Origin of the sequence: Psychrobacillus psychrotolerans (assembly GCF_900115805.1) — a bacterium.
Taxonomy (GTDB): Bacteria; Bacillota; Bacilli; order Bacillales_A; family Planococcaceae; genus Psychrobacillus; species Psychrobacillus psychrotolerans.
The window spans coordinates 230686-319829 of record NZ_FOXU01000004.1; the positions used below are offsets into that span (position 1 = coordinate 230686).

Genomic DNA, 89144 nt, shown 5'->3' on the forward strand with positions numbered 1-89144 from the left:
AATGGAAAACGTACACAGAGGGACCTATGGAGTTAAATGGGAACGAAGCGCTTGCTTATGTACGTATGCGTAAAACGGATCCCCAAGGGGATATCGGACGTAATTTACGTCAAAAACAAGTAATTCAAGAGATTATCAATCAAGGCACAAGCCTCGGTAATATTACAAAAATTGATGATATGATTAAGGATGTAGGAAAAAATGTGAGAACTAATATTCCTTCGTCTGATTATTTTGGGTTGATCAAAATGTATCAAAATTTAAAGTCGTCTCCTTTTGAGCAGTTACAAATAACTGGAGATGATGCAACTATTAGAGGAATCTATTATTTCATCCCTGATGAGGATTCTATCGAGACTGTTTCAAAGCAGTTAAAGTTGAATTTAGATGATTTTGGACAAAATGCGCAAAGTGAATTAAATGAAACTAAGACTGCAAATGATTTATCTTTTGGAGAGTAAAATGGAGCGCCTTCGTGGGCGTTTCGTTTTACTCTTTTTTTTTATAGAAATATAAAGAATTGTATTCTCAGGAGAGGTACTGCTTGTCTATAAAATAAATTTGATTTTCTTATATTTAAATGGGAAGGTGAGAGATAAAAGATAAAAGATAAAAGATAAAAGATAAAAGATAAAAGATAAAAGATAAAAGATAAAAGATAAAAGATAAAAGATATGTAATATATGCTGTTGATTTCCGTTACGGTCGGACGCTTTCCGCGGGCACGGCTTCAATCTCCTCGTCACTACGTTCCTGCGGGGCTTTCAGCTCGCGCTGTGCCGCTGGAGTCGCCGACTTCACTTCAATCAATAAAGTGAGTGGTATCAGATAAAGAGATTTGTCAGAGTAATTTAGAGGATAAAGATTCTATGACAGGTGTAGCTTTTCATTGATTTCAATTTATAAGGAAATAGAACAGATGCAGCTGATTTCCGTTTCAGCTGGATGCTTTTCGCGGGTGAGCGATGAGCTATCACCGTCGCTAGCGCGCACTGTGATAGCTCATCTGTCTTACTCATCCCGCCGAAGTCACCAACTTGCACTCCAATCAATAAAGTGAGTGCATCTCGATTTGGTGTTTGGATAGAGCTTATCGCTTAAATAATAAAATATTAAACTCAGTAATAGAATAGATGCAGTTGATTTCCGTGCAGTCGGACGCTTTCCGCGGGCACGGCTTCAATCTCCTCGTCACTACGTTCCTGCGGGGCTTTCAGCTCGTGCTGTCCCGCTGGAGTCGCCGACTTCACTTCAATCAATAAAGTGAGTGGTATCAGATAAAGAGATTTGTCAGAGTAATTTAGAGGATAAAGATTCTATGACAGGTGTAGCTTTTCATTGATTTCAATTTATAAGGAAATAGAATAGATGCTACTGATTTCCGTTTCAGCTGGACGCTTTTCGCGGGGTGAGCGATGAGCTATCACCGTCGCTAGCGCGTCGCTGTGATATCTCATCTGTCTCACTCATCCCGCCGAAGTCGCCAGCTTGCACTCCAATCAATAAAGTAGTGCATCTCGATTTGGTATTTGGATACAGCTCATCTATCTCACTCATGCCACACTCCAAACAATAAGATTCTATGTTTGGATAGATATGAACGGTAATTTGTATAATTCTTTATTCCACTAACTGAATGAGATAGGGTAATTAAAGATGTTGCAGGTTTGACCGATACTTTGTGAGAATGCATTATGTTCCCTTGTATAATATTCGGATATTCTTTTCTAGTAAATTCGAGATATATTACATTTTAATGACAGAATGTCGAGAATTGTAATAATATTGTTATACAAATGAGTAATTTTAGCTTATGCTATAAAACTTGTTTATATGTTAAATTTATAGTACATAGGTTTTAAATTCATTAATTGGATTGTTTTATGAGATACTGTGTTCTATTATGTAGAAAATAAACGTTCTAGGAGGAACAAATGAAAAAAGTAATAGCATCATCTGTATTAGCAACTTCTGTCCTTTTGCCACTTAACCTTCTTGCTAGTGAAGCACCGTCCGTATACGCAGCCTCGAATTCTTCGATAATAATAGAAGATATTCAACAATTGATAGGTAACAAAGCATTAGTTACTGAAAATAATGTCAATATTAGATCAGGTGCGGGTACTGAGTTCAATAAAATATCACAAACTAGCGCAGGTCAGTCGGTTTCTGTACTTGCCAATGAGAAAAATAGTAAAGGGGAAATTTGGTATAAAGTTTCCTTTAATTCGACTGAAGGTTGGATTATTAGTGACTATTTAAAAGTAGCCACAACTGCTGTTAAAGCGTCTGCTACAAAATCTGGGGATTCCTATGTTGGAACAACACAGAAAATAGGGAAAAATGCCACTAATATGAGAAGTGGAGCAACAACTTCTTATAAAGTAGTGAAGACTATTCCTGCAGGAACTTCATTAAAAATTATCGGTGCTTTTACGAATGCTCAAAATGAGATTTGGTTTAACGTAGAATATAGCGGTAAAAAAGGCTGGGTTAGCTCGGACTTATTCGTCTTGAATGGGACTGCGGGAGAAACAGCTACAGTGATGACAGTTATCAATTCATCAACTGTTCATAAAGGTGCTACGAAAAACTATGCGACAGTTTTCACAGCTAAAGCTGGATCAACCCTTACCGTTCACCAAGAGTTTACTAATGCTTATAACGAGAAATGGGTTCAAGTTACATATGCCACTGGGAAAAAAGGTTGGATTCTTGCATCTGCCTTTATAAATAACTCCATTGCAAATAAAGTCGTGAGTAAAACATCGACAGTACATTCTGGTGCTACAAAAAGTTATAAAACTGTAGCAACTATTAATAAAGGTGTAAAACTAGCAATCCATCAAGAGTTTACGAATGCTGCAAAAGAAAAATGGTATCAAGTAACTTATGCAGTGGGTAAAAAAGGTTGGATGTCTGCTGAATCATTTGACAGTGTTTCTACAGTACCCGAACATCCATCAACTGAAACACCATCTCCAAATGGAGATATAGTTACGGAAGAAAATAACTTGAAGGTTTCTGTTTCTGTAGCAAATATGCGTTCAGGTCCAGGAACGACATATGATGTTGTAACACAATCAAAACTTAATGACCAATATGTTTCTTCTCAATATGCAACTGATGCAAGTAAAGAAAAATGGTATAAAGTAGTTTCAGGTAGTGGAGATGCTTGGTTACATCAATCTGTTGTAACTATTGTAGATAAAGGGAACGATACTCCAGTTGTCACTCCAGGGAATGGAGAAACAGGTACAATTCAACGATCTAATGCTTTAATGTATGCAGATAGCAGCTATAATTCTGCTGTTTTAGTAGGAGTAGCAAAAAATACGAAGTATACCGTAGTGAGCAAACTAGTTTCGACGGATGGTACTACTTGGTTAAATATTCAAGCGAATGGAAAGCAAGGTTGGATTCCTGACTTCGAAATAAGTACAAACCTTCCAACTAAGTACGGGACAAAGACTTCTACAGTGTATAACGGAGCAAGTGCAACCGCGAAGAAAGTAGATACAATTTATTTAAGTTCACCTGTACGAATACTACGTACGCTTAACGGGTGGGTAAATATCGAAACACCAGCTGAAAAACGTGGTTGGATTCAAGCATCTGTTCTTTCAGATGCAGCACCAGTTTCAGCAATTTCATTGACTAATGGGAGAACAGAAGTAAGAAATGGTCAAAACTATATGGTTTGGTCTAAACCTAAGAAATTTGACATTACTTACTCAGTACCATCCACAAATGTACTGCGAGTTTATGGTAATTTAACAAGTATCAACGAGATTAAATCGAATGTAGTTGGCGTGAAGAGCATGAAAGTGGAGAAGGTTTCAGGAGGCACATCTGTATTATTAATCACTTTCGATCCTAAATACTCCTATACAATTAGAGATTATAATAACGAACTAACAATCAAAGTAGTACCGAAAGGTTTAGTAGGTAAGAAAATAATTATCGATGCAGGACATGGTGCTTCTGATCCTGGTGCAATAGGTAAAAAAGGAACGAAAGAGAAAGATGTGAATCTGGCAACTGCTCAATTCCTTAAAGCTGAGTTAGAGGCTGCTGGAGCTACTGTGAAGCTTACTAGAAGTACAGATGTATTCTTAGAGCTTTCACAGCGTACGGGTATCTCAAATGCTTCTGACTATGATGCATTTATAAGTATCCATGCAGATTCATTTAATTCTACTTCGAAAGGGACTACAACGTTCTATAATTCGTCAGTGAGTTTTAATGGTCCTAGAAGTTTGACACTTGCGAAGAGTATTCAATCCGATTTAGTAAAATCTATTGGAACTTATAATCGTGGAGTGAAACAGGAAAATTTCTATGTGAATCGTATGAATGAGATTCCATCTGTTTTAGTCGAATTAGCATTCCTTTCAAATCCTACGGAAGAAGCACAATTGGCTACTACGGCCTTCCGTAAAAAAGCTGCAACTGGAATTCGTAAAGGGTTAGAAAACTATTTCAATCAGTAATGGAAGGAAGATAAACGTATGAAAAAGAAATTATTAGCAACAGTTGGTACTGTATTAGGGTTGAGTTTGTTATTAACTATTAATGCACCGACATCAACGAAGGCAGATTCAAATCTACTTTTGGCATCAGTTGAATGGGTACAAGCACAGTTAAATCCTTTGCAAACAAAAGTAGCATCATTAGAAAAACAAGTTGCACAACAAGATGCGACTATCAAACAATTACAAAAAGCAGTAGCGGATGGTGGTACAGTTGTAGTTCCACCAGTCACAACTAATCCTCCTACTGGAACACCTGCTGTAATTTATACTACGACAAGTGCAAAAGTACATTCTGGAGCAACAAGAAGTTACAAAGTAATTTCCACAATTGTAGCCAACAAAGGTTTGACTGTTATTGGTGAGCATAAAGGTGCAGATGGAATTTGGTATAATGTAGAAATTTCAGCAACTGTAAAAGGTTGGATTTTCTCTGGTGATGTATCTACGACCAAACCAGGAAACTTCGTACCATCAAAAGTAATAACAAAAGAAGCTACAAATGTACGTAAAGGGGCAACTACTAATTACACATCACTTGAAACAGTTGCAAAAGGCTCCACATTAACTTATTTAGGGTCATTCAAAAATGCGAATGGTGAAACTTGGTATAATGTTCAAACTCCTAAAGGCAACAAAGGTTGGGTGCTAAGTACGCTGACTGAGGTGAAATAATTGAAGAAAAAAGTAATAGCCATTTTATCAGTAGCAGCACTTAGCTTAGTTTCAACAAATAGTGCATTTGCATATAAGCAAGAAAGCTATTCCAAGCAAATACAAGTAGAAGTACACAATGCTTCCTCGACTTCTCTTAATTTATCAGGAGTGTATAAGCTTCAAAACCTAACAACTAACGAAATGTTCTATGCTTTGCCTAATACACCGGTAACATTTTCTCAAGTGAATGGGGAAGTTTCCATTTATCAAACAGGGGCATCTATGTTTTCGTCAAAGGGGTATGCTTTACATGCATTATCTGGCAACGAAAAGATAGTAGTATTTAATAAAAATGTAGATGGCAAAAAAGGTGCAACAACTGACTATGAAACAGTAAAATCATATAAAGCTTTCCAAGGTGCAAACTATGTGAATGAATTTACAAATGGTAACGGAGAAACCTGGTACTCTATTACGGATGAGCAAGGTATTTCATCGTGGATTCCCGCTAGTAGTGCGAGAGTTGCTGAAGTTTCCTCATTACCAATTGGGAAAGCACCAGATGGCAGAGAATATCGTGGAAGTTTTAATGTTGTTAAATCAGGGGCGACAGTTCAAATCGTTAACCGATTAGATTTAGAAAATTATTTAAAAGGTGTAATTCCAAATGAATCACCAGCTTCTTGGCATATCGAGGCTTTAAAAGCTCAGACGGTTGCAGCAAGAAGCTATACATTGAGTAAAGCTGGTATTCTAAGTAGTACTACGAAAGACCAAATGTATAAAGGGTATTCATCTGAACACAAAAATTCAAATGCTGCAGTAGAGGCAACAAACGGTTTGGTGTTAAAAGCTAATGGCAAACTAGTTCAAGCTTACTATTATTCTACTAGTGGAGGAAGAACAGCAAACATTGGGGAAGTATGGAATAGTGCACAGGTTTCACACTTTGTTTCTGTAGACGATTCCATTGAGGTATCACCATATAAAAATTGGTCAGTGAGTATTCCAGTATCAAATATATTAAAAAAATTCGGATTTGCCTCAACTGATACTTTGTTAGACATTAAGCTGACAAAAGGTGGATCTAACGGTGAAGTTACTGCTGTAACTGCTGTGACATCAACCGGTCAGAAAACAATTACTGGCAATGAAACTGTTATGAGAAATGTATTTTTAGATGCCAACAATGCATCATTAAAATCTAGCTGGTTCGATATATCATTCACGAAACCAACAGGCGGAACTGACCTTGCTATTCAAGGTGCTAAAAGTTCCTCAGAGGTGACATCACTTAAGGGAATGTCTGTTCAAACAGCAAATGGTCCAGTGACGATTCCTGATGGTTCTGTGAAAGTCCAAACGAATGAAGGCATCATCTCCACAACAGGCGTGACAGGTGTCCAAACAGTAACTGTAAACGGTAAAGGCTATGGTCACCGAATCGGTATGAGTCAATACGGTGCCAAAGCACGTGCCGAAGCAGGTTGGACATATGATCGTATTCTAAAACATTATTACCAGGGCACAACAATTGAAAAGTACTAATTAAAAAGGCAGTCCAGAATTTATAATCTGGGCTGCCTTTAATCTATCTTAAGAGAATAATAAAATCTCTTCTATGAATGAGTCTCCGTCTAGACTCTAGCCCCTTGAATCACTATAGCCTAGCAAGTAAAGACAAAAAACACCTTTATTCCTATTCTTTCAGCGCTCGTCGGGGCAATTATAGGCGCTTACGCTTTTTTCCATTAAGGTCTTATAAAGTTTTCGGTATAGTAGGGAATAGATCCATATGTCCAATCTGCAAAGTAAACACCTACTCCTAATTGAGAGTAAGAGGTACTAATGATATTTTTACGATGACCTATAGAATTCATCAGCGCTTCATGTGCAAAGTAAGGACTTGTATAACCCATTGCAATATTTTCACCAGCATTTCTAAATGCGATTCCGCTATCGGCTAGACGATCAAATGGTGATTTTCCTTTCAAATTATCATGATTAAAATAATCATTTAATCCCATATCCACGCTATGAGTTCGTGCAACACTCGCAACCTTCGATGAGCTTTGTAAAACTGCAACTCCCTGTGCTTTACGCTCAGCGTTTGTCAATTCGAATAACAGTGTCTCATAACCTCTTTCTAGTGTAGTAGACTTTTTAGGATAGAGATTAGGATTCTTATCTATCAATTGATGGTCTATTAAATAGATAGCAGAAATTTTGTTGTCACTATGCACATCTATGAAAAAGTTTGCTTCATATTTTGGCAAATTATACGTAATTATTTCAATTGGATATGTATTTCCAGTAGTTTCATAGGTAGTACCCAGTTTACTTTCTAGCTGTGCAATTGTGTTCGATATTGAAACACCATTAAAACTGTAATTCTTATCTTTCGTATAAACGGATGCAACTTTATTGTTTAAATAACTAATTGCATAGAAGCTATTATAATTATTATGATAAATCGATGTGGAAGCACCAAATTCGTTTATAACTGCTTTTTGTTGTGCGCCTAGTTTTGCTGCTGTAGTCGTTTTTCTATCTCCAATGGAAATAGAAGTGGAAGCTGTTTTCACACATTTTAGTTGACTAAGTTTACTTTTAGAAGGTGTTTGATACACAATATCGGCATTATCTCGAATGACTAATCCGCCACCAAGATGATAGTATGTAGATTTATTTGCGTATATTCTGTAGTTTTCTCCCGGTTTAACAGTTCTAGAAAATTCGAACTTTCCGTTTACATTTTTATAAATAGTTGTTGGTTTTTGTATCAAGACTCGGCCGATTTGACCAGGTTTTAGTTGAACACCATCCCAGTATACGATGGAAGGACAATCTGCTGCTTGAGAGATTGCTGGAACTGAGACTAAAGTGAACAATAACATTATGATAATAGCAATTTTTTTCATAGATTCATCTCCTCATAATAAAAGTATAAATCAATTTACCGTAAATTCCAAAAACTCTTTTTCGACAAGTTCGACTTTTGCCTGTCCATTAGTCATTTCAGCCATCCAGTTAATAAAGGTCTCTTCTTCATCTGCTTTTGTAAATACCATTACTTCGACAAGCTCCACATAGTTAATCTCTTTTAAAGGATAGTCCGAGTTGCGAACTTCATTTTCCACTTTTCCTAGCCATGTGTAGTCTATAGAGATCTTCATCAGATGATGCAGCTTTCGTTCCACCACTTTTGCGGCGTCAATTCCTTCTGTAGTAGCTTTCCCGTAAGCTCTGATAAGTCCGCCACCACCGAGCTTAATACCCCCAAAGTAACGAGTGACGACAACAACTGTATCCTGTAGACCTTGTTTCTTCAATACTTCGAGCATTGGGACTCCTGCAGTTCCACTTGGTTCCCCATCATCATTGGCTTTTTGTATATTGTCATGCTCGCCAATAATGTATGCGGAGCAGTTATGATTAGCACTTTTATGCTTTTCTTTGATATTATTAATAAAATTTTGCGCTTGTTGTTCAGTTTCAGCCCGGCTCACATACGTTAGAAAACGTGATTTTTGAATGATTATTTCGCTCTCGCCATAGCCTTGGATAGTATGGTAATCTTTTCTCATAGATATATTTCCCCTCCTGATTCTATTGAAACATAGTTGTAAAGTAATTTTAATTTATTTTTAGTCACTTAGTGCTATAATAGGACATGTCATCATTTGTGAATGAGGACTCATTTGGGCGCATAAAGGAGAAAAAACAGATGACGAATATGAATTTTGAAACACAATCGTTAGATGTTATTTTCGATCGAATGGTCGAAGTGATGGATCATTCGAAAAAGGATATATTCATTATAAGCGAACAGAGTCGACAAAGCTTTGAAGAAATGAAAGTGGAGTTAGAAATTATTCGTGGAGATATCGAAACTGTTATTATAGAAGGAGATTTGCTCGAATCAAAATCGAGGCACTCCCGAAATCGATTAGCTGAGGTTTCCAAGAATTTTGACTCGTACGATGAACCACAAGTTCGCCAAGCTTACGAAACTGCAAATGAAATTCAAATAAATCTTCTCATCAAACGTAGTGAGGAACGTCAGCTTAGACTTAGAAGAGATGATTTAGAACGCAGATTACAGGGCTTGCTAGAAATGATTGAACGTGCCGATCATCTGGTCAATCAGGTGAATATCGTCATGAATTACTTAACATCCGATTTGAAAAATGTAGGAGCAGCACTTGAAAATGCAAAAATTAAACAAGATTTCACCTTGAAAATTATCGAAGCACAAGAAGAAGAACGTAAAAGACTTTCAAGGGAAATTCATGATGGCCCTGCGCAAATGCTAGCGAATGTTCTTCTTAGAACAGACCTAATCAATCTTACATATCAGCAGCGTGGTGGAGAAGCAGCGATGAAAGAAATTTTAGACCTTAAAAAAATGGTTCGTGATGCTCTTTCAGAAGTACGTCGTATTATTTACGACCTACGACCTATGGCATTAGACGATTTAGGTTTAATACCAACGCTTCGAAAGTATATAACGACAATCGAAGAATACAACCCAACAGGTAAGATTAATTTCCAAAACTTTGGAGAAGAGAAAAGACTAGATACCAATTTTGAAGTTGCCATTTTCCGTATTGTCCAAGAGTGCTTAACGAATGGAACTAAACACGGGAAATTTACTGAAGCTTGGGTGAAAGTAGAATGGTTGAAACAAAAGATAAATATTATCGTCAAAGATAATGGAGCTGGTTTTGATCCAGAAGTAGCAAAAGAAAAATCCTTTGGTTTAATCGGAATGAAGGAACGAGTGGATTTGTTAGAAGGATCGATGAAAGTTATATCATCCCCTGGCAAAGGAACTAGTATTTTGTTTAGTATTCCATTAAATGAGGAATAGTAAATATGGCTTTTTAATTATAGGAGGAAATGAACATGACAAAAATAATAATCATAGATGATCACCAACTATTTCGCGAAGGAGTAAAACGTATTTTAGACTTTGAAGACTCTTTCGAAGTAATAGCAGAAGGTGACGACGGCCACGACGTTTTAAGTCTTTACGAAAAATATCTTCCAGATGTAGTATTGATGGACATTAATATGCCTACTAAAAATGGCGTAGAGGCTACAGGAGAATTACTAGTGAAATTCCCTGATGCAAAAGTAATCATCCTTTCTATCCATGATGATGAGTCATACGTATCACACGCACTAAAAACAGGTGCTCTTGGATACATGCTAAAAGAAATGGATGCCAATGCAATTGTCTCCGCTATCAAAGTAGTAGCAAAAGGCGGTTCATACTTACATCCAAAAGTTACTAAGAACCTTGTTGCAGAATTCCGTCGCTTAAGCGAGCGCGAAAACAAAGGGAACTTCCATCAAACAGAAATTCGTCGTCCATTCCATTTACTAACAAAACGTGAATGCGAAGTACTTCAATTACTAACAGATGGCCAAAGTAACCGCACAATCGGAGAAACACTATTCATCTCCGAAAAAACCGTAAAAAATCACGTATCCAGCATCCTTCAAAAAATGAACGTAAACGACCGCACCCAAGCCGTAGTAACCGGCATCAAAAACGGTTGGGTTGAAGTTCGCTAATAACATAAAAAGTATCCCACTCCAATGTTTTGGAGTGGGATTTTGTTTTTGTAAGGTGAATTTGCTATTTGTGAGACCGATCTTGCGGTTTTCCAAAAGTATGTTGCGATTTGCGGTGGCCACCTTGCGATACGAAGTCTTTAATTTGTGATTCACCTGTAACACGTTTCAAGTTGCGATTTGAGGAGGGTATCTTGCGTTTCAACCAAAGTATATTGCGATTTGCGGTGGGCACCTTGCGATACGAAGTCTTTAATTTGTGATTCACCTGTAACACGTTTCAAGTTGCGATTTGAGGAGGGTATCTTGCGTTTCAACCAAAGTATGTTGCGATTCGCGGTGGCCATCTTGCGATACGAAGTCTTTAATTTGTGATTCGCCTGGAAACACGTTTCAAATTGCGATTTGGGGAAGGGATCTTGCGATTCGACCAAATTATGTTGCAATTCTCGGCGGGCACCTTGCGATACGAAGTCTTTAATTTGTGATTCGCCCGGAAACATATCGACAATCAGCAACACTAAAATATAAGTCTATTTCTTCGTGTAATATGTTTTCCCACCAGCTCTATGCATCTGTAACTCCATATTACTTAGCATTCTCGAAGCCACATATATAGAGTCGACCATACAAAATTTTCGGAAGTCTCTATTCGTTATTTTATTATTGATAAGCCAAAAGTAATCGTCCACTGCTTTCTTATGAGCGTTCCGGTCACGCTTATGGCAGCTGGGACATGTCCAAGTTTTACCTGTACGTCGCATTCCCAAAACCCCACAACCAGGACACTCCACTCCCAGCCGAATCTCACTTACATGAATTCGATAATATTCACAAAGTGGGGGATACTCAAAAGCAGACCTATTCTCTAACAATAGCTTTTCGACAACCTCTAACTCCCCAACAGAAAAAATCTCACTACCAGAACTATTGTAAATCTGTGTCACTCTCTCAACCATACTTTCTAACTTATAAATGGGATAATGGGTAGGTTTTTGCATAATGCGGCACGACTTGGCGGTCATGATGACAGCACCAGTCACTTTCATCTGTGGAAGGGTATTACGTAGAAATTCTTTCATGAAGCGAATATGTCGCATCAATTGAAAATACGGATTAAAAATGGGGGTCTCTGTTCCATTCTCTTCTTTATAAAAATCATCTAACTCTTCATTAAAATACAAGCGTCCACTTATATTCTTCGACTCGAGCACTATACAACATCGGTCGGTCACTACAAGGCAATCTATCTGCACTTTCCAATCATCCAGCACCAAACAGACATCCGAGAATACACGAAACTCACCGGCCAACCGCAACTCTCTCAACCTCTTAAAAACCCTCTCCTCACCGCGCACTCCTGCATCCATTTTTCGAATCTCTTCGCGAATAAAATCAGACGACGGAGATCCATCAATCAACCTTTTCAACAAAGCAAAATGTCCACTCAATCCTTCAGCTCCTTTCTACCTATATCTTACATTCCAATGCCGGAATATTCTACCTATTTTAAATGGGAACTTAATAATTGAGTTTTCGTCCTAATTATGACAAAATAACCTTCAGCAGGAGGAGACATATATGAAAATAATCCAAGCAATTACACTCGCGGCCTTCACACTAACGCTGGCAGCTTGCAATAGTAACGACGAAACAGCGCAAAACGCTAATTCCGCAACCGACATCGCTCCAACGAACACACAAACGACAACGGATCACGGTGCAGAAGATAAAAGCGAAACCAATATAGGCTTCGAATTGTCAGGTGACAATATTGAAGAAGCAACAAATGTACCAGAAAAAGAAAAAACGGCATTACTCGAATCTTTCACGGAATACATGGAATCATTTAACGCAGAAGACCCAGAACGCTATATGAACACAATTTCTAAAAATCCAGAAGGCTTCAACTACGACGCTGAAAAAGTCAAAGTAGAAGAAACGTTCAACGACTTTAACACAATCCGTACAGCTGATAATATTACGATTATTGAATATGATAAATCACAAGCGCAAGTATTCTCCAATATCCATACTTCTTTTGAACAAATGGACACAGGTGCTAAACTTGAACAGAACGGACGCCAAGTAACTGTATTCGTCAAAGAAGATGGCAAATGGCTAGTTTCTAGCGTCTACTATATAGGCGAAACAACTGAATAACAACGTATTCCCCAGACATATATGATAAATATCATGTTTGGGCTTTTTTGTGCTTTCATTTCTACCAATTATTCAGTAAACTACAAGTAGGAGTGTGATTTATTAAATGAAGACAGCAATCGTAACCGACAGCACCGCATATATCCCGAAAGAAATTCGTGACCAACTGAATATTCATATGGTGCCGCTAAGCGTTGTCATCGGAAATGACACCTATCAAGAAGAAATAGACATTAACACCACAGAATTCTACGATAAAATCCGTAAAGGTGGAGCGCTTCCAAAGACATCCCAACCAGCCTTAGGAACATTTATCGAAACATATGAAAAGCTAGCAAAAGAGAACGACGCAGTTATCTCTATCCATCTATCTAGTGGTATCAGCGGAACACTTGCTGGAGCAGAACAAGCAGGAGAAATGGTAGCTGACCTTGATGTACGAACATTCGACACAGAAATTTCCTGTATGGTCCAAGGCTTCTACGTACTTAAAGCTGCTGAAATGGCTGAACAAGGTGCTTCACCGGATGCCATCCTACAAGAACTAAACAACATGAAACAAACGATGCGTGCATATTTTATGGTCGACAATCTAGACCATCTTCACCGCGGAGGAAGACTAACTGGCTTCGAACGCGTCATCGGTTCCGTACTGCAAGTAAAACCGATTCTACACTTTGAAAACAAAGTCATTGTACCATTTGAAAAAGTTCGTACGCGTAAAAAAGCGATGAAACGTATTTCGGACATGCTTCAAGAAGACTCAAACAAATTCAACATAAAAGCGACAATCATTCATGCTAACTACGAAAACGAAGCAATCGCATGGAAAGAAGAACTTCAAGCAACAATGCCAAACGTAGACTTCACGATCAGCTACTTCGGTCCTGTTATCGGTACACATCTTGGGGAAGGGTCCATGGGTCTTGGTTGGTACAAGATTAACTAATAAGGAGAATGCTCATGAACAAACAGCTCCAACAATTTCTAACTGGCCGCATATGGCTTCGCGAACACACCCCATTCCCACGCGAAGTCATCGACGCCCACATCGACTCCGGTCACATCCACCTAAAACCTGGTGTCCTCACAAAATCAGATTCAAACCTTTTTTGGCAATCAAAGATGAACACCTGCAACAGATGCCACAATACGAACCCATCCTTATTTCACTCATTCAACTGTGCCCGTTGCAACAAAATTTGTACGTATTGCCGCCACTGTATCCGAATGGGGCGGGTGAGTAGTTGTTCTGAATTACTCCTATGGGACAAGCAGCATGCTCGCAGCGCGAACGCACATGTCTTTGCATGGAGCGGCCAGCTTACACCTCTTCAACAAAAGGCAAGTGAAGAACTACTCGCTAGTGTGGAGCAAAACCAATCCCACCTAATCCATGCAGTATGCGGTGCAGGAAAAACAGAACTCCTATTTCAAGCTATATTTGCTTGCTTACAAGCAGGTAAAAGAGTTTGTATTGCTGCACCAAGGACCGATGTTATTTTAGAGCTATTCCCTCGATTTCAGAAAGTCTTCCCAAACACAACGATCCACGCATTATACGGTGGCTCACCTGACCAACATGGTTTCCCCGAACTAGTCCTTGCCACAACCCATCAGCTTTACCGATTTGAACATGCCTTCGACGTAGTATTTGTCGACGAAGCAGATGCCTTTCCTTATTACGCTGATGAAACACTCCAAAAAGCAGTCACAAAAGCCGCAAAACAAGAAGCTGCCCTTCATTACGTAACAGCCACTCCAACGAAATCATTAAAAACAACCAACCAATCGATTCTAACGAGAAGATATCACGGCCACGACCTTCCAGTACCAAAATTCGTAAGTCTCTGGGGTTACGCTAGACAACTCAAAAAAGGAAAAATTCCTTTGAAACTACAAACCTGGATAAATGGAAAAATAGAAACGAATACTCCTTTTCTCATCTTCCTACCTACTATTGAAATGCTAGAAAACTTCCCAGGAGAATTACCACGAGTCCATGCCGAGCACCCAGACCGAAAAGAACTTGTTATGCAATTACGCGAAAAGAAAACCCCTGGCTTACTAACGACGACCATATTAGAAAGAGGAGTTACGATAGAAAATGTCCATGTAGCTGTAGTCGGAGCGGAGCAGCCCATCTTCACCTCCAGTGCGCTCATTCAAATAAGTGGACGAGTCGGTAGATCAGCGCAGTATCCAGATGGAGACATTACCTACTTTCACCACGGAATAAGCAGAGAAATGGATAAAGCGCAAGATGCGATAGAAGGGTGGAATCATTCATGACGTGTTTAATTTGTGGCACACTTTACCAACCATCAGCTACCTGGTCGAGGCTTTTTATATACGAGTTGGATTCTTCTACTTGCAAGAGATGCTTCGCAAAATTTGAAATTTCAAAGTCAACTATTGATTTTACCGATTTTCTTGGAACTCCTTATGAAGGAGCAGTGGACTCAGTCTTTTGTCTATACTCCTATAACGAACCTATGAAAGAATATCTACACCAGTACAAGTTCCTCCAAGATGTTGCATTAGCAAAAGTGTTTTCGGGGAAGTTACAACAAGCATTTCAGAGGAAAGAAGGCATTGTCGTACCCATTCCGATGCACCCAGAAAAACTAAAGTTACGTACATTCTCTCAAGTGGACAAGCTCCTAAATGCCGCGCAAGTTCCTTTTCAGCAGTTACTCACCAAAACAACATCCGATTCTCAAGGGAAGAAAACAAAAAAAGAACGATTAGAAACAACCAATCTGTTTGAAGTAATAAGTACCATCGAAGCAGCAAATTATATTTTATTCGACGATATATACACAACTGGCGCTACCATCCATCATGCGGCGAAGATATTAAAGGATGCAGGTGCCAAAAGAGTCGACGCAATCACTTTAATAAAAGGGTAACTGGCCGATAAATAAAGGGAGAATATTATTTGGAGGTAACAACATGGGTGAACTAAAAAATTGTCCTTCCTGCGGCGAGTTTTTTAACTATACGGGTTTAAGAGAAGTATGTAACAACTGCGCAATGAACGAAGAAAAATTATACGAAACGGTTTACCGCTTCCTTCGCAAACGCGAAAACCGAGCAGCAACCGTAGAAAGAATTGTAGAAGCTACAGGAGTAGAAGAGTCCTTGCTACATAAATGGGTACGAAAAAACCGTCTTCAACCAGCTATGTTCCCGAACCTAGGCTATCCATGCGATAACTGTGGGAAAATCACACAGTCTGGGAAACTATGCATAAAATGTTCGGACGAATTAAAATCCGGTCTTCGTCAATTTGACGCAGCAAAAGAATTCCGCGAAAAAGTGTCTCAACAAGAAACTGGGACTTATTATTCAGACAGCAAGAAAAAATAACTCTCACCTTGTGTGGGAGTTTTTCCGTGGGATGAATAAAAGAAATCAAAATTGAGTTATACTCAATAAAGCATGAGTATAACTCAAACTCATTATAGTTCCACCAAAAGACCTTCTAATTCCACTAAGTCCTTTAATTCCCAAGACCTATTCCACACAAATCATTCAAATTACTCTAAACACTTCATATTTCCTGCCGAAATAATACATAGACACTTTGAAAAAAGAGGAGGACGAACTTTTATGAAAATCACAAATGTTGGTGTAAACCAAGTAAATCCATACAAACGCAATCAACAACAAGCTGAAAAAGTACAAAATACAACTAAAACAGCCGCAGATCAATTGGAAATTTCGTCTACTGCGAAAAGCATGCAAACCAAATCACCACTTGAAATTAAACAAGCGGAACGAGTTGCAGCTATAAAAGCGGACATAGATGCAGGAACTTACAAAGTAGATGCAAAACAACTAGCATCGAATATCCTGGATTATTACCGTCTATAAAAAGGAGCATACAAACATGTCCATCGATAACATCTTGCAATCATTAACCAAACTAGATATGCTCCACAAAAGCTTGCTAGAGGTTGCATACAAAAAAACAGAAGCTATTAAAACGGGGGACATGGACAGTCTAAACCAACTGCTCAAGGACGAGCAGGCACACGTAGCAGGCATTTCACAGCTTGAACAACAGCGTCAAGCAGAGGTAACGGATTACCTTCGAGCAAAAGGAATTGCTCCTACTGACAACCCAACTGTTGCACTTGTCTTAGAAAATACCAACACAGACGAAGAAAAAGCTCAATTAACAAAAGCACGCAATAACCTATTGCTAACATTAGACACATTAAAGAACCAAAACGATCTAAACCAAAAACTAACATTCCAATCACTTCAATTCGTCAACATGACACTAGATATGCTACGACCAAAGACAGATCAAATGAATTACTCAAAAACCGAAGTAAAAGGTCCCTCAAAAGACAAAACCTACTTCGACTCACAAGCATAAGGAGGCGAACCCATGGGCTCTACATTTATGGGACTAGAAACAGCTAGACGTGGTCTTACTACACAACAATCTGCACTATATACAACGGGACATAATATCTCCAACGCAAATACCGTAGGGTACTCACGTCAACGAGTGAATATGGAAGCAACACTAGGTTATCCAGGAACAGGTCTTAATGCTCCAAAAATACCTGGTCATCTTGGTACTGGTGTACAAGCGCAGTCTGTTCAACGTGTTCGTGATCAGTTTATTGATCGCCAATATCGTCAAGAGACAAGTAAACTAGGATACTGGGAAACTAAATCCAATGCAGTTTCTCAAATGGAAGATATCCTTTCAGAGCCATCTGACTTCGGATTAAACACATCGTTAGATCAGTTTTGGAGTTCGCTTCAAATTTTAGGTACAAGTCCCGATGATGCAAGTACTCGACAAGTAGTTGTGCAAAAGGGGATAGCGGTGGCAGAATCGTTTAACTATATCAGTAAGCAACTAACCGAAATTCAAGAAAATTTAAAAAACGAGATTCTAGTCACTACTAAAGATATGAACTCTATTCTTAAACAAATAGCATCAATTAATGAAGAAATTCAAGCAATTGAACCAAATGGCTATATGCCAAATGATTTATATGATGCGCGTGATGTATTACTAGACGAACTTTCAAGTTATTTCCCTGTAGAAGTTTCCTACGAAAAATCGGGGGGGAATGCATTAGCGATTGCAGAAGGCTCCATGAACATAACTATTAAAACTTCTAATGGTCCTGTAAGTCTGGTAAATGGTAAAGAATTTTCAACTGTCACTGCTAATACCGGAGCTAATATTCCTATAACTGATGCAGAAGGGTATCAACCTTTCACAAGTTTTACTATCTCTGGCTATCCAATACCTATAAAACTTGAAGACTTAGAAGCAAACAAAGGACAAATTCACTCCCTTATTAGCTCTTATGGCTATGGAGAACCAGCAGACAACACAGGCTTCTATCCAGAAATGCTGAAAAAACTAGATGAGTTGGCAAATGCATTTGCAAAAACCTTTAATGATGTTCATACAAATGGTAGTGATCTAAAGGGTAATAAAGGACAAGAATTCTTTATAAATAAAACAGATGAAAACATTAGTACTGGAATTACTGCAAGTAATATAAAAGTTCATAGTAAATTTGAAAAAGATCCCTCTCTACTAGCTGCATCCACTTCGGACCCTATTAATGGGACAACAGGCAAACCTGAACCAGGTAATGGGGCAAATGCATTATTACTTGCTAATATTAAAGCTAAACCAGCTGATGGATTAGGTGGAGCAACTATCCAAACTTACTATCAATCGATGATTGGACAAATGGGAGTTGTAGGAGAACAAGCGAATCGTCTTGCTACAAACTCCGCAACCATCCAGTTAACTGTAGCAAATAATCGTGCTTCAGTTAGTTCTGTATCATTAGATGAAGAAATGACAAATATGATTACCTTCCAACAGGCATATAATGCAAATGCTCGTATGATAACAGTAGTAGATGAAACTTTAGACAAAATTATAAACGGCATGGGCCGAGTAGGACTATAATAGGAGGACTTATACATGCGCGTAACACAATCAATGCTCTCTAGTAATATGCTTCGTAACTTATCCAACAGCTATGGCAAAATGAGTGCATTACAGGACCAAATTAATACAGGAAAGAAAATTACTCGACCATCACAGGATCCCGTAGTAGCAACAAAAGGGATTGGGTATCGTACTGATCTAAGCAAAGTAGAGCAATACCAACGTAATATTGGCGAGGTCAATAATTGGTTAGATAGCTCTGATGATGCACTAGATCATGTAGGTCAAGCAGTTATAAGATTACAAGAATTAGTAACGCAAGCAGCTACTGATTCCAATACATCTGATGACCGCAAAAAAATCCTAGTAGAAATAACACAAATGCGTCAGCAAATACAAGATTTAGGAAACACAAAAGTAGGAGATAAATATATATTCTCAGGTACTAATACACTAACACCTCTTCACGGTGAAAATGGCTTTGCAGAACCTTCCGTATACTCTGGGTTAACAAAAGATGTGAAAATAGAAGTGTATGACGGGGTCGAACTAAAAGTAAATACAAATGGGCATGAGCTTTTTAAAGGAATAGATGATATGCTTGCTAATATAGAAAAAGTCCTAGGTGATGGCAGTACAGGTACTGACATTAGTGGTTTTTTGACAGAAATAAGCAATAAGCAAAATAGTGTATTAGAAAAACGTGCAGATATTGGAGCACGTCAAAATCGTGTCGAAATGATGGATAATCGATTAGCGTCTCAAGAAATTATTGCAACTAAACGTATGTCTGAGAACGAAGACATTGACTATGAAGAAGCAATTACTGATATGGTTACACAAGAGTCCATTCATAATGCGGCACTATCAATTGGTTCAAAAATTATTCAAGCAACGTTAGTAGACTTTTTAAGATAACTATAAAAGCGTATGAACTTCATGTTCATACGCTTTCTTTAAAGGATGATAAAAATGAGAATCCCACAAATTCAAATACAAACAACGAAAGCCGAACTAGGATTATCGATCCAACAACCTCAGCAACAAATAAAACAACAACAAGCAGACATACAAATAGAACAACCTGCTGCTATACTGTCCATTCACACTACACAGGGCGAATTACAAATCGATTCATCTCAAGCTAGAAGAGATTTAGGAATAGTAAATTTCCTAGAATTTGCAAGAAATGATGCACAGGAAGGTCAGCAAGCGGTAATGGCTGGAATTGCACGTCGCGCTCGAGAAGGGGAGATGATGATGAGTATTGAAAAAGGTGGTGGAAATGCTATTCATTCTATTATAGATTCCAGAACTCTTCCGAAACAAAAAATGTTAGGCATTAAATTTATACCAAGCGGGGATGCAGTAAGAACTACATATACCCCAGCAAAGGTAGACATACAAGTACAAAAGAATGATCCTAAAATCAATGTTCAGATTAATAAGCCAGTTCATAATTACACACCAGGTAATGTTAAGGTAGACCTAATCCAAAACCCTTCCATCCAAATTGATTGGGAAGTGTAACACTAGTGAGGAGAATATAAATGAAAATACAGACTGCTTACTTTGATGAAGTAGAAATCGACCAAACCAATATATTAAACTTCCATCATGGTTTACCAGGTTTCGAAGAGGAAACAGAATTTATTTTACTACCGTTACAAGATAATAGTGTCTTTCAAGTGCTGCAATCCGTTCAAACTGTCTCTTTGGCTTTTATAATAACAAACCCTTATGAAATAACTGCAGAATACAGCTTTGTATTGGAGGAAGCAACGATTCATGCTCTACAAATAAAAGATGAAAATGAAGTAGCTGTTTTTGCAATTGTATCATTAAAAGAAACAATCGCTCAGTCTACCGTCAACCTAAAAGCACCAATCGTTTTGAATACTACAAATAAAAAAGCAAAGCAAGTTATTCTAAACAACGAAGACTATTCAATTCGGCACTTAATCTCATCCGAAAGCAAAGAGGGGTGAGCAAATGCTAGTACTATCAAGAAAAGCTGGGGAAACTATTTATATAGGAGAAGACATCGAAATAGTAATCTCTGAAGTAAAAGGAGAACAGGTGAAAATCGGTATACGTGCTCCAAGAAATATAGATATTATTAGAGGAGAGCTAAGACAGGACGTGTCAGAATCTAACACAGAAGCTGTTATCACCAGCTTAGACCTTTTCAAGAAACTTTAATACTAATCTCAAAAAATATTTCAAATTAATTATTAAAACTATTAAACATTAGCAAAACGTTCCGATACTATCTATGTAAGCAAGAGAAACCAGTTCGGCCGGCTTGACTATCTTGTCAACATACTAAACATTGCTCACATGGAAGTGAGCAACACATTCCAAGGAGGAACTTATAATGAGAATTAATCACAATATCGCAGCAATTAACACACATCGCCAATTAGGCGCAGCTAACAACAATCAATCAAAATCAATGGAAAAATTATCTTCAGGTCTTCGTATTAACCGTGCTGGAGACGATGCAGCTGGTCTTGCTATCTCTGAAAAAATGCGTGCTCAAGTACGTGGTTTAGATCAAGCTTCATCAAATGCTCAAGATGGTATTTCAATGATTCAAACAGCTGAGGGTGCATTAGGTGAAACACACTCAATCTTACAACGTATGCGTGAATTAGCAGTACAATCTTCAAATGATACAAATACAGATTCAGACCGTTCAGAAATTCAAAAAGAAGTTGACCAATTAGCTAGCGAAGTTACAAGAATTGCTAATAATACTGAATTCAATACACAAAAACTTCTAAATGGTGGAATTACGCAAGAAGGTCTTGGCGAGAATACATTCCATATTGGGGCAAATGCAGGTCAAAAAATTGATATTAGCATTTCAGCAATGGATGCTAAATCACTAGGCATTTCAAGAGATGCAAATACAGCTACCGCAGCAGGAGCAGGTTCTGTTTCTACAGCTACTGTTGCTAATTCTTTTGGACCTCAAATAGCAGATGGTAATGTTATTCAATTAAATTATACAGCTGCTATAGATGCAGAAGCTGCTACTAGTGCAGTGAAAACTGGTGGCGCTTTAACTGGTACACTAGATATGACTGGTGCAGTCTCAATTGAACTTGGAGGAGAAACGGTAGCATTAGATGATGTAAAATTGTTAGGAGCTAATTTTGATTCAGATAATGATGCAGCAGACCTTCAAGCGGCGTTACAAGCTGATATTGACAGTGTTACAGCATTGGCAGGGAAATATAACGTTGGATTAACATCTGATAATAAAATTACTATTACTCACATAGAAAAGACTGGTACCGACTCTGAAGTAGATTTGACTGCTTCAAATGCTGGAACTTTAACTTTACTTGGATTAGATGATACAGCTGTAAATGGAGATGCCGCAGTAACTGCAGAATCTGCTAAAGTTACTTTGACAGGTACAACAGGTACAACAGCAGTTCAGAGTGTTAATGTTAAGGATACTGATACTAGCTTCACTGTAGCAGCAGGCGATTTTAAAGGGTTAACTGTTAATTTAGCTGGAGCAGCAAGTACATTAACAAATACAGGTACAGCAGATACAGTTACTCTTTCTACAACAGCTACATCAGCTTCTTCAGCATCATTCTCTGGTGGAGCTAAAATGGCAGATGCTGTTACAACAGCAGGTATTGATGTATCATCAAAAGAATCTGCAAATAGTGCAATTACTGTGATTAATAAAGCAATTGAAACAGTATCTGCAGAACGTTCTAAACTTGGTGCTGTACAAAACCGTTTAGATCACACAATCAACAACTTAGGAACATCTTCTGAAAACTTAACTGCTGCGGAATCTCGTATCCGTGATGTAGATATGGCGAAAGAAATGATGAACCAAACAAAAGAATCAATTTTGGCTCAAGCTTCTCAAGCAATGCTTGCACAAGCAAACCAAAAACCACAAGCTGTTCTTCAATTATTACAATAATTTTAGAATATTGGAAAGGGACTCTAGCGCTGCTAGGGTCTTTTTTCTATTCTAAGGAAGGATTTAATATTATGAAAAAGTATAATATAAGCATGATAGTGTACCAAGATTATTATGGCAAAGATATAAAACTCAAGGTTCAAGAAATAGAGCTTAGAGATAATACAGAGGATTCTTCAGGATATTGTGATATTTGTTTGGAGGAAATTAAAGAATTTACATTAGTTGAAGGTGATAGTCGTACTTTTTTCTTTGAGACGGATAGAGGTGTTCACTTGAGTGGAGAAGGAAAGGTTCAATACGACGGAAAAAATGGTTATTGTATAGTTTTAAAAATGATAAAACTAGTCTAGCCCTCATTATATGGACAGTTTAAAATTATGTAATGCAGCCAAATTTAGGTGGAAGTATTGATTTGAAATTATAATAGAAGTATTTTTCTATCCCACAATGTTTTGAATAGACGCATGAAAATTAAAGTATCCAAAAATGCTTGAATTCATGTGAATGTTTCTAATGCTGTGAAATTTCGATTAAGAAAGGAGTAGTATGGATAAAGAAACTCAAGAGTATAGAAAATTTCTTGAAGATCAACTCGAGTGGTGTAAGAAACAAGATCATATCTTAGAGGAAATAGAAGACAAACTGTATGAAATGAAAGAAATAGCAGAGTGCGCTCTTGCAAATGACGTGAATACCGATGAAATTGAGAGATTGAATCATCAGATGGATAACTTGAAAAAGGAAATTCAGTATCTTGAAAAACAGATACACGCTGTTGTACATTAAAACTAGAAAGGTAGTTTTCGTATGGATATTGCATTATTATCAATGGTCATGAGCCAACAGAATGTATGCAACAAGCATCAATGTCCGTTATGAAACAAGCAATGGGCAGTGCCGAAAAGCAAGGTAATGCGCTTCAAAATCTAATGACTACGACAGATGTATCTGCCATTCAACAAGCTGCTCAGCCACATTTAGGTGGAAATATTGATTTGAAATTAATAGAAGTATTTTCGAGTAGCCTTGATGAGAGGTTGCTCTTTATCTTTTTGGAGCAAAATGGGAGAAGAAGATTGTGCTCCGAAAGTCCACCTACTCGCTATTAGTGTGCTGGAAGTTACAAAAAGAGAAACGAATACATAATCAGTAATAACAGAATAATTAGATATATATATTATAATCATAGAAGAACTACCTCTAACATCTACTACAGGTGTTAGGGCTTTTTGTATTTTTATTAAACTATTCAAGGAGGAATTAATCATGGAAGAAAAACAATCAAAAGTAATACAAGCTAAGCGTGTAGATATTGTTTCGATCGCATGATAAAGAATCTTCGCTTATGTATCAAGGACGTAATGTGCGAAGTCCAGCCGATTGCTATAAGTTATTCAAACAGTTATTAGGGGAAATGGACAGGGAATATATCATCTTTATTGGTCTGAATACCAAAAGTCAACCAACCGTACTGACAGTGGCTTCCATTTTCCATTCTTATTTATTATAGCTATGAAGCTTTACTTAACAATTTATTTTTTTAGTTCCTTAAAAAATATTTTTTTTGGACGATATAACCTGTAAGGATCTTCTAATATAGGGAGGCAAGTGTGCATGGTAAATAGAATAACTGAGAGTGGCAATAATTCTTCAATTTCCTTTTCTATTAAGCAAGAAAATATTGGTAGACAAACTATTAGTGAGGGTAAAATGGTTACTCCAGAAATGCAAGATACACCAAAAAATGAAGATTTATCAGTAGAAAATCTTTCCTCTGATAAAGTGAAAAAAATGACAGAGAGCTTAAATGACTTTCTAGAAACTACTAGTACAAAACTAAGATATGAGTTTCATGAGAAATTAGAAAAATACTATGTGACTCTAGTGGATACCGAGACTGATCAACTAGTCCGTGAAATTCCAAATAAGAAGTTGATGGACATGTATGCTTCTATGTTAGATTTTATTGGTGTACTTATAGATAAGAAAATATAGAAAGCCGGTGTTTTTATGCGTATTAGTGGTTTAGCGAGCGGTATGGATACGGAAACGATGGTTAAAGAGTTAATGACAGCTCATCGAATTCCTTTAGATAAATTAAATCAAAAGAAACAATATACAGAATGGCAACGTGATGATTATCGTACTGTCAATCGTACTTTAAATGATTTCAAAACTTTAACAAATGACAGTATGCTAAGACAAGCTACATTTATAAAGAAGACAGTTACCTCTTCTACTCCTGAAGATATATCGATTAAAAATATAAACTCAGTAAGTGATTTTTCTGGAAAGATTAAAGTTAAACAATTAGCAGAGTCAGCTACTATGCAAAGTACCGGAGAAGTTTTTAAATCAGAGGCAGATCTAACGAAAAAATTATCTGATTCTACTCTAGGTCTAGTACAACCCGTTGGAAACTTTAGAATTAATGCAATCAAAGAAGATGGAACTTTCGATTCGACATTAAATGCGGGGTATGAGGTAAAGATAACAGCTGATTCTACCATGCAAAGTGTTATAGATGATATAAATAAGAACTCGGGAGTTAGTGCTTTTTATGACTCTCATACAGGTAAAATTGCATTTACAGCAAAATTCAGTGGAGATGTAAAAGACACATCTGAAACAGTTAAGAACCCTGAAATTGTGTTTTCTGGGAATTATAAATTCTTAGGAATAGAAGAAACAAATGTAATAGCGAATAAGAATGGTAATGGTACCTTAGGATTAAATGCTGAATTCACTTATAACGGTTTAACTACACAAAGACAATCCAACACCTTTAAAATTAATGGCTTTGAAATATCATTAAAACAAGCAAATAATAAAGATATTACGTTCAGCTCATCCCCTGATGTGGATTCCATTTTAGAGTCTGTAACAAAGTTTGTAGATGAATATAACAAGTTAATAGAAGACTTGAATGGTCAAATTAGAGAAACTAAATATAAGGACTACCAACCACTTACTGATACAGAAAAAGAAGCTTTATCCGAAGATCAGATTAAAAAGTGGGAAGAAAAAGCAATGAGTGGAACACTGAAGAATGATAGTATAATTTCAGGAGTTTTAAACCAAATGCGAAATGCAATGAGCTCAGTTGTTGGTAGTGTATCTGGTGCAAATGCATTAAGTAAACTTGGTATTACTACTTCAAGTAACTATTTAGAAAATGGTAAACTGACAATAGATGAGACAAAGTTAAGAGAAGCAATTTCAGCAGATCCAAACCAGGTCTATGAATTATTTGCTGCAGATGGAGCAAAAGATTCCGAAAAAGGATTAGCCAGACGCATCACCTCAGCACTTGATGATGCAAGAACAAAAATTACTACTAAAGCTGGTTCAGGCACTACTACTGTAAACAATTCATTCGTTTTAGGGCGATTACTAGAAGGTTATGAAGATCAAATGACCCGTTTTGAAGATCGTTTAGCTACTATGGAAAGTCGTTACTGGAAGCAGTTCGGTGCAATGGAGCAGGCCATTCAAAAGGCTAATTCACAGTCTACTTATTTAGCAGGAATGTTTAGCACAGGGTCTTAATTAATTAATGAAGAAATATATTAAAGGTGTGGTGTTATAAAATGGTAGTAAATAATCCGTATCAAGCCTATCAGCAAAATAGTGTGACTCAGTCTACTCCTGGTGAGTTAACGTTAATGCTGTATAATGGCTGTTTAAAATTCTTAAACCAAGCCAAAAAGGGTATTGAAACAAATAATATTGAATTAAAAAATACAAACATCCAAAAAGCTCAGAATATCCTTCGAGAGTTTATGGTGACGCTTGATATGTCTCAAAGTGTCTCTGAATCTATGGCGAGCTTATATGAATTTATGATCAATCGCTTAATCGAAGCGAATATTAATAACGATATAAGTAAAATAGAAGAAGTTTATGCATTAACATTAGAGTTCCGTGATACATGGAAACAAGTAATTCAGATCAATCGTCAAAAACAATATGGAACACCAGGTGAAATATGATTCGTGAAAGTCTTATTTCCTGGAGAAAAGCTACTGAAATGTTAATTCGAATTTTAGAAGTTCAGGATGAGGAAAAAAGAGACTCCATTATTGACAAAATGGACAAGTTATTAGAAGAACGGGAAACGCTTAAATCTGCCATTCAAGCTCCTTTTACAGAAGAAGAATTAGCATTTGGGCAAGAATTACTTCCTATAGAAAAGCTAATGACTGAAAAACTTGAACTATTTACTAAAGAGATTCGTTTTGATATTACAGATCAGCAAAAGAAAAAGGTTTCCTTACATGCCTACATGGATCCCTATGCAAATGTGTTTCGAGATGGTACTTTTTACGATAAGAAAAAATAAACAAACCGGCATTAGCTCATGCTTGTGCCGGTTTGTTTATTTTCACATATGAAATGGAGCTTTAAAATGACAACTTTAACAGAAGAACAAACACAATTAGTTCGAGAATATACAGAAATGCTTGTTAATGTTGAGGAAGCATTTGAATATGTAGTGGCAAGCTTTGCAGATTACGCTAAAACAGAAGGTGATCTAATATTGAGCGATATTTTATCTGCTTTTGTTCAACTTATTCAAGTGAATGAGGACTTAACAACTATTTATCATGATAATATGGATGTGCAGAACTCTATTCTTAATTTCCAAGAAGTTGTTAATGCTGCTGAGAAGCTAAACGGTATTTTTGAAAAGTCTCAGGAAAAGCAAGAGGTTGTTCAACAATATCTATTCCCAGCATACAAAAAGTGGTATGAGGCTATTCATCCACAACTAGTCGTGTATACACAAGTATAAAATCAAACCCAATGAGAAAACCTCATTGGGTTATTTTTCTATCTTCAAAACTTATACTCCTTCAACAACCCCTCCAACTTCAAAGCCAACCCAATACTCCCGTCCACCTTCAATTTCCCAAACATAAAAGCAGTAGTACTATTCAAATCTCCTGCAAGTAATTTCATGAAATCTTTCGAGCTCATTGTTAACTTACAATCAGCCTTGGTCGAAGTGTCGTCTGAAACCTCTGCAGTTCCATTTGCCAAAATGAGCTGTTTTACACTTGGATTAACACCAGTTAAATGAAACTCATAACGTACATTTTCATTTTGAATTGGTGCTGGATTATCATTCATCGTTGTTTCGATTAGTTGCCAAGTTTCATTCATCTATAATCTCCCTCTCTATTTATGACTGAATATTCATTCATATTTAATTTTCTCATATTAGTCCCGTTTTGGCGAGTTAATATTTCCTGGGAAATTTTAAAATAATAATGTGAATAGTTAGTAGAAATGGTATTATGAATATAATAGTTAAATAGAAGGAGGGTCTTTATGTTCAAGAAAGTGCTAATAGTAACAGTCTTACTTATTTCATTTGCATCATCTGCTAGTGCTAATACCTTATATGAAGTTAAAAAGGGTGATACCCTATCGAAAATAGCTAAGCTTAATAAGGTGACAATCAATGATATTCGTTCATGGAATAAGTTGACGAAGGATAGTGTTTACATCAAACAAAAGTTAGTTGTGAAAAAGCCCGCTGTTGCGACTAAAACTCCGGCAAAGGTTGTTACTACTAAACCTGTTGTAGTTACTAGTGCATCGAAACAGGAGACAGTAGTTACTCCAGTACAAGTAAAGGATGCACAGCTGATTACTGCACCATTCCAAGAACAAGAAAAGAGTTTATCTGGTAAGGGACAAGCTATGTATCCTTTAATAGTAGATTTTGCAAAACGTCTAGAAGGCATACCGTACGTATATGGTGGTTATACAATGTCGGGGTTCGACTGTAGTGGATTTATTTATTTCTTACATACACAAGCAGGTTTAGATATTACGAGACAAAGTAGTGAGAGTTACTTCGCACAAACATCTGTTGTGTCGATACCAGTTGTAGGGGATTTAGTATTTTTCCAAAATACATATAAACAAGGAATCTCTCATATGGGAATTTACATAGGTGATAATAAGTTTATCCATGCGGGGTCTAAAGGTGTGGAAGTAACGAGTTTAGATTCTTCTTATTGGAAAGAACATTTTGTTTCATTCAATCGATTTAATGCATTAACTGTGAAGTAAGGCAAAGGGGGATTAGACATGAAGTGGACTATCGGTAGGAAGATGTGGCTAGGGTTCATTACTGTTTTAGTGTTATTAATAGCTGTATCTGTTTCGTCGCTTATGACGATAATGGAAACTAGTGATAAATATAAATTTTTGCTAGATGATCGAGCGGTTAAAGTGAATCTAGTAGCAGATATTGAAATTTCTCAAAAAGACACGTCCGGAGCACTAATGGATTATTTACTATTTACTACAGATGCATCCAGAGCAAGTGTAGAGGAACATCAACAAATTACGAATAATTTAACTGCTGAATTACGTAATAAGATGTTTTCAGAAGAGACGTTAGAGATGATGACAGAATTTGAAAAGAAAAATGATATGTTCGCTGCTATTAATGCAGATGCGATTAAAGCGAAAATGGAAAAAGATACTGCGGCGGTCAATAAACTTACTGCCAATGCGAAAACTACAAATGCAGATGCGTTAGTAGTACTAGAAAAAATTGAAAAGTTTTTACAAGACGATATGGATAAAACTAGAGAAGAGCTTACTAGTTATGAATTTGGGGCAAAAGTATTCGTTAGCTCCTTAGCGGCATTAGGTGTTTTACTAGGTGTTATACTTGCATACTTTATCAGTAGAAGTATTTCAGCACCCGTGAAGCGTGTTACGGCAGGCCTTACAGAAATTGCAACAGGTAACTTATTAGTTGATCCTATTGTGATCAAAAATAATGATGAAGTCGGCGAAATGGCCACAGCATTTAATACAATGTCTAAAGACTTAAGAGATATTGTATCGGAAGTTCGAGATTCTTCTACGCAGCTTGCTGCTAATGCAGAGGAACTTTCTGCTAGCTCCGAAGAAAGTTTAGCATCTTCTCAAATGGTAGCGAAATCTGCGGAAGCTCAGATGGTTTCAAGTGAGCAGCAAGTACATCATATGGATTCATCGGTTCAGTCATTAACAGAGCTATCACAAGGAATTGGTCAAATTTCTGTTAGCAACGAAGAAATGCTAGTGGCAGCAAATGATGTACAAAAACTAGTGCATACAGGATCTGATGTTGTATCAGATGTTGCTAAACAAATGGATACTATTCACACAACATTTAATGATACAACTATTATCATGAAGAATATGGCGAAGCATTCCAATGATATACAGACTGTTACTGCTTTAATAACGGATATATCGGAACAAACGAACTTATTGGCATTGAATGCTGCCATTGAAGCAGCACGGGCTGGTGAATATGGTAAAGGCTTTGCAGTTGTAGCGGACGAGGTACGTAAACTTGCAGAGCAATCTAAGAATTCAGCGACAGAAATAGCGTCAATGGTTCAACTGATTCAGAGTGCATCAGGTGAGGCAGTTCTTGCTATCACAGATGGTGGCGAGAAAGTAGAAGCTGGTATCGCTAAAACAACGGAATCCTTAAAGGTATTCCAAGGCATTGAAGAGGCTGTTGGAGAAGTTGGTCTTAAAGTAGAATCGGTTTCTGCAGCTATTGAACAAATACAAGCTATGGCGGAGTCTGTTTCACAGGGCGCGATAGAAGTACAGCGACTTGCAACGCTTGCAGCAGATGGAGCTAATGATACTAGTGCAGCGACAGAGCAACAAATCGCTGCAAATGAAGAGATTTCATCCAATGCACAAGCATTAGCGGATCTTGCTGAAGCATTACAAAATAATGTGAGTCATTTTAAAATTTAAATTAAAACTGTCTATCCTATGTCATTTTATATGGCATAGGATATTTTACTATATTTTTTCGAAATATATGTGTCCAAATACCCCTATATTATGTATAATGATATAGTTACATTAGAATCATATAATAATAATATAAATAGGAAAAAGGGGATACAAATGAAGTTAACAATATCTAAGAAAATGTGGTTTGGTTTTAGTGCTGTTTTACTATTACTAGTAATCACAAGTATTATTACTCAAATAGGAACGTCAATGCTAACGGATAGATACAAAGAACTATTAGATGATGACATTGCTAAGATTGACTTAGTGGAAGAGATTACGGTCATTCAAAAAGATATGGCCACTGCTATATTAGAGTTTGTTATGTTTGGTCAGAGAGAAGCGGTGGATAAGTTCGATGCTGAAATAGAGAAAGGTTCTGTTGCAGCAAGAGCATTAATAGAAAAAGCTCCTGATGCAGAGTCTATGGGGTTAATGAAAGAACTTCAAACAGAAACAGTAAAGTTATTTGAAAGTAATAATAAAATTATTGAGTTAAAATCTGCGAACAAGCCTTTTGAACAATATGCAGCAAGCTCATCGGAAATTAATGCCGGTGTACTTGATATTTTGGCAGAATTAAAACAAGTCCAAGAAGGAAATTTGGCAGATACACGAGCAGACTTAGAAAAGTTTGAGGCTAACACATCAAATTTACTAATCTTATTAACTATTGCAGCAATTATTATTGGAATTCTGATTTCTTACTTCATCGGAAAATCTATTTCTAACCCAATTCAAAAAGTAACAAAAGGTCTGGAAGAAATTTCTAATGGTAACTTAGCCGTTGAACCAATTATTATTAAAAATAAAGATGAAGTAGGCACAATGGCGAAAACATTTAATAAAATGTCGAGCGATTTACAACAAATTGTATCAAGTGTACGCGATTCATCGATGCAGTTAGCAGCAAATGCAGAAGAACTTTCTGCTAGCTCCGAAGAAAGTCTTGCATCCTCTCAAATGGTAGCGAAATCTGCCGAAGAGCAAATGGTCGCAAGTGAACAACAGGTAAAACATATGGAGTCATCAATGAATTCTATGGAAGGTCTTAAGCATGGCGTTTCAGAAATTGCTTCGAGTAACGATGAAATGTTACAAGCAACAGATGGTGTGCAAACTTTAGTAACAAAAGGTTCTTCCGTGGTTTCTGAAGTAGCTAACCAAATGGAAACGATCCATACTACTTTCACTGAAACAACTGAAATTATGAAAGATATGGCTAAGCACTCAGATGAAATTCAAAACATTACATCGCTTATAACGGATATCTCCGAACAAACGAACTTACTTGCATTAAATGCTGCAATTGAAGCAGCTCGTGCAGGAGAATATGGTAAAGGATTTGCGGTTGTTGCGGAAGAAGTTCGTAAGCTTGCAGAGCAATCGAAAAATTCCGCTTCTGAAATTGAGTCAATGGTTAAACTAATCCAAACTGCTTCAGGATCAGCAGTTAAAGCTATAACAACTGGTGGAGATAAAGTAGAGCAAGGTCTTGCAAAAACGACCGAATCTCTTCATGTATTCCAAGAAATTGAAACTAGTGTAGTGGATGTAGTGAACAAAGTAGAGTTAGTAACATCTGCAATTGGACAAATTCAAGAGATGGCTAATTCTGTTACGGAGAGTGCCCAACAAGTACAAACAATTGCTACGCACGCTGCAGATAGTGCAAGTGACACAAGTGCCGCTACAGAACAACAATTAGCTGCAAACGAAGAAATCTCTTCCAATGCTCAGTCTCTAGCAGATTTAGCAGAACAGCTACAAAATGAAGTAAGTCATTTTAAACTATAATTTTCCATGACCCTAAATTTTAAGTTAGATTTAGGGCCTTTTATTGCCTGAAAAATAAATATTTCGACAATAAATGTCTTCAACTTTCAACTTGTATAATTAGGTTTAAGTAGCATCTATAGAGAAAAAGGGGATAATTATGAAATTAACAATCTCTAAGAAATTATGGGGTGGATTTTCAGCAGTATTGGGGCTGTTAATCATAGCGAGTGCTATGTCTATGTGGACAACTTACGACATATCAAGTAAATATGATTCACTAATTGATGAAGAACTGGAACATGTGTCTCTTATCGAGAAAGTGGAACTAATTCAAAAGGACACGTCGACTTCAGTATTAGAGTATTTAATGTTTAGCAAACTAACTTCAGTGGAAAAACTAGAAAACAATTATAAACAAGTGACGGAGATTACAACTTCACTTTCTAGTGATCTTAAAGATACGACTTCAAAAGAGTTAGTAGAAGAATTACAGAAGAAATCTAAACAACTATACGAATCAAACAATCAAATAATTGAAATAAAAAAGAAAAATGGAATGTACCAAAAGAATGCATCCGAATCTACAAAGCTTAACTTGGAGATTGCGGAAGTATTGGTAGAACTAAAATCAAATGTAGAAAATAGAGCAAAACAAACAAGGAACGAATTAAATACATATGTAGGAACTTCTAATATTGTTACACTAATATTAACGATTCTTAGTATCGTTGTTGGAGTACTCGTATCACACTTTATAAGTAGAAGTATAGCTAAACCTATTACTAAAGTGACGAATGGTCTTGTAGAAATTGCAGACGGCAATCTTACAATAGAACCAATTATTATAAAGAATAAAGATGAAGTTGGAGAAATGGCCACTACTTTTAACAAAATGTCTGGTGATTTACAACGTATAGTTTCTGGTGTCCGTGATTCATCGATGCAATTAGCAGCAAACGCGGAAGAACTAACTGCTAGTTCCGAAGAAAGTTTGGCATCTTCCCAAATGGTCGCAAAATCTGCGGAAGCTCAAATGTTAGCAAGTGATGAACAAGTAAATCACATGGATGCTTCAATGCAATCCATGACAGACTTACAAAAAGGTGTTTCACAAATTGCTTCAAGTAATGACGAAATGTTAAAAGCTACAGACGGAGTGCGATCTCTTGTTACACAAGGGTCTAACGTCGTTACAAATGTAGCTAGTCAGATGGATAATATTTATACAACTTTCCATGAAACAACAGAAATTATGAAAAACATGGCAAAGCATTCCGATGAAATTCAAAACATTACTTCCATGATTACAGACATTTCCGATCAAACGAATCTGCTGGCATTGAATGCAGCAATTGAAGCAGCGCGTGCTGGTGAATACGGAAAAGGATTTGCAGTTGTAGCAGAAGAAGTGCGCAAACTTGCGGAGCAATCCAAAAACTCAGCAGCAGAAATAGCAGCCATGGTCCAGTTAATCCAAACGGCATCGAGTTCAGCAGTTAAAGCAATCACTTCGGGCGGTGAAAAAGTGGAAGAGGGCTTAGTACAAACAACTGAATCTCTAAATGTCTTCCATCAAATTGAAACAAGCGTAGACGATGTAGTACAAAAAGTAGAATCCGTTACAATCGCTATAAGTAATATCCAAGAAATATCTAGGTCCGTAACCGAAAGTGTCCAACAAGTTCAATCATTAGCAACACAAGCAGCAGACGGAGCAAGTGACACAAGCGCTGCAACCGAACAACAATTAGCAGCAAACGAAGAAATTTCATCCAATGCTCAATTCCTAGCAGACTTAGCAGAGAAACTTAAAAACGAAGTAAGTCACTTTAAAATATAAATAACACGACTCCTATTGCATATAGGAGTTTTTTTCTTTAGACGTAGAGGGGAATTACGCAAATGCACCGCAATGTTGCGCTAATGACGTAGTACGTTGCAAATAAGACAACTCATGTTGTGCCAACAAGAAAAACGGTGCGAGAAACTAGAAAGTTACGCAAAATTATATCACCCTAATTCTCAAAGATTATAGTCTAACATTCCAGAACTCGTCACAGAGTTATCAAGGGAAATCAGGTATACTTGCGGTAGGGAGTTGTTTCGAAATGTATACATTCATTATTTTCATACATGTGATAAGTGCAGTTTTATCGATAGGTCCATTTTTTGTTCTGTTCCCGTTATTAAATAGGATGAAAGGCAAAAATAAAGAGATGATAGATACTTCATTAGAAGTATTCCAAGCAGCTATTCGTCTAGTTAAACACGCTGGCCATGTGCTTGTTGGGTCAGGGATTCTTCTTGTATGGCAAGGGAACTGGTCATGGACAACCTCGTGGGTGGTTATGACAATCGTCGTGATGGTAAGTTCAATCGTATTCCTTGCAAGAGCATTTAAACCAAATATTCGTGAATTCCGCGCAGGAACGATCGATTTGGATACACTCATTAAAAAATTAAAGTCCAATGTGTGGAAATATATTTTATTGTTATTACTCATGCTATGGTTCATGGTTGCAAAGCCAAATTTGTGGTAACAGACAACCCTTTCTCTTTTTGGAGAAAGGGTTTTTATTTGTCAACTTGTGATTATTGAAGTGGATATTGCGATTTGTAATGCGTGATTTGCGATTCTTCCAAACCAACTTGCGATTCACTGTGTACAACTTGCGAATAGACACTCACAATTTGCGATTCAAAAGATATAACTCCTCCACAACTCTAATATCTTCCAAACTCATGTCATTTTAACAAAAAGTTCACAATTATTTTTTCTTTCTGCGAAATGCGATATATCGCAGATGAAAGCGATTACAAACAAAAAGAATATTCAAAAATAACTGACAATTTAAAAATTGGGTGTTGACGGGGCATTTTAAAGGCGATATGATATCAACAATATATTAATTATTGTGAGAAAATTCACAATGATAAATATTCAAAGCTGCAAAGCTAAACGCTACATAAGCGGAAAGTATAGGAGCGATTGAATTGAGAAGTGACATGATAAAAAAAGGCGTCGATCGCGCCCCACACAGAAGCTTACTTTATGCAACTGGGGTTAAAACGAAAGATTTAGATAAACCGTTTATCGGTGTTTGTAACTCCTATATTGATATTATTCCTGGTCATATGCACTTAAACAAATTTGCCGAAGTTGTGAAAGCAGCTATTCGTGAAGCAGGAGGAATTCCATTTGAGTTCAACACGATTGGTGTAGACGATGGAATTGCAATGGGTCACATCGGTATGAGATATTCACTTCCTAGCCGAGAGCTTATTGCAGATTCAGCTGAAACAGTTATTAATGCGCACTGGTTCGACGGAGTGTTTTACATTCCAAACTGTGACAAGATCACACCAGGTATGTTAATGGCAGCGGTAAGAACGAATGTCCCATCTGTGTTTGTTTCAGGTGGTCCGATGGAAGCTGGTACTTCAGCCGACGGGAAACAACTTTCACTCACTTCTGTGTTTGAAGGAGTAGGTTCTTATAAGTCAGGTGGTATGTCCGCAGAAGAGCTACTAGATATTGAACAGAATGCATGTCCCACTTGCGGATCATGTTCAGGTATGTTCACTGCAAACTCCATGAATTCCTTGATGGAAATGCTAGGAGTGACACCTCCCGGTAATGGAACGATTATTGCAACTTCAGATGAACGTCATCGCCTTATAAAAGAAGCAGCGCATCATCTAATACGAATGGTAAAAGAAGATGTGAAGCCTAGAGATTTAATAACAAAAGAAACGATCGATGATGCATTTGCGCTAGATATGGCAATGGGTGGTTCAACAAACACTGTTCTCCACACATTAGCAATTGCACACGAAGCTGAAATTGAATATAACGTGCGAGAGATTAATGAAGTCGCAAAACGTATTCCTTACTTATCGAAGATTATGCCAGCATCTGATTACTCCATGCATGATGTTCATCTAGCAGGAGGAGTTAGTGCCATTATAAAAGAGCTTTGTGAGATTCCTGGAGCGGTTCATCCAGATCGACTAACGATTACTGGAAAATCACTCTATGAAAATGTGAAAGAAGCAGAAATTACGAATGATCAAGTCATACGCCGAAAAGAAAACCCATATAGTCCTGTAGGAGGCTTATCCGTATTATTTGGAAATATTGCTCCAGAAGGCGGAGTTATTAAAGTAGGTGCGGTGGATCCTTCTATTATAGAGTTCACTGGTAAAGCAATTGTGTTTGATTCGCAAGAAGCTGCACAAGAAGCGATTGATGATGGTACCGTTCAAGTAGGTCATGTAGTTGTTATCCGCTACGAAGGTCCAAAGGGTGGACCAGGAATGCCGGAAATGCTTGGACCGACTTCCGCGATTCAAGGTCGCGGATTAGGAACACAAGTAGCACTAATAACAGACGGTCGTTTCTCCGGAGCATCTCGAGGGATTTCAATCGGACATATTTCTCCAGAAGCTGCAGACGGTGGACCAATTGCTTTAGTTCAAAATGATGATTTGATCACTATTGATTTAACAAATAGAACGATAGATTTACAAGTTAGCGATGAGGAATTAGCTACTAGAAAAGCAAACTTACAACCATTTGAACCAAAGATTAAAAAAGGTTATTTAGCAAGATATTCAAAACTAGTAACATCAGCGAGTACTGGTGGAGTAATGAAAATCTAAGGATAAACTTTACAAACGGTTTTTATAAAAAATAAAATATATAAATCATTGATGAGGCAAAAGTTAAAGGAACCTTGTATTAACAGAGAGTCGGTGTGGTGGGAACCGACAATACAACCTTTAGCGACATCCCCTCGGAGTGAAGTGTTGAACGGGAAACCTTTTAGATACTTCCGGGTGTAGTTTAGCTACTCTCGTTATAAATGGATAGTGGGCAATTGCTTGTTATCTGCGAGGTAGCGGTTGCGCTACGAACTAGGGTGGTACCATGAAAAGAATTTCATCCCTATACAAAAGAACGATGGTTTCTTTGTGTGGGGTGAGATTCTTTTCTTTTTTATACATTTAACTTTAGTCATTTAAAGTGAGAGTTAAGTGAAGTTTTTCAAGCAAACTGGGCGATTTGATTAAAAAGGAGGAATTAATGATGAAGTTGACCGTTGAGGAAACTGAGCAAGTTTATGAAGAGCCAATAACCACACAGGCTCCTACACAGTTGAATGGTGCAGATGTTTTTATCGAAACGTTAAAGAAGCATCAGGTTGAAGTAATATTTGGTTATCCAGGTGGTGCGGTTCTACCTATTTATGACGCATTGTACAAAAATCCGATTAAACATATTCTTGCAAGACATGAACAAGGCGCTATTCATGCAGCGGAAGGATATGCCCGTGTTTCTGGAAAAGTTGGAGTAGTGATTGCTACTTCGGGACCAGGTGCAACGAATTTAGTTACCGGCATTGCCGATGCGATGATGGATTCCATTCCGTTAGTCGTGTTTACAGGGCAGGTTGCTACAACCGTGATTGGTACAGATGCATTCCAAGAAGCAGATATTATCGGTATTACGCAGCCTATAACTAAACATAATTACCAAGTAAAAGATGTAGCTGATTTTCCAAGAATCATTAACGAAGCTTTTCATATTGCTTCTACAGGTCGTCCAGGACCAGTTGTCGTAGATATACCTAAAAATATGGCTACCGGATTGTTCGTAACGCCAAAAGATGAAGATCAGGAAGTAAATCTTCCAGGGTATCAGCCAACGACAAAGCCAAACTTTTTACAAATTCAAAAAGCGGCTCAAGCTATTTCTACCGCCAAACAACCGTTAATCCTTGCTGGAGCAGGAGTATTATTTGCAAAAGCATCAGACGAACTTGCTGAATTTGCTGAAAAATATCAAATTCCAGTAACGAATACGCTGCTAGGATTAGGGGGTATCGAAGGTAATCATCCACTATTCCTCGGAATGGCAGGCATGCACGGAACCTATACAGCGAATATGGCCATTCAAACATGTGACTTACTTATAAATGTTGGTGCACGATTTGATGACCGTTTAACAGGAAATTTAAATTACTTTGCTCCAAACGCTAGAGTTGTTCATATTGATATAGATCCAGCAGAAATTGGCAAAAACGTTCCAACAGAAATTCCGATTGTAGCGGATGCGAAAGAAGCATTAGAAGCTTTGATAGCGCATGAAGCACCGAATGGAAATACAGTCGCTTGGCTAGAAAGCTTAAATATTTCTAAAGAGCAATATCCATTTCATTATCAAGCAAGCGAAGAACGTGGATTGCTTCCACAGCAAGTTCTCGAGCTAGTACATGAGTATACAAACGGAGACGCGGTTGTCACAACAGACGTTGGACAGCATCAAATGTGGACAGCACAATACTATAAATTTAGGTCACCACATAACTGGGTAACATCCGGTGGACTAGGAACGATGGGATTTGGTTTCCCAGCAGCAATTGGTGCACAGCTAGCAAAGCCTGATGCGAAAGTGGTTTCAATTGTTGGGGATGCAGGTTTCCAAATGACGTTACAGGAATTATCTCTATTACAAGAACTGAGAATTCCAGTAAAGGTAATTATTTTAAACAATCAAGCACTTGGTATGGTCCGCCAGTGGCAAGAGACCTTCCACGGTGAAAGGTACTCACAATCATTAATTTCGGTTCAACCAGATTTCGTGAAACTAGCGGAAGCTTACGATATCAAAGGGTATAAAATTGAAACGTTTGAAGACGCGAAAGTTCAGTTAAAAGAAGCATTAGAATCAGATGAGCCAGTATTAATCGATTGCCGAGTAGTACAAAAAGAATTAGTCTATCCAATGGTTGTTCCAGGCACAGGCCTACATGAAATGATTGGGGTGAAGCCAGAATGAAACGAATCATCACAGTAACCGTGATCAATCAAAGTGGAGTACTCAATCGTGTGACTGGCTTACTCATGAAGCGTCAGTTCAACATTGAAAGCATCACAGTAGGGCATACAGAAAATCCGCAAATTTCTAAAATGACATTTGTCGTAAATGTGGAGGATGAACAAAAGCTTGAGCAGCTATTAAAGCAGCTACAAAAACAAGTAGATGTTCTGAAAGTAAATGATATTACCGAAAAACAAATTGTCGTAAGAGAACTGGCACTCGTAAAAGTCGCGTCGCCACCAACTGTAAGAGCAGAGGTTAATAGTATTATAGAACCTTTCCGTGCTTCTATTATTGATACTGGTAAAAACGTAGTCACTTTCCAAGTAACAGGTAGTCCAGAAAAAATTGATGCATTCATCGATTTGCTCAAACCCTATGGCATTAAAGAACTAACAAGAACAGGCGTAACCGCATTTGTTCGCGAAACACAAAAAGTAAACGGCCCGCAGCTATCCATTTTAAAATAATAAAAACTCATTTGATTGGATTGTAATGTGGGACCGCCCGCGGAAAGCGTCCGCATGGAACGGAAATCTTTAGAAGTGATTAATGAATAAAAAATATAAAAAAACCAAATTCGAGGAGGAAATAACAATGGCTAAAATGTATTATAACGGTGATATCAACGAAGGACTTTTACAAGACAAAAAAATCGCAATCATCGGGTACGGATCACAAGGTCACGCACACGCACAAAACCTGAAGGATTCTGGATTTGATGTAGTAGTAGGTATCCGTGCAGGTAAATCATTCGACCAAGCAAAAGAAGATGGTCTAGAAGTATATTCTGTAAAAGAAGCGGCAGAAAAAGCAGACGTTATCATGATCTTATTGCCAGATGAAAGACAAAAAGCAGTGTATGAAGCAGAAATTCAACCTTCATTAAAAGCTGGCAAAACATTAGTATTCGCACATGGCTTCAACGTACATTTTGGTCAAATCGTTCCTCCAACAGATGTGGATGTATTCCTAGTAGCACCAAAAGGTCCTGGTCATTTAGTGCGTAGAACATTCGAAGCAGGAGCAGGAGTACCTGGATTATTTGCAGTTTACCAAGATGCAACTGGTCAGGCAAAGGATCTAGCACTTGCTTATGCTAAAGGTATCGGAGCTGCACGTGCAGGCGTTCTAGAAACAACGTTTAAAGAAGAAACGGAAACAGATTTATTCGGAGAGCAAGCGGTACTTTGTGGTAGTACAACTGCAATCGTTAAAGCAGGTTTCGAAACATTAGTAGAAGCAGGTTACCAACCAGAGCTTGCTTACTTTGAAACTTTACACGAATTAAAATTAATCGTTGACCTTATGTACGAAGGAGGAATGGCTACAATGCGTTCTTCCATCTCAGACACTGCAGAGTGGGGAGATTTCGTATCAGGACCACGTATCATTGATGCATCTGTTAAAGATCGTATGAAAGACGTATTAACAGATATTCAAGACGGTACTTTTGCAAGAGAATGGATTAAAGAAAACGAAACAGATCGACCAAAATATAATGCTATTAAAAAAGCAGAATCAGAGCACCAAATTGAAGTAGTTGGAGCTAAATTACGTGAAATGATGCCTTTCATCAATGAAGGGAAAAAAGTCAAGAAAGAAGTGGTGACTAGTGCGCAAAATTGAATTCTTTGACACAACTCTACGTGACGGCGAACAATCAGCTGGTATTAATTTAAATACAAAAGAAAAGTTAGAGATTGCTCGTCAGCTAGAAAAGTACGGTGTTTCCATTATTGAAGCAGGGTTTCCTGCTTCATCCCCTGGGGACTTCGAGGCAGTTAAGCTAATTGCAGATACGGTGAAAAATTCAGTCGTTACTGGTCTAGCTCGGTCGATTAAAAGTGATATCGAAACTTCTTGGGAAGCATTAAAAGGTGGAGTGCAACCACATCTTCACACATTTATCGCAACTTCACCGATTCATATGCAATATAAGTTAAATAAAACACCTGAGCAAGTAATCGAAATTGCTGTGGAATCTGTGAAACTAGCAAAAAAATATTTTCCACTTGTGCAGTGGTCTGCAGAGGATGCAACTCGCTCCGACAAGGATTTCTTAGTTCGCATTATGAATGAAGTCATTAAAGCAGGAGCAACAACAATTAATATTCCCGATACAGTGGGCTATGCGAGTCCTATTGAATACGGAGCTCTCTTCAAATACTTAAGTGAAAACGTAACAGGTATCGAAAAAGTGAAATTATCAGCTCATTGTCATGATGACTTAGGAATGGCTGTAGCTAATACATTAGCAGCTATCGAAAATGGAGCAACGCAAGTAGAAGGTACGATTAATGGTATCGGTGAACGTGCGGGTAATGCAGCACTGGAGGAAGTAGCTGTTGCACTACATATTCGCAACGATTATTACCAAGCAGATTCTGGCATTATATTAAAAGAAACAAAACGTACTAGTCAACTAGTAAGTCAGCTTACAGGCGTTGTAATTCAGCCAAATAAAGCGGTTGTCGGAAAAAATGCATTTGCACATGAATCTGGAATTCACCAAGATGGCATGCTTAAAAACCCGGAAACGTATGAAATCATTACACCTGATCTAATCGGTGACGTAGCTACTGAACTCGTTCTTGGAAAACATTCCGGTCGTCATGCTTTCTTCTCGAGAGCGGCGGAAATGGGCTTCCAGCTAAGTGATGAGAAACTAAATGCCGCATTTGTCGCATTTAAGAAACTGGCAGATCGTAAGAAAGAAATTGCAGAAGAGGACTTATTTGTTTTATTAACTGATCAGCAAGTGAAGAGCGGAGAAGTGGAATTGTATGAATTAGAGGAATTAGTCGTCCACTATGAAAACAATGTCCCAACCTCTACGATTACTGTAAAAGTACCAACAGGTGAACAAGTAGTGGAAACTTGCGCAGGTTCTGGTGCAGTAGAAGCTATTTTCAATACACTAGAAAAGATTGTGAACGGCGAAGTTCGCATTTTAGATTACCGTGTATCGTCTGTATCTAAAGGACGCGACGCACTCGGTGAGGCAGTAATCAACTTAACATTTAACGGCAAAACATCCACGGGTAGAAATGCTTCCCAAGATGTATTGAAAGCATCTGCCAGAGCGTATATCAACGCCATCAATCGTCAATTAGTAAACGTTCAAATAAAAGAACAAGCTGCAGTAGGGCAGTGAATAGGTGTTTGTAGTGAAAGGTGGCGACTCCAGCGGGATAAGCGAGTAAGTTGAGATCCTGCAGGGAGAGTAGCGAACGAGGAGGCTCGACCTCGCCCGCGGAAAGCGTCCGCCTGTAACGGCTCAAAAGCCTTTTAAATCAACTTAGTAAATAAAAAAATGGGAGTGAATGAGATGGAAAAAACGATAACGGTATTACCGGGAGACGGAATCGGTCCAGAAGTAACAGAGGCAGCAGTAAAGGTGCTTCAAGCAATTGCAAAACGTTATAACCATACGTTCAACTTGCAATACGGATTAATAGGTGGAGCAGCAATTGATGCTTGTGAAAACCCACTTCCAGAAGAAACAATTAACGCATGTAGTCAAAGTGATGCCATCCTATTAGGCGCAGTAGGTGGGCCAAAATGGGATCAAAATCCATCTCATTTACGTCCGGAAAAAGGTTTGCTAGCTATTCGTAAGCATTTTGGATTGTACGCTAATATTCGTCCAGTCAAAGCGATTCCTGCATTACTAGAAGCTTCTCCACTTAAAAAGGAAGTAGCAGAATCAGTAGATTTAGTCATTGTACGCGAGTTGACGGGGGGTTTATATTTTGCTGAACCACGTAAGAAAACAAATGATTACGCAGTCGATACGTTAGTTTATACACGCAATGAGATTGAACGAATTGTAGATACTGCCTTCCAATTAGCAAGAAGTCGTCGGGGCAAGCTTGCTTCTGTGGATAAGGCGAATGTATTGGATTCTAGTAAATTATGGCGTCAGATTGTGGAAGAGAAAAAACAAGGATATCCAGATGTGGAAGTAGAGCATATGCTTGTCGATTCAACAGCGATGAAGCTAATTACGAAGCCAGATTACTTTGACGTAATTGTAACGGAAAATATGTTTGGAGATATTTTAAGTGATGAAGCTTCCGTAATCACTGGTTCTTTAGGAATGCTGCCGTCTGCAAGTACGCGTGAGGATGGTTTTGGTTTATATGAACCGGTCCATGGCTCTGCTCCTGATATCGCTGGGCAAAACAAAGCAAATCCAGCCGCTACAATTCTTTCAACAGCAATGATGCTACGTGAGTCTTTCCAAATGGAAACAGAAGCAGCAGCTATTGAAGAAGCAGTATTCAATGTATTAAATGATGGTAACTTCACAAGTGACCTAGAAATAAAAGGAAAACGAGTGCTTTCTACTACAGAATGGACTTCAAAAGTTTTAGAAGAATTAGACTCAGAATTTGTATCAGATAGTATTATGTTTTCTTATGTCTAACCAAAAGGAGAGAAACTAAATGGCAAAAACGATTATTGAGAAAATTTGGGATGAACATATTGTGTACGAGGAAGAAGGTAAACCAGACCTTCTCTATATCGATTTACACTTAATCCATGAGGTGACATCTCCCCAAGCGTTTGAAGGGTTACGACTGAATAATCGTAAGGTGCGTCGGCCAGATCTTTGTTATGCAACGATGGATCACAATGTCCCAACTCGAAATAGAGAACAGATTAAAGATGTTATCGCTCGTAAACAAATTTCTACACTTCAACAAAACTGTGAAGAGTTTGGCGTTCCACTTGCCAATATGGACCATCCGGACCAAGGGATTGTTCATATTATCGGACCAGAGCTAGGTCTAACTCAGCCTGGTAAAACAATTGTTTGTGGAGATAGCCATACATCTACACATGGTGCATTTGGTGCCATAGCTTTTGGTATCGGTACTAGTGAAGTGGAGCATGTACTTTCAACGCAAACTTTATGGCAAGCTAAACCGAAAACAATGCAAATTAAAGTGACGGGTGAGCTTGGGTATGGCGTTGCTGCAAAAGATATTATTTTAGCAATCATTGCGAAGTTTGGTATCGATATGGGTACAGGTTACATCGTCGAATATACTGGCGAAGCGATTCGAAAGCTATCAATGGAAGAGCGTATGACGATTTGTAATATGTCGATTGAAGCAGGAGCACGTGCTGGTTTGATCAGCCCGGATGAAACAACAGTTGAATTCCTTAGAGGGCGTGAGCATGTACCGGCAGGGGAAGCTTTTGAAACAGAAGCAGCTCGTTGGTTAGCCCTAGCAACGGAAGAAGGGGCACTTTACGATAAAACGGTAGAAATTTCTACAGATGAAATTGAGCCGTTTGTCACATGGGGTACCAATCCTTCGATGGGTTCTGGTGTATCGCAAAATATTCCATACACATCCGATTTTGCTGAAATAAGTGACCAACAAGCACATGAAAAAGCATTAGCTTATATGGGACTAGAACAAGGGATGCCGCTAGAGGACATCGCTATATCAAATGTATTTATCGGATCGTGTACAAATGCACGCTTAAGCGATCTTCGCACAGCAGCAAATGTTATTGCAGGTCGCAAAGTACATCCCAATGTCACTGCGATTGTCGTTCCAGGGTCCCAAACGGTTAAAAAACAAGCAGAGCAAGAAGGCATCGACCAAATATTCCTTCATGCAGGATTTGAATGGCGCGAATCAGGCTGCAGTATGTGCCTAGCGATGAATGATGATATCGTTCCAGCAGGAGAGCACTGTGCATCCACTTCTAATCGAAACTTTGAAGGCCGTCAAGGTGCGGGTTCGAAAACACATCTGATGAGCCCAGCAATGGCAGCAGCTGCTGCAATCGAAGGTCATATTGTAGATATTCGCAAATTTGGACTAGTAAATGCATAAGGAGGAGGAAACCAAATGGAGCCTATCAATGAAATTAACAGTGTCATCACACCTTTAAATCAAAAAAATGTAGACACAGATCAAATTATCTCGAAAGAATTTCTAAAACGTATCGAACGTACTGGATTTGGAAAATACCTATTTTACCACTGGCGCTTCGATGCGAATGATCAACCAATTAAAGACTTCGTATTAAATGATGAACGATATAAAGAATCTACAATTCTAGTAGCCCATGATAACTTTGGATGTGGCTCCTCCCGTGAACATGCTCCTTGGTCCATCTTGGATTACGGATTTCGAGTAGTCATTGCACCGAGCTTTGCGGATATCTTCTATAATAACTGCATGAAAAATGGAATTTTACCGATTAAGTTATCGGTGAGTGAAGTGGAAGCCTTGCTAAGCAAAGAAGTATATAATGTCGCAGTTAATCTAGAAGTGCAAACCGTAACAGGCGAAGATGGTGTGGTATATTCATTTGACATTGATCCATACCAAAAGAAAATGCTTCTAAATGGATGGGACGAAATTTCGTTAACCTTCCAATATGAAGATAAAATTAAAGCTTATGAAGACAAAAGAATAGCTAATTAGCAACTCGAAAACACCACTCCCTGATTGAGGAAAGTGGTGTTTTGATGTTTTACAAGAAGAGTGATTATAATATTGCGAGAGTTGCGTAAATCGAGGTATACGTTGCGTATACGACGTAAGATGTTGCGAATAATAAAAACGATGCGCAAAACTGTAATGCTCCGATTTAATCCCACCATTTGCGATTTGTATCGACTAACTTGCGATTCCGCACAATCATCTTGCGATATGTATCAACTAACTTGTGATTCTGTCCTCAGACCTTGCGATTAACACTAACTAATTTGCGATTCACCATTATTACAAGCTCATCCTAAACTCTTCTCTTGACTTTATTAAGTAACTAAAATATAATTACTTACGAAAAGTAACCTATATAAATAACTGGAGGAATCAACATGAAATATCATAAAAAACCAAACACATTTGTAGAATTAGTAGAGTTAAAGGTAGCAGATCTTCAGCGTTCCGTAGAATTTTATGAGAATATCATAGGCTTTACAATATTGGAACAGCAAGCTAACAAAATATATCTTACTGCTGATGGAAAAACAGCACTTCTTTCTATTGAACAACCAGATGATATTATGCCAACTCAACAAAAGACAGCGGGATTATATCACTTTGCGTTATTATTACCAACACGTGCTGATTTAGGGGCAATTTTAAGATATTTTTCTGAGCTTAACATTAGAGTGGGAGCAGGAGATCACTTAGTTAGTGAAGCACTATATTTAAATGATCCTGATGGAAATGGCATTGAGATTTATACTGATCGTCCAGATTCTGAGTGGAAATGGGAAAATGAGTATGTGGAAATGGCTACCCTTCAAATTGATGCACAAAGTATTTTGACGGAAGGAGCTAATACCCCGTGGAATGGTTTGCCAGCAGGAACTGTAATGGGACATATTCATTTACATGTCTCTGAACTAGACTTAACGAAAGACTTTTACAATGCTTTAGGTTTTGATGTGATGACTCCTAATTATCCTGGTGCATTATTTATGGGAGCTGGTAAATACCATCACCATATTGGATTAAATACTTGGGCTGGAATTGGAGCACCTCCTACACCAGAAAACGTGGTTGGGTTAAAAGCATTCTCTGTCGTTTATCCTTCAAATGAAGAGCTACAAATAGCAATTACGAAAGTAAAAGCATTGGGATCAGAAATTTTTGAAGAAAATGGTATATACACTGTTAAAGATCCTTCTCAAAATAAAATTAAATTAACTATAAAATAAACAAATGACTCCGAGAAAATCGGAGTCATTTTTGAATCTTCTCCCTCTATCTATAGCTTCAACAAATTTCTTCTCTCGCATCTTCATTTCGTTCGTTTTTGAAATCATCTATCTGTGACAAAATATACTTCAATTCGATCTTCCAAACCTATATAAGGTATTTTGTTGTTTCTTGCATTTATATCGGCACCTCTAATCAGAGTATTCGACAGGTTAATACATAAATTAAAGAGAAAACAATTGAAATTTTACTAAGACTATTAGGTTACACCGAAAGCTCCTTTGTAAATTTGTAAAATCCTTGTGAAGTTTCAGAAAACACACTCATTTAAGCGAGGTGTTATGCTATATTTCAGTGGGAGGTCGGAATACCTGTGAAAAAATGGTCTACTATACCACTGCGAATGAAGTATTTAATTGCAATTTTTAGTTCCTTTATCTTATTTGGGGCGATGACTGTCTTATTGATTTTCCAAGTATTTCACAACCAAGATTTAGCTAATGATATGGAAGTCTACTCACAAAATGTCGAGAGTGCGGATATTATGCGATCGGAGGTAGCGAGTTTATATATTGCCATTTCCAATTTTGCTGGAGATCCTCTAGAAGAGTTTGACAAAGATTATGAATCGACAAAAGAGAATCTAGTTAATCTACAAATTTCTTCAAGTAAACAGATGCCCTATGTAGATTGGAAAACTTTCTCAGAAACCTTACAATCAATACAAACTACATATGAGAATAACTTAAAGGAATCGGTTATGAACAAAGAAAATGTCGCCAAACGAAGACAACTTCAGTCCATCAATGAAAAGTACGTAAGCCTGACAGTATTGCTAAAAGACGCTAGACAACTTGAATCTGACAAAAGAATTCTTTTAATAGAAGAAATGTCAGAGAGCCAGAAAAATACAATTTATATTGTCGTTGCCTCGTTTCTAATCGCGGGATTACTATCACTCGCTCTGGTATTATTAACAAATCGACAAATTAAGACTCAGCTTTCGCAAGTAGTACTATCTGCAAAAGATATATCTCTAGGAAAACTAAATAGTGAACCAATACACATATTAACAAACGATGAAATAGGAGAAGTATCAAAAGCGATGAATGAGATGAGAGCTAATCTTATTAACATCGTAAAAACGATTAAACTTACTGCAGAAAATCTAAGTGCTAATAGCGTAAAGCTAAAGGGATATTCTAAGAATACGGTCGATAGTACAAATACCGTTAAACTAGCTATCCATGAAACTGGTGGAAGCATGCGCAATCAAAAAGAAGCTTCTATCGGTATCCGCTCCTTTCTAGAAGAATTCTCCTATACTTTTGATGAAGTAACAGAGAAGGTTATTAAGTTAAACGGGGATTCAGCTATTGCTGTACAAATGGCGGATGAAAGTGCACTGGCATTGAGAAAAACGGCTGTAGAGTCTGCAAGGTTACGAAACTTATTTAAAGAAGCAGATCAAGAAAGAAAGTTACTTCAAGAAAGAACAGAGGAAATCGCTAGAATGACCACAATTGTACAGGCGATTTCAAAACAAACAAACCTCTTGGCACTGAATGCTGGCATAGAGGCTGCTAGATCAGGTGAAGATGGTAAAGGATTTGCTGTTGTAGCTGCAGAAGTGAAGAAATTGGCAGATGAAGTATCTGGTACAGCAAATACTATACGTCAAATATCCAATTCGATTACTCAACAAGGTACTCAAATGGCAAATGTGTTTGTCGAAGGAATGGAAACTTCCAAAAATAATGCTGCAACGTTTAAAATGTTACATCAAAAGATGGATAAAATAGTTTCCTACATAAGAGATTCCAAGTATCAAAACGACCATATGAAAGATTCTATGTTAACTATTGAAAAAGAAAAGAATACTTCTGAGAAACTCATTTTTGCATTAATAGAATCGATAGAATCTAACACAGTACAAATGGAACTAACAGATGACATGCTTCTAGCTAATGTTCAAAATATCGAAAAGCTATCTAAATTGATAAATGATGTGAATGAGCAGGCAATTATTTTGGAGAATTCAAGCACAAGATTTGTAATATAAACTCTACCTAACAAGTAATCTTTTTTATACTTGTTAGGTTTTTTAAATGCAAACCCTTGGAAATACTCGTTTTTCTTTGTAACACAATTGTTACATAACTGTAAAATTAAAAAGGTTTAAAGAATGGTAACATGAGTTTAGAGAAATAATCAGAAAATTTAAGACCTTGGGGGAACACGATGAATTTGAAATCTATGTCGCAAAAAGTCACGGCTATGTTACTATTATCTGTTCTCTTAGTAACAGCACCATTCGCAGTAAATACGCAAGCCGCAAGTTCTGTTAACTCATCTGAATTAGTCGCAACAGCTAAAGATTTAATTGGAACAAAATATCGTGGTGGCGGTACAACAAAAGCAGGTTTTGATTGTTCAGGATTCGTAAGTTATGTGTATAAAGATTTAGGAGTAAGCCTTCCGAGAACATCTTCTGGAATGTACGCTTCGGGTTCTAAGGTAGGTAAAAGTGATTTAGCTTCTGGTGACCTAGTATTCTTTAATACAGCTGGTAAAGGTGTATCGCATGTTGGTATATATATTGGTGACGGGAAATTTATCCACTCATCCTCTTCAAAAGGTGTGAAAATCGATAAGTTAAGTGATCCTCATTATTGGGGAGACCGCTATGTAGGAGCTAAACGAATTGCTGATGTAACAGTAGCGATAAATAAATAAAACATATACATGTCTGTTCTATCGTATAATTTACGGTAGAACTTTTTTGTTTCTTAAAATAGTGTAAATTATCTCATATCATTTGATAATTCTTTCCTCATTATGCATAATGAAGAAATATAAAATTTAAAAATATCGGAAGGAGAGGTGGATTTGAAGTATAATCGCAATGAATATTTTCGTTATACATTTGAAGAACCCTGTGACGCAACCTTTCGTCTAATCAAGCAAAATGAAGGCAATGTTGGTGTGGAGTTATCAAACAAAGGTGCCTGCAAAATCATAGACATAAGTCCGAATGGCTTGAAGTTGTTTAGCGAATTATTTATCTCCATAGATCAATTACATCATGTGGAATTGAATTTCACGTTAGATACAAATCCTATTTCCATGGTTGGAGAATTTGTATGGTCCCACCGCAAAGCATGGGGCCATGAGTATGGTGTTAAGTTGGTTGGAGATAATGAAAGTGAACAAATGATTATTGAAGAGCTAAAAAAACGTAGACGGAAAGAAATGGAACTTAAAAAGTAAAAAATATTACAAGTTTCGACAAAAATTAAATAAAAACTTTAAAATAAGAAGGATATTTTAAAGGTGGTGTTGAAATATATATATAGAGTTAAATTAAAGGAGGAGTTTTCATGCTAAACTTTAACATTCGTGGAGAAAATATTGAGGTGACTCCTGCAATACGTGAGTACGTTGAAGGTAAGATTGATAAAGTAGACCGTTACTTCAACGAAGAGATTCAAGCGACTGCAAACGTTAACTTAAAAGTGTATAACGACAAACAAACAAAAGTGGAAGTAACAATTCCTATGAAAAACTTAACACTACGAGCAGAAGAACGTAATGCAGATATGTATGCTGCAGTGGACTTAATCGTAGATAAACTAGAACGTCAAATTAGAAAATATAAAACAAAAGTAAATCGCAAGTTCCGTGAGCGTGAAGGTGTAGCTACATTTTTTGCTACAATCGATCCACCTGAAGGAGCAACTGATCATTCCGAAGAGGATGAATATAATATCGTCCGTACAAAACAGTTCGACCTAAAACCAATGGACCAAGAAGAAGCGGTATTGCAAATGAACATGCTTGGTCATAACTTCTTCATCTTTACAGATGCTGAGTCTAATGGTACTCATATCGTTTATAAACGCAGAGATGGAAAATACGGCTTAATCGAAACTAACTAAGCCTTTAAAGCTTATATCCAACTCTCCTCGTAACTGCGAGGAGAGTTTTTTGATTTAATAATGGACCTTATTTGCGTGCCTTTAGAACGAATGGTAAAATGTAGAGTAAGATATTAAATGGGAAGTGAAAATAGATGCTGGGTGTATTAAACAAAGTGTTCGATTTGAATAAACGTGAACTAAAACGCTTAGAAAAAATTGCGGATAAAGTAGAAGCATTAGAAAGTACAATGGAAGCCTTAACTGATGATGAACTTCGTGGGAAAACAGACGAGTTCCGCGGACGTTATGCAAAAGGAGAAAGCATAGATAGTTTATTGCCAGAAGCATTTGCAGTAGCACGTGAAGGATCTAGACGTGTACTTGGAATGTTCCCTTTCCGTGTTCAAATTATGGGAGCAGCTGCTCTAAACGAAGGTAATATTGCGGAAATGAAGACTGGGGAAGGTAAAACACTAACTTCTACATTATCCATTTATTTAAATGCAATTACTGGTCTTGGTGCGCATGTTGTTACGGTCAATGAATACTTATCTAGTCGTGATGCTGCGGAGATGGGAAAATTATATAATTTCCTAGGTTTAAGTGTGGGATTAAATTTAAATTCCATGTCCAAAGAAGAAAAACGTGAAGCTTATGCTGCGGATGTTACGTATTCGACGAATAATGAGCTTGGGTTCGATTATTTAAGAGATAATATGGTGTTATACAAAGAAGATAAAGTGCAACGTCCACTTCACTACGCTGTAATTGATGAAGTTGACTCCATCTTAATCGATGAAGCTAGAACGCCTTTAATCATTTCTGGACAAGCCAATAAAGCAGCACTTCTTTATAAACAAGCAAATGCATTTGTACGTACCTTAACAAAAGAAGTAGATTATTCTTATGAAGAATCTACAAAAGGTGTAACACTAACGGATACAGGTGTTGAAAAAGTAGAAAAAGCTTTCAATATAGATAACTTATTTGACTTGACTCATGTGCGTTTAAACCATGCAATCAATCAATCACTTAAAGCTCACGCTTCTATGCATTTGGATGTCGACTATGTCGTTCAAGAAGGTGACATTGTAATCGTCGATTCGTTTACGGGTCGTCTGATGAAAGGTCGTCGTTACAGTGATGGTCTTCATCAAGCGATTGAAGCAAAAGAAGGCTTAGAAGTTCAAAATGAGTCAATGACAATGGCTACAATTACATTCCAAAACTTCTTCCGTATGTACGATAAGTTGTCTGGTATGACAGGTACGGCAAAAACAGAGGAAGAAGAATTCCGTAATATATACAATATGAACGTTATTGCTATTCCAACAAATCGTCCAATAGCAAGGGATGACCGTGCAGATTTAATCTATGCTTCTATGAATGGTAAATACGAAGCAGCAGCGGCTGATATTGCAGAACGCAATAAAAATGGTCAACCAGTTCTAATAGGTACTGTTGCCATTGAAACCTCTGAAATTATTTCTAAATTGTTAACTAAACATGGCATTAAGCATAATGTATTAAATGCCAAAAATCATGAACATGAAGCAGAAATTATTGCGACTGCGGGACATTTAGGTTCTGTAACGATTGCAACAAATATGGCTGGTCGTGGTACAGATATTAAATTAGGTGACGGTGTCATTGAAGTTGGTGGATTAGCGGTTATTGGTACAGAACGACATGAATCTCGTCGTATAGATAACCAATTACGTGGACGTTCTGGTCGTCAAGGCGACCCAGGGGTAACACAGTTCTACCTATCGATGGAAGATGAGTTAATGCGCAGATTTGGTTCCGATAATATGCGTGCCATGATGTCTAAGCTTGGTATGGATGACTCACAGCCAATTCAATCTAAAATGGTATCTCGTGCTGTGGAATCAGCACAAAAACGTGTAGAAGGAAATAACTTCGATTCACGTAAGCGTTTATTACAATATGATGATGTACTACGTCAACAACGTGAAATCATTTATAAAGAACGTAATGAAGTACTTGAAACAGAGAATATGCGTGTACTAGTTGAGTCGATGCTATTTGGCGCAATTGAACGTTTAGTTTCTACTCATACAAGCTCTGAGAATAAGGCAGACTGGAGCTTAAAAGGGATTGAAGATTATGTTCAAGCGAATTTATTGCCTGAAGGTGTCATTACACAATCAGAATTAGAAAGTTTATCTTCTGAAGAAATGATCGAAAAAATCAAACAAGAAGTTATAAGTTTCTACGATGCGAAAGAAGAAGAAATGACTGCCGAACGTATGCGCGAGTTTGAAAAGGTAGTATTACTTCGTTCTATTGACTCTAAGTGGATCGATCATATCGATGCAATGGATCAACTTCGCCAAGGAATTCATTTGCGTGCATATGGGCAAACGGATCCACTTCGCGAATACCAAAGTGAAGGATTCGCTATGTTCGAAGCAATGGTCGATTCCATCCAGGAAGACGTTGCTAAATACGCGATGAAAGCAGAAATTCGCAATAACTTAGAACGTGAAGAAGTAGCAAAAGGGCAAGCTGTAAATCCAAAAGAAGAAAGCGGCCCAGCGAAGAAAAAACCTATGCGTAAAGAAGTTTCTGTCGGACGAAACGACCTATGTCCATGTGGTAGCGGCGAAAAGTTCAAAAACTGTCACGGTGCAGTAAAATAATATAAAAAGCACAAGACGCCTGTAACCCTCGACCGGCCTTGGAAAAACTTTATCTTAATCGTAAAGCGACTCGAGAGGTTGGCGTCTGAAGCTAGCCACAAAGAAATGCAGAATGCGTTCACATGTCGTTACAAAGTTATTGTAACGACAAGGTTTGCGCTATAACTAGACACCAGAAAGTCGGAGGAATACAAATGATAGAAATTGCAACAGTACGTAATGAACTAGATAGAACTTCAGGAAAGTTAAAAGACTTTAGGGGGTCTCTTTGACTTAGAAAACAAAGAGGTTCGTATTCAAGAATTAGAGGAGCTAATGACATTTCCTGATTTTTGGGATGATGCACAAGGAGCTCAAAAAGTAATAAATGAAACTAATGCTCTAAAAACAATAGTAGAAGAATATCGTTCTCTTGAATCTACGCAAGAAGATTTGGAAATGACTTTGGAATTGATCAAAGAAATGCCAGATGAAGAGTTGCAAGAAGATCTTGGGAAAGAACTCAATGAGTTTACAAACAAGCTGAGTGACTTTGAATTACAAATGTTACTTAGTGAAGAATACGATAAGCATAATGCAATTTTAGAATTGCATCCAGGTGCGGGTGGTACAGAGTCTCAAGATTGGGGTTCTATATTGCTTCGTATGTACCAACGATGGGCAGATAAACGCGGCTTTAAAGTAGAAACGATTGATTATTTACCTGGAGATGAAGCTGGTATTAAATCGGTAACACTACTCATTAAAGGACATAATGCATATGGCTATCTAAAAGCGGAGAAAGGCGTTCATCGTCTTGTACGTATTTCACCTTTCGACTCATCAGGGCGCCGTCATACTTCATTTGTATCCTGCGAAGTAATGCCAGAGTTTACAGATGAAATTGAAATTGATATTCGGACAGAAGATTTGAAAGTTGACACTTATCGTGCAACTGGCGCTGGTGGACAGCATATCAATACAACTGACTCAGCCGTTCGTATTACCCATTTACCAACAAATACGGTTGTTACTTGTCAGTCAGAGCGTTCGCAGATAAAAAACCGTGAGCATGCGATGAAATTATTAAAATCAAAATTATATCAATTGAAGATCGAAGAACAAGAAGCACAGTTATTAGAAATCCGTGGGGAACAAAAAGAAATCGGATGGGGAAGTCAAATACGTTCGTACGTATTCCACCCATACTCCATGGTAAAAGACCACCGTACAAATGAAGAAAGCGGTAATGTTCATGCCGTTGTAGACGGTGAAATTGATCCGTTTATTCACGCTTATCTACGTTCGAAAATAAACTAATAGACGTTTTAGAAACCGATGTTATAATTATATAGCATCGGTTTTTTAATTTTCGGAATATAAAGGACAGGGGAAAGAGTAATGAATATTAATGAGTTGAAAAATGAAGACTTACAGAGAAAAAATGTCATTTTATTTTTAGCTTACGCATTAGCAGCAGGTTTAGGATTACTTGTTCAAATTATTATTCAACAGGCAGTAGTTGTCATTATTTCAATTGGAATTCCATTTGTCATATCCGTAATTATGTTTATTATCGCTCGAAAGTCGATATATTTCGCACGTATATTCCCATATTTCGCCATACTAGCTGGGGCTATTACAGCCGTCAGCATGAGTTATTTCAATGAAGTAAGCATCGCTACAATCGTTTTAGCACTTTTCATACTAATTCTAAGCAGTTTACATTCAAAGCAGAGTATTTTTGTATACGGTTACATTTTATGCGTGTTCGCAATGATATTAAATGTAATGTGGGATGATTCAGGTATTTTTGAAGGACGAACTGTGAATATTTTCTTCATCCAGTTCATAATGGCACTAGGTATCTTCTTACAAGTAAGGCAAAGTAAGAATCTATTCACGAAAGTTGAAAAACTTTTAGAAGATGCTAAAGTTAAATCTGATGAAGAAACATTTCTACATCAAAAACTGGAAACTGCAGTGTCTGTCATTACATCTAATTTAGAGCAAATTCGTACGAATACATTTAATACAAACAATGCACAGGCAGAAATGCTTGTTGCGGTAGGGGAAGTAAGTATTGGTTCTCAAAAACAAGCAGATCATGTAGTGGATATTGTTAAATCTACTGAGGCCACTTCTGATTCAGTAAAAGAAATGGCTGGACATTTACATGAAATCGTCAAACAAGCTGAATTTGCAGAACAGAATGCTTCGGACGGTTCTATAGTGATGGAAAAGATGAAAAATGAAATTGATGAATTCACCGTATTTTTTGTGGAACTAAATAAAACATTTAACGGTCTTTCCGAAAAAATTAATGAAACAAATAATTTTGCGAGTGATATTCGCCAAATAACAGCACAAACTAATCTTCTAGCCTTGAACGCATCTATAGAAGCCGCAAGAGCTGGAGAACTTGGAAAAGGGTTTGCCGTTGTGGCAGAAGAAATCCGAAAGCTTGCTGGTGTCACTGATCAGTCTCTAGAAAAAATAGATGATAATTTAAACCAATTAAACAAATACAATCAAGAAGCTCTTAAAAAGTTAGAAAATGGAGTAAATCAAATCTATGCACAAGTTTCAACAGCCGATAAATCAAATAAATCATTTAATAAACTTCATGAAACAATGAAGAAACTGCAAAACGAGTTAGCTAAGTTCTTAAAGGATGTAGATATTATCTCCAATAATACAGAATCCATTAATATTAGTACGAGTGAATTTGCGGCTATTATTGAAGAAAGTACCGCGACTGTAGAAGAATTCAATGCAACACTTGTGCAAATAACAGAAGATCAGCAGGCAATTGCCAACTATATCGACGAAACATACAAAGAAGCCCAAAGCATTAATACAAAATAGTTACTTAAAGAGTGTGTCTTAGGACATGCTCTTTTTAAATACAAAGTATATAAAAATATAGAGTGAACACTGTAGTTCTTGGAATACTGATTTCCATTTCAGCTTGGCGCTTTCCGCGGGCGAGGCCGAGCATCCACGTTCGCTATGCTCTCTGAGGGATCTCGATTTTCTCGCTTATATGCTGGAGTCGTATTAACTATTAATTATAAATGAGCTTATCTAAACATGATAAAAGGTAAGGTTACAGTATCTAACATATTTGCCTAGAATGTTAGTTACCGATTTATACGGCATATTGTCCGAAGGCAGTCAATTTAATAGTTACGTATTGTAATAAAAACACAAATATGGTGTACTTGGTGATTGGTGCGGAGGGAGGACTCCAGCGAACTAGCATGAGTTGAAAGCCTCGCAGGAACGCTTATAAGAGGAACTAAGGCTAAGAACGCCACTTCGTGTGGCAAAGCCTTCGTGACCAACATCCTGTTGGCCCGAGGAGATTGAAGCCATGCCCGCTGAAAGCGTCCGTCCATGAGCAGAAATCAACTTTATAATTATATTTTTAATCACTTATCCATGAACTTGAAAAAATTGTATGTATAACTCACTGTTTTGGAGAGATAACATCTATATAAGACAATCCACAACTCTCCTTTTCATCCACTTCACCTCGTCAACACGCTATCTTGTTGAAGTTCACAAATTACTTTTCACTTGTTATACTAGTGCAGGCAAACAAAGAATGTGGATGAAAGAGGAATGAAATGGAAACTAATATTAATCGTAGACAATATAAAGAACCACACCCCATTATTAAAAATTCCAAGGATTATGTTTATGTAATCATTGGTGCAGCTATTATTGCGATCGCATTCAACGTTTTTTTGTTACCGAACCAGGTAGCTTCTGGTGGAGTTAGCGGAATTAGTACAATCTTAAAAGGAGTCTTTGGTTGGGCGCCTGGACTTGTGCAATATGCATTTAATATTCCATTGTTTATAGCAGGACTTATATTTTTAGGCGCAAAATTTGGTATTAAATCGTTTGTCGGTACATTAGTGCTACCAGCAGTTGTACTATTGACGGCTGCCTGGGAACCATGGACGATGAATCCATTACTTGGCGCATTGTTTGGTGGAATTAGTGTTGGTTTAGGTTTGGGTATCGTTTTTAGAGGTGGCGCATCTACAGGCGGAACAGATTTAGCAGCACAAATTATTACGAAGTATACGGGATTCTCTCTTGGGACAAGTGTGCTGTTAATAGATGGATTGATCGTACTTAGTGCAGCTTTTGTTTTTGATATTGAAAGGGCCCTTTATGCGTTAATAGCATTATTTGTTACCACTAAAACGATTGATCTTGTGCAACTAGGTTTTAGTCAATCAAAAATGATTTATATTATTACGAATAAACAGGATGAAATTAGAGATGCTATATATACCGAGATTGATCGCGGTGTAACGAAACTTCCAGCTTATGGTGGCTATACGAATGTGGAAAGACCAATTTTAATGGTCGTGGCTTATCAGACAGAGTTCACAAAGTTGAAACATATCATTAAAACTATTGACCCTGCTGCTTTTGTCATAGTTTCGGATGCCTATGAAGTACTGGGAGAAGGTTTCAAAAGATCATAAGTAAGGTATAATGAGTATGCAGATTAAATTTAACTTAGGGAGGTAATAACATGAATAAGAAACTCTTAGCTTTAATATTTGGAGCAGGATTAGTACTTGCTGCATGTGGTGGCGGAGATGATAAAGCTGATAAAGATACATCAACAGACTCTGGCACTACAACTACTGAAACAGCTTCAGTTGACGCAGAGAAAATTGTTAGCGCAAAATGTATTAGCTGTCATGGTCAAAACTTAGAGGGACAAGGTAACTTCCCGGCCCTTAACAATGTAGGTTCACGCCTATCACAAGATGAAATTTTAAATGTAATTGAAAACGGTAGAGGCGCAATGCCAGGAGGTATTATTTCTGGAGATGACGCAACTGCAGTAGCAGAGTGGTTAGCTGCTAAGAAATAATCTTTGAAAGTTAACAAACGAAATCAGCTGCTCTTTGAGTAGCTGATTTTTTTATTGAAATAAAAGAAGGAATCTTCTCACATAATGTAGAATATGGGGTAGTGGGTACAAGGTATGTAAGTGAAATTTACTAGTTAGGATAAAACGTAGATTCGACTTTAGACAATTCCCCCTATAATTACCTATAAAATGAAATCTAATTGTAACAAATAATAGCGTTTCTAATGTTATAATAGGCGTGTTGCATTTTATGACGAATCTAAATAGGTGGTTTATTAATGATAGAAATGATAAATGTCTACAAGAAATACCCAAATGGTATTGTTGCCGCAAACGGTATTGATGTAAAGATTGAACAAGGTGACTTTGTCTATGTAGTTGGACCAAGTGGAGCAGGAAAAACGACATTCATCAAAATGATGTATCGAGAAGAACGCCCAACCTCAGGAGATATTTTAATAAATGGTATCAATTTAGCTACTCTAAAAAATAGTAAAGTTCCACTTTTAAGACGCCAAATCGGTGTAGTGTTCCAAGATTTTAAATTATTACCACGTTTGAGTGTTTATGAAAATGTGGCGTTTGCATTAGAAGTTATAGAAGAAACACCAAAAGTGATACGACAAAAAGTTATGGATGTATTAGAACTGGTAGGGTTGAAAGGCAAAGCAAGAATGTTCCCAACGGAGCTTTCAGGTGGAGAACAACAACGTGTGTCAATTGCAAGATCCATCGTCAATAGACCCAAACTTGTCATAGCAGATGAACCTACAGGAAACTTAGACCCAGAAACCTCATGGGAAATTATGAATATATTTAAAGAAATTAATGCTCGAGGAACAACAATTATTATGGCAACTCATAATAGAGAAATTGTTAATACTATTAGACACCGTGTTATTGCAGTTGAGGGTGGATTAATCACTCGAGACGAATACGGAGGAGAATACGGTTATGAAGGGTAGAACATTAGCAAGACACTTTAGAGAAAGTTTAAAGAGCATCAGTCGTAACGGATGGATGACATTTGCTTCGGTTAGTGCGGTAACAGTTACATTATTACTTGTCGGCGTTTTTGTCATGATTATGATGAACTTGAACAAAGTAGCAGATGACTTGGAGAAAGACGTAGAGATTAAGGTCTATGTCGAATTAACAGCAGATGAAGCAGCTATTACAAAGCTAGAACAAGATATTAAAGACACAACTGGAATTGAAGAAGTTACATATTCTCCAAAAGGAGAAGAATTAAGTAAATTAGTAGTTGATTTTGGAGAAGATTTACGATTATTTGAACAACAGAATCCACTACATGATGTGTTTTATGCTAAAGCTACCAATCCTCAGGAAACAGAAAAAGTGGCAGCAAAATTAGATCGTCTCGATAATACGTTTGAAGTTAAGTATGGGGAAGGTAAAATAGAAAAACTATTCTCCTTCTTGAACACAGGGAGAAATGTTGGATTAGTGCTAATCTTGGCATTACTATTTACAGCAATGTTCCTAATATCTAACACCATTCGTATCACAATTGTTGCAAGAAGAAGAGATATCGAAATTATGAAACTAGTAGGAGCAACGAATTGGTTTATTCGTATTCCATTCATCTTAGAGGGTATGTGGCTAGGGATTTTAGGAGCTATCATTCCTATAACATTAGTTACAGTACTCTACTCTAATATCTATAAATTGTTAGAGCCAAAATTAGAATCAGGAAACTTATTTAAACTGCTCGAATTCTCGCCATTTATTTATCAAGTAAACGCATTAATATTATTAATGGGTGTACTTATTGGTATCTGGGGAAGTTTCATGTCGGTTCGTAAATTTTTACGGGTATAATTGGTAAATTGAAGGGAGCAAGATAGGTTTTGAGAAAACAGTCTAAATGGATGCTAAGAATTATGGCTATAGCTACTACTGGGGCGCTTTTAATAACGACTCCTAGCGCTTTAGCGAATACTCTAGATGATTTAAAACAAGAACAAAAACAATTAGAGCAAAAGAAAAATAATATTGACTCAACTATCAAACATACAGAAGGTAAGATCGATCAAAATGTATCGAAAATAGATCAAATTATGGCTCAAATTAAAGAGTTAGATACTAAGATTATTAATACAGAATCACAGATTTCGGAAGTATTAAACCAAATAAAATTAACAACTACTGAAATTGAAAAGTTACAAGCTTCTATTAAAGAGCTTGAAAGAAAAATTGAAGAACGCGATCAACTACTAAAAGAACGTATTCGTGCTGTTCAAGTAAGCGGAGGATCTGTAAGTTACCTAGATGTTTTATTAGGGGCAAATAGTTTCATCGATTTTATCGACCGTTTTTCTGCTGTCAACACGCTGATGGATGCAGATCGTACTATCTTAGAAGAGCAAGCAAATGATAAAAAGCAATTAGAAGAACAACAAGCAAGTTTAAACAAAAAATTGCAACAGCAAGAAGATAGCAAAAATGAACTTTTAAGTTTAAAGGCCTCTCTGGATGGACAAAAAGCTTCTAAAGGTAATTTAGTAGACCAACTAGAGGTAGAACAAGCAAAATTACATGAAGAAAAAGAAGTTTTAGAAACGGAATATGACGAAATTCTAAACTTAAGTCAAGAAACACAAAACAAAATCGTTTCTGAACAAAAAAGATTAGCAGAAGTTGCAAGAAAAGCAGCTGAAGAAAAGAAACGTAAAGAAGCAGCAGAAAGACAACGTCAGCAAGCAGCTAGTGGCGGTGGCGGTGGCGGTGGTTCTTCAATAGCCATTCCAAATGTCTCTGCTGGGGCATGGACAAAACCAGCATCAGGTCGATACACTTCTGGATATGGTAGTAGAACACACCCAATTTCAGGAGGAGTAAAAACTCACTACGGTATTGATATTGCGAACAGTACAGGTACACCAGTACTATCTGCTGCTGATGGAGTTATTTCTTACGCTTCTCCACTGAGCACATACGGGAATGTAATCATGGTGACACATTCTATTGATGGCCAGACATTTACTTCTTTATATGCGCATTTAAGTAGTATTAAAGTTAGTGTTGGACAAGTTGTATCAAAAGGTCAGATTATTGGAGCGATAGGTACTACCGGAAATTCTACTGGACCTCATTTACATTTTGAGATTCATATTGGAAACTGGGAAGGTATGGCCAAAAACTCTGTTAACCCACTGAGATATATTTCATTATAATAGTAACCAACGCTTTTCCATTCGTGGAGAAGCGTTTTTTTATTGTAGATTTCATAATAGAATTCAAGATAGCTTATGGAAAGGTACTACTATGATTTACGTTCCGTGCGTACGCTTTCCGCGGGCGGTCCGTGAGCCTCTTGCAGAGTCTCACCTGGACACGCTGTTGCCGCAGGAGTCGCCGCACAGCACTTCAATCAATAAGTGAGTAGTGTTAACTTTAAAATTGAATTGATTGAGTAGTATAAAAACGATGAATTGGAAATTTTAATATAGAAGGAAAAAACAGCAAATAACCGATTGTAGTAAGTAATAAAAGGCAGTTACTACTGTGATTTACGTTCCGTGCGGACGCTTTCCGCGGGCGGTCCGTGAGCCTCTTGCAGAGTCTCACCTGGACACGCTGTTGCCGCAGGAGTCGCCGCACTGCACTTCAATCAAGAAGTGAGTAGGTATTAACTTTGAAATTGGATTGACTTAGTAGTATAAAAACGATGAATTGGAAATTTTATTATAGAAGGCAGCAAATAACCGATAGTAGTAAGTGACAAAAGGCAGTTACTACTGTGATTTCCGTTCCGTGCGGACGCTTTCCGCGGGCGGTCCGTGAGCCTCTTGCGGAGTCTCACCTGGACACGCTGTTGCCGCACTGCACTTCAATCAATAAGTGAGTAGGTGTTAACTTTAAAATTGAATTTATTTATTAGTATAAAAACGATGAATTGGAAATTTTAATATAGAAGGCAGCAAATAACAGATAGTAGTAAGTAACAAAAGGAAGTTACTACTGTGATTTCCGTTCCGTGCGGACGCTTTCCGCGGGCGGTCCGTGAGCCTCTTGCAGAGTCTCACCTGGACACGCTGTTGCCGCTGGAGTCGCCGCACAGCACTTCAATCAAGAAGTGAGTAGGTATTAACTTTGAAATTGAATTGACTTAGTAGTATAAAAACGATGAATTGGAAAAGGTTAGTTAAGAGAAGATGATTCAGATCTAAAGAAATTAAATCCAGTATCATCAGTGGTACTTAGGATGCGCGCCTTTCAAGCCGCATGAGCGCGAAGAATGAGACTTCCTAAAGGATGAAGGAGCTGAAAGCGGCCATCCTAGAAGGTTCATGCGTAGCGTGGGGCCAGCGCACATCCGTTTAGAAGACATTTCATTAATCATTTACTCACTCAGGAACGTTAAATACAAGCGGACCTGATTCAAATACTCGCATAATTCACTAGATACTGGCGTTCACAATGGTTTTACTCACCCTGCATACTCGCGAAACGGAAAAAATTGTCATAAATTAGCAAGAATGATTACTTTCTAATGATTTGTCTCTTTAGAATAATCTTCTCTATGTCATCAGCAGAAACTAGGATGTGCGCCTACCAAGCCGCATGAGAGCGAAGAATGAGACTTCATAAAGGATGAAGGAGCTGAAAGTGACCATCCTGGAAGGCTCATGCGTAGCATGCGGCCAGCGCCCATCCGTTTAGAGAAGATTTTCATTAGCATAAATATCATTTACTCACTCAGGAACGTTAAATACAAGCGGACCTGATTCAAATACTCGCATAATTCAATAGATACTGGCGGTCACAATGGATTTACTCACTCTGCAAACTTATTTACTCGCGAAACGGAAAAAATTCTCTAATAGCGGAACATAATTACTTTCTATTGTTATATTGTCCTTTTAGAATATCTTCTCTAATGTCATCAGCAGAAACTAGGATGTGCGCCTTCCAAGCTGCATGAGCGCGAAGAATGAGACTTCCTAAAGGATGAAGGAGCTGAAAGCGACCATCCTGGAAGGCTCATGCGTAGCGTGCGGCCAGCGCCCATCCGTTAGAGAACATTTTATTAGCATAAGAACAATTTAGTATGATCAGTGGTACTTAGGATGTGCGCCTTTCAAGCTGCATGAGCGCGAAGAATGAGACTTCCTAAAGGATAAAGGAGCTGAAAGCGATCATCCTAGAAGGCTCATGCGTAGCGTGCGGCCAGCGCCCATCCGTTTAGAAAATATTTCATAAGCTTACTCTTCACTACATAGTCACAATTGCAACTCTTTTAATTCGTATTTTAGGCAACGGATAACATATAATAAGGGCAGAGAAATATCGTACCAAGTAGGAGGTATTATATGAAAAAGAAAATAATTGCGCTAGTAGTTATTGCTGCTCTAATAGCGATAGCCACAATATCGTTTGTTAGAGGTAATATCGATGAACAAGAAGCATTTGCAGGGGAGCAGATGGGCACAGATTTGGCAAACAATCCTGCCAACGAAGGTTTAGGTCAAGGGAATGTGGCACCTAACTTTACACTCACGACATTAGCTGGCGAGGAAGTTACGCTCGCAGATTATAAAGGGAAGAAAATAGTTTTAAATTTGTGGGCAACCTGGTGTGGACCATGTAAAGCAGAAATGCCACATATGCAAAACTATTACGAAGATATGGCAGAAAAAGAAAATGTAGAAATTTTAGCTGTCAATTTGACAAGTAGCGATGTTGGAATTGATAAAGTGAAAGCCTTCCAAGATGATTATGCACTTAGCTTTCCTATACTTTTAGATGAAGATGGGGTAGTTGGGGAAGCCTATCAAGCGATTACAATACCAACGACGTATATGATAGATACGACAGGGACCATCCAAAATAAGATTGTTGGTCCAATGGATGAGCAAATGTTAGCAGACTATATAAGTAATTTAAAATAAGAATCGATTTTTGGGGCAAGTATTAAACTCCTCTTTTCACACATATATTAGTGGAAAAGTAGGAGGTTGAACTTGCGCAAAAGTCGATTTTTTCTTTATGGATTGCTAGTCGTAGTTGTTTTAGGTATCGGGTATATGTGGTTGATGAAACCATCAGCTACAGAACAAAAAGATGTAAGTAATAGTCAAGTCATTGATGAAGCGTTTCAATTGATCAAAAAAGAAGCAGTATTCTCCAAAAATGACAGTCTGCTTGTTGAAGGAGCCATTCGTGGTATGGCTGAGGCATTAGAGGATCCGCATAGTACGTATTTAACTATGGAAGAAGCAGCGAACCAAGAAGCATCACTAGCGGAGGAACGGGTTGGAATTGGAGCGGAGATTATGCTTTCGGCAGGAAAGTTTGTCGTAGTAGCACCTTTAAAAGATTCACCTGCTTTTAAAGCTGGCTTAAAGCCTCAAGATGAAATCGTTCGAGTAAATGAAGAAAGGGTAGAAGGGAAGTCAATGACGCAGTTAATGCAGTTATTAAGCGGTAAAAAAGGTACTAGTATCAAAATGACTGTATATCGGTCTAGTGAGAATCGCCATGTCGAATTACATATGAAACGGGACACGATTGCGATGCATACGGTTTCCAGTGATGTTTATGAAGTAGATGATTATTCACTAGGTATTGTCAATATTTCATTATTTGGAGAGAAGACTGGAGAAGAATGGGAGAAACAAACGAAAGCTTTAGTAGAACGAGGAATAGATGGACTTGTAATTGATGTTCGAGGAAATCCAGGTGGTTATTTATATAGTGTTTCGACAATAATCGGTACTTTACTACCGAATGGTTCCACTTTTGCTTATATGCAAGATGCCAAAGGGGTTTTGGAAATGCTAAATACTGAAAAAAAAGACAATCAGTATTTAAACAAGCTCCCGGTGGTGTTGCTACAAAATGGGGGTAGTGCTTCAGCAAGTGAAGTATTAGCCGGGGCTTTAAAGGATAATAAGCGTGCAATGATTGTTGGCGAAAAAAGTTTTGGTAAGGGGACAGTGCAAGAAACACACCCACTTCAAAATGGAGGGAAGCTTAAAATCTCCACTCATAAATGGCTTACTCCGAAACAAGAGTGGATCCATCACAAAGGAATTCAAGCAGATTTACAGGTCGAGCCAGATGAATTATATATGATGGATATAAAATACTATCAAGGGAATTTTCATGTGGGAGACTTCGGGGAGGAAGTAAAGTATGTTCAACAAGTATTAGGGGCAATTGGTTATAATATCAGTCGTCAGGATGGATATTTTGATGAAGATACACAGGATGCTATTGAAAAGTATCGACAAGAGAGAAGCCTAGACGAGTATAACGAGATTGATGATGTATTATTTCAGTCATTATCAAAAACTATTCTAGATTATAAAACTAGTAGAGAAAACGATAAACAGTTCCAAATGGGAGTAAGTTATTTACTTCACGATATCAAATAACAAAGTATATACGAAAATCCTATACGCAAAGCCCTCTACGTTTGTTACAATAATAGGAAGTATAGTTGTAAGTGAGGGGATGCGTATGGTGCAAGAAGTATTAATCGAATTGGTTAAAGGAATTGGACGTTTTTTCCTCCATCCAGCAGTATATGTTACGCTTCTCTTCTCGATATTGATCGGATACGTTCGCGTTAAAAGAGAAAGAAGACAATTTCGCACGAGGCTACTATGGGGATGGACCGAGGCAAAAGGGTTCTTGCTAGATGGTATCATTTGGGCACTTATTTTATCAGTTATTAGCGTAGCTATCGGATTAGTTATTCCTAATTCATGGCTATTGATATATAGCATGTGGATGCTATTATTTATACTATTGTTTACGTATCAGTTTGGTTCTGCTATTTATACAATTGCATTAGGTACGGCAACTGCCTACGCTATGTATACATTTAACTGGAGTTTAGACGTATTTACTTGGACTGTTTCGGGGCTAGATATTCTTCAGGCAGGAATTGTGCCAGTTGCTATAATTGCTGGATTGTTACTCATTGTAGAGGGCGTCCTTATTCAAAAGCATGGGTCAGCTCAAGCTTCACCAAAACTGGTTACTACTCATAGAGGTATCGAAGCGATTGTATATCATGTGAAAAAATTATGGTTATTACCTATACTACTGGTGATCCCGGGGGATGTTATTCCTACGTATTTACCTTATTGGCCACAGTTTACATTAGGAGAAACTGCTTTTTCTTTCGTTGTATTTCCATTTGTAATTGGTTTCCAACAAAAATCTCAACATTCTCTACCGATTCATTTTTTTGCTGGGTACGGTAAAATTGTTTGGCAACTAGGAATTGTTATTACAATAATTGCAGCGATCGGTTATTTTGAGCCATTAGTAAGTGCAATTGCTATACTAATAGGTGTCATCGCGAGATTGCTAATAACTATTATAAAATACCAACAAGAAAAAACAGGGAACTATGCTGTATCGCCACAATCGAATGGTGTTATGATTGCAGGTGTGCTTTCTGGATCTCCTGCCGAGAAAATGGGTCTTTTAATAGGAGAACGTATTGTTAAAGTGAACGGACAGAAAGTTGAAAACGAACAGGAATTATATGAAGCAGTTCAAATAAATGCTGCTCATTGTCGCCTAGAAGTGCTGGATTCAAACGGAGAATTACGTCTTCGTCAGCACATACTATTTAGACATGATCATTATCGACTAGGTCTAATCTTAGTTAGATAGGAGAAGCTATGGAATCACTATCAATCACAACTCAAATAATATTGGCTATTTTTGCTCCGGGATTAATGGTCGTGTTATTTACACGTATCACTTTCAATCATTATGTTGCGCTAGTATTAACCGTAGCATTATTCGCAGCATCGGTCTACGCAGGCTATACACATAGATGGTGGATTTATGTGATTGACGCTGCATCCCTTACATTAGGATTTTGGTATAGTACCAATATGAAAACTAGTAATAATAAAGAAAATCCGCCTCTGTAAAGAGAGCGGATTTTTTGTTCTAAAAACTATGTACAAACAAACGGATTAAAATATCAAGCTATATACGGCTAAAACTCCAATTGTTCCAAGAACTACAATCATCACATTTGAAAATAGAAAAGCTAAACTAAACGCTACGGCTGCTCCTATTAAGCCAAATAAAAGATTGTCTTGTTGGACGTATAAAATAGCTGGGAATATTAAAGCTCCTAATACTGCATAAGGAATATTACGCAATACCCCCGATACGACTGGAGGCAATTCTTTCCCTTCTAAAAAGGTAAGAGGAAATGCCCTTGGAATATATGTCACCAGTGCCATTCCAAGCAAAGTCCACCAATACCACATCCCCATTTTGTTAAGCCCCTTTCGGTAAGTTTTTCCCTCTTTTTGCATAAATGATTTCAATTAAAATAGAAGATACCAATGTAGCAACTAAGATGGACCAACCAGTTGATAATAGCCCGGTCCAATAAAAGAAACCGTTAATTACGGCAGCTACAAGCGCAAGCATTACCACTTTACGATTTCCACGCATAGATGGAACAAGCAATCCAACAAACATCGCATACAAAGCAATGGACATTGCTGCTTGTAAAAATGCAGGGAGATTTGCGCCAATGACATGTCCAACTGCGGTAAATATAACCCAGCTGCTATATGCAATTACAGCTACGCCAAAAGCAAAGGGAGTAGCTATTTTACTTTCTTTTTGTGTAGCTAATACTGAGAAACTCTCATCTGTAATACCAAAAGCATAAATCCCTTTGACCCATCTTTTTTCACTTTGCATCTTTTCATTAAGTGCAGCCGTCATTAAGAAGTGACGAATATTAACGACAAATGTATTTAAAACGATTAAAATAGGGTCAACCCCTTTTGAAATTAGTGTGAGGGACATATATTGAGCTGCTCCTGCATAAACAAAAATACTCATCGCGGTTGCTTCCCAAATAGACAGTCCGGTCGTTTTTGCTAGCAAGCCAAATGTCAGTGCAACTGGAAAGTAACCGATTGCTATACTGACTCCAGCTTTCAAACCCGATAAAAACGAATTTTTATTCACAAAATGTTCACCACCTAAATGCATAATCATCAAATTATACTATAATTAGAGAGTTTTATGTACAGCAAAAATGGGAATAGTATAAATATACATATTTGGAGGAGAGCCAAATGCCGGAATGGTTTTCATTAGAAACTTTAACTAACTTAACACATGATTATCGAGCACTTGGACCGCTAATTGGTATCTTATTACCTTTTTTGGAAGCCTTTCTTCCATTTTTACCTTTAGTCGTTTTCATAGTAGCAAACGTCAATGCCTATGGATTATTGTTTGGATTTTTAATATCCTGGATAGGGTCTGTAGCTGGTTCCTATGCAGTATTCCTAGTCATCCGAAAATATGGACGAGCTCGCGCATTAGGTTTTATTACAAGACATATTAAAATTCAAAAATTAATAAAATGGGTAGAGCGAAATGGATTTGGACCACTCTTTTTACTCGTTTGTTTTCCATTTACACCTTCTGCTCTAGTTAATATTGTTGCAGGTCTTTCAGATATGAAGAAAAACACATATTTCTGGACACTGGCATTAGGTAAACTCATTATGATTTTCGTTGTTAGTTTTATTGGATCTGACATCAAAGCATTAATCACTCAACCAATTAGAACCGCTATTGTTATTTTGGTAATTGCTATACTATGGTTTGTAGGTAAGGCAATTGAAAAGAGATTAAATAAAAAAGTAGAGGCTGATTTTAGATTGATTAGCAGCGAACGAAAAAACAAAAGAGGAGAAAGTCTTGAATAATGTGAAAAAAGAAATATGGGAATGGTTGGCAGCACTTGTAATAGGTATTTTAATCGTGACACTTGTCAAAGTATTCCTCGTGACAAATTATGAAGTAGTGGGCCAGTCAATGATGCCCACATTAAACGATAAAGATAAGGTAATAGTTAGTAAAATGACAGAAGTTAAACGCATGGATATTGTGATCTTCCATGGTGATCAGCAAGAAGATTATGTAAAACGTGTAATTGGTCTGCCAGGTGATACGATTACCTATGAGAATGATGAGTTGTTTATAAACAATAAAAGAATAAAAGAACCTTATTTGCAGTCTTATAGTGCGTTCAATAATCCAGATGAGAACTTTACTGGTGATTTTGAATTAGAGGAACTAACAGGAAGTCAAAGGGTTCCGTCTGGAAAGTTATTTGTTCTAGGCGATAATCGTATTTCTAGTATGGATAGTCGATATTTCTATTTTGTAGATACTGAAGAAATTGTTGGTACGGTAAAAGCACGCTACTGGCCAATATCACAAGCTACATCCCAATTTTATTCCGAATAATTTCCCTCTCTGTAGTATGTTTTGTACAATAGAGATAGGAGATTATTCGGTTTTTTAATATTCCACAAAATATTGGATAACTCTAGCATTCACAAAAATTATATTCAGCATACTAAGCAAATTAATAGATTGTTCCTAGAAGGATATGTTGCCTCACGCTACACATGAACCTTCAGGAAGCCGTTAAAGCTCCTTCATCCAGGATTATTTATCCGTCCTGAGAGTAAATGAGCACCGAGAGCAAGTAACGAATAGCAGTGCAAGTAACCAGTAAAAAGGTTGAGATTTCATTATAAGATATTAAATCACTAGAAAGGAGATTGAAAACCCAATGTCGCTACGAATAGTCAGTGGCCGATCAGGCTCTGGAAAAACAACTTTTATCCACGAAGAAATAATCACAGCTCTACAAAAAGCTCCTATAGGAGACCCAATATTCTACATAGTACCTGACCAGATGTCCTTTTCCAGTGAATATGACCTTGCAGCCGAATCCGGACTACCTGGGCTAATTAGAGCACAAGTAACGACATTTAAACGACTAGCATGGCGCGTGCTCCAAGAAACAGGTGGAATCGCTAAAGAAGAAATAAGTGGCTTCGGTTACCGAATGCTCATTCGTAGCCTACTTGAAAACCACAAAGACGAATTTACACTATTTAAACGAGCAGCAACCAAAAGAGGATTTACCGATCAAATTGAAGTATTACTAAAAGAGTTTAGTAGATACTGTATGGACTATTCCACAATGGCAAATGCACTAAACAATTTAGAAAATGTAAATGCACCCAAAACACTTATTGATAAATCCTCTGATATCATGCTGATGCTTGAAAAGGTAGAGCAAAAATTAGGCGTTAGCTACATTGACGGAGAAGGATACTTAACCTTATTAGCAAATAAAATAAAAGACTCTAGCCTCCTTGCAAATACAGATTTATATATAGATGGGTTTACTTCATTTACGCCGAGAGAATTAGAGATTATCGAGCAATTAATGAAACAAGTAAAACGTATTACCGTTGCCCTTCCTATGGAATCATTACAGGATGCAGTAGATGAACAATCTCTTTTTTATCAGCCTGCCAATACATGTGCAAGATTATTAGAAATAGCGCAGATGGAAAAGGTGGAAATTGAAGAGACTGTACATCAATCTGAACAGAAACGATTTAGGTCACCAGAAATTGCTCATATAGAGGCAAATCTTGATAAGCTTCCTCCTTTGCAAGCAAAATCAGAAGGAAATATTCACATAACGGAAGCTGCCAATCGTCGTGCGGAGATGCATGCTATAGCAAGACACATACGTGAGCTCATGCAACAAAAAAGTATTCGGTTTAACGAAATGGCTATTTTGCATAGAGATGCTGATACATACGAAGGTTTAATCGAGACTATTTTTCCACAGTATGATATACCGTTTTTCATAAGTAAAAAGAAACCGATGTTACATCACCCGCTCATTGAACTTAGTCGAACTATTCTTGAGATAATCCGAACAGACTGGAAGTATGAACCAGTTTTTCGTGCAGTGAAGACGGATTTGTTTTTCCCATTAGATGCTTCTAAAAAAACTTGGAGAGAGCGTGCTGATCGTTTAGAAAATTTTGTGTTGGCATTCGGAATTTATGGAGATAGATGGCTAGATGAGAGACGCTGGGTTTATAAAAAATATCGAGGCTTAGAGTTTTATTCCAAAGTCCAAACAGATGAAGAGAAGAGTATTCAAGCTGATATTCATACAATGAGAGATTTAATCGTCGAACCAATAAAACTTCTTTCCGATCAGCTGAAACAAAGTAGAACTGGTAAGGATTTTGCAATAGCTATTTATACATTTATAGAGGCACTTAACGTATATGAAAAGTTACAAAGCTTAAAGCAAGCGGAAGAAGAAAATGGCCAATTGCTTCTAGCTTCCGAACATGAACAAGTGTGGAACGAATGGGTAAATGTAATAGACCAATTTGTCTTGATGTTTGGTGAAAAGGAAATGTCCTTGGAGGAAGTAGCGAAAATTTTAGACGAGGGTTACGACCAACTTACTTTTTCGGGCATTCCGCCGACGATTGATCAAGTAATAGTTGGAAATGTAGATATTATTCGGCTCACAAATATTAAAACAGCATTTGTAGTAGGTGTTAACGATGGAGCATATCCAAAACGGATGGACCATGAAGGGTTATTAACAGACACTGAGCGTGAATGGTTCACGCAAATTGGCTTTGAACTAGCACCTACATCGAAAATGCGTTTAATGGACGAAAACTATTTAATATACAAAGCCCTCGTAACCGCATCTCATTTCCTATACGTATCGTATCCGATGGCAGATAACGAAGGGAAAGCGCTGTTGCCTTCCTTGTATATAAAAAAACTTCATCAGATGGTAAGCGACTTACCGGTCGAAATAGCTGTTGTGGATCCAAGTGATATGCTCTCGGATGAATTAGACTTAACTTCCATTAGTCATCCACGCCCTACATTACCCTATGTGGTTATGCAACTTCGAGGAGCACTAGCAACAGGTAAGTTAACTGAAGTGTGGCAGTCCGTTTATCAATATTATTTAGAGGATCCATATTGGTCCAAATTATTGAAGAGAATTACGAAGCCATTAATCCATGGCAATAAAACCGAAAGATTAAATGAAGAAATGACTGCTGCTTTATACGGAGACACAATGATTTCTAGTGTGTCTCGGGTAGAGAAATACTATAGTTGTCCTTTTGCACATTACGCATCCTATGGTCTAAAGCTAGAAGAGCGTGCGGAGTATAGATTAGAAGCACCACAAATGGGAGACTTATTCCATGCGGCGTTAAAATGGATTGCGGATGAAACGAAGCGTATAGATATACAATGGTCTGATTTAACCCGCCCGCAATGCCACCAGCTTGCTAGACAAGCGGTCGATTATATTGTGCCTGTTTTTGTCCACCAATTGTTATTAAGTACAAACCGCTATCGATACATTCAACGAAAATTGGAACAAATCGTTGCTAATACGTTAATCGCTTTAAGTAGACATTCTAAAGGCTCGGGCTTTGTCCCGATAGCTATAGAAGCAGGGTTTGGTCCTGGAGAGGTATTGCCAGCTTTAGAAATTCCACTGAAGCGGAACCGGAAGATGCAATTACGCGGTCGAATTGACCGTGTTGATGCAGCTAATATTAACGGCAATATGTTTGTTCGAATTGTCGATTATAAATCTTCTAAAAAAGGGATTGATTTGAATGAGGTTTACCACGGTATTTCTCTTCAAATGTTAACTTATTTAGATGTCGCTGTTGAAAATGCTGATGTGTGGCTACATGAAGATGCTGATCCAGCAGGAGTTTTATATGTGCATATGCATAATCCATTTATCCAATCACAAAAAGAAATGGAAGAGGAAGAACTTGAGGATGCTATTTATAAATCATATAAAATGAATGGCCTTCTACTTGATGATACTGAAGTAATTATGGAAATGGACGACCAAATCTCAGGATTTTCAAAGGTTATTCCCGTACGCATGAACAAAGACGGAAACTTATCGAAATCATCGTCCAAAGTAGTAGAACCGGAGCAAATGAGATTACTACAGTCCTTTGTTCGTAAAAAGCATGAACAAGCAGGAAACGGGATGAATGCTGGCGATACTAGAGTATTACCCTATCGAATAAAAGATAAAATGCCATGTAATTATTGCTCGTTCCGTAGTGTTTGCCAATTTGATCCCGCGGATCCCGCACAACAAGTACGTGCATTAAAAGTGGAGCAGCCTGAAATAATAGCTGAAAAAATACGTGAGGAGATGAGTCCACATGAACATTCCTAATATGCCAGCAGAGTTAACATGGACACCTGCACAATGGAAGGCTATCTGGGCAACAGGTGCTGATGTACTTGTATCCGCTGCTGCAGGATCGGGAAAAACCGCTGTTCTCATCGACCGACTCATACAAAAAGTCATTGCAAAAGAACAACCGATTAATGTCGATGAGTTACTGGTTGTTACTTTTACTAATGCTTCGGCAGCAGAAATGCGCCATCGTATGGGAGAGGCCCTTGAAAAGGCTATTGCAAATGATCCAACATCGAATCACTTACGAAAGCAACTAAGTCTATTAAACAAAGCCCAAATTTCTACATTGCATTCATTTTGTTTAAATATTGTTCGACAATACGCTTATATGCTTACGATAGATCCAGGATTCCGTATCGCAAATGAAACAGAAGCTGCAATTATGCGTGACGATATGTTAGCAGAAGTGCTAGAAGAAGCTTATCATGTCGATAATCCAGAACCTATGTATCGATTATCGGACAGTTTCACATCCGATCGTGATGATCAATCCATCGAAGTGATGATTGAAAAGCTCTATTCTTATTCACGCGTTCATCCGGAACCAGAGAAATGGTTACTGGCAATTCCTGAAGCATATAATCTTTCGGAAGACATGATGATTGATGAGTTATCATTTATTGGCTCATTGAAACTTGCGATCATACATCATTTAGAAGAGGCAATCGCTGTAACTGAAGAGATTCGTCGACTTGCAAACGAACCAAATGGGCCAGCACCTCTTGCAGATACTGCGGTAATCGACCAGCAAATGATTCAAGAAGCAGTTGACTTGATGAAAAATAGCTCATGGCAAAATGTTTTTCATTATTTCCAGGGCATTAAATGGGGAAGAGCGGCAGCGATAAAAAAAGATTCTTGCGATGAAGGATTGAAAAACCAAGCGACTAACAAACGTACGAAAGTGAAGAAAATCATTAATGACTTAAAGGATAATTATTTCACTCGAACACCTGAAAGATTGTTAGAGGAAATGCGTTTAATGGCCCCACAGCTGCAAAAACTAGTGGAATTGACTATAGCATATGGGGAACGTTATACCACAGCTAAAAATGAAAAAGGTTTAGTCGACTTCTCAGACTTGGAACATTACGCATTAGATATTCTATCGGAGCAGGGTGAAAATGGTGAACTCATTCCTTCCGAAATAGCGAAGGAATATAAAGCTCGTTTTAAAGAAGTGCTAGTGGATGAATATCAGGATACAAATTTACTACAAGAAACCATTTTACAATTTGTGAAAAGTGGAGATGAAAATACTGGCAATATGTTCATGGTAGGGGATGTAAAGCAATCCATTTATCGTTTCCGTTTAGCGGAGCCAATGCTATTTTTAGGGAAATATCTCGCATTCAACGATCTTCCAATCGATTCTGGTATCAAAATCGATTTAAATGCCAATTTCCGCAGTAGAAAAGAAGTATTGCATGCAACGAACTATATTTTCAGTCAAATAATGGGTGAACAAGTTGGGGAAATTCAATACGATGAAGCAGCTTCGTTAAAAGCTGGAGCACCATATGAAGAAATCGAAACTCCTGTTGAACTGGCACTGTTATATGAAGTGGAAGACGGTAGTGCTGAACCAAATGAAGATGACGAAGAAACAATCGAAGTAATGACAGAGGAAGAACTTAAAAAGTCACAAGCTGAAGCGCGATATATTATTTCAAAAATAGACGAACTGATTCGATCCGAAGCTACTGTCTACGATCCATGGAAAAAAACTCATCGCCCCGTCCGGTATAGCGATATGGTCATATTAATGCGGTCGATGACATGGTCAGGAGAGGTTACAGAGCAATTTAAAGAAGCGGGTATTCCACTATATGCAGAGCTTTCGAAAGGATATTTTGAAGCAATTGAAGTGCTGATCATGCTACATACGTTGCGTACAATAGATAATCCTTATCAAGATATATCACTTGCATCTGTACTTAGATCGCCGTTTGTCGGTCTTACAGAATCTGAGCTTGCACTTATCCGGTTAACTGCTCCAAAAGAACCTTTCTACGATGCGATGAAAACCTTTGTGTCTACCGGAGGAGCTGGACTGTCGTCTGATACTGCTGAGAAGCTACAAAGATTTTTACTTCAATATGAAGATTGGCGCGATTTAAGTAGGAGAGGCTCACTTGCCGATTTAATATGGCAGATTTACCTAGATACGCATTACTATGAAATAGTAGGTGCGATGCCAAATGGTAAGCAAAGACAAGCAAACCTTCGTATTCTACACGACCGTGCAATCGATTATGAGAAAACTTCTTTTCGTGGGCTGTTCCGCTTTTTACGTTTCATCGATCGTATGCGTAAACGAGGGGATGACTTAGGTGCTGCACGCTCTATAGGAGAAAAGGAAAATGTTGTTCGTTTAATGACTATTCATTCTTCTAAAGGATTGGAATTTCCAGTTGTGTTCTTAGCGGGAATGGGTAGGCCCTTTAACCAAATGGATTTTAATGAAGCTTATTTATTTGACCAATCTTTTGGACTTGCAGTAAAAGCAATTGATCCTGACAAGCGAATTTCTTACACTTCATTGCCATTTTTGGCTATGAAGGAACAAAAGCAAATGGAATTGAAAGCTGAGGAAATGCGAGTTTTATATGTAGCAATGACACGTGCGAAAGAACAATTATTCCTCATTGGGTCTATAAAAGATTTAGCAAAAACGTTAGAAAAATGGGTTGATGCCCAAAATGTTTTGAGTGAAGAAATGTTACCGGGTTATATGCGTGCGAAAGCAAAAGGGTATTTAGACTGGATTGGTCCAGCTTTAGCAAGACATACAAATTTCAGGCAGCTATCGGAAGTAAATGAAGCAAATCTCGTAGATAGCGAATCAAAATGGAAGATTGTTGCTAAATGTGTAGATGATTTAAAGCACACTGTACAAGAGGAAGAAAAAGAGGCTGTTTTACTTGAGCAGCTAATAGATCCATCAAAAAGTGTTTATTCACAGGAAATTAAGGACCGTTTCGATACACCATATGTCCATGAAATTTCTACTCATAAACGTTCAAAGCAAACTGTTAGTGAGATGAAGAAAATTCAGCAGCTAATGGAACAATCGGACGATGACTATTTTAAAATGTCTGGTCCAACTAATCTAAAAAAAGTTGCGAAGCGTCCTTTCTTCCTGCAGCAGGAAACGGCTTTGACAGGTGCAGAAGCAGGTACTGCGGTCCATGCATTTATGCAAAATGTCGATCTTCAGGAACAAAAAAATGAAGAGCAGGTTCTCCTTTTTGCAGAAAGGCTGGAAGAACGTGAAATTTTAACGAAAGCTGAACGAGCTGCTATAAAACCTAAGCAAATGGTTTCCTTCTTCCAGTCAGAAATGGCAGAACGTCTACGAAATGCGAAAGAAATTATGCGAGAGTTTCCTTTTACGTATGCATTAGAAGACGCAGATGGAGATAAACAAATTATCCAAGGGGTCGTAGATTGCTTGTTTTTGGAAGAGGATGGTCGTTGGGTTTTATTGGACTATAAAACAGATAAAGTAAAGCATTTAGTTAAGGACGACTCCATATTACAAAAAGAGATGCAACAACGTTATCAGCTACAATTGTCTCTTTATACACAGGCAATTGAGGCAATACTACAAGTAGAGATAAAAGAAAAAGTACTATACTTATTTGACGTAAATAGAACAGTGTCATTTTAGGGGGAAAAAGCTTGTCTATTAAACCAACAGGAGTCAATGAACGAATTATTTCGATAGATGTCATGAGAGGTTTTGCTCTACTCGGCATATTTGTCGTTAATATGCTATTTTTCCACTCTCCATATATTTATATAAATCCGTATACTTGGTTTCAAAACCCAAGTGATTTTGAAACGTTTAAAATGATTGACATTTTTGTACAAGGAAGTGTATATCCACTGTTTTCCATGTTATTTGGTTACGGTTTGGCTATGCAATTTCTGAAGTCTACGGCTAACGGCGGTCCATTTGCCAAATTTGCCGTTCGACGATTGACTGTATTGTTAATAATCGGATGTATTCATGCGTTTCTTATTTGGGCCGGTGATATTTTGATAACTTATGCCCTAGCAGGATTTGTATTAATACTGATGATTAGATTAAAGCCAATTTGGTTACTATTCATTAGTATCTTCTTATTCTTAATACCAAATGGATTACTTTATGGTTTAGTTTATCTAGGATCTTTTTTAGAGCCAAATGCCACGATTATTTATACTGGCATTCAGGAAATTGAAGCATCTATTGTTGCATATGGCCAAGGATCATGGGGCGATATTTTCTCTCAACGATTAGCAGACTGGTTATATATGAGTGGAAATGGACTCATCGTCATTTCGATGCTATTTACTATCGTTCCCTTCCTACTACTAGGTGCAGCAGCAGCAAAATGGAAGCTTATCGAAAGAGCAAGAGAATTAAAAGTATATTGGATGATTACAGTGTTAGTAATGTTAATAGTCGGTACTGTTATTAAATGGCTTCCATATTTACTAGAAGCAAACTTATTTACTATGGGTATCCAAGATACTTTTGGAGGACCACTTCAAGCAATAGCCTACGCAGGTATAATTGCATTAGTTTGCTCGATTCCTTTCGCAGCAAAAATACTTTCACCAATTTCGAAGGTTGGTAGAATGTCGATGACGACCTATTTAATGCAATCTATTATTGCGACTACTATTTTTTATGCTTATGGATTCGGATTATACGGGAAAATCGATTTAAGCACAGGAACGTGGATGGCTATAGGGATTTATGCTTTTCAAGTAGTCTTTGCAGAGATTTGGTTTACGAAATTTAAGCAAGGTCCGGTAGAAATGTTATGGAGAAAACTGACTTATTCGAATAATTAGTCGAAAATAGATGAAAATGAAGTTAATTTGTAATAGACTAAGAGATAGATTAAAACTTTTAAGGGAGTGTCCATCAAATGAAACTGTTATCATACCGTTTAAACGACAAAATTTACTTCGGACCAAAAGTAAAAAAAGAAGAGGCAGTATGGGATGTATTACACATTCAGGAGACGCTCCAAGTATTACCCAAATTTCCCACTACTATTATAGATGGAGTAGGTTTAGGGATGGATTTTCTCGAACAAATCCGTAAATTAGTAGAAGCGGCATCAAAGGCTGAACAGCCAAATAACTTCAAACGTTCCTTTACAGAAATAGAGTGGCTTTCACCAATTCCACGAACACCAAAAAATATTATGGCAATTGGTAAAAACTATGCAGATCATGCAAAAGAAATGGGTGGAACGGCAAGTCAATTTGTTGTATTTACGAAATCTCCCACTTCCATTGCAGCAGATGAGCAAACTCTATCATTACACGCAGATATTACAAATTCCTTCGACTACGAAGGCGAGCTAGCTATTGTAATCGGTAAACAAGGAAAAAATATTCCAGAAAAATTAGCTTATGATTATATATTCGGTTACACAATTGCCAATGACTTAACTGCGCGTGATCTACAAACGAAGCATCAGCAATATTTCTTAGGGAAAAGTCTTGAAGGGTCATGTCCTATGGGGCCTTATGTAGTAACGAAGGATGAGTTACCAAATCCACAGGAGCTAGTTGTTGTGACTAAGGTAAATGATGAGATTCGTCAAAATGGTAAAACTTCCGATATGGTGTTTTCAGTGGAACAAATTATTGCCGAGATTTCTAAGTCTGTTACCCTCGAGCCAGGTGATGTTATATTAACTGGAACACCGGCTGGGGTCGGCAAGGGATTTAATCCACCACGTTACTTAAAATCAGGAGATGTAGTAAAAATATCTATTGAAGGAATAGGTACATTAGTGAACAAATTCGAGTAACATGGTACACTAAATAGGATAGTAGTAAACTACAAGTATATTGAGGTGGAAAAAATGGATTTTCTAGCAAGAACAGATTTACACATTACCACTTGGGTAGTCGCACTAATCCTATTTTTTGTAGCATTAGCGATTGCTAAACCTAAAGTAGTTCATATGATTTTACGTTTGTTCTACATCCTAATCATCATTTCTGGGGTTGCTTTGTTCATCAAGGGCATGGACTTTGGTGAAGGAATGCTTTACGGATTTAAGTTCCTAGCAGGCATATTAGTAATTGGAATGATGGAAATGACTTTAGTGAAAAAGGCAAAAGGGAAACCGTACACAACTTTCTTAGTGTTAGTATTTGTTTTCTTCTTGATCGCACTTTTCCTTGGGTTCAAATTACCAATGGGTATCAACTTTTTAGCATAGGTTTTGGGAAGCTTTCACTTAGTGAAAGCTTCTTTTCATTTTATTGATATTGTGCTATTTTGAGAGAATAAGAGAGGGGGAGCTTTAGGTGGGAATAACATTGCTAATATTAGTCATTGTTCTAATGCTTGTTTTTGTAGGTGCGTCAGTTGTCATTGCAAATCTACAAAAAAACAATACTGATTCTCCTGGTGAACTCCAATCACATATCCTTCAAGAATTTCATAAAATCGAGAAACCACCAGAGTGATTGGTGGTTTTGTTTTTTATAAAAGTGTACTGCGGACAAGGGAATTGGAAAAAGGAACAGATGGTGTTTTCAGCCTAGCAACATCTCAGAAAGTCACTCGGTAGTCGTAATGTAAAACATTGTTATAAAGCACTAGAAATACTTTTAGTATAGCTGTCACAGTTTGGACGAAATATAATAGATATTTAATGCTTTAATGGCGAAACAATAGCGATTAAAACAGAGCTTTGTTAAAATGAAATGTATATGCGTCAAAGGAGGATTTACCTTGAAGTTTACAAAATGGATTATAACTGGATTGCTGATGAGTAGTCTTTGCCTTACAACAACTCAGGTGAGCAATGCAGAAACGAATAACTCTATACATAACGAAAGTATTTATGATCTATATGTAGATCGTTACTTCAATAAATTAGGAACGAATGATTATGAGGTCAATCCCAAAGATCCCAATGCATTCGCAGGTGGGGACTTTCTAGGTGTTTTAGAAAAGATGACACATATTAAAGATATGGGTTTCACTACAATCTCTATTGGTCCTGTTTTTTCTACTGAATCTTATGATGGAAAGCGAATCTTGGATTTTGAAGAACTAGAGAGACACTTTGGGACAACGGAAGAATTTAACGAGTTATTAGATGAATCACACAAAAAAGATATGAAGATTATGGTTGAATTTCCTCTAAATAACTTTAGTGACCAACATATTTGGTCAACCGACAACAAAAAGAGTGATTGGGTACTATCAACAGAAAATGGTCAGATGCAATTGGATTTGACTAATAATGATGTACAACAGGCTCTTATTGATACCATCGTAAAATTTGCAGAAACCTACAAAATTGATGGAGTTAAATTGTCAGAGTTGGAGGGAGCGCCAACTGCATTTATTAATGATTTAATCGCTGCAGTAAAAGAAGTTCGTGATCCTATGTATGTCATCGCACTCGAAGAGTCAGAAGCGAATTTTGACTTGGACTATTCAGAACAGCAAATGATAGATTTCCGGGATACTTTCAAAAATACAGATTTACCTTCAGAGTCTATTTCTTCCACAAATGAAGATAGCCTTGTAATGGTGGATAATTTGTTAACAGAGAGAATTACGTATCATAGTGCAGTGGAAAATATGTTCCCGCCTACTCGCATTAAGATGGCAATCGGTACAATTCTTACATTACCAGGAGTACCATATATGACATATGGTACGGAAATAGCGATGAATGGTCAAAAACCACAAGATAGCCACCAAATCATGAATTTCCGGGTAGATGAAGAGTTAATTGAATACTTAAAGGATATGGCCTCCATTCGCACAAAGTCTGAAGCAATGCGAACTGGTAAAATGGAATTATTAGAAAACAAAGATGGTTATGCAGTATACAAACGTTCTTCGGATGAAGAAACATTTTATGTGGTAGTGAATAATACAAGTGAGACCAAAAGAATAGATCTTTCTAGTGATGAAATCGGTGAAGATAAAGAACTGCTTGGTTTATTTGAATCGGATATAGTCCGTGCTACCGATGATGGTTCTTACCGTTTAGTATTAGATAGAGAGATTGTCGAAGTATATCAAGTTAAAGATGATACAGGACTAAATAGTGCTTATATCGCTGCAATGGTCATTGCTTATCTACTGTTTATGTTATTTTTGATCATTGTTTGGCGTAAAGGGAAACAACGCCGAGTAGATGAAGAAAAAAGTAAATAACTAAAAAAACTGTCCACCTGTATTTACGGGTGAACAGTTTTTTTGTGGGACTGCGAAAAACTATTTTTTACTAGGGAAATTATGAAGAGGTGGAGATACCAACCACCCTTTACTTTTATTTAAGCGTAGAATTTTTGCACCAATTTGAGTTTTAGCTATATGAAATTGTCCGTAAAGCATAGCAATATCTTCGCGGATACTTTCACCCATTACTTTGCTACATGCTACTAGTCCAGCAGCTGAATCCATGGCTAATGCCGCTCCAATTTCAGGGTCATTAAATCGTGCACCAACCGGAATATCTTCAAGTCGAGCATCTGCGCGAGCAGGGGGTGCAGGTGGTAAACCAACGGAATTTACTTTTAATATCTTCTCAATTTGTTTATTTTCTTCTTCCATAGCTTTATAGCACTCTTCTATCAACTGTTTTAGTTCATCATCACCTGCATGATTATAAAAAGTTTGATATGCGGCGATTAACCCGTTATTAATTACTAAGTTTGACCACAGAGCATATACTTCACCGTAATGTAAAGGTTCTTCTTTTGGATTACCACTCAAAATTCCCATTGTCTCACTCCTAGTTTATATTTTCACAGAATTTCTCCATGTAAATGGTAGTATGTGAAGTAAATGAGAAAGTATTCTCCAAAAAAAATAAGATCTACATAAACTATAGATCTTACTTTAACTTTTATGGTCGTTTATTTAAGAAAAACAGTCCCATTGTTCCTGGACCAACGTGCGCACCAATAGTTGAACCGATGGAATATATTTCAATATTCTTCGGATTGAATCTTTCTACAATCATTTGCTTTAAATCTAGTACTGTCGCTTCATCATCACTATGACAAAGAGCGATCGTCTGTTCACTTATAGTATCTCCTCGTTCATCCATCATATCAAGCATACGCTTCAACACTTTTTTACGTCCACGAATTTTCTCTAAAGGCACGAGTTTGCCTTCTTCTACGTGGAGCAGTGGTTTAATATTAAGTAACCCTCCAACAAATGCGCTCGCTTTAGAAACTCTCCCACCACGTGCTAAATAATCTAAATCCTCCACGGTAAATAAATGTTCCATATGCTCGGCATGAAAATGTGCTTTTTCAATAATTTGAGCCGCATCCATTCCTTCATCACGCAGTCTAACTACTTCTTTAACGACCAAACCATATCCTAGTGATGCACATTGAGTATCGATAATCGTCAGTTTTAAATCTGGATACGTTTCTAATAATTGCTCCCGCATCATCATAGCTGTGCTGTAGGTTCCGGAAAGAGCCGATGAAAATGCAATATATAATCCTTCTTCTCCTGACTTTGCAAGATCTTCAAATAAGCGCAAAAATAATTCAGGTGAAACTTGTGAAGTTTTTGGATGCTTCCCTGCACGTATTGCAGCATAAACTTCCGAAGAATCAATACTAATAATATCCTCGTATTCATCTTCCTCAATATGAACTCTAAGTGGTGCTAAAAGAACGTTATTTTCTTCAAAAAAACTCTTAGGTAAATCTGAAGCACTATCAGCAAATATTCTCATTTCCCATCCTCCTGTAACTCTATTTATTTGAGTTAATTTCATAATTACTTGTTTCAAATATAATATAACTTTTGCGTGGCATCATATTTTTATTCATTTTTAGAAATTGTTGATTTAGGTTGTTGGAGGGTAAAGCGTCCGCCTGGAGTGAAAAACAGCAGAATCTATTTAGTTAAGTTTAATCTTTCTATTAGAAATTCTGCAATACCATCTTCATTATTCGTTAAAGTTACTTCATTGGCGATGGATTGAAGAGGACTAATTGCATTACCCATAGCTACTCCAACACCAGCATATTCTATCATTTCTAAATCATTATCTTCATCACCAAACGCAATAATACGTTCCTTTGGTATGTTTAAGAACTTGGATACTTGGGAGAGTCCAACCGCCTTATTTAATCCATGGCGTACAATTTCAATAACATCCCAAGGTGCACCCCAACGACGATGATCGATTACTTCCGCGTGAACATCTCTTAAATGCTGGCGTACTAAATCGACCGAGTCTTCTTCTGCATGGATTAGTAAACTAGTTGGGTCTGTTTTCAAAAGGCTGCGTAAATCTCCGGTAGTTACCTGTGGATTCCCTAATGAAAATGCTGAGAGTATTTTTTCATCGTGATAATGTAAATATACATCATCTAATACCTCCGCGAGCATATTTTTGATGGAATAACCTTCTACCGCTTCAACTACTTGTTTGACAACCTTTAAATCTATCGGTGTATGTACAGTTTTCCATGAGGATCTTCCAGGATGATGAACAAATGCTCCGTTAAAGTTAACAATTGGTGTACTCAAACCGAGCTCTTTATAATACATTTCACTGGATCTATAAGGTCTACCAGTGGCAATCATTACTTCATGTCCCTCATTTTTTGCCTGCTGAAGTATATTTTTAGTTTTTGTTGAAATTACTTTTTCATCGGTCAATAAAGTACCATCTAAATCTAACACGATTAAATGTGGTTTCATAAAAAAAACTCCCTTCTATCTTACTTTAAAGTGTATCGTTTTCAATGAATAACGTCAAAATGTAAAATCAGCCTCTTTGAACTCTTAAGATTACTTTGGTAGAATAATGATAGAAGAAAGGCGGGATAGCAATGATAGTTACTACCGAGGCATGGGGAAACATTCCGTTATTACATATTTTTAAAGAAGAAACAAAAAATGATGCTCCAATTGTCATCTTTTTACACGGATTTGAAAGTGGAAAAGAGCATAACCTACATTACGCTTACCAACTTGTACAACAAGGCTGTCGCGTCATTTTACCAGATGCACATCTACATGGAGAACGAGATGAAAAATTAGATGAAGTAGAAATAAGTCTTCGTTTTTGGGAAATTGTTTTAACTTCTATCGAAGAAGTTGGGCATATTAAGCTTGAGTTAGAAAAACGTGGCTATTTCACAGGTCAAAAAATTGGTATAGGTGGAACGTCAATGGGTGGTATTACTACTCTAGGCTGTTTAACAGTCTATCCATGGATTGACGCTGCTGCTATTATGATGGGTACGCCTGGTTATGTAGAACTTGCGAAAGGACAAATTGCTTCCGTTGAACAAAAAGGATTCAAAGTACCATTGAATGCGGTTGAACGAAAAAATATGTTCGACACATTAGCTACTTTTGACGCATCAAACTATCCTGATAATCTTATTGAAACGCCATTATTCTTCTGGCATGGAGAAAAGGATCCTGTAGTACCATATGAACCAACTGCCCAATTTATCGCTTCGCTTAGAAAGCGATATGATAAAAAGAATATAGTCTTGATGAACGAGAAGTCAGCGGGACATGCAGTATCACGAAAAGGATTGCTAGCTTCTATGCAGTGGCTTGCGGATAGTTTGGCATAAACTGTTGAGTTTGATATGATTGATATATAGCCTGTTAAGCGGGATAAAAAGAGGAGGTTTTCAATATGAGTCAAGATGAAGAACAAGACATGAAGGATAGTATGATGGCCGCTCTGGAAAATGTTATCGACCCTGAACTAGGCATAGATATTGTCAATTTAGGTTTAGTATATGATGTGCAATTAGCAGATGAAGATATTGCAAAAGTTACCATGACATTAACATCAATCGGTTGTCCAATGGGTCCACAGATTGTAGATCAAGTAAAAACAGCACTTAGTGAACTACCTGAAGTAAAAGGAACAGATGTGAATGTTGTCTTCAATCCACCATGGTCAAAAGACAATATGTCTCGCTACGCTAAAATAGCACTAGGAATTAGATAATAAAATACATCGAGTAAAAAGTCGAATCCTAGTAGATTCGACTTTTTATTATTAAGCTCCACAATAGTGCCCTGAGTTAAACACGATTCCACCTAAGTTTCACCTTCCAAAATCCAAACAAAAAAGCCGCTGAATTAGCTCAGCAGCTAGTCAATTCGACAAATATGTAATGGACAGTTATCACACTCAACTTCTGTGCGTAAAAAAGGTAGATTATGAATTGTAATCATACCATTATCTAACGATAGAACCTTTTTTTTCTTTAAGTCATTTAAAATCCGATTTACAACTTCTCTGCTAGTAGCACAAAAGTTGGCCAACTCTTGATTGGTCAATGCGCGATCTATTAGTATACCACCATCCACTTGTTTTACCCCATACGTATTTGTTAATCGTATTAATGTGGACAATAACGCACCTTTTTTCCCATGGAGCAATAAATCTCTTAAGCGAGTTTCGTTTTTTAAATTATGCACTTGTAGGATTTGAAGCCATTCTTTCATAAGAGTAGAATCATCCGATAAGTATTTTTCCAATGTAGAACGAGATAATACTAATAAGTGGGTAGGTTCTACTGCATTTGCCGAAACGGAATGATACAAAACTTCGCAAAAAATAGAAGTTTCTCCTATAATCGTATTATTTCCAGTAATTCTCAAAGTTAATATTTTTCCGCTTTCTGTATCCTTACTTATGCGAATGGTACCTGTTTTTACAAGAAAAACATCTTCTGATCTTTCACCTTCTAAGAAAATGGATTGATCTTTATCTACTTTTAAGTTGACTCCATATTGTTCGAATAGTGCATGTATACCTTGTGAATTGGAACTTTGTTCATTCATAATTATTACTTCCTTTCCGATATTCACATTTGTTTTCATATGTGCACTTTCATATATAATAGCATATTTAGGTAATTTACTTAACCAAATATCATGCCATATTTCTTTACAAAGGTTATAGGAAAAACGTATACTTATATTAGTCAAAGAAGGTCAAACTATTTCGCGAGGAGAGGTTTGTAAAATGCAAATGAAACAGCAAGATGAAAAAAGTCCTTTAGAAACGTACGGTAGAAATCTAGTAAATGCAGTCAAAGAGGGGAAAATGGATCCTGTTATTGGGCGTGATCAGGAAATAAGGGATGTTATTCGAATCCTATCGAGAAAAACGAAAAATAATCCTGTATTAATAGGCGAACCAGGGGTAGGGAAAACGGCAATTGTAGAAGGACTAGCCCAGCGAATTGTACGTAAGGATGTACCAGAAGGCTTGAAAGAGAAACAGATTTTTGAGCTTGATATGAGTTCGTTAATCGCTGGTGCAAAATATCGCGGAGAATTTGAAGAACGCCTTCAAGCCGTTTTAAAGCAAGTGAAAGATAGCGAAGGACAAATTATTTTATTCATCGATGAAATTCATACGATAGTTGGCGCAGGGAAATCTGATGGTGCAATGGATGCCGGTAATATGTTGAAACCAATGTTAGCGCGCGGGGAATTGCATTGTATTGGAGCTACAACACTCGATGAATATCGAATGTATATTGAGAAGGACCCAGCACTGGAAAGACGCTTCCAACAAGTAATGGTCAGAGAACCTTCTATAGAAGATACAGTTTCTATTTTACGCGGACTGAAAGAACGCTATGAACTACATCACGGGGTGCGAATCCATGACCGAGCAATTGTAGCAGCGGCAGAGCTTTCAAATCGCTATATAACAGAACGGTTTTTGCCAGACAAAGCAATCGATTTAGTTGATGAGGCTTGCGCGATGATTCGGACAGAAATCGATTCAATGCCGCAGGAACTCGACGAAGTTACAAGAAAAATGATGCAGCTTCAAATTGAAGAACAAGCGTTAATGAAAGAAAAGGATGCCGCAAGTCAAAAAAGACTAGAGCAATTGCGTAAGGATTTAAAAGAATTAGAGACTTCAACAAGTGAAATGCGAACAAAATGGCAGCTAGAAAAAGAGGCTATTCAAGTAATTCAACAAAAACGAGAAGTACTGGATCTCTATCGCCGAGAATTAGAAGAGGCGGAAAATCAATACGATTTAAACTTAGCAGCAGAGCTTCGCCATGGTAAAATTCCCACATTAGAAAAAGAGCTTCAAGTGTATGAAAACCAAGTAAATGAAGATACAGAAACTCGTCTATTACGAGAAGAGGTAACAGCAGAGGAAATTGCCTCTATTGTTTCAAGATGGACTGGTATTCCTGTAACAAAGCTGGTAGAGGGAGAAAGAGAAAAGCTTTTACGCTTGAATGAAACATTAGGAGAGCGAGTAGTTGGACAAGATCAAGCTGTCCAGTTAGTGACAGAGGCGGTTTGGCGTGCAAGAGCAGGTATTAAAGATCCTCATAAACCAATTGGATCTTTCTTATTTTTAGGACCTACGGGAGTTGGTAAAACGGAACTTGCTAAATCATTAGCGGCAAATTTATTTGACTCTGAGGAGCATTTTATACGTATTGATATGTCGGAATATATGGAAAAGCACAGTGTTTCTCGTTTGGTTGGAGCACCTCCAGGATATATCGGGTATGAAGAAGGCGGTCAATTAACAGAGGCTGTTCGTAGAAATCCGTATTCAGTCGTGTTGCTCGATGAAATAGAAAAAGCACATCCAGATGTCGCAAATATTTTATTGCAATTGATGGATGATGGACGAATAACGGATAGCCAAGGTAGAATTGTAAACTTTACAAATACAATTGTCATCTTAACTTCTAATATTGGCTCAGGGTACTTAGCAAATACAACTGGGGAAGTATCGGAACAAGATGAAAGCCTTGTGATGAGTGCATTACGTGAACATTTTAAACCAGAATTATTAAATCGCTTAGATGATATTATTATGTTCCATTCCTTAACCACGCATCATTTCATAAAGATTACAGAAAAATATGTGAAACAACTTCAAAGTCGTTTGCATGAACAAGAAATTGAGTTGCAAGTAGATGATTCGGTAATACAGTGGATTGTTGAGGAAGGTACAGATGCAGCATTTGGTGCAAGACCATTGAGAAGGTATATTCAACGTTACTTAGAAACGGCAGTAGCTAAACTTCTAATCGGTGGTACTGTTCTACCTGGCAGTAAGGTAGTTGCTAAAATGGAAGAGGATGAACTGAAAATCATGATGGAAAGTTAATAAAATCATGAAAATTAGGAAAAACTACAAGAAAACCAGACAAAAAGACGCGCGGTCCTCAAAAAACAGAAACGTAGATATGCCGTTGATTTCCTCTGCGAGCGGACGCTTTCCTCGCTTACGCTCAGTCCAGGGTCTTCAGCTCGCGCTGTGATGTGCACCCAAAATGTTGGACTTAAACTAACTTGGGGGTGCACGTTATGAACATAAAAAAAGCAGATGTAATTGATGCCTTTTTTGAGAAAGGAATGTCATTAAGAAAAATCGCACGCGACCTGGGTGTCGATAAGATGGTTATTAGTAGTTGGATAGAAATCTATCGATTTCAT

79 protein-coding genes and 1 other annotated feature (1 of these 80 running past the window's edge) are annotated in these 89144 nt (G+C 37.5%); of the genes, 69 read left to right on the forward strand and 10 right to left on the reverse strand.

What is annotated here, in order from left to right; translation table 11 throughout:
• The 4 genes from BM260_RS10305 to BM260_RS10320 all read left to right on the forward strand — a co-directional run.
• A protein-coding gene (locus BM260_RS10305; protein ID WP_093537264.1) for an LCP family protein crosses the window boundary here: on the forward strand, positions 1-461 show its end. Its footprint begins 577 nt before the window's first position; the window shows 461 of its 1038 coding nt (coding positions 578-1038); its start codon lies off the left edge, out of view; its stop codon occupies positions 459-461.
• Between the two features lie 1473 nt (positions 462-1934).
• Positions 1935-4493 carry an SH3 domain-containing protein gene (locus BM260_RS10310; RefSeq protein ID WP_093537265.1) on the forward strand — a complete coding sequence of 853 codons (2559 nt, stop codon included), beginning with the start codon at positions 1935-1937 and terminating at the stop codon, positions 4491-4493.
• An 18-nt stretch (positions 4494-4511) separates the two neighbouring features.
• Positions 4512-5207, forward strand: coding sequence for an SH3 domain-containing protein (locus tag BM260_RS10315; RefSeq protein ID WP_093537266.1), 696 nt, complete (start codon positions 4512-4514; stop codon positions 5205-5207).
• The gene (locus tag BM260_RS10320) at positions 5208-6737 is read left to right on the forward strand and encodes a SpoIID/LytB domain-containing protein (protein ID WP_093537267.1); all 1530 of its coding nucleotides are present in this window, start codon (positions 5208-5210) and stop codon (positions 6735-6737) included.
• Between the two features lie 203 nt (positions 6738-6940).
• On the opposite strand, the gene BM260_RS10325 is transcribed toward BM260_RS10320, so the two are convergent.
• Together BM260_RS10325 and BM260_RS10330 are read right to left on the reverse strand one after the other, a co-directional pair.
• Entirely contained in the window at positions 6941-8110 is a 1170-nt protein-coding gene (locus BM260_RS10325; RefSeq protein WP_093537268.1) for a CAP domain-containing protein, read from the reverse strand.
• Between the two features lie 30 nt (positions 8111-8140).
• Positions 8141-8776 (reverse strand): YigZ family protein, encoded by a 636-nt coding sequence (locus BM260_RS10330; protein ID WP_093537269.1) that lies wholly within the window; start codon positions 8774-8776, stop codon positions 8141-8143.
• 140 nt (positions 8777-8916) lie between these two features.
• On the opposite strand from BM260_RS10330, the gene BM260_RS10335 reads away from it, so the two are divergent.
• A complete protein-coding gene (locus BM260_RS10335; RefSeq protein ID WP_093537270.1) occupies positions 8917-10062 on the forward strand; it encodes a sensor histidine kinase in 1146 nt (381 codons plus the stop codon).
• A gap of 35 nt (positions 10063-10097) precedes the next feature.
• The gene (locus BM260_RS10340; protein ID WP_093537271.1) at positions 10098-10772 is read left to right on the forward strand and encodes a response regulator; all 675 of its coding nucleotides are present in this window, start codon (positions 10098-10100) and stop codon (positions 10770-10772) included.
• A 533-nt stretch (positions 10773-11305) separates the two neighbouring features.
• On the opposite strand, the gene BM260_RS10345 is transcribed toward BM260_RS10340, so the two are convergent.
• Positions 11306-12142 (reverse strand): NERD domain-containing protein, encoded by an 837-nt coding sequence (locus BM260_RS10345; RefSeq protein WP_245762701.1) that lies wholly within the window; start codon positions 12140-12142, stop codon positions 11306-11308.
• A gap of 211 nt (positions 12143-12353) precedes the next feature.
• Here BM260_RS10345 and BM260_RS10350 point away from each other — a divergent pair, with 211 nt between their 5' ends.
• The 21 genes from BM260_RS10350 to BM260_RS10450 all read left to right on the forward strand — a co-directional run bounded on the left by BM260_RS10350 (position 12354) and on the right by BM260_RS10450 (position 27638).
• A complete protein-coding gene (locus BM260_RS10350; protein ID WP_093537273.1) occupies positions 12354-12935 on the forward strand; it encodes a nuclear transport factor 2 family protein in 582 nt (193 codons plus the stop codon).
• A gap of 106 nt (positions 12936-13041) precedes the next feature.
• On the forward strand, positions 13042-13884 hold the full coding sequence (locus tag BM260_RS10355) for a DegV family protein (RefSeq protein ID WP_093537274.1): 843 nt from the start codon (positions 13042-13044) through the stop codon (positions 13882-13884).
• A gap of 14 nt (positions 13885-13898) precedes the next feature.
• A complete protein-coding gene (locus tag BM260_RS10360) occupies positions 13899-15227 on the forward strand; it encodes a DEAD/DEAH box helicase (protein WP_245762693.1) in 1329 nt (442 codons plus the stop codon).
• Positions 15224-15847, forward strand: a complete 624-nt coding sequence (locus BM260_RS10365; RefSeq protein ID WP_093537276.1) for a ComF family protein — start codon at positions 15224-15226, stop codon at positions 15845-15847. The genes BM260_RS10360 and BM260_RS10365 overlap by 4 nt, the downstream gene beginning before the upstream one ends.
• A gap of 43 nt (positions 15848-15890) precedes the next feature.
• Positions 15891-16307: a TIGR03826 family flagellar region protein gene (locus tag BM260_RS10370; RefSeq protein WP_093537277.1), complete on the forward strand. Its 417-nt coding sequence runs from the start codon at positions 15891-15893 to the stop codon at positions 16305-16307.
• A gap of 243 nt (positions 16308-16550) precedes the next feature.
• Positions 16551-16814, forward strand: a complete 264-nt coding sequence (gene flgM, locus BM260_RS10375) for a flagellar biosynthesis anti-sigma factor FlgM (RefSeq protein WP_093537278.1) — start codon at positions 16551-16553, stop codon at positions 16812-16814.
• A 16-nt stretch (positions 16815-16830) separates the two neighbouring features.
• Positions 16831-17325, forward strand: a complete 495-nt coding sequence (locus BM260_RS10380) for a flagellar protein FlgN (protein WP_093537279.1) — start codon at positions 16831-16833, stop codon at positions 17323-17325.
• 12 nt (positions 17326-17337) lie between these two features.
• Positions 17338-18900 carry a flagellar hook-associated protein FlgK gene (gene flgK, locus BM260_RS10385; RefSeq protein ID WP_093537280.1) on the forward strand — a complete coding sequence of 521 codons (1563 nt, stop codon included), beginning with the start codon at positions 17338-17340 and terminating at the stop codon, positions 18898-18900.
• Positions 18901-18915: 15 nt separating this feature from the next.
• On the forward strand, positions 18916-19800 hold the full coding sequence (flgL, locus tag BM260_RS10390) for a flagellar hook-associated protein FlgL (protein WP_093537281.1): 885 nt from the start codon (positions 18916-18918) through the stop codon (positions 19798-19800).
• 54 nt (positions 19801-19854) lie between these two features.
• Positions 19855-20412, forward strand: coding sequence for a DUF6470 family protein (locus BM260_RS10395; RefSeq protein WP_093537282.1), 558 nt, complete (start codon positions 19855-19857; stop codon positions 20410-20412).
• 20 nt (positions 20413-20432) lie between these two features.
• Positions 20433-20870 (forward strand): flagellar assembly protein FliW, encoded by a 438-nt coding sequence (gene fliW, locus BM260_RS10400; RefSeq protein WP_093537283.1) that lies wholly within the window; start codon positions 20433-20435, stop codon positions 20868-20870.
• 4 nt (positions 20871-20874) lie between these two features.
• Positions 20875-21084 (forward strand): carbon storage regulator CsrA, encoded by a 210-nt coding sequence (gene csrA / locus BM260_RS10405; RefSeq protein WP_093537284.1) that lies wholly within the window; start codon positions 20875-20877, stop codon positions 21082-21084.
• A gap of 175 nt (positions 21085-21259) precedes the next feature.
• Positions 21260-22840, forward strand: coding sequence for a flagellin N-terminal helical domain-containing protein (locus BM260_RS10410; protein ID WP_093537285.1), 1581 nt, complete (start codon positions 21260-21262; stop codon positions 22838-22840).
• Between the two features lie 71 nt (positions 22841-22911).
• Positions 22912-23193, forward strand: coding sequence for a hypothetical protein (locus BM260_RS10415; RefSeq protein WP_093537286.1), 282 nt, complete (start codon positions 22912-22914; stop codon positions 23191-23193).
• Positions 23194-23389: 196 nt separating this feature from the next.
• The gene (locus tag BM260_RS10420; RefSeq protein WP_093537287.1) at positions 23390-23629 is read left to right on the forward strand and encodes a hypothetical protein; all 240 of its coding nucleotides are present in this window, start codon (positions 23390-23392) and stop codon (positions 23627-23629) included.
• Between the two features lie 80 nt (positions 23630-23709).
• A complete protein-coding gene (locus BM260_RS18870; RefSeq protein WP_322788076.1) occupies positions 23710-23952 on the forward strand; it encodes a YjfB family protein in 243 nt (80 codons plus the stop codon).
• A 505-nt stretch (positions 23953-24457) separates the two neighbouring features.
• Complete coding sequence (locus BM260_RS10430; RefSeq protein ID WP_093537288.1) at positions 24458-24838, forward strand: flagellar protein FlaG; 381 nt, start codon at positions 24458-24460, stop codon at positions 24836-24838.
• Positions 24839-24853: 15 nt separating this feature from the next.
• A complete protein-coding gene (locus BM260_RS10435; protein ID WP_093537289.1) occupies positions 24854-26392 on the forward strand; it encodes a flagellar hook-associated protein 2 in 1539 nt (512 codons plus the stop codon).
• Between the two features lie 41 nt (positions 26393-26433).
• Positions 26434-26835, forward strand: a complete 402-nt coding sequence (fliS, locus tag BM260_RS10440) for a flagellar export chaperone FliS (RefSeq protein WP_093537290.1) — start codon at positions 26434-26436, stop codon at positions 26833-26835.
• Positions 26832-27185 (forward strand): hypothetical protein, encoded by a 354-nt coding sequence (locus tag BM260_RS10445; protein WP_093537291.1) that lies wholly within the window; start codon positions 26832-26834, stop codon positions 27183-27185. Before fliS ends, BM260_RS10445 begins: the two co-directional genes overlap by 4 nt.
• A gap of 66 nt (positions 27186-27251) precedes the next feature.
• Positions 27252-27638 carry a hypothetical protein gene (locus BM260_RS10450; protein WP_093537292.1) on the forward strand — a complete coding sequence of 129 codons (387 nt, stop codon included), beginning with the start codon at positions 27252-27254 and terminating at the stop codon, positions 27636-27638.
• A 44-nt stretch (positions 27639-27682) separates the two neighbouring features.
• Here BM260_RS10450 and BM260_RS10455 read toward each other — a convergent pair whose 3' ends face one another.
• The gene (locus BM260_RS10455; RefSeq protein ID WP_093537293.1) at positions 27683-28009 is read right to left on the reverse strand and encodes an SCP2 sterol-binding domain-containing protein; all 327 of its coding nucleotides are present in this window, start codon (positions 28007-28009) and stop codon (positions 27683-27685) included.
• A 168-nt stretch (positions 28010-28177) separates the two neighbouring features.
• Between BM260_RS10455 and BM260_RS10460 the strand changes: the two genes are divergently transcribed.
• From BM260_RS10460 to BM260_RS10605, 30 genes are all read left to right on the forward strand, one after another.
• The gene (locus tag BM260_RS10460; RefSeq protein ID WP_093537294.1) at positions 28178-28927 is read left to right on the forward strand and encodes a C40 family peptidase; all 750 of its coding nucleotides are present in this window, start codon (positions 28178-28180) and stop codon (positions 28925-28927) included.
• Between the two features lie 18 nt (positions 28928-28945).
• Positions 28946-30634, forward strand: a complete 1689-nt coding sequence (locus BM260_RS10465) for a methyl-accepting chemotaxis protein (protein ID WP_093537295.1) — start codon at positions 28946-28948, stop codon at positions 30632-30634.
• A 156-nt stretch (positions 30635-30790) separates the two neighbouring features.
• Positions 30791-32473: a methyl-accepting chemotaxis protein gene (locus BM260_RS10470; protein WP_175496269.1), complete on the forward strand. Its 1683-nt coding sequence runs from the start codon at positions 30791-30793 to the stop codon at positions 32471-32473.
• Between the two features lie 139 nt (positions 32474-32612).
• Positions 32613-34295 (forward strand): methyl-accepting chemotaxis protein, encoded by a 1683-nt coding sequence (locus BM260_RS10475; RefSeq protein ID WP_093537297.1) that lies wholly within the window; start codon positions 32613-32615, stop codon positions 34293-34295.
• A gap of 268 nt (positions 34296-34563) precedes the next feature.
• Entirely contained in the window at positions 34564-34995 is a 432-nt protein-coding gene (locus BM260_RS10480; protein WP_093537298.1) for a hypothetical protein, read from the forward strand.
• Between the two features lie 454 nt (positions 34996-35449).
• Positions 35450-37117 (forward strand): dihydroxy-acid dehydratase, encoded by a 1668-nt coding sequence (gene ilvD / locus BM260_RS10485; protein ID WP_093537299.1) that lies wholly within the window; start codon positions 35450-35452, stop codon positions 37115-37117.
• Positions 37118-37156: 39 nt separating this feature from the next.
• Positions 37157-37408 (forward strand) — a binding site (T-box leader).
• Between the two features lie 136 nt (positions 37409-37544).
• On the forward strand, positions 37545-39296 hold the full coding sequence (gene ilvB, locus BM260_RS10490; protein WP_093537300.1) for an acetolactate synthase large subunit: 1752 nt from the start codon (positions 37545-37547) through the stop codon (positions 39294-39296).
• Positions 39293-39808, forward strand: a complete 516-nt coding sequence (gene ilvN, locus BM260_RS10495) for an acetolactate synthase small subunit (protein WP_093537301.1) — start codon at positions 39293-39295, stop codon at positions 39806-39808. The genes ilvB and ilvN overlap by 4 nt, the downstream gene beginning before the upstream one ends.
• A gap of 127 nt (positions 39809-39935) precedes the next feature.
• Positions 39936-40967 (forward strand): ketol-acid reductoisomerase, encoded by a 1032-nt coding sequence (ilvC, locus tag BM260_RS10500; RefSeq protein WP_093537302.1) that lies wholly within the window; start codon positions 39936-39938, stop codon positions 40965-40967.
• On the forward strand, positions 40954-42495 hold the full coding sequence (locus tag BM260_RS10505; protein ID WP_093537303.1) for a 2-isopropylmalate synthase: 1542 nt from the start codon (positions 40954-40956) through the stop codon (positions 42493-42495). The genes ilvC and BM260_RS10505 overlap by 14 nt, the downstream gene beginning before the upstream one ends.
• Positions 42496-42669: 174 nt before the next feature.
• On the forward strand, positions 42670-43770 hold the full coding sequence (gene leuB / locus BM260_RS10510) for a 3-isopropylmalate dehydrogenase (RefSeq protein ID WP_093537304.1): 1101 nt from the start codon (positions 42670-42672) through the stop codon (positions 43768-43770).
• Positions 43771-43789: 19 nt separating this feature from the next.
• Positions 43790-45199: a 3-isopropylmalate dehydratase large subunit gene (gene leuC / locus BM260_RS10515; RefSeq protein WP_093537305.1), complete on the forward strand. Its 1410-nt coding sequence runs from the start codon at positions 43790-43792 to the stop codon at positions 45197-45199.
• 15 nt (positions 45200-45214) lie between these two features.
• The gene (gene leuD / locus BM260_RS10520; protein WP_093537306.1) at positions 45215-45796 is read left to right on the forward strand and encodes a 3-isopropylmalate dehydratase small subunit; all 582 of its coding nucleotides are present in this window, start codon (positions 45215-45217) and stop codon (positions 45794-45796) included.
• A gap of 398 nt (positions 45797-46194) precedes the next feature.
• The gene (locus tag BM260_RS10525; RefSeq protein WP_093537307.1) at positions 46195-47043 is read left to right on the forward strand and encodes a VOC family protein; all 849 of its coding nucleotides are present in this window, start codon (positions 46195-46197) and stop codon (positions 47041-47043) included.
• A gap of 374 nt (positions 47044-47417) precedes the next feature.
• Positions 47418-49106, forward strand: a complete 1689-nt coding sequence (locus BM260_RS10530) for a methyl-accepting chemotaxis protein (RefSeq protein WP_093537308.1) — start codon at positions 47418-47420, stop codon at positions 49104-49106.
• Between the two features lie 179 nt (positions 49107-49285).
• The gene (locus tag BM260_RS10535) at positions 49286-49780 is read left to right on the forward strand and encodes a C40 family peptidase (RefSeq protein ID WP_093537309.1); all 495 of its coding nucleotides are present in this window, start codon (positions 49286-49288) and stop codon (positions 49778-49780) included.
• Between the two features lie 153 nt (positions 49781-49933).
• The gene (locus BM260_RS10540; protein WP_175496270.1) at positions 49934-50314 is read left to right on the forward strand and encodes a PilZ domain-containing protein; all 381 of its coding nucleotides are present in this window, start codon (positions 49934-49936) and stop codon (positions 50312-50314) included.
• Positions 50315-50424: 110 nt separating this feature from the next.
• Positions 50425-50982 carry a ribosome hibernation-promoting factor, HPF/YfiA family gene (gene hpf, locus BM260_RS10545; protein WP_093537311.1) on the forward strand — a complete coding sequence of 186 codons (558 nt, stop codon included), beginning with the start codon at positions 50425-50427 and terminating at the stop codon, positions 50980-50982.
• Positions 50983-51116: 134 nt separating this feature from the next.
• Positions 51117-53627 carry a preprotein translocase subunit SecA gene (secA, locus tag BM260_RS10550; RefSeq protein WP_093537312.1) on the forward strand — a complete coding sequence of 837 codons (2511 nt, stop codon included), beginning with the start codon at positions 51117-51119 and terminating at the stop codon, positions 53625-53627.
• A 194-nt stretch (positions 53628-53821) separates the two neighbouring features.
• Positions 53822-54926 (forward strand): peptide chain release factor 2 gene (prfB, locus tag BM260_RS10555; protein ID WP_407691709.1). Its coding sequence is split into 2 segments (ribosomal slippage): positions 53822-53887 and positions 53889-54926, totalling 1104 coding nucleotides; the frame shifts between segments, so codons are not numbered across the junction.
• A gap of 81 nt (positions 54927-55007) precedes the next feature.
• On the forward strand, positions 55008-56474 hold the full coding sequence (locus BM260_RS10560) for a methyl-accepting chemotaxis protein (protein WP_093537313.1): 1467 nt from the start codon (positions 55008-55010) through the stop codon (positions 56472-56474).
• Between the two features lie 764 nt (positions 56475-57238).
• Positions 57239-58114: a YitT family protein gene (locus BM260_RS10565; RefSeq protein WP_093537314.1), complete on the forward strand. Its 876-nt coding sequence runs from the start codon at positions 57239-57241 to the stop codon at positions 58112-58114.
• 50 nt (positions 58115-58164) lie between these two features.
• A complete protein-coding gene (gene cccB / locus BM260_RS10570) occupies positions 58165-58512 on the forward strand; it encodes a cytochrome c551 (RefSeq protein ID WP_093537315.1) in 348 nt (115 codons plus the stop codon).
• Between the two features lie 278 nt (positions 58513-58790).
• A complete protein-coding gene (gene ftsE, locus BM260_RS10575; RefSeq protein WP_093537316.1) occupies positions 58791-59477 on the forward strand; it encodes a cell division ATP-binding protein FtsE in 687 nt (228 codons plus the stop codon).
• The gene (gene ftsX / locus BM260_RS10580; RefSeq protein WP_093537317.1) at positions 59467-60354 is read left to right on the forward strand and encodes a permease-like cell division protein FtsX; all 888 of its coding nucleotides are present in this window, start codon (positions 59467-59469) and stop codon (positions 60352-60354) included. The genes ftsE and ftsX overlap by 11 nt, the downstream gene beginning before the upstream one ends.
• Before the next feature lie 29 nt (positions 60355-60383).
• A complete protein-coding gene (locus BM260_RS10585) occupies positions 60384-61709 on the forward strand; it encodes a murein hydrolase activator EnvC family protein (protein ID WP_093537318.1) in 1326 nt (441 codons plus the stop codon).
• A gap of 2139 nt (positions 61710-63848) precedes the next feature.
• Complete coding sequence (locus BM260_RS10590; protein ID WP_093537319.1) at positions 63849-64427, forward strand: peroxiredoxin family protein; 579 nt, start codon at positions 63849-63851, stop codon at positions 64425-64427.
• A 72-nt stretch (positions 64428-64499) separates the two neighbouring features.
• A complete protein-coding gene (locus BM260_RS10595) occupies positions 64500-65915 on the forward strand; it encodes a S41 family peptidase (RefSeq protein ID WP_093537320.1) in 1416 nt (471 codons plus the stop codon).
• An 85-nt stretch (positions 65916-66000) separates the two neighbouring features.
• Positions 66001-67170, forward strand: a complete 1170-nt coding sequence (locus BM260_RS10600) for a PDZ domain-containing protein (protein WP_093537321.1) — start codon at positions 66001-66003, stop codon at positions 67168-67170.
• An 8-nt stretch (positions 67171-67178) separates the two neighbouring features.
• Positions 67179-67436 carry a CsbA family protein gene (locus BM260_RS10605; protein WP_093537322.1) on the forward strand — a complete coding sequence of 86 codons (258 nt, stop codon included), beginning with the start codon at positions 67179-67181 and terminating at the stop codon, positions 67434-67436.
• A 45-nt stretch (positions 67437-67481) separates the two neighbouring features.
• Here BM260_RS10605 and BM260_RS10610 read toward each other — a convergent pair whose 3' ends face one another.
• Positions 67482-67790, reverse strand: coding sequence for an AzlD domain-containing protein (locus BM260_RS10610; protein ID WP_093537323.1), 309 nt, complete (start codon positions 67788-67790; stop codon positions 67482-67484).
• Between the two features lie 4 nt (positions 67791-67794).
• Positions 67795-68502 carry an AzlC family ABC transporter permease gene (locus BM260_RS10615; protein WP_245762694.1) on the reverse strand — a complete coding sequence of 236 codons (708 nt, stop codon included), beginning with the start codon at positions 68500-68502 and terminating at the stop codon, positions 67795-67797.
• A 110-nt stretch (positions 68503-68612) separates the two neighbouring features.
• Between BM260_RS10615 and BM260_RS10620 the strand changes: the two genes are divergently transcribed.
• The 9 genes from BM260_RS10620 to BM260_RS10655 all read left to right on the forward strand — a co-directional run bounded on the left by BM260_RS10620 (position 68613) and on the right by BM260_RS10655 (position 81854).
• Positions 68613-69254: a TVP38/TMEM64 family protein gene (locus tag BM260_RS10620; RefSeq protein ID WP_093537324.1), complete on the forward strand. Its 642-nt coding sequence runs from the start codon at positions 68613-68615 to the stop codon at positions 69252-69254.
• A gap of 1 nt (position 69255) precedes the next feature.
• Positions 69256-69798: a signal peptidase I gene (gene lepB / locus BM260_RS10625; RefSeq protein ID WP_322788078.1), complete on the forward strand. Its 543-nt coding sequence runs from the start codon at positions 69256-69258 to the stop codon at positions 69796-69798.
• Positions 69799-70129: 331 nt separating this feature from the next.
• Positions 70130-73624 carry a helicase-exonuclease AddAB subunit AddB gene (gene addB, locus BM260_RS10630; RefSeq protein WP_093537326.1) on the forward strand — a complete coding sequence of 1165 codons (3495 nt, stop codon included), beginning with the start codon at positions 70130-70132 and terminating at the stop codon, positions 73622-73624.
• On the forward strand, positions 73611-77324 hold the full coding sequence (gene addA, locus BM260_RS10635) for a helicase-exonuclease AddAB subunit AddA (RefSeq protein ID WP_093537327.1): 3714 nt from the start codon (positions 73611-73613) through the stop codon (positions 77322-77324). Before addB ends, addA begins: the two co-directional genes overlap by 14 nt.
• 11 nt (positions 77325-77335) lie before the next feature.
• Positions 77336-78499 carry a DUF418 domain-containing protein gene (locus BM260_RS10640; RefSeq protein WP_093537328.1) on the forward strand — a complete coding sequence of 388 codons (1164 nt, stop codon included), beginning with the start codon at positions 77336-77338 and terminating at the stop codon, positions 78497-78499.
• Between the two features lie 77 nt (positions 78500-78576).
• Positions 78577-79473: a fumarylacetoacetate hydrolase family protein gene (locus BM260_RS10645; protein ID WP_093537329.1), complete on the forward strand. Its 897-nt coding sequence runs from the start codon at positions 78577-78579 to the stop codon at positions 79471-79473.
• A 54-nt stretch (positions 79474-79527) separates the two neighbouring features.
• A complete protein-coding gene (locus BM260_RS10650; protein WP_093537330.1) occupies positions 79528-79890 on the forward strand; it encodes a YisL family protein in 363 nt (120 codons plus the stop codon).
• An 88-nt stretch (positions 79891-79978) separates the two neighbouring features.
• Positions 79979-80140, forward strand: coding sequence for a hypothetical protein (locus tag BM260_RS18430; RefSeq protein ID WP_175496271.1), 162 nt, complete (start codon positions 79979-79981; stop codon positions 80138-80140).
• A gap of 268 nt (positions 80141-80408) precedes the next feature.
• Positions 80409-81854, forward strand: a complete 1446-nt coding sequence (locus BM260_RS10655) for an alpha-amylase family glycosyl hydrolase (protein ID WP_175496272.1) — start codon at positions 80409-80411, stop codon at positions 81852-81854.
• 60 nt (positions 81855-81914) lie between these two features.
• On the opposite strand, the gene BM260_RS10660 is transcribed toward BM260_RS10655, so the two are convergent.
• The 3 genes from BM260_RS10660 to BM260_RS10670 all read right to left on the reverse strand — a co-directional run bounded on the left by BM260_RS10660 (position 81915) and on the right by BM260_RS10670 (position 84377).
• Positions 81915-82424, reverse strand: coding sequence for a DUF3231 family protein (locus BM260_RS10660; RefSeq protein ID WP_093537332.1), 510 nt, complete (start codon positions 82422-82424; stop codon positions 81915-81917).
• A 124-nt stretch (positions 82425-82548) separates the two neighbouring features.
• Positions 82549-83400, reverse strand: coding sequence for a DegV family protein (locus BM260_RS10665; RefSeq protein WP_093537333.1), 852 nt, complete (start codon positions 83398-83400; stop codon positions 82549-82551).
• A gap of 164 nt (positions 83401-83564) precedes the next feature.
• Positions 83565-84377 carry a Cof-type HAD-IIB family hydrolase gene (locus BM260_RS10670; RefSeq protein ID WP_093537334.1) on the reverse strand — a complete coding sequence of 271 codons (813 nt, stop codon included), beginning with the start codon at positions 84375-84377 and terminating at the stop codon, positions 83565-83567.
• Between the two features lie 131 nt (positions 84378-84508).
• Between BM260_RS10670 and BM260_RS10675 the strand changes: the two genes are divergently transcribed.
• Positions 84509-85267, forward strand: a complete 759-nt coding sequence (locus BM260_RS10675) for a prolyl oligopeptidase family serine peptidase (RefSeq protein WP_093537335.1) — start codon at positions 84509-84511, stop codon at positions 85265-85267.
• Between the two features lie 65 nt (positions 85268-85332).
• The gene (locus BM260_RS10680; protein ID WP_093537336.1) at positions 85333-85653 is read left to right on the forward strand and encodes a metal-sulfur cluster assembly factor; all 321 of its coding nucleotides are present in this window, start codon (positions 85333-85335) and stop codon (positions 85651-85653) included.
• A 146-nt stretch (positions 85654-85799) separates the two neighbouring features.
• Here the strand turns inward: BM260_RS10680 and BM260_RS10685 are convergent, their stop codons facing one another.
• The gene (locus BM260_RS10685; protein WP_093537337.1) at positions 85800-86495 is read right to left on the reverse strand and encodes a Crp/Fnr family transcriptional regulator; all 696 of its coding nucleotides are present in this window, start codon (positions 86493-86495) and stop codon (positions 85800-85802) included.
• A gap of 184 nt (positions 86496-86679) precedes the next feature.
• Here BM260_RS10685 and BM260_RS10690 point away from each other — a divergent pair, with 184 nt between their 5' ends.
• Positions 86680-88815, forward strand: a complete 2136-nt coding sequence (locus BM260_RS10690) for an ATP-dependent Clp protease ATP-binding subunit (protein WP_093537338.1) — start codon at positions 86680-86682, stop codon at positions 88813-88815.
• Positions 88816-89144: the final 329 nt, after the last annotated feature.

Coding starts and splice junctions, on each gene's coding strand:
- BM260_RS10455 (WP_093537293.1), bottom strand. CDS start 28,009: ATGAATGAAACTTGGCAACTAATCGAAACAACGATGAATGATAATCCA.
- BM260_RS10435 (WP_093537289.1), top strand. CDS start 24,854: ATGCGTATTAGTGGTTTAGCGAGCGGTATGGATACGGAAACGATGGTT.
- BM260_RS10360 (WP_245762693.1), top strand. CDS start 13,899: ATGAACAAACAGCTCCAACAATTTCTAACTGGCCGCATATGGCTTCGC.
- BM260_RS10645 (WP_093537329.1), top strand. CDS start 78,577: ATGAAACTGTTATCATACCGTTTAAACGACAAAATTTACTTCGGACCA.
- hpf (WP_093537311.1), top strand. CDS start 50,425: ATGCTAAACTTTAACATTCGTGGAGAAAATATTGAGGTGACTCCTGCA.
- secA (WP_093537312.1), top strand. CDS start 51,117: ATGCTGGGTGTATTAAACAAAGTGTTCGATTTGAATAAACGTGAACTA.
- BM260_RS10525 (WP_093537307.1), top strand. CDS start 46,195: ATGAAATATCATAAAAAACCAAACACATTTGTAGAATTAGTAGAGTTA.
- BM260_RS10665 (WP_093537333.1), bottom strand. CDS start 83,400: ATGAGAATATTTGCTGATAGTGCTTCAGATTTACCTAAGAGTTTTTTT.
- BM260_RS10660 (WP_093537332.1), bottom strand. CDS start 82,424: ATGGGAATTTTGAGTGGTAATCCAAAAGAAGAACCTTTACATTACGGT.
- BM260_RS10420 (WP_093537287.1), top strand. CDS start 23,390: ATGGATAAAGAAACTCAAGAGTATAGAAAATTTCTTGAAGATCAACTC.
- BM260_RS10395 (WP_093537282.1), top strand. CDS start 19,855: ATGAGAATCCCACAAATTCAAATACAAACAACGAAAGCCGAACTAGGA.
- BM260_RS10315 (WP_093537266.1), top strand. CDS start 4,512: ATGAAAAAGAAATTATTAGCAACAGTTGGTACTGTATTAGGGTTGAGT.
- fliW (WP_093537283.1), top strand. CDS start 20,433: ATGAAAATACAGACTGCTTACTTTGATGAAGTAGAAATCGACCAAACC.
- BM260_RS10460 (WP_093537294.1), top strand. CDS start 28,178: ATGTTCAAGAAAGTGCTAATAGTAACAGTCTTACTTATTTCATTTGCA.
- BM260_RS10535 (WP_093537309.1), top strand. CDS start 49,286: ATGAATTTGAAATCTATGTCGCAAAAAGTCACGGCTATGTTACTATTA.
- BM260_RS10355 (WP_093537274.1), top strand. CDS start 13,042: ATGAAGACAGCAATCGTAACCGACAGCACCGCATATATCCCGAAAGAA.
- BM260_RS10560 (WP_093537313.1), top strand. CDS start 55,008: ATGAATATTAATGAGTTGAAAAATGAAGACTTACAGAGAAAAAATGTC.
- BM260_RS18870 (WP_322788076.1), top strand. CDS start 23,710: ATGTCCGTTATGAAACAAGCAATGGGCAGTGCCGAAAAGCAAGGTAAT.
- leuC (WP_093537305.1), top strand. CDS start 43,790: ATGGCAAAAACGATTATTGAGAAAATTTGGGATGAACATATTGTGTAC.
- BM260_RS10335 (WP_093537270.1), top strand. CDS start 8,917: ATGACGAATATGAATTTTGAAACACAATCGTTAGATGTTATTTTCGAT.
- BM260_RS10430 (WP_093537288.1), top strand. CDS start 24,458: ATGGTAAATAGAATAACTGAGAGTGGCAATAATTCTTCAATTTCCTTT.
- leuD (WP_093537306.1), top strand. CDS start 45,215: ATGGAGCCTATCAATGAAATTAACAGTGTCATCACACCTTTAAATCAA.
- fliS (WP_093537290.1), top strand. CDS start 26,434: ATGGTAGTAAATAATCCGTATCAAGCCTATCAGCAAAATAGTGTGACT.
- csrA (WP_093537284.1), top strand. CDS start 20,875: ATGCTAGTACTATCAAGAAAAGCTGGGGAAACTATTTATATAGGAGAA.
- BM260_RS10670 (WP_093537334.1), bottom strand. CDS start 84,377: ATGAAACCACATTTAATCGTGTTAGATTTAGATGGTACTTTATTGACC.
- addB (WP_093537326.1), top strand. CDS start 70,130: ATGTCGCTACGAATAGTCAGTGGCCGATCAGGCTCTGGAAAAACAACT.
- addA (WP_093537327.1), top strand. CDS start 73,611: ATGAACATTCCTAATATGCCAGCAGAGTTAACATGGACACCTGCACAA.
- BM260_RS10610 (WP_093537323.1), bottom strand. CDS start 67,790: ATGGGGATGTGGTATTGGTGGACTTTGCTTGGAATGGCACTGGTGACA.
- BM260_RS10370 (WP_093537277.1), top strand. CDS start 15,891: ATGGGTGAACTAAAAAATTGTCCTTCCTGCGGCGAGTTTTTTAACTAT.
- BM260_RS10450 (WP_093537292.1), top strand. CDS start 27,252: ATGACAACTTTAACAGAAGAACAAACACAATTAGTTCGAGAATATACA.
- BM260_RS10340 (WP_093537271.1), top strand. CDS start 10,098: ATGACAAAAATAATAATCATAGATGATCACCAACTATTTCGCGAAGGA.
- ilvB (WP_093537300.1), top strand. CDS start 37,545: ATGAAGTTGACCGTTGAGGAAACTGAGCAAGTTTATGAAGAGCCAATA.
- BM260_RS10605 (WP_093537322.1), top strand. CDS start 67,179: ATGGAATCACTATCAATCACAACTCAAATAATATTGGCTATTTTTGCT.
- leuB (WP_093537304.1), top strand. CDS start 42,670: ATGGAAAAAACGATAACGGTATTACCGGGAGACGGAATCGGTCCAGAA.
- flgK (WP_093537280.1), top strand. CDS start 17,338: ATGGGCTCTACATTTATGGGACTAGAAACAGCTAGACGTGGTCTTACT.
- BM260_RS10620 (WP_093537324.1), top strand. CDS start 68,613: ATGCCGGAATGGTTTTCATTAGAAACTTTAACTAACTTAACACATGAT.
- flgM (WP_093537278.1), top strand. CDS start 16,551: ATGAAAATCACAAATGTTGGTGTAAACCAAGTAAATCCATACAAACGC.
- BM260_RS10480 (WP_093537298.1), top strand. CDS start 34,564: ATGTATACATTCATTATTTTCATACATGTGATAAGTGCAGTTTTATCG.
- BM260_RS10415 (WP_093537286.1), top strand. CDS start 22,912: ATGAAAAAGTATAATATAAGCATGATAGTGTACCAAGATTATTATGGC.
- ilvC (WP_093537302.1), top strand. CDS start 39,936: ATGGCTAAAATGTATTATAACGGTGATATCAACGAAGGACTTTTACAA.
- BM260_RS10685 (WP_093537337.1), bottom strand. CDS start 86,495: ATGAATGAACAAAGTTCCAATTCACAAGGTATACATGCACTATTCGAA.
- cccB (WP_093537315.1), top strand. CDS start 58,165: ATGAATAAGAAACTCTTAGCTTTAATATTTGGAGCAGGATTAGTACTT.
- BM260_RS10365 (WP_093537276.1), top strand. CDS start 15,224: ATGACGTGTTTAATTTGTGGCACACTTTACCAACCATCAGCTACCTGG.
- BM260_RS10680 (WP_093537336.1), top strand. CDS start 85,333: ATGAGTCAAGATGAAGAACAAGACATGAAGGATAGTATGATGGCCGCT.
- BM260_RS10465 (WP_093537295.1), top strand. CDS start 28,946: ATGAAGTGGACTATCGGTAGGAAGATGTGGCTAGGGTTCATTACTGTT.
- BM260_RS10600 (WP_093537321.1), top strand. CDS start 66,001: ATGGTGCAAGAAGTATTAATCGAATTGGTTAAAGGAATTGGACGTTTT.
- ftsE (WP_093537316.1), top strand. CDS start 58,791: ATGATAGAAATGATAAATGTCTACAAGAAATACCCAAATGGTATTGTT.
- BM260_RS10380 (WP_093537279.1), top strand. CDS start 16,831: ATGTCCATCGATAACATCTTGCAATCATTAACCAAACTAGATATGCTC.
- ftsX (WP_093537317.1), top strand. CDS start 59,467: ATGAAGGGTAGAACATTAGCAAGACACTTTAGAGAAAGTTTAAAGAGC.
- BM260_RS10445 (WP_093537291.1), top strand. CDS start 26,832: ATGATTCGTGAAAGTCTTATTTCCTGGAGAAAAGCTACTGAAATGTTA.
- BM260_RS10325 (WP_093537268.1), bottom strand. CDS start 8,110: ATGAAAAAAATTGCTATTATCATAATGTTATTGTTCACTTTAGTCTCA.
- flgL (WP_093537281.1), top strand. CDS start 18,916: ATGCGCGTAACACAATCAATGCTCTCTAGTAATATGCTTCGTAACTTA.
- BM260_RS10675 (WP_093537335.1), top strand. CDS start 84,509: ATGATAGTTACTACCGAGGCATGGGGAAACATTCCGTTATTACATATT.
- BM260_RS10690 (WP_093537338.1), top strand. CDS start 86,680: ATGCAAATGAAACAGCAAGATGAAAAAAGTCCTTTAGAAACGTACGGT.
- BM260_RS10650 (WP_093537330.1), top strand. CDS start 79,528: ATGGATTTTCTAGCAAGAACAGATTTACACATTACCACTTGGGTAGTC.
- BM260_RS10350 (WP_093537273.1), top strand. CDS start 12,354: ATGAAAATAATCCAAGCAATTACACTCGCGGCCTTCACACTAACGCTG.
- BM260_RS10330 (WP_093537269.1), bottom strand. CDS start 8,776: ATGAGAAAAGATTACCATACTATCCAAGGCTATGGCGAGAGCGAAATA.
- BM260_RS10475 (WP_093537297.1), top strand. CDS start 32,613: ATGAAATTAACAATCTCTAAGAAATTATGGGGTGGATTTTCAGCAGTA.
- BM260_RS10565 (WP_093537314.1), top strand. CDS start 57,239: ATGGAAACTAATATTAATCGTAGACAATATAAAGAACCACACCCCATT.
- ilvN (WP_093537301.1), top strand. CDS start 39,293: ATGAAACGAATCATCACAGTAACCGTGATCAATCAAAGTGGAGTACTC.
- BM260_RS10410 (WP_093537285.1), top strand. CDS start 21,260: ATGAGAATTAATCACAATATCGCAGCAATTAACACACATCGCCAATTA.
- BM260_RS10470 (WP_175496269.1), top strand. CDS start 30,791: ATGAAGTTAACAATATCTAAGAAAATGTGGTTTGGTTTTAGTGCTGTT.
- BM260_RS10310 (WP_093537265.1), top strand. CDS start 1,935: ATGAAAAAAGTAATAGCATCATCTGTATTAGCAACTTCTGTCCTTTTG.
- BM260_RS10345 (WP_245762701.1), bottom strand. CDS start 12,142: ATGGATGCAGGAGTGCGCGGTGAGGAGAGGGTTTTTAAGAGGTTGAGA.
- BM260_RS10590 (WP_093537319.1), top strand. CDS start 63,849: ATGAAAAAGAAAATAATTGCGCTAGTAGTTATTGCTGCTCTAATAGCG.